106 protein-coding genes and 5 tRNA genes (2 of these 111 only partly in view) are annotated in these 114,344 nt (G+C 75.6%); 64 read left to right on the top strand and 47 right to left on the bottom strand.

Going from position 1 to position 114,344, the window contains the following annotated elements; all coding sequences use genetic code 11:
* Positions 1-113, bottom strand: partial view of a DUF6328 family protein gene (locus tag BLQ97_RS04155; protein WP_175471579.1) — the 5' end (the start) only. 523 nt of this gene lie to the left of the window's left edge; the window shows 113 of its 636 coding nt (coding positions 1-113); the start codon lies at positions 111-113; its stop codon lies off the left edge, out of view.
* 94 nt (positions 114-207) lie between these two features.
* Between BLQ97_RS04155 and BLQ97_RS04150 the strand changes: the two genes are divergently transcribed.
* The 4 genes from BLQ97_RS04150 to BLQ97_RS04135 all read left to right on the top strand — a co-directional run bounded on the left by BLQ97_RS04150 (position 208) and on the right by BLQ97_RS04135 (position 3,100).
* Positions 208-549 (top strand): DUF3140 domain-containing protein, encoded by a 342-nt coding sequence (locus tag BLQ97_RS04150; RefSeq protein WP_091363387.1) that lies wholly within the window; start codon positions 208-210, stop codon positions 547-549.
* A gap of 8 nt (positions 550-557) precedes the next feature.
* Positions 558-1,319, top strand: a complete 762-nt coding sequence (locus tag BLQ97_RS04145; RefSeq protein ID WP_091363385.1) for a methyltransferase domain-containing protein — start codon at positions 558-560, stop codon at positions 1,317-1,319.
* Between the two features lie 40 nt (positions 1,320-1,359).
* Complete coding sequence (locus BLQ97_RS04140; protein WP_091363383.1) at positions 1,360-2,388, top strand: type III polyketide synthase; 1,029 nt, start codon at positions 1,360-1,362, stop codon at positions 2,386-2,388.
* Between the two features lie 67 nt (positions 2,389-2,455).
* Positions 2,456-3,100 (top strand): response regulator transcription factor, encoded by a 645-nt coding sequence (locus tag BLQ97_RS04135; protein ID WP_091363380.1) that lies wholly within the window; start codon positions 2,456-2,458, stop codon positions 3,098-3,100.
* Between the two features lie 4 nt (positions 3,101-3,104).
* Here BLQ97_RS04135 and BLQ97_RS04130 read toward each other — a convergent pair whose 3' ends face one another.
* The 3 genes from BLQ97_RS04130 to BLQ97_RS04120 form a co-directional block, all read right to left on the bottom strand.
* Positions 3,105-4,766 (bottom strand): sensor histidine kinase, encoded by a 1,662-nt coding sequence (locus tag BLQ97_RS04130; protein ID WP_139173438.1) that lies wholly within the window; start codon positions 4,764-4,766, stop codon positions 3,105-3,107.
* A gap of 50 nt (positions 4,767-4,816) precedes the next feature.
* Entirely contained in the window at positions 4,817-5,266 is a 450-nt protein-coding gene (locus tag BLQ97_RS04125) for a universal stress protein (RefSeq protein WP_091363375.1), read from the bottom strand.
* A 61-nt stretch (positions 5,267-5,327) separates the two neighbouring features.
* Entirely contained in the window at positions 5,328-6,146 is an 819-nt protein-coding gene (locus BLQ97_RS04120) for a putative protein N(5)-glutamine methyltransferase (RefSeq protein WP_175471578.1), read from the bottom strand.
* Positions 6,147-6,185: 39 nt separating this feature from the next.
* Here BLQ97_RS04120 and BLQ97_RS04115 point away from each other — a divergent pair, with 39 nt between their 5' ends.
* Positions 6,186-6,998, top strand: coding sequence for a sulfurtransferase (locus tag BLQ97_RS04115; RefSeq protein ID WP_091363943.1), 813 nt, complete (start codon positions 6,186-6,188; stop codon positions 6,996-6,998).
* A 55-nt stretch (positions 6,999-7,053) separates the two neighbouring features.
* Entirely contained in the window at positions 7,054-8,502 is a 1,449-nt protein-coding gene (argG, locus tag BLQ97_RS04110; RefSeq protein ID WP_091363373.1) for an argininosuccinate synthase, read from the top strand.
* A gap of 7 nt (positions 8,503-8,509) precedes the next feature.
* Here argG and BLQ97_RS04105 read toward each other — a convergent pair whose 3' ends face one another.
* The 9 genes from BLQ97_RS04105 to BLQ97_RS04065 all read right to left on the bottom strand — a co-directional run bounded on the left by BLQ97_RS04105 (position 8,510) and on the right by BLQ97_RS04065 (position 19,120).
* Positions 8,510-8,773: an STAS domain-containing protein gene (locus tag BLQ97_RS04105; RefSeq protein ID WP_091363371.1), complete on the bottom strand. Its 264-nt coding sequence runs from the start codon at positions 8,771-8,773 to the stop codon at positions 8,510-8,512.
* 120 nt (positions 8,774-8,893) lie between these two features.
* Positions 8,894-9,592 carry a TOPRIM nucleotidyl transferase/hydrolase domain-containing protein gene (locus tag BLQ97_RS04100; protein WP_217637026.1) on the bottom strand — a complete coding sequence of 233 codons (699 nt, stop codon included), beginning with the start codon at positions 9,590-9,592 and terminating at the stop codon, positions 8,894-8,896.
* A gap of 100 nt (positions 9,593-9,692) precedes the next feature.
* Positions 9,693-11,204: an HNH endonuclease signature motif containing protein gene (locus tag BLQ97_RS04095; RefSeq protein ID WP_245691788.1), complete on the bottom strand. Its 1,512-nt coding sequence runs from the start codon at positions 11,202-11,204 to the stop codon at positions 9,693-9,695.
* Between the two features lie 149 nt (positions 11,205-11,353).
* Positions 11,354-11,617, bottom strand: a complete 264-nt coding sequence (locus BLQ97_RS04090) for a hypothetical protein (RefSeq protein ID WP_091363369.1) — start codon at positions 11,615-11,617, stop codon at positions 11,354-11,356.
* A gap of 155 nt (positions 11,618-11,772) precedes the next feature.
* Positions 11,773-11,843: transfer RNA gene (locus tag BLQ97_RS04085), tRNA-Gly, on the bottom strand.
* A 45-nt stretch (positions 11,844-11,888) separates the two neighbouring features.
* Positions 11,889-14,564 carry an ATP-binding protein gene (locus tag BLQ97_RS04080; RefSeq protein ID WP_245691786.1) on the bottom strand — a complete coding sequence of 892 codons (2,676 nt, stop codon included), beginning with the start codon at positions 14,562-14,564 and terminating at the stop codon, positions 11,889-11,891.
* 149 nt (positions 14,565-14,713) lie between these two features.
* Positions 14,714-15,661, bottom strand: a complete 948-nt coding sequence (locus BLQ97_RS04075) for a methyl-accepting chemotaxis protein (protein WP_245691784.1) — start codon at positions 15,659-15,661, stop codon at positions 14,714-14,716.
* A gap of 1 nt (position 15,662) precedes the next feature.
* Positions 15,663-16,241 carry a PAS domain-containing protein gene (locus BLQ97_RS04070; protein WP_217637025.1) on the bottom strand — a complete coding sequence of 193 codons (579 nt, stop codon included), beginning with the start codon at positions 16,239-16,241 and terminating at the stop codon, positions 15,663-15,665.
* A 137-nt stretch (positions 16,242-16,378) separates the two neighbouring features.
* On the bottom strand, positions 16,379-19,120 hold the full coding sequence (locus BLQ97_RS04065) for a S8 family serine peptidase (protein ID WP_091363367.1): 2,742 nt from the start codon (positions 19,118-19,120) through the stop codon (positions 16,379-16,381).
* A 151-nt stretch (positions 19,121-19,271) separates the two neighbouring features.
* Between BLQ97_RS04065 and dcd the strand changes: the two genes are divergently transcribed.
* On the top strand, positions 19,272-19,862 hold the full coding sequence (gene dcd / locus BLQ97_RS04060; RefSeq protein ID WP_091363365.1) for a dCTP deaminase: 591 nt from the start codon (positions 19,272-19,274) through the stop codon (positions 19,860-19,862).
* Here the strand turns inward: dcd and BLQ97_RS04055 are convergent.
* From BLQ97_RS04055 to BLQ97_RS04045, 3 genes are all read right to left on the bottom strand, one after another.
* A complete protein-coding gene (locus BLQ97_RS04055) occupies positions 19,828-21,108 on the bottom strand; it encodes an MFS transporter (protein ID WP_091363363.1) in 1,281 nt (426 codons plus the stop codon). The two genes, dcd and BLQ97_RS04055, sit on opposite strands and share 35 nt — an antisense overlap.
* A gap of 120 nt (positions 21,109-21,228) precedes the next feature.
* Positions 21,229-23,523 (bottom strand): (Fe-S)-binding protein, encoded by a 2,295-nt coding sequence (locus tag BLQ97_RS04050; protein ID WP_091363361.1) that lies wholly within the window; start codon positions 23,521-23,523, stop codon positions 21,229-21,231.
* 430 nt (positions 23,524-23,953) lie between these two features.
* Positions 23,954-24,946, bottom strand: a complete 993-nt coding sequence (locus BLQ97_RS04045) for a type IV toxin-antitoxin system AbiEi family antitoxin domain-containing protein (RefSeq protein WP_091363359.1) — start codon at positions 24,944-24,946, stop codon at positions 23,954-23,956.
* 412 nt (positions 24,947-25,358) lie between these two features.
* Between BLQ97_RS04045 and dnaK the strand changes: the two genes are divergently transcribed.
* Genes dnaK through BLQ97_RS04020 form a run of 5 tightly spaced genes read left to right on the top strand, consistent with a single transcriptional unit; the run spans position 25,359 to position 30,159 of the window.
* Positions 25,359-27,236, top strand: coding sequence for a molecular chaperone DnaK (gene dnaK / locus BLQ97_RS04040; RefSeq protein ID WP_091363357.1), 1,878 nt, complete (start codon positions 25,359-25,361; stop codon positions 27,234-27,236).
* Positions 27,233-27,955 (top strand): nucleotide exchange factor GrpE, encoded by a 723-nt coding sequence (grpE, locus tag BLQ97_RS04035; protein WP_091363355.1) that lies wholly within the window; start codon positions 27,233-27,235, stop codon positions 27,953-27,955. The genes dnaK and grpE overlap by 4 nt, the downstream gene beginning before the upstream one ends.
* A gap of 34 nt (positions 27,956-27,989) precedes the next feature.
* Complete coding sequence (gene dnaJ / locus BLQ97_RS04030) at positions 27,990-29,219, top strand: molecular chaperone DnaJ (RefSeq protein ID WP_091363353.1); 1,230 nt, start codon at positions 27,990-27,992, stop codon at positions 29,217-29,219.
* A complete protein-coding gene (locus BLQ97_RS04025) occupies positions 29,216-29,680 on the top strand; it encodes a heat shock protein transcriptional repressor HspR (RefSeq protein WP_091363351.1) in 465 nt (154 codons plus the stop codon). Before dnaJ ends, BLQ97_RS04025 begins: the two co-directional genes overlap by 4 nt.
* The gene (locus tag BLQ97_RS04020; RefSeq protein WP_091363349.1) at positions 29,677-30,159 is read left to right on the top strand and encodes a MarR family winged helix-turn-helix transcriptional regulator; all 483 of its coding nucleotides are present in this window, start codon (positions 29,677-29,679) and stop codon (positions 30,157-30,159) included. Before BLQ97_RS04025 ends, BLQ97_RS04020 begins: the two co-directional genes overlap by 4 nt.
* Before the next feature lie 70 nt (positions 30,160-30,229).
* Here BLQ97_RS04020 and BLQ97_RS04015 read toward each other — a convergent pair whose 3' ends face one another.
* The 4 genes from BLQ97_RS04015 to BLQ97_RS04000 all read right to left on the bottom strand — a co-directional run bounded on the left by BLQ97_RS04015 (position 30,230) and on the right by BLQ97_RS04000 (position 36,285).
* Complete coding sequence (locus BLQ97_RS04015) at positions 30,230-31,984, bottom strand: L-lactate permease (protein ID WP_245691783.1); 1,755 nt, start codon at positions 31,982-31,984, stop codon at positions 30,230-30,232.
* Between the two features lie 133 nt (positions 31,985-32,117).
* The gene (gene glcF, locus BLQ97_RS04010; RefSeq protein ID WP_175471577.1) at positions 32,118-33,464 is read right to left on the bottom strand and encodes a glycolate oxidase subunit GlcF; all 1,347 of its coding nucleotides are present in this window, start codon (positions 33,462-33,464) and stop codon (positions 32,118-32,120) included.
* Positions 33,464-34,735, bottom strand: coding sequence for an FAD-binding oxidoreductase (locus BLQ97_RS04005; RefSeq protein WP_091363345.1), 1,272 nt, complete (start codon positions 34,733-34,735; stop codon positions 33,464-33,466). The genes glcF and BLQ97_RS04005 overlap by 1 nt, the downstream gene beginning before the upstream one ends.
* Complete coding sequence (locus BLQ97_RS04000) at positions 34,735-36,285, bottom strand: FAD-binding oxidoreductase (protein WP_175471600.1); 1,551 nt, start codon at positions 36,283-36,285, stop codon at positions 34,735-34,737. Before BLQ97_RS04000 ends, BLQ97_RS04005 begins: the two co-directional genes overlap by 1 nt.
* Before the next feature lie 267 nt (positions 36,286-36,552).
* Here BLQ97_RS04000 and BLQ97_RS03995 point away from each other — a divergent pair, with 267 nt between their 5' ends.
* From BLQ97_RS03995 to BLQ97_RS03985, 3 genes are all read left to right on the top strand, one after another.
* Complete coding sequence (locus tag BLQ97_RS03995) at positions 36,553-37,326, top strand: IclR family transcriptional regulator (RefSeq protein ID WP_091363342.1); 774 nt, start codon at positions 36,553-36,555, stop codon at positions 37,324-37,326.
* 81 nt (positions 37,327-37,407) lie between these two features.
* Positions 37,408-37,887 (top strand): MarR family winged helix-turn-helix transcriptional regulator, encoded by a 480-nt coding sequence (locus BLQ97_RS03990; RefSeq protein WP_091363340.1) that lies wholly within the window; start codon positions 37,408-37,410, stop codon positions 37,885-37,887.
* Between the two features lie 83 nt (positions 37,888-37,970).
* Positions 37,971-39,638, top strand: coding sequence for an MFS transporter (locus BLQ97_RS03985; protein WP_245691781.1), 1,668 nt, complete (start codon positions 37,971-37,973; stop codon positions 39,636-39,638).
* Positions 39,639-39,755: 117 nt separating this feature from the next.
* Here the strand turns inward: BLQ97_RS03985 and BLQ97_RS03980 are convergent, their stop codons facing one another.
* Both BLQ97_RS03980 and BLQ97_RS03975 read right to left on the bottom strand, forming a co-directional pair.
* Entirely contained in the window at positions 39,756-40,196 is a 441-nt protein-coding gene (locus BLQ97_RS03980; RefSeq protein ID WP_091363338.1) for an OsmC family peroxiredoxin, read from the bottom strand.
* Positions 40,197-40,287: 91 nt separating this feature from the next.
* Complete coding sequence (locus BLQ97_RS03975; RefSeq protein ID WP_091363335.1) at positions 40,288-40,761, bottom strand: MarR family winged helix-turn-helix transcriptional regulator; 474 nt, start codon at positions 40,759-40,761, stop codon at positions 40,288-40,290.
* Between the two features lie 205 nt (positions 40,762-40,966).
* Between BLQ97_RS03975 and clpB the strand changes: the two genes are divergently transcribed.
* The 9 genes from clpB (at position 40,967) to BLQ97_RS23220 (ending at position 50,810) form a co-directional block, all read left to right on the top strand.
* A complete protein-coding gene (gene clpB / locus BLQ97_RS03970; protein WP_091363333.1) occupies positions 40,967-43,552 on the top strand; it encodes an ATP-dependent chaperone ClpB in 2,586 nt (861 codons plus the stop codon).
* Between the two features lie 154 nt (positions 43,553-43,706).
* Entirely contained in the window at positions 43,707-44,318 is a 612-nt protein-coding gene (locus BLQ97_RS03965) for a hypothetical protein (protein ID WP_091363331.1), read from the top strand.
* A 65-nt stretch (positions 44,319-44,383) separates the two neighbouring features.
* Complete coding sequence (locus BLQ97_RS03960; protein WP_217637023.1) at positions 44,384-46,081, top strand: molybdopterin-dependent oxidoreductase; 1,698 nt, start codon at positions 44,384-44,386, stop codon at positions 46,079-46,081.
* Positions 46,082-46,193: 112 nt separating this feature from the next.
* On the top strand, positions 46,194-46,865 hold the full coding sequence (locus BLQ97_RS03955) for a fasciclin domain-containing protein (protein ID WP_091363329.1): 672 nt from the start codon (positions 46,194-46,196) through the stop codon (positions 46,863-46,865).
* Between the two features lie 128 nt (positions 46,866-46,993).
* Positions 46,994-47,539: an orotate phosphoribosyltransferase gene (gene pyrE / locus BLQ97_RS03950; RefSeq protein ID WP_091363327.1), complete on the top strand. Its 546-nt coding sequence runs from the start codon at positions 46,994-46,996 to the stop codon at positions 47,537-47,539.
* A gap of 120 nt (positions 47,540-47,659) precedes the next feature.
* Entirely contained in the window at positions 47,660-49,057 is a 1,398-nt protein-coding gene (locus BLQ97_RS03945) for an FAD-binding oxidoreductase (RefSeq protein ID WP_281181361.1), read from the top strand.
* Between the two features lie 73 nt (positions 49,058-49,130).
* On the top strand, positions 49,131-50,165 hold the full coding sequence (fbaA, locus tag BLQ97_RS03940; RefSeq protein WP_091363323.1) for a class II fructose-bisphosphate aldolase: 1,035 nt from the start codon (positions 49,131-49,133) through the stop codon (positions 50,163-50,165).
* Positions 50,166-50,170: 5 nt separating this feature from the next.
* On the top strand, positions 50,171-50,575 hold the full coding sequence (locus BLQ97_RS03935) for a DUF3151 domain-containing protein (protein ID WP_091363321.1): 405 nt from the start codon (positions 50,171-50,173) through the stop codon (positions 50,573-50,575).
* A 91-nt stretch (positions 50,576-50,666) separates the two neighbouring features.
* On the top strand, positions 50,667-50,810 hold the full coding sequence (locus BLQ97_RS23220) for a GPGG-motif small membrane protein (protein ID WP_175471576.1): 144 nt from the start codon (positions 50,667-50,669) through the stop codon (positions 50,808-50,810).
* A gap of 12 nt (positions 50,811-50,822) precedes the next feature.
* Here BLQ97_RS23220 and BLQ97_RS03930 read toward each other — a convergent pair whose 3' ends face one another.
* The 3 genes from BLQ97_RS03930 to BLQ97_RS03920 form a co-directional block, all read right to left on the bottom strand.
* Entirely contained in the window at positions 50,823-51,626 is an 804-nt protein-coding gene (locus BLQ97_RS03930) for an ATP-binding cassette domain-containing protein (RefSeq protein ID WP_091363320.1), read from the bottom strand.
* The gene (locus BLQ97_RS03925; RefSeq protein WP_245691779.1) at positions 51,623-52,666 is read right to left on the bottom strand and encodes an ABC transporter permease; all 1,044 of its coding nucleotides are present in this window, start codon (positions 52,664-52,666) and stop codon (positions 51,623-51,625) included. Before BLQ97_RS03925 ends, BLQ97_RS03930 begins: the two co-directional genes overlap by 4 nt.
* Before the next feature lie 93 nt (positions 52,667-52,759).
* A complete protein-coding gene (locus BLQ97_RS03920; RefSeq protein WP_091363922.1) occupies positions 52,760-53,374 on the bottom strand; it encodes a hypothetical protein in 615 nt (204 codons plus the stop codon).
* A 67-nt stretch (positions 53,375-53,441) separates the two neighbouring features.
* On the opposite strand from BLQ97_RS03920, the gene BLQ97_RS03915 reads away from it, so the two are divergent.
* Positions 53,442-54,728: an adenylosuccinate synthase gene (locus BLQ97_RS03915; RefSeq protein ID WP_091363920.1), complete on the top strand. Its 1,287-nt coding sequence runs from the start codon at positions 53,442-53,444 to the stop codon at positions 54,726-54,728.
* A 131-nt stretch (positions 54,729-54,859) separates the two neighbouring features.
* Here BLQ97_RS03915 and BLQ97_RS03910 read toward each other — a convergent pair whose 3' ends face one another.
* On the bottom strand, positions 54,860-55,903 hold the full coding sequence (locus BLQ97_RS03910; RefSeq protein ID WP_091363318.1) for a glycerophosphodiester phosphodiesterase family protein: 1,044 nt from the start codon (positions 55,901-55,903) through the stop codon (positions 54,860-54,862).
* A gap of 105 nt (positions 55,904-56,008) precedes the next feature.
* On the opposite strand from BLQ97_RS03910, the gene rsgA reads away from it, so the two are divergent.
* A complete protein-coding gene (gene rsgA, locus BLQ97_RS03905; protein ID WP_091363315.1) occupies positions 56,009-57,040 on the top strand; it encodes a ribosome small subunit-dependent GTPase A in 1,032 nt (343 codons plus the stop codon).
* A gap of 15 nt (positions 57,041-57,055) precedes the next feature.
* Here rsgA and BLQ97_RS03900 read toward each other — a convergent pair whose 3' ends face one another.
* A complete protein-coding gene (locus tag BLQ97_RS03900) occupies positions 57,056-57,676 on the bottom strand; it encodes a hypothetical protein (RefSeq protein WP_139173436.1) in 621 nt (206 codons plus the stop codon).
* A gap of 111 nt (positions 57,677-57,787) precedes the next feature.
* Here BLQ97_RS03900 and purD point away from each other — a divergent pair, with 111 nt between their 5' ends.
* Complete coding sequence (gene purD / locus BLQ97_RS03895; protein WP_091363312.1) at positions 57,788-59,065, top strand: phosphoribosylamine--glycine ligase; 1,278 nt, start codon at positions 57,788-57,790, stop codon at positions 59,063-59,065.
* Between the two features lie 109 nt (positions 59,066-59,174).
* On the opposite strand, the gene BLQ97_RS03890 is transcribed toward purD, so the two are convergent.
* Complete coding sequence (locus BLQ97_RS03890; protein ID WP_091363310.1) at positions 59,175-60,584, bottom strand: AI-2E family transporter; 1,410 nt, start codon at positions 60,582-60,584, stop codon at positions 59,175-59,177.
* A 104-nt stretch (positions 60,585-60,688) separates the two neighbouring features.
* Here BLQ97_RS03890 and purB point away from each other — a divergent pair, with 104 nt between their 5' ends.
* The 9 genes from purB (at position 60,689) to BLQ97_RS03845 (ending at position 71,195) form a co-directional block, all read left to right on the top strand.
* On the top strand, positions 60,689-61,996 hold the full coding sequence (gene purB / locus BLQ97_RS03885; protein ID WP_091363309.1) for an adenylosuccinate lyase: 1,308 nt from the start codon (positions 60,689-60,691) through the stop codon (positions 61,994-61,996).
* Positions 61,996-62,850, top strand: a complete 855-nt coding sequence (locus BLQ97_RS03880; RefSeq protein WP_091363307.1) for a phosphoribosylaminoimidazolesuccinocarboxamide synthase — start codon at positions 61,996-61,998, stop codon at positions 62,848-62,850. Before purB ends, BLQ97_RS03880 begins: the two co-directional genes overlap by 1 nt.
* A 71-nt stretch (positions 62,851-62,921) precedes the next feature.
* Positions 62,922-65,648, top strand: a complete 2,727-nt coding sequence (locus BLQ97_RS03875) for an Ig-like domain-containing domain (RefSeq protein ID WP_139173435.1) — start codon at positions 62,922-62,924, stop codon at positions 65,646-65,648.
* Positions 65,649-65,701: 53 nt separating this feature from the next.
* Positions 65,702-66,457, top strand: coding sequence for an alpha/beta fold hydrolase (locus BLQ97_RS03870; protein WP_217637022.1), 756 nt, complete (start codon positions 65,702-65,704; stop codon positions 66,455-66,457).
* A gap of 410 nt (positions 66,458-66,867) precedes the next feature.
* The gene (locus BLQ97_RS03865; RefSeq protein ID WP_175471574.1) at positions 66,868-67,464 is read left to right on the top strand and encodes an endonuclease domain-containing protein; all 597 of its coding nucleotides are present in this window, start codon (positions 66,868-66,870) and stop codon (positions 67,462-67,464) included.
* A gap of 129 nt (positions 67,465-67,593) precedes the next feature.
* A complete protein-coding gene (purS, locus tag BLQ97_RS03860; RefSeq protein WP_091363303.1) occupies positions 67,594-67,833 on the top strand; it encodes a phosphoribosylformylglycinamidine synthase subunit PurS in 240 nt (79 codons plus the stop codon).
* Positions 67,834-67,844: 11 nt separating this feature from the next.
* Complete coding sequence (gene purQ / locus BLQ97_RS03855) at positions 67,845-68,516, top strand: phosphoribosylformylglycinamidine synthase subunit PurQ (protein ID WP_091363302.1); 672 nt, start codon at positions 67,845-67,847, stop codon at positions 68,514-68,516.
* A complete protein-coding gene (gene purL, locus BLQ97_RS03850) occupies positions 68,513-70,798 on the top strand; it encodes a phosphoribosylformylglycinamidine synthase subunit PurL (RefSeq protein ID WP_091363301.1) in 2,286 nt (761 codons plus the stop codon). Before purQ ends, purL begins: the two co-directional genes overlap by 4 nt.
* 13 nt (positions 70,799-70,811) lie before the next feature.
* The gene (locus BLQ97_RS03845; RefSeq protein ID WP_091363299.1) at positions 70,812-71,195 is read left to right on the top strand and encodes a sterol carrier family protein; all 384 of its coding nucleotides are present in this window, start codon (positions 70,812-70,814) and stop codon (positions 71,193-71,195) included.
* A gap of 67 nt (positions 71,196-71,262) precedes the next feature.
* On the opposite strand, the gene BLQ97_RS23215 is transcribed toward BLQ97_RS03845, so the two are convergent.
* Together BLQ97_RS23215 and BLQ97_RS03840 are read right to left on the bottom strand one after the other, a co-directional pair.
* Positions 71,263-71,406 (bottom strand): MFS transporter small subunit, encoded by a 144-nt coding sequence (locus BLQ97_RS23215; protein ID WP_175471573.1) that lies wholly within the window; start codon positions 71,404-71,406, stop codon positions 71,263-71,265.
* Positions 71,403-72,818 carry an OFA family MFS transporter gene (locus tag BLQ97_RS03840; RefSeq protein WP_091363298.1) on the bottom strand — a complete coding sequence of 472 codons (1,416 nt, stop codon included), beginning with the start codon at positions 72,816-72,818 and terminating at the stop codon, positions 71,403-71,405. Before BLQ97_RS03840 ends, BLQ97_RS23215 begins: the two co-directional genes overlap by 4 nt.
* A 243-nt stretch (positions 72,819-73,061) precedes the next feature.
* On the opposite strand from BLQ97_RS03840, the gene BLQ97_RS03835 reads away from it, so the two are divergent.
* Together BLQ97_RS03835 and BLQ97_RS03830 are read left to right on the top strand one after the other, a co-directional pair.
* Positions 73,062-74,147, top strand: a complete 1,086-nt coding sequence (locus BLQ97_RS03835) for an S-(hydroxymethyl)mycothiol dehydrogenase (RefSeq protein WP_091363296.1) — start codon at positions 73,062-73,064, stop codon at positions 74,145-74,147.
* The gene (locus BLQ97_RS03830; protein WP_091363294.1) at positions 74,147-74,755 is read left to right on the top strand and encodes an MBL fold metallo-hydrolase; all 609 of its coding nucleotides are present in this window, start codon (positions 74,147-74,149) and stop codon (positions 74,753-74,755) included. The genes BLQ97_RS03835 and BLQ97_RS03830 overlap by 1 nt, the downstream gene beginning before the upstream one ends.
* Before the next feature lie 6 nt (positions 74,756-74,761).
* On the opposite strand, the gene BLQ97_RS03825 is transcribed toward BLQ97_RS03830, so the two are convergent.
* Entirely contained in the window at positions 74,762-75,061 is a 300-nt protein-coding gene (locus tag BLQ97_RS03825) for a hypothetical protein (protein ID WP_091363293.1), read from the bottom strand.
* Between the two features lie 140 nt (positions 75,062-75,201).
* Here BLQ97_RS03825 and purF point away from each other — a divergent pair, with 140 nt between their 5' ends.
* Positions 75,202-76,770, top strand: coding sequence for an amidophosphoribosyltransferase (gene purF / locus BLQ97_RS03820; RefSeq protein ID WP_091363291.1), 1,569 nt, complete (start codon positions 75,202-75,204; stop codon positions 76,768-76,770).
* Positions 76,767-77,831, top strand: a complete 1,065-nt coding sequence (purM, locus tag BLQ97_RS03815; protein ID WP_091363290.1) for a phosphoribosylformylglycinamidine cyclo-ligase — start codon at positions 76,767-76,769, stop codon at positions 77,829-77,831. The genes purF and purM overlap by 4 nt, the downstream gene beginning before the upstream one ends.
* A 205-nt stretch (positions 77,832-78,036) precedes the next feature.
* On the opposite strand, the gene BLQ97_RS03810 is transcribed toward purM, so the two are convergent.
* Together BLQ97_RS03810 and BLQ97_RS03805 are read right to left on the bottom strand one after the other, a co-directional pair.
* Positions 78,037-78,255, bottom strand: a complete 219-nt coding sequence (locus BLQ97_RS03810) for a DUF3073 domain-containing protein (protein WP_091363289.1) — start codon at positions 78,253-78,255, stop codon at positions 78,037-78,039.
* Between the two features lie 176 nt (positions 78,256-78,431).
* Positions 78,432-79,499 carry a Glu/Leu/Phe/Val family dehydrogenase gene (locus tag BLQ97_RS03805; protein WP_245691777.1) on the bottom strand — a complete coding sequence of 356 codons (1,068 nt, stop codon included), beginning with the start codon at positions 79,497-79,499 and terminating at the stop codon, positions 78,432-78,434.
* A 290-nt stretch (positions 79,500-79,789) separates the two neighbouring features.
* On the opposite strand from BLQ97_RS03805, the gene BLQ97_RS03800 reads away from it, so the two are divergent.
* Complete coding sequence (locus BLQ97_RS03800) at positions 79,790-81,094, top strand: M23 family metallopeptidase (protein WP_245691775.1); 1,305 nt, start codon at positions 79,790-79,792, stop codon at positions 81,092-81,094.
* A gap of 66 nt (positions 81,095-81,160) precedes the next feature.
* On the opposite strand, the gene BLQ97_RS03795 is transcribed toward BLQ97_RS03800, so the two are convergent.
* Positions 81,161-81,685 carry a hypothetical protein gene (locus BLQ97_RS03795; protein WP_139173434.1) on the bottom strand — a complete coding sequence of 175 codons (525 nt, stop codon included), beginning with the start codon at positions 81,683-81,685 and terminating at the stop codon, positions 81,161-81,163.
* Positions 81,686-81,744: 59 nt separating this feature from the next.
* On the opposite strand from BLQ97_RS03795, the gene BLQ97_RS03790 reads away from it, so the two are divergent.
* The 5 genes from BLQ97_RS03790 to BLQ97_RS03770 all read left to right on the top strand — a co-directional run bounded on the left by BLQ97_RS03790 (position 81,745) and on the right by BLQ97_RS03770 (position 88,080).
* A complete protein-coding gene (locus tag BLQ97_RS03790) occupies positions 81,745-82,611 on the top strand; it encodes an MBL fold metallo-hydrolase (protein ID WP_091363283.1) in 867 nt (288 codons plus the stop codon).
* A gap of 7 nt (positions 82,612-82,618) precedes the next feature.
* Positions 82,619-83,926, top strand: a complete 1,308-nt coding sequence (locus tag BLQ97_RS03785; RefSeq protein ID WP_091363281.1) for a class I adenylate-forming enzyme family protein — start codon at positions 82,619-82,621, stop codon at positions 83,924-83,926.
* Entirely contained in the window at positions 83,923-85,443 is a 1,521-nt protein-coding gene (gene mftG / locus BLQ97_RS03780) for a mycofactocin dehydrogenase MftG (RefSeq protein ID WP_091363278.1), read from the top strand. The genes BLQ97_RS03785 and mftG overlap by 4 nt, the downstream gene beginning before the upstream one ends.
* Positions 85,444-85,585: 142 nt before the next feature.
* Entirely contained in the window at positions 85,586-86,572 is a 987-nt protein-coding gene (locus tag BLQ97_RS03775; protein ID WP_091363276.1) for a phosphotriesterase family protein, read from the top strand.
* Positions 86,572-88,080 carry a class I adenylate-forming enzyme family protein gene (locus BLQ97_RS03770; protein WP_091363274.1) on the top strand — a complete coding sequence of 503 codons (1,509 nt, stop codon included), beginning with the start codon at positions 86,572-86,574 and terminating at the stop codon, positions 88,078-88,080. Before BLQ97_RS03775 ends, BLQ97_RS03770 begins: the two co-directional genes overlap by 1 nt.
* A gap of 70 nt (positions 88,081-88,150) precedes the next feature.
* Here BLQ97_RS03770 and BLQ97_RS03765 read toward each other — a convergent pair whose 3' ends face one another.
* On the bottom strand, positions 88,151-88,351 hold the full coding sequence (locus BLQ97_RS03765) for a hypothetical protein (protein WP_091363272.1): 201 nt from the start codon (positions 88,349-88,351) through the stop codon (positions 88,151-88,153).
* Positions 88,352-88,554: 203 nt separating this feature from the next.
* Between BLQ97_RS03765 and BLQ97_RS03760 the strand changes: the two genes are divergently transcribed.
* The 5 genes from BLQ97_RS03760 to BLQ97_RS03740 all read left to right on the top strand — a co-directional run bounded on the left by BLQ97_RS03760 (position 88,555) and on the right by BLQ97_RS03740 (position 94,300).
* A complete protein-coding gene (locus BLQ97_RS03760) occupies positions 88,555-90,288 on the top strand; it encodes a PEP-utilizing enzyme (RefSeq protein WP_091363270.1) in 1,734 nt (577 codons plus the stop codon).
* Positions 90,285-91,100 carry a PEP/pyruvate-binding domain-containing protein gene (locus BLQ97_RS03755; protein ID WP_175471572.1) on the top strand — a complete coding sequence of 272 codons (816 nt, stop codon included), beginning with the start codon at positions 90,285-90,287 and terminating at the stop codon, positions 91,098-91,100. The genes BLQ97_RS03760 and BLQ97_RS03755 overlap by 4 nt, the downstream gene beginning before the upstream one ends.
* Positions 91,097-92,443: an MFS transporter gene (locus tag BLQ97_RS03750; RefSeq protein ID WP_175471571.1), complete on the top strand. Its 1,347-nt coding sequence runs from the start codon at positions 91,097-91,099 to the stop codon at positions 92,441-92,443. Before BLQ97_RS03755 ends, BLQ97_RS03750 begins: the two co-directional genes overlap by 4 nt.
* A 44-nt stretch (positions 92,444-92,487) precedes the next feature.
* Positions 92,488-93,162, top strand: coding sequence for a phosphodiesterase (locus BLQ97_RS03745; protein WP_091363265.1), 675 nt, complete (start codon positions 92,488-92,490; stop codon positions 93,160-93,162).
* A gap of 181 nt (positions 93,163-93,343) precedes the next feature.
* Positions 93,344-94,300, top strand: coding sequence for a glycosyltransferase (locus tag BLQ97_RS03740; protein ID WP_245691773.1), 957 nt, complete (start codon positions 93,344-93,346; stop codon positions 94,298-94,300).
* Here the strand turns inward: BLQ97_RS03740 and BLQ97_RS03735 are convergent.
* The 4 genes from BLQ97_RS03735 to BLQ97_RS03720 all read right to left on the bottom strand — a co-directional run bounded on the left by BLQ97_RS03735 (position 94,297) and on the right by BLQ97_RS03720 (position 95,055).
* Complete coding sequence (locus BLQ97_RS03735) at positions 94,297-94,761, bottom strand: GNAT family N-acetyltransferase (RefSeq protein ID WP_091363261.1); 465 nt, start codon at positions 94,759-94,761, stop codon at positions 94,297-94,299. The two genes, BLQ97_RS03740 and BLQ97_RS03735, sit on opposite strands and share 4 nt — an antisense overlap.
* A 23-nt stretch (positions 94,762-94,784) precedes the next feature.
* Positions 94,785-94,858: transfer RNA gene (locus tag BLQ97_RS03730), tRNA-Phe, on the bottom strand.
* Between the two features lie 26 nt (positions 94,859-94,884).
* Positions 94,885-94,958: transfer RNA gene (locus tag BLQ97_RS03725), tRNA-Asp, on the bottom strand.
* A 24-nt stretch (positions 94,959-94,982) separates the two neighbouring features.
* Positions 94,983-95,055 (bottom strand) — tRNA-Glu (locus BLQ97_RS03720).
* Positions 95,056-95,205: 150 nt separating this feature from the next.
* Between BLQ97_RS03720 and BLQ97_RS03715 the strand changes: the two genes are divergently transcribed.
* A complete protein-coding gene (locus BLQ97_RS03715; protein WP_091363258.1) occupies positions 95,206-95,847 on the top strand; it encodes an AMIN-like domain-containing (lipo)protein in 642 nt (213 codons plus the stop codon).
* A gap of 12 nt (positions 95,848-95,859) precedes the next feature.
* Here BLQ97_RS03715 and BLQ97_RS03710 read toward each other — a convergent pair whose 3' ends face one another.
* From BLQ97_RS03710 to BLQ97_RS03695, 4 genes are all read right to left on the bottom strand, one after another.
* Positions 95,860-96,192 (bottom strand): hypothetical protein, encoded by a 333-nt coding sequence (locus BLQ97_RS03710; RefSeq protein WP_091363256.1) that lies wholly within the window; start codon positions 96,190-96,192, stop codon positions 95,860-95,862.
* Positions 96,193-96,216: 24 nt separating this feature from the next.
* Positions 96,217-97,713, bottom strand: coding sequence for a metallophosphoesterase (locus tag BLQ97_RS03705; protein ID WP_091363915.1), 1,497 nt, complete (start codon positions 97,711-97,713; stop codon positions 96,217-96,219).
* 209 nt (positions 97,714-97,922) lie between these two features.
* Positions 97,923-98,525 (bottom strand): NAD(P)H:quinone oxidoreductase, encoded by a 603-nt coding sequence (gene wrbA / locus BLQ97_RS03700; protein WP_217637021.1) that lies wholly within the window; start codon positions 98,523-98,525, stop codon positions 97,923-97,925.
* A 103-nt stretch (positions 98,526-98,628) separates the two neighbouring features.
* On the bottom strand, positions 98,629-99,096 hold the full coding sequence (locus BLQ97_RS03695; protein ID WP_245691772.1) for a GtrA family protein: 468 nt from the start codon (positions 99,094-99,096) through the stop codon (positions 98,629-98,631).
* A 180-nt stretch (positions 99,097-99,276) separates the two neighbouring features.
* Here BLQ97_RS03695 and BLQ97_RS03690 point away from each other — a divergent pair, with 180 nt between their 5' ends.
* The 4 genes from BLQ97_RS03690 (at position 99,277) to BLQ97_RS03680 (ending at position 101,511) form a co-directional block, all read left to right on the top strand.
* On the top strand, positions 99,277-100,158 hold the full coding sequence (locus BLQ97_RS03690; protein WP_091363254.1) for a Rieske (2Fe-2S) protein: 882 nt from the start codon (positions 99,277-99,279) through the stop codon (positions 100,156-100,158).
* Positions 100,159-100,186: 28 nt separating this feature from the next.
* Positions 100,187-101,053 (top strand): hypothetical protein, encoded by an 867-nt coding sequence (locus tag BLQ97_RS23575; protein WP_217637020.1) that lies wholly within the window; start codon positions 100,187-100,189, stop codon positions 101,051-101,053.
* A 187-nt stretch (positions 101,054-101,240) separates the two neighbouring features.
* Positions 101,241-101,363: a hypothetical protein gene (locus BLQ97_RS24135; protein WP_281181360.1), complete on the top strand. Its 123-nt coding sequence runs from the start codon at positions 101,241-101,243 to the stop codon at positions 101,361-101,363.
* A 75-nt stretch (positions 101,364-101,438) separates the two neighbouring features.
* A tRNA-Lys gene (locus BLQ97_RS03680) sits at positions 101,439-101,511 on the top strand.
* Positions 101,512-101,645: 134 nt separating this feature from the next.
* On the opposite strand, the gene BLQ97_RS03675 is transcribed toward BLQ97_RS03680, so the two are convergent.
* The gene (locus tag BLQ97_RS03675) at positions 101,646-101,828 is read right to left on the bottom strand and encodes a hypothetical protein (RefSeq protein ID WP_139173433.1); all 183 of its coding nucleotides are present in this window, start codon (positions 101,826-101,828) and stop codon (positions 101,646-101,648) included.
* A gap of 861 nt (positions 101,829-102,689) precedes the next feature.
* On the opposite strand from BLQ97_RS03675, the gene BLQ97_RS22845 reads away from it, so the two are divergent.
* The 4 genes from BLQ97_RS22845 (at position 102,690) to BLQ97_RS03650 (ending at position 107,394) form a co-directional block, all read left to right on the top strand.
* Complete coding sequence (locus BLQ97_RS22845; protein ID WP_175471570.1) at positions 102,690-104,252, top strand: hypothetical protein; 1,563 nt, start codon at positions 102,690-102,692, stop codon at positions 104,250-104,252.
* Between the two features lie 146 nt (positions 104,253-104,398).
* Positions 104,399-104,929, top strand: a complete 531-nt coding sequence (locus BLQ97_RS03660) for a gamma carbonic anhydrase family protein (protein ID WP_091363243.1) — start codon at positions 104,399-104,401, stop codon at positions 104,927-104,929.
* Positions 104,930-105,009: 80 nt separating this feature from the next.
* The gene (locus BLQ97_RS03655) at positions 105,010-105,858 is read left to right on the top strand and encodes a DUF1684 domain-containing protein (RefSeq protein ID WP_091363240.1); all 849 of its coding nucleotides are present in this window, start codon (positions 105,010-105,012) and stop codon (positions 105,856-105,858) included.
* 66 nt (positions 105,859-105,924) lie between these two features.
* Entirely contained in the window at positions 105,925-107,394 is a 1,470-nt protein-coding gene (locus BLQ97_RS03650) for a serine/threonine-protein kinase (RefSeq protein ID WP_091363238.1), read from the top strand.
* A 13-nt stretch (positions 107,395-107,407) separates the two neighbouring features.
* Here the strand turns inward: BLQ97_RS03650 and zwf are convergent, their stop codons facing one another.
* The gene (gene zwf, locus BLQ97_RS03645) at positions 107,408-108,898 is read right to left on the bottom strand and encodes a glucose-6-phosphate dehydrogenase (protein WP_217637019.1); all 1,491 of its coding nucleotides are present in this window, start codon (positions 108,896-108,898) and stop codon (positions 107,408-107,410) included.
* Positions 108,899-109,320: 422 nt separating this feature from the next.
* Between zwf and BLQ97_RS03640 the strand changes: the two genes are divergently transcribed.
* The 4 genes from BLQ97_RS03640 to BLQ97_RS03625 all read left to right on the top strand — a co-directional run bounded on the left by BLQ97_RS03640 (position 109,321) and on the right by BLQ97_RS03625 (position 112,607).
* Entirely contained in the window at positions 109,321-109,941 is a 621-nt protein-coding gene (locus BLQ97_RS03640) for a hypothetical protein (RefSeq protein WP_091363236.1), read from the top strand.
* A gap of 5 nt (positions 109,942-109,946) precedes the next feature.
* Positions 109,947-110,177: a hypothetical protein gene (locus tag BLQ97_RS03635; RefSeq protein ID WP_139173431.1), complete on the top strand. Its 231-nt coding sequence runs from the start codon at positions 109,947-109,949 to the stop codon at positions 110,175-110,177.
* The gene (locus tag BLQ97_RS03630; protein ID WP_139173430.1) at positions 110,174-111,121 is read left to right on the top strand and encodes a hypothetical protein; all 948 of its coding nucleotides are present in this window, start codon (positions 110,174-110,176) and stop codon (positions 111,119-111,121) included. The genes BLQ97_RS03635 and BLQ97_RS03630 overlap by 4 nt, the downstream gene beginning before the upstream one ends.
* A 100-nt stretch (positions 111,122-111,221) precedes the next feature.
* Positions 111,222-112,607 (top strand): neutral zinc metallopeptidase, encoded by a 1,386-nt coding sequence (locus BLQ97_RS03625; RefSeq protein WP_091363230.1) that lies wholly within the window; start codon positions 111,222-111,224, stop codon positions 112,605-112,607.
* 10 nt (positions 112,608-112,617) lie between these two features.
* Here BLQ97_RS03625 and phaZ read toward each other — a convergent pair whose 3' ends face one another.
* Entirely contained in the window at positions 112,618-113,481 is an 864-nt protein-coding gene (gene phaZ, locus BLQ97_RS03620; protein WP_091363228.1) for a poly(3-hydroxyalkanoate) depolymerase, read from the bottom strand.
* Positions 113,465-114,344 carry the 3' portion of a PHA/PHB synthase family protein gene (locus tag BLQ97_RS03615; protein ID WP_091363226.1) on the bottom strand. Its footprint extends 872 nt past the window's final position, so only the last 880 of its 1,752 coding nucleotides appear in the window; its start codon lies beyond the right edge, outside the window — the gene reads right to left on this strand; it ends in the stop codon at positions 113,465-113,467. The genes phaZ and BLQ97_RS03615 overlap by 17 nt, the downstream gene beginning before the upstream one ends.

Raw genomic sequence — 114,344 nt, 5'->3', positions numbered from 1 at the left:
TCGAGCAGCTGGTCGAGGGTCTCGCCGCGCGCCCGGGCGCTGCGCAGGGCGGCCGCCCGGGAGCGGACGCGCGGCGGCGTGCCGTCCTCGGCGCCCGGCCCCTCCCCGCCCACGCCGGACCCGGTACCCGGCGGCCTCGTGGCCCGACACCCGTTTCCCGAGGTCGGCGGCGCGGTACCGGCGTCAGCACGCGACCGAGGAGGCACCGTGGCCGACGACGACCGGGACACGATCACGAAGGACTTCGACGAGGCGGTCAACATGAGCGCCGCGGAGCTGCAGAGGTGGCTGGACAGCGACGAGTCGCAGTCGGTCGGCCAGAAGAGCGGTGGCTCGGGGGAGTCCACCGGGCACGAGTCCGGGCGCCGGATCGTCGAGATCCTGCGGAAGGAGAAGGGCGACCTCACCGACGAGGACTACGCCCACATGAAGAAGGTGCACGGCTACGTGAAGCGGCACCTCGCGCAGGAGCCGGCGAAGGAGGACGTCGAGGACTCCCGGTGGCGGTACTCGCTGATGAACTGGGGCCACGACCCGCTGAAGAAGTAGTCCGCCGCGTGCGCCTCGACGACCCGCGCCGCAACGACCCGGCGCAGTACGACGCCCTCGCCGACCAGTGGTGGGAGGCGTCCGGCGGCTTCGCGATGCTGCACTGGCTGGCCGCCTCGCGCGCCGGGCACGTCCCGCCGGCCGCCGGGCCGGGCGCGCTGCTGGTCGACCTCGCCTGCGGCGGCGGGCTGATGGCGCCGCACGCCGCGCGGCTGGGCTACCGGCACGTGGGCGTCGACCTCAACGGGCCCGGGCTCGCGGTGGCCGCGCGGCACGGGGTGCTCGCCGTCCGCGGCTCGGTGCTGGCCGTGCCGCTGCGCGACGGGTGCGCCGACGTGGTGGTGGCCGGGGAGGTGCTCGAGCACGTGGACGACGACGTCGCTGTGCTGGCCGAGGCCGCCCGGGTGCTGCGGCCCGGCGGCACGCTGGTCGTCGACGCCATCGCCGCCACCCGGCTGGCGGGGCTGATCGCCGTCCGGATCGCCGAGCGGCTGCCGGGCGGCCCGCCACCGGGGATCCACGACCCCGCGCTGTTCGTCGACCGGCGGCGGCTGCTGGCCGCGGCCGACCGGCTGGGCCTGGACCTCCGGCTGGTGGGCCTGCGCCCGTCGCTGCGCGACGTGCTGGCCTGGCGGCGCGGCCGGCGCGCGGTGGTGCGCATGCGGGAGCTCCCGACGACGGCGGTGCTCTTCGCCGGCTACGGGCGCAAGCGGGAGGACGGGGAACCGCGGGAGCGCGCCACCGGGGCCGCACGTACGGTCGGGGCATGACCTCGCTGCTGACCAGCACGTCGGCCCCGGGGCAGCGCCGGTGAGCACCGCGGTGCTCACCGGCGCCGGCGCCGCGCTCCCCGCGTCCCTGGACCAGGACGCCGCCTGGGAGGGCTTCTTCGCCCGGCACTACGCGGGCGTGCGGGCGGCCCGCCGGATCTGGGACGGCTCCGGGGTGCGCAGCCGGCACGCCGTCGCCAACCCCGTCGACGAGGACCTCAGCCGGTGGAGCACCGGCGCGCGGATGGCCCGCTACGTCCAGGAGGCGCTGCCCCTGGGCAAGCAGGCGGTCGCCGGTGCGCTGGACGACGCCGGCCTGGCGCCGGGCGACGTCGGCCTGTTCGCGGTGGCCACCTGCACCGGCTACGCCACCCCCGGCCTGGACATCCGGCTGGCCAGCGACCTCGGCATGCCGCCGGGCCTGCAGCGGCTGCTCGTCGGCCACATGGGCTGCTACGCGGCGGTCCCGGGGCTGGCCGCCGTCGGCGACTTCGTCACGGCCCGCTCCCGCCCCGCGGTGCTGCTGTGCTGCGAGCTGACCAGCCTGCACGTGCAGCCGGCCCGGCGGGAGCTGGACCAGGTGGTCGCGCACGCGCTGTTCTCCGACGCCGCGGCCGCCGTCGTCGTCGAGCCCGGCGCCGGCCGCGGGCGGCGGCTGGCCGGGGTGGTCGCGCGGACCGACCCCTCCACCGCCGACCACATGACCTGGGACGTCACCGACCTGGGCTTCCGGATGGGCCTGTCGCCGCGGGTGCCCGACGTGCTGTCGCGGCACGTCGGCGACGTGGTCGCCGAGCTGCTGGACGGCGCCGGCCTGCGGGTGGAGGACGTGGCCGGCTGGGCGGTGCACCCCGGCGGCCCGCGGATCCTCGACGTCGTCCGCGACGAGCTCGGGCTGAGCGAGCAGCAGATGGGCGCCTCCCGGCGGGTGCTGGCCGAGCACGGCAACTGCTCGTCGGCCACCGTCCTGCTGGTGCTGCAGGAGCTGGCCGACGTCGACGGCCCGGTCGTCGCGATGGCCTTCGGTCCGGGACTGACCTTGTACGCAGCGCTACTGCTGCCCGCCTGAACGCGCCGTCGGAGCCGATCCGGCACTACGCTGTGTCACCACAGCCGCCGTGCAGGGGAGGCCGCCCGTGTCCGCCACCTCGTCCCCCGTCCGGGTGTTCCTGATCGACGACCACGAGGTCGTCCGTCGCGGTGTCGCCGAGGTGCTCGAGGACGACCCCGGGCTGGTGGTGGTGGGGGAGGCGGGCAGCGTCGCCGAGGCGCTCGCGCGCGGTCCCGCCGTCCGGCCCGACGTCGCCGTCGTGGACATGCGGCTGCCCGACGGCGACGGCGCCGACCTCGTCCGCCTGCTGCGCGAGCGGCTGCCCGCGGTGCGCTGCCTGGTGCTGTCCAGCTACGCCGACGAGGACGCCATCGCCGCCGCCCTCGCCGCGGGCGCGGCCGGGTACGTGGTCAAGCAGGTGCGCGGCGCGGACCTGGTCTCGGCGGTGCACACCGTCGCGTCCGGCGGCACGCTGACCAACGGCCCGGGCCGGCGACCCCGCGCCGACGGCGAGGTCTCGCGGCGGCTGGCGGTGCTCACCGAGCAGGAGCGCAGCGTGCTGGCGCTCATCGGCGAGGGCCTGACCAACCGGCAGATCGGCGAGCGGATGGGCCTGGCGGAGAAGACGGTGAAGAACTACACCAGCCACCTGCTGGCCAAGCTGGGCCTGGAGCGGCGCACCCAGGCCGCCATCCTGGCCACCGAGCTGCGCGGGCACCGGCCCGGCTGAGCGGTCACGCGGGCGGGCGCGGGACCGTCCAGGTCACCTGGGTCCCGGCCGGGCCCCCGGCGGTGGTCAGCCGGCCGCGGTGCCACGCGGCCCGCTCGGCGAGGTTGGCCAGGCCGCTGCGCACCGACACCGCCGGCAGGCCCCGGCCGTCGTCGGTGACCACCACGACGACCTCGCCGGAGGGGTTCTGGTCACCGGCGTCCACGGTCACCGCCACCCGGGTGGCGTCCGCGTGCCGGACGACGTTGCTCACCAGCTCGCGCACGACGGCGAGCACGTCGGCGGCCAGCGCGGCCGGCAGTCCCTCGAGGTCCCCGCGCAGCCGCAGGTCCGGCTGCACCGCCGAGCCCTCGGTGGCCTGCCGGACGGCGTCGGTGAGCAGCCGGCCCAGCCCGGCGGGGGCGGTGGCGCCGTCGTGCAGGCCGAAGATGGTCGAGCGGATCTGGGCGATCGTGGCGTCGAGCTCGTCGACGCTGCGGCCCACCCGGTGCGCGGCGTACGGGTCGGCGTCCTCCAGCGCCCGGCCGACCCGGTCGAGGCTGAGCGCGGTGGCGTAGAGCCGCTGGACGACGTGGTCGTGCAGGTCGCGGGCGATGCGGTCGCGGTCGGCCTGCACCTGCAGCCGGCGCTCCCGCAGCTGGCTGCGGGCCAGCTCCAGGGCGACGGCGACCTGCGCGGCGAAGGCCGACAGCGCGTCGAGGTCCTCGGTGTCGAACGGCTCGCGCCCGTCCCGGCGCAGGCAGATCACCGTGCCGAGCGAGCGACCCAGCGGCGCGATGACCGCCGACCGGTAGTCCGGGACGAGCTCCACCGCCACCGGCGCGTGCCGGCCGTGCACCGGGTCGGCGCGGATGTCGTCGACGAGCTCGCCGACCCCGGTGCGGTGCACCCGCCCGACGTGGGTGTCCCGCAGGGGGATGTGCACGCCCTCGAGCTCGTCGGCTGCCGGCCCCGCGGCCGCGACGATGGTCAGCGCGCCGGCGCCGTCCTCCTGCGCGACCAGCACGCCCGCGAGGTCGGCCCCGCTGAGCAGGTGCGCGCGCTCGACCACCGTCTGCAGCACCGCGACCGGGTCGGCGCCCGACAGCAGCGTCGTCGACACCTCGGTGGCCGCCTGCACCCACGCCCGGCCCCGCTCGGCGGCCTCGGCGAGCCGCGCGTTCTCGATGGCCAGCCCCGCCGCGGCGGCCAGCGCGAGCACCGCCTCCTCGTCGGCCTCGGTGAACGGCCCGCCGTCGCGCTTCTCGGTGAGGTAGAGGTGGCCGAAGACGGCGTCGCGCACGCACACCGGGACCCCGAGGAAGGAGCGCATCGGCGGGTGCCCGTCGGGGAAGCCGACGGACGCCGGGTGGGCGCCGAGGTCGGCGAGCCGCAGCGGCACCGGGTGCTCGACGAGCTGGCCGAGGATGCCGTCCCCGGCCGGCAACCGGCCGATGCGCTCGCCGTCGCCGTCGTCCATCCCGGCGATGACGAACCGGTCCAGCCGGCTGCCGTCGCGGGTGAGCACGCCGAGCGCGCCGTAGGTCGCGTCGACGTGCGCGACCGCGGCCTCGACGAGGTCGCGCAGCGTCGCCTCCAGGTGACCGCCCGCGGCCGCGGCCCGCACCGCGGCGGCCAGCGCCGGTTCTCCCCCGGTCGGCGGGCCCTCCGGGCCGGGCGGGGTCACGGCCCGTCCGGAGGGTCTGTCCTGCCTCCGCCGGTCGACGGCGGGGGGGTTCACGCGCCGCGGGCCAGGCGGCGCCCGTGGGAGCGGGGGACGACCGGTCGCAACAGCGTGCGGCCGGATCCGGAGACGAGCACCAGGTCACCGCCGCGGCCGGCGGCCTCCAGGGCGTCGAAGACGGGCTGCTCCACGGTGGCCGTGCGCACGCGGCCGGTCACGCCGGTCTCCGCGATCGCCCGCACCACCTGCGCCTCGACCTGGGCCAGCACCTCGGCCCGCTGCCGCTCGCCGGCCCCGCGCGGCACCGGCACCAGGCTGTCGGCCGAGCCGTCGACCACGCCCGCGGCGAGCACCGTGCCGTCCCGGCGGGCCGCCTCGCGCAGCGCCCACACGAGGGCCCCGTAGGAGGAGGGGGAGCCGTCGACGTGCACCACGAGGCGGGGGCGGGGGCGGCGCGGCAGCAGGGGAGCCAGCCGGAGCGGTTCCACGGGCGTGTCGGCCATGTGACGATCCTCGCGTCCACCTGCCCGTTCGGACAGGGACCAAGGACCCGGAAAGCGGAACTCAGACGGCCGATCCGCAGGTGGGAGTGGCCGTGACGACGGTGGTCCCGTCGTCGGGGTCGGTGTCGGTCCGGACGTCCAGCCCGGCCGCGCCGGCGGCCGCCGCCAGCGCCGGCGCCTGGGCTGCGCCCACCTCGACCAGCAGGCCGCCCCCGGGGGCGAGCCAGGCCGGCGCGCCGGCGAGCACCCGGCGGTGCACGTCCAGTCCGTCGGGACCCCCGTCGAGCGCGGTGCGCGGCTCGTGCAGCCGGGCCTCCGGCGGCAGGAGGTCCAGCGCGGCGGTGGGCACGTAGGGCGCGTTGACGACGAGGACGTCGACCCGGCCGCGCAGCCGCGGCGGCAGGGCGCCGTAGAGGTCGCCGCCGTGCACCTGGCCGCCGACCGGGCCGAGGTTGCGCCGCGCGTAGGGCAGCGCGGCGGGGTCGACGTCGGCGGCGTGCAGCTCGTGCAGGCGCACGGCGGTGGCCAGTGCCAGCCCGACCGCGCCGGAGCCGCAGCACAGGTCGACCGCGACCGGTCGCCGTCCGGTCCGGGCGGCGACGGCCCGCGCCACCTCCGCCGCGCGCGCGACGAGCGCCGCCGTGCGCTGGCGGGGGACGAAGACGCCCGGGCCGACGGCGATCCGCAGCCCGCAGAACTCGACGGCGCCGAGCAGGTGCTCCAGCGGGGACCCGGCGGCCCGGCGTCCGGCCAGCGCGTCGAGGTCGGCGGCGTCGGCCGCGGCACCGGCGAGCAGCCGGGCCTCGTCCTCGGCGAAGACGCAGCCGGCCGCGCGCAGCCGCGCCACCAGGCCGGCCTCGTCGGCGGGGGAGAGCAGCACGCGGCCAGGCTCGCAGACGGCGCCCGTAGGGTCGCCGGCGTGCTGCCCCCTGTCGTCGACGTCGCCTGGTGGCGGGACCACCGCGGCGGCGTCCGGCTCGCCGACGTCCGCTGGTACCTCGACGGCCGGTCCGGCCGCGCCGCCTACGAGGCCGGGCACCTGCCCGGCGCGGTGTTCGTCGACCTCGACCGCTGGCTGGCCGCGCCCGGCAGCCCCGCCGAGGGCCGCCACCCGTTGCCCGACCCGGAGGTCTTCGCCGCCGGCCTGGCCGCTCTGGGCATCGGCGACGACGACACCGTGGTGGCCTACGACGACGCCGGTGGCGTGATCGCCGCCCGGCTGGTCTGGCTGCTCCGGGTGACCGGCCACGAGGCGGCCCTGCTCGACGGCGGGCTCGCCGCCTGGGACGGCCCGCTGGAGCAGGCCGAGCCCGCGGTCCGGCCCGCGGCGTTCACCGCCCGGCCGTGGCCGGCCGAGCGGCTGGCCGGGATCGAGGACGCCGTCGACCCGGCGAACCTGGTGGTCGACGCCCGCGAGCCCGCCCGCTTCCGCGGCGAGCACGAGCCGGTGGACCCCCGGGCCGGGCACGTGCCCGGCGCCGTCAACGTGCCGTGCCGGGCGAACCTGGACGGCGACGGGCGCTTCCTCCCCGCCGCCGCGCTGCGCGAGCGGTTCGCCGCCGCGGGCGTGACGGGTGCGGACCCGGTGGTCGTGTACTGCGGCTCCGGCGTGACGGCCTGCCACGACCTGCTGGCGATGGAGCGGGCGGGGCTGCCGGCCGGCCGGCTCTACCCCGGCTCGTGGTCGCAGTACAGCGGCGACCCCGACCGACCGGTGGCCACCGGGGGTTGAGCCGGGTGGGTGGCCCACCTGTGAGTCGTCATGCAGGGTCGTGCATACTGATGCCATGTCCAAGGTGCTCAGCCAGCTGCCCGTCGGCGAACGCGTCGGGATCGCCTTCTCGGGTGGTCTGGACACCTCCGTGGCGGTGGCCTGGATGCGCGACCGGGGCGCCGTCCCCTGCACCTACACCGCCGACCTCGGCCAGTACGACGAGCCCGACATCGCCTCGGTGCCCGGCCGCGCCGGGGCGTACGGCGCGGAGATCGCCCGGCTCGTCGACTGCCGGGAGGCGCTGGTCGAGGAGGGCCTGGCGGCGCTGACCTGCGGCGCCTTCCACATCCGCTCGGGCGGGCGCAGCTACTTCAACACCACCCCGCTGGGCCGCGCGGTCACCGGCACGCTGCTGGTGCGCGCGATGCTCGAGGACGACGTGCAGATCTGGGGCGACGGCTCGACGTTCAAGGGCAACGACATCGAGCGCTTCTACCGCTACGGCCTGCTGGCCAACCCGTCGCTGCGGATCTACAAGCCGTGGCTGGACGCGCAGTTCGTCGACGAGCTCGGCGGCCGCAAGGAGATGTCGGAGTGGCTGACCGCGCACGGCCTGCCCTACCGGGACAGCGCGGAGAAGGCCTACTCGACCGACGCCAACATCTGGGGCGCCACCCACGAGGCCAAGCGGCTCGAGCACCTCGACGCCAGCATCGAGATCGTCGAGCCGATCATGGGCGTGCGGTTCTGGGACCCCGCCGTGGAGATCCCCACCGAGGACGTCACGATCGGCTTCGCGCACGGGCGGCCGGTGTCGATCGACGGCAAGGAGTTCGACTCCGCCGTCGACCTGGTGCTCGAGGCCAACGCGATCGGCGGCCGGCACGGGCTGGGCATGAGCGACCAGATCGAGAACCGGGTCATCGAGGCCAAGAGCCGCGGCATCTACGAGGCACCGGGCATGGCGCTGCTGCACGCGGCCTACGAACGGCTGGTCAACGCCATCCACAACGAGGACACCCTCGAGACCTACCACCTGCAGGGCCGCCGGCTGGGCCGGCTCATGTACGAGGGCCGCTGGCTGGACCCCCAGGCGCTCATGCTGCGCGAGTCGCTGCAGCGCTGGGTCGGCATGGCGGTCACCGGCGAGGTGACCCTGCGGCTGCGCCGCGGCGAGGACTGGTCGGTGCTCGACACCACCGGGCCGGCGTTCAGCTACCACCCGGACAAGCTGTCGATGGAACGCACCGAGGAGCCCGCCTTCGGCCCCGGCGACCGGATCGGGCAGCTGACCATGCGCAACCTCGACATCGCCGACTCCCGCGCCAAGCTCGAGCAGTACGCCGCCCTCGGGATGGTCGGCACCGAGCAGCCCGCGCTGGTCGGTGCGGCGCAGGCCGCGGCCACCGGGCTCATCGGCGCCATGCCGGAGGGCGGCGCCGAGGCGATCGCCTCGCTCGGCGCCCGCGGCGGGGACGAGGAGCTGCTCGACCGGGCGGCGATGGAGTCCGGCACCGACTGAGCCGCCCTCAGAGGCCGAGGGCCTCGCGCAGACCGAGGAGGGCGGCGGCCCGCCGCAGACCCGGGTGCGGCGGGTCGACCACGAGGCACCCGCCGGAGCGGCGGGCGGCGAGGACCAGCCGGGCCAGCAGGTCGACGGTGGCCAGGTCGACGGACGCCTGCGGGTCGACGGTGACGACGACGGCGCGTCCCCGGGTGACCAGCAGGGCCACCCGCGCCCAGGCCGGGCCGTCGTCGACCGCCGGCACGGCCACGACCTCCGCCGCGCTCATGCCCTCTCGACCGGCGCCCGGCGGCGGACTCATCGGTCGCGGCGGCTGCGACGGGTCCCGGGGGCGCCGGCGGTCGACCCGGTGTCCACGAGCGGGCGGGCGCGCTGCGCCGCGGTGGGCTCACGCTGGAGAGAGTGCCGGCAGTGCGCCGAGCCGGGTCGCGGCCAGCAGCCCCTCCAGCGGGGCGGGCGTCGCCGACGGGTCGAGCCGCTCGGCGAGCGCCCGCGCGTAGCGGGCCTTGCGGCCGCTGGTGGTGCCGAGGAACCGGTGCAGCTGCTGCTCCGGAGGACGTCCCCGGTGGGCGGGCTGGTGCCGGAGCGTGGCCAGCCCGCGCGACTCGCCCTGCTCCCGGACCACCGCCTCGACGCCCGCCGTGCCCACCGCCCGGATCAGCTCGTCCTCGAGGTCGGCGACGCACGCGAAGAAGCCGCGTCGTGCCAGGTCCGCCCGGGAGGCCGGGGCTTCCGGCCCCGACCCGTGTCGGGCCAGTGCCGCGCGGACGACGGGTTCCTCCGCGGCGTCGTAGAGGCCCGCGACGCGGACGTCGAGCCCGCGGGGCCCGAGGACGGCCAGGTGGCGGCGGACGTTGGTGGCCCCGCCCATCGGGACGACGCACACGCCCTCCGCGGCCAGGTTGCGCCCCTGCGCCGCCGCGACCGCCACCACGGCCTCGTGGTCGCTCAGCCCCTCGACGAGCACCACGGTGTGGGTGCCGGCCGCCGCGCACAGCCGCCGGGCGGACGCCGCGGCCTCCTCGTCCCCGACGCCGCGCGCCGCCCAGGTCCGCAGGGCCGAGACCAGCGGTCCGGGTTCGGGCACGCGGCGACCCTCGCAGTCGCGCCCGGGACCGACAACCGGGTTGTCGGGTGCCCACGAGCGTTTCTGGTGGTCGCGGATGGCCCTGCCGGCGCGCCGGGTGTCAGAAGGGCGGCAGGTCCTCGTCGGGCTCGGCCGGCTCCTCCGGTGGTGGACCCGTGTCGTCCGCTCGCTCCGTGGTGGCGGCGCCTGGTGGTGGTCGCATCCCCGGTGGCCTGGTCGTGCGGGTGATCCCGGACGGGGTGGTCACGGTGAGCACCCCGTCGGCGCTCATCTCGAACCGCCAGCCGCGGGCGAAGGTCTTGAGGCGGTGGTGGCTGCGGCACAGGCAGCACAGGTTCGCGCAGTCGGTGGCGCCGCCGTGTGCGTGCGGGATGACGTGGTCGGCGTCGGCCCACCCCACGCGTTGGCCGCAGCCGGGGAAGCGGCAGGTGCGGTCGCGGGTGTGCACGAAGGTCTGCTGCGCCGCACTCGGGTCGTACCGATCGACCGGCGCGGGCCGGTCGAGCACCGCACACCCGCACCCGTCGTCCGGGTGCTCCGGGCAGCCGCGGCGGGCGAGGCGGCGGAGCTGGTCGAGGGTGCTGGTGGCGCGCAGCGCGCCGTCGTCCTCGGTGAGCGCCAGCGTCACCGACCCACCCTCCGGGGTGCGCAGGCCGAGGGTGTCGAGTGCGCGCAGCAGCTCGCGGAGATGGCCGATGGTGATCGGCAGCCCGTTGACCTCGCCCGCCTCGGCCGACTCCCCGCGCAGCGCCTCGAGGCTGGCGATCAGCTGCAGGTGCGCGGTCACCGCCGGACGGCTGGTGTCCCACGGCCGCTGGATCAGATCCGCCAGCACCGCCGCACGCAGCTGCCCGATGGGCCGCTCGTCGCCCTCCTTCTTCAGGAGCACGGCCAATTGGTCGACCAGGTCGACGCAGGCCGCCGCCACCGGCGCCGGCAGGTCCGCGGCCAGCGTGGACATGCCCTCCCGCGGGGAGGGATAGACCCGCACGTCGGCCTGCCGCTCGGCGTCCTTGCGTCGGGCATCGACCGCGTCGGCATCGACCGCCAGCAGCGCCGCGACGGCGCGCTTGCGCAAGGTGTGGGTGGTCCAGCCCGCGGCCTGCCCGATCAGCCGGGCCTCGACCTCGCGGGCCACGATCGGGTCGGTGTGCTGCAGCACGTCGACGAGCACCTTCACCCGCGCCTCGTCCAGCAGCCCCGAAGCGAGCGCCGCCCAGGTCGCGGGCAGCGACTCCCGGTAGACCCAGGCCCGGTGCGCGAGCAGCGACGCTGACCGGCGGCCGCAGTTGAGCACCACCGCCAGCTCGGCGGTGAAGAACTCCGAGACACCCGGAAGCTCGGGGTCCGGCGCCCACGACCCCCGTCGCGCCCCCGGTGTCCCGGGCGGTGGGTCGAGGTCGTCGGGACTGTCGTCGGCCAGCCCGAGGACCAGCTCGGCCTCGTACGCGGCGTCCATCGCCTTGCGCGCCTGCACCCGCGCCAGCTCGGCGGCCTTCTGCTCCCGCGACAGCAACGCCACCGGCAAGCGCTGCACCTCCGGCGCACCCGCGACGAGCAGGTCGAGCAGACCGCCGTCGCACGGCGGCGCGTCCTCCCCGATCTGCTCCACGAACCGAACCTACGACCCGGGTACGACAGTTTCCGCAGGTGAGGAGCGTGTGGGGACGGGGCCAGCTCGAGTCGTCGGTGAAGTCAGCACCTCTGCCGTCAATCGGTCAACAGGCCGGTCGCCATGTGCCTCGTGGGCCTGCTGACGTCTCAGTTGGCCAAGCTCCCCGTGATGCTGCTCGCGGCGCCGACCACGACGCTGGCCGCGGTGAGGCCCACCGCCAGGTACGTCCGCCACAAGTTCGCGCCGACCACGGAGTCGCCGATCAACTCACGGATCTCGCCGACGTCGTGCCAGGTGCTGGGCTTCGCCTTCTCGCGCTGGATGTCGAGGTAGCCGAGGACGCTCATCGTCAGGCCGGCCAGGCCGAGCACCGCGGCAGCAACGGCGAGGGCGATGCTCCAGCTGGTCACCTCCCAGAGGCTGCCACGGCCTCCGAGCTGCTCGGGCAGTGTCCCGCGGTGTCCCCGGCGGGCTCGCGACAGCGGCGGACCCCATACCCAGCGGTCGACCGGGGGGGGCAGAGGTCCAGGACCGGGGCGAGCGCGTGGGTGACGTCTCGGATGGGAGCGGGTGAGGGGAATCGAACCCCCACTGTCAGCTTGGGAAGCTGATGTTCTGCCATTGAACTACACCCGCGGTGGCCCTGGAGCCGTCCGCCAGCGTAGCAAGCCGCGGCGCCGGTCAGGCCGCGGTGCCCCCGTCGGAGGGGCGCGGGCTGCGGATCACGACCGTCGTGCCGTCCGGACCCGGGGTCGCCACCACGTCGGCGACGGCGCTCATGAGCATCGACCCGCGGCCGCGGTCCATGCTCGCGGTCCGCTCGCGCCACTGGCCGTGGTCGCGGACGGCGATCTCGACGGCGTCGTCGTCCACCGCCACCCGCACGTCGACGAACGGCTCGGTCGGGTCCTGGGCGTGCTCGACGGCGTTGGTGGCGGCCTCGCAGGCGGCCAGGACGAGGTCGTAGGCGCGGTCCTCGTCGAGCCCGGCGTCGGCGAGCAGCGCGCGCAGCCGGCGCCGCAGCGGCGGGATGGACGCGCGGGTGGACGGGAAGCGCCACACGGTCGCCGACGCGGTGGCGGACTTGACCGGGGCGGGGACGGTGGGGGTGACCCGTTCGTCCCGGGGGCGGGGCGGCCGCGGCGCCGGGTGGCCTGCCGGGGCCGGGGCCGGGGCCGGGGCCGGGGGCGCGGGCTCGCGGCGGCCGCGGGAGCGCTCGAGCACCGCGCGCAGCCGGCCGAGCAGCTCCGCGGACTCGAAGGGCTTGGCCAGGTAGTCGTCGACGCCGGCGTCGAAGCCCTCGACGGCCGCCTCCTGCCCGGCTCGGGCGGTGAGCATGACGACCGGGACGGCGCCGGTGCCCGGGTCGGCGCGCAGCGCCCGCAGCAGCCCGAAGCCGTCGACGCCGGGCATCATCACGTCGGTCAGCACGACGTCCGGCCGCGCGCGGGCCACCTCGCGCAACGCCTCCTCGCCGTCGGGCGCCGTCCGCACCGTCCAGGACGGGGACAGCAGTCGGGTCAGGTAGGCGCGCATGTCGGCGTTGTCGTCGACGACGAGCACGGTGCCCAGGACGCCGTCGTGGGCGGCCGGGCGGTCGGACCAGGTCGGGCCGTCGTCCCAGGGGGTCAGCGCGGCGCCGCGGACGGCGGCCGTTCCCGGCAGCGGGACGGCGGTGGTGTCGGGCTCGCCGAAGGGCAGCCGCACGGTGAAGGTGCTGCCCACCCCGGGCTCGCTCTCGACGTCGGCCGTGCCGCCGTGCAGTGCGGCCAGCTCGCGCACCAGCGCCAGGCCCAGGCCAGTGCCCTCCCGGCTGCGGGCGGGGGAGTCGGTGACCCGGTGGAAGCGCTCGAAGAGCGCGGGCAGCTCGGCGGCGGGGATGCCCACGCCGGTGTCGGAGACGCGCAGGACGACCTCGTCGCCCTGGGCGCGCAGCGAGACGGTGATCCCGCCGACGAAGGTGTACTTGACCGCGTTGGCGACCAGGTTGAGGACGACCTTCTCCCACATCCGCGGGTCGACGGCGGCCGGGCGCGGCAGCGGCGGGCAGTCGACGGTGAGGGTGAGCCCGGCCCGCTCGGCGGCGGCGCGCAGGACGCCGGCCAGCTCGGCGGTGGCGGTGGCCAGGTCGGTCTCGACCCGGACGGCCGCCGTCCGGCCGGACTCGATGCTGACGAACTCCAGCAGGTCGTCGACCAGCCGCTTGAGCCGCTGGCCGTTGCGCAGCGCGAGGGCCAGCTGGTCGCGCACGGCGGGCGGCAGCTCGCCGCCCGCGTCGGTCAGGGCGTCGGTGATCGGCGCCAGCAGGAGGGTCAGCGGGGTGCGCAGCTCGTGGCTGACGTCGGAGAAGAAGGTGGTCTTGGCGCGGTCGAGCTCGGCCAGGGCCTCGGCGCGGGCGCGCTCGGCGGCGTAGGCCCGCGCGTCGACGACGGCGCCGGCCACCTGTCCGGCCAGCAGCTCGTGGAAGGTGCGGTACTCGGCGTCCAGCGCCCGGTTGGGGGTCACGCCCACCAGCAGCGCGCCCACCGGCTCGCGGCCGGACCCGCCCGACAGCGGGAGCACGACCGCGTCGGTGACCGGGTCGCCGAACGGACCACCGGGGACGCCGAGGCCGGCGACGTCCACCGTGGCCAGCTCCCCGGCGGTCGCGGCGACGGCGGGCAGCCGCTCCGCGTCCACCCCGGTGACCGCGGCCCGGTGCAGCCGCCCGCCGTCGTCCCCGGTGAGGTAGACGGCGGCGAGGGGGACGTCGAGCAGGCCGTCGTCCAGCGCGCGGCAGACCCGGACGGCGAGGTCGCGCTCGTCCTCCCGCCGGCCGGCGGCGGTGGACACCGCGTGCAGCAGCCGCTGGCGCCGCTCGGCGACCACCTGGCGGGTCACCTCGGTGCACACCGCGTGCATGCCGGCGACCTCACCCGCGTCGCCGAAGGCGGGGGCGTGGGAGACGGTGAAGTAGGTCTCCTCGCGGTAGCCGGCGCGCTCGAGCAGGAGCAGCAGCTGGGGGATCCAGGACGCCTCGCGGGTGGCCATGGCGTGCTCGACCGGTTCCTGCAGCGCCGCCCACCCCTCGGCGAGGGTCACCCGCAGGTCCTCGCCGATCGCGGCGGGGTGCTTGGCGCCGATGAGGGTGGCGTAGGCGTCGTTGTAGAACTGCGTGTACCGCGGTCCCCAGGTCAGGATCATCGGGAAGCGCGAGGCCAGCACCGTGCGGACGGCGTGGCGCAGGGCGGCCGGCCAGCGCTCCACCGGCCCGACCGGCGTCGTCGACCAGTCGAAGGCGGCCATCAGCCGGCCGTTCTCGCCGCCGCCGGCGAAGACGCTCCCGGTGTCGGGGCCCACGGCGGGATCCGCGGGCACGGGCACCTCCAGGACGACCCTCCCCGCGCGCAGGCCGGGGCGGACCCGCCCGGCATCAGGACCAGGCGGCCGACCGGCCGCCGCACTGGCGGCCACGGTACCCGCGGGCGCCGGGAGCCCGCCGGGGCCTGCGTCGGTCGGCACCGGGCTCAGCGGCGCATCTCGGCCAGGAAGCCGGTCGCCTCGGACCGCAGCTTCTCGGCCATCTGGGACAGGCCGGTGACGTCGGTGGCCGTCGCGCCCAGGGACGCGGACCCGTCGACGGCCGCGGCGATGCCGTCCACCAGGCCGTTCATGTCGGCCACCGTGGTGCCGACCGTCCCCATCACCGCGGTGACGTCGTCGCAGGCCGCCCGGATCGCCTCCACCTGGGCGGTGACCCGCTCGGTCGCCTGCGCGGTCTGGTCGGCGAGGTCCTTGACCTCGGAGGCGACCACGGCGAAGCCCTTGCCCGCCTCGCCGGCGCGGGCCGCCTCGATGGTGGCGTTGAGCGCGAGCAGCCGGGTCTGCGCGGCCACCGACTCGATGAGCGCGATGACCTGGCGGATCTCGGCCGAGGTCCGGGTGAGGGAGGCGAGGGTCTCGGTCGCGTTGCCGACCTCGGACGCGGCCGCCTCGGCCGCCGTCGTCAGGCCCGCAGCCGACGCGCTCATCTCCGTGGCCGCCGTCGCCACCTGCTCGCTCATCGCCAGGACGACGGACTCGAAGTCGTCGGCCAGCCGCAGGCGCGAGATCTGGGCCTCGGTGACCCGGCCGGCGGTCTGCTGCATGGCGTCGCGCGCGGCGTTGATGTCGGTGGCCGCCTGCCGGTAGGCGCCCTGGAGCCCGGTGAGCAGCACCTTGCGGTGGAAGCGGCCCTCGGCGGCCGAGGCGAGCGCGGCGCGCGACTCGCGGACGAAGGCGTCGCTGACGTCGAGGGTGCGGTTGACGCCGTGCTGCAGCGCGACCAGCTCGGCGACGGCGTCGGAGCCCTCGACGGGGACGGCGCGGGCCTCGAGGTCACCGCGGGCGGCCGCCTCGCAGGTCTCGGTCAGGCGGCGCACGAAGGCGCGGTGGACGGCGAGCTCGTCGGCGTCGCGGTTCCGGGAGCGGCCCACGTCAGTTCTCCTCCTCGGTGACGATCGTCCAGACGAGGTCCTCGTAGGACGCGGCCTGCCGGGCGACGAGCTGCTCGAGCAGTGCCGAGGAGGCGGTGACGGCGGCGCGGGCGTTGGGGTGGCGGCGCTCCTCGGCGAGCAGCTGCTCGTAGAGGGGCCGGACGCGGTCGAGCGCACGCCGGGAGGGCCTGCGGCGGTTGGAGTGGTAGCCCACGACCGAGCCGTCGGCGCCGTAGGACGGCGTCACGTGCGCCAGCACCCAGTAGTGGGCGCCGTCGGCGGCGAGGTTGACGATGTAGGCGAACAGCTCCTGGCGGGCGGCCAGGGTGTCCCACAGCAGCTCGAAGACCGCGCGCGGCATGTCGGGGTGCCGGATCAGGTTGTGCGGCTGCCCGATGACCTCGTCGAGGGTGTAGGCGCCGACGCGGAGGAAGACGTCGTTGGCGTAGGTGATCACCCCGCGCGGGTCGGTCTTGGACACGATGAGCTCCTCCGCCGAGAAGGTGCGCTCCTCCCCGGTCGGGCGGACCGGTGGGCGCGTGTCCCGTCGTGCGGTCGTCCGCGGGGTGGTGTCCAGCACGCGGTGTCCTCCTGCCTCTGGTCGGTCGTGCCCCGGCTATCGGCAGGCGGGTGGGCGGACGTCAGTCGAGCCCGTCAGGTCGGGACCAAGGTCCCGGCCGGACCGGGGGCGCGGGGCCCCCGGTCCGGCCCGGGACCTCAGGCGCCCAGGACGACGCCCCGGCAGGACGACGAGCAGTCCTGCGTCCACACCGACGCGGGGAGCGCGGCGAGGCGGGCCGAGCGCACCAGCCGCTGGCCACCGGGGCCGGTGGCGGTGCTCGGCGGCGTCGGGGAGGCACCGTTGCCCGGCGGGGTGCCCGGGACCGGCGTGGTCGGCGGCGTGGCCGGCGCCGGCGCCGGCGTGCCCGGCGCGGGGGCGGTGCCCGGGTCGGTGCCGGCGTCCCCCGGGGCGGGGGTGTCCGCCGGCGGCGTGGCGCCGGCGGCGACGAACTCCAGCACGTCGTCGAGCACCTGGGACCGGCCGTCGGGCGCGAACACCGCGAGGTCGTGCCGGCCGGCGGCGCGCGCCGGGGTGCGGAAGACCAGCTCGGTGGTCGAGGAGCGCACCACCTGCCCGGCCGCCGTGCCCCCGACGAGGACCCGGGCGCCGGTGGGCAGCGCCAGACCGGTGATCCGCACCTGGGTGCCGCCGCTCACGTCGACTCGCACCGGGCTGACCGAGGTGATCCGGAAGAGGCCCACCTCCGGGTAGGTCACCGTGCCGCCGCCGGGCTCCGGGGCGGTCCCGCCGGAGCCGCCCGAGCCGCCGGAGCCCGGGTCGCCGGTGCCCGAGCCGTTGTCGGTGTCGGGCGTGCCGGCACCGTCGCCGGTGTCGGGCCCACCCGAGCCGCCGGAGCCGCCCGAGCCGCCCGAGCCGCCCGAGCCGCCCGAGCCGCCGGAGCCGCCCGAGCCGCCGGAGCCGTCCGAGCCGGGGTCCCCCGTGCCCGGGGTCGCGCCGGTGTCGGGGGAGCCGGCGTCCGGGGAGCCGGTCCCCGGGCCGGTCCCGGCGCCGCCGTCCGGCGAGGTGCCCGGCGGCGTCGTGGGCGGCGTGCCGGGCGTGCTGCCGGAACCGCTGTCCGGCGGGGTCCCCGGGGCGGTGCCGGGCGTGGTCCCCGGGGTGGTGCCGGGCAGGGAGCCCGGGCCGGTCCCCGGGTCGGGGGTGCCGGCTCCGTCCTGGCCGCCGCCCGTGCCCGGACCGGCCGGGACCTCCGTGCCGACCAGCAGCGGAGCTGCCCGGGTGGTGCCGAGCGGCACCCCGTCGCGGGTGAGCTGGACGGTGAGCACGTACCGCCCGTCGGTCAGCGGCAGGGTGGGGGACAGCGTGAGGCCGCCCAGGGTGCTGCGGGCGCCGAGGGCGAAGGTCGCCTGGCCCGCGTCGTCCGTGGTCACGGTGGCGCCGTCGAGCACGACGGGCACGTCGGCCACGGCCCACACGGTCCCCTCGTGCAGCATGCCGAGGCCCAGGGTGACGGCGAAGGAGCCGGGCGCGGCCGTGCCGGTCACCGCGACCCGCGGGGCCACCACGCCGGCGGGTGCCGTCATCGCGGAGAAGGCGTAGTCGACCGCCCCCAGGCCGGCGTCGGCCAGGCCGGCGACCGAGAGCCGGCCGCCGGTGACCGAGCGGCCGCGGAAGGCCACCACCGGGTCGACGTCCTCGAGCAGCGCCTGGCGCAGCTGCGCGGCCGTGGCGTCGGGCAGCGCGGCCCGGTAGAGGGCCGCGGCGCCCGCGACGAGCGGCGAGGCGAAGGAGGTGCCGTCCACGAGGCGGTAGCCGCCGTCGTTCCAGGTGGACAGCACCCGGCTGCCCGGGGCGAACAGGTCGACCGCGGTGGCGCCGTAGGCGGAGAAGGAGCTCACCGTGTCGGCCGCGGTGCTCGAGCCGACGGTGATGACGTTGGGCTCGGTGAGGTTGGCCGGGTAGACCGGGCTGCGGTCGCGGTCGGCGGAGTCGTTGCCCGCGGCGACGACGACCAGCACGCCCTTGGACCCGGCGTAGGCCACCGCGGAGCGCAGCACCTCCAGCGGCCAGCCGGAGAGCTGGCCGCCCCAGGAGGCGTTGACGACGTCGGCGCCGTGGTCGGCGGCGTAGCGGATGGCCTCGGCGCCCAGCAGGACGTCGACCCCGCTCCCGCTGCCCACGACGAGCGGCATGATCGACACCTCGGGCGCGATGCCGGCGCCGCCGCGGGCGTTGTCCGCGCGGGCGGCGATGGTCCCGGCGACGCTCGCGCCGTGGCTGCCGTTGGCGCCGTTGTCGACGTCGGGCGAGTTGGTCGTGAAGTTCCAGCCGTGGCAGTCGCCGGCCCGGCCGTCGCGGTCGGTGTCGAGGGTGCCGCACCCCTCGGCCGGGTCGGTCCACAGCGCGCCGGCGAGGTCCTCGTGGTCGGAGTCGTACCCGGTGTCGACGACGGCGACGACCACGCCCGAGCCGCGGCCTCCGGCCCAGCCGTCGGGGGCGTCGGTGTCGGCGTCGGGGACGGCCGTCTGCCCCGGGGCGTTGCGGCCGGTGTTGTCCAGGTGCCAGCCGTAGCCGGGCACCAGCGGGTCGCTGACCGTGCCGAACACCTCGGCGGTGGGGGAGGGCTCGACCGTGGCCACGCCGGCGACGGCGGCCAGGTCGTCCTCGTCGAGCGAGCCGGTCGCCACCAGGGCCCGGCCGTCGCTGAGCCGCTGCACGTTGGCCACGCCCTCCAGCGCGGCCAGCGGGTCCAGCAGCCCGGCGGCGTCCCCGGTCGTGGCCGTGACCACGTAGCGGGTCAGCCCGTCACCGGGACCGAAGTCCCCGGCGACCGCCACGGCGGGTGCGGCCAGCGCCGTGTAGGCCGCCGCTCCCGCGTAGCCGGCGACCAGGGCCGTCACCAGCACACCCGCCTGGGTGCGCCTCCTCAGGGTCGACACGTCCCCTCCTCCCGGCCCGGGAGCGCGCCCGGGCGACGCCGGCCCCCGACGGGCCGGCGGGACGGCATCGGCACGCGGGCCGGCCGGGCGGAGGGAGCGGGCACCGGGTCTGACCCGGGAGGATGAGGCCGGCCTCCCTAGACTCCGCGCCATGCTGCTGTCCGACCGCGACATCCGCGCCGCGATCGCCGAGGGGCGGCTCGGCATCGAACCGCACGACGCGGGGCTGGTGCAGCCCTCGAGCATCGACGTCCGGCTCGACCGCTACTTCCGGGTCTTCAACAACGCCCGCTACACCCACATCGACCCGGCGCAGCAGCAGGACGACCTGACCACGCTCGTGGAGCCCGACGGCGACGAGCCGTTCGTGCTGCACCCCGGGGAGTTCGTGCTCGGGTCGACGCTCGAGGTGGTCTCGATCCCCGACGACCTCGCCGCGCGGCTGGAGGGCAAGAGCTCGCTGGGCCGCCTCGGCCTGCTCACCCACTCGACGGCGGGCTTCGTCGACCCGGGCTTCACCGGGCACATCACGCTGGAGCTGTCCAACGTGGCGAACCTGCCGATCACGCTGTGGCCGGGGATGAAGATCGGCCAGCTGTGCCTGTTCCGGCTGACCTCGGCCGCCGAGCACCCCTACGGCTCGGCGGTGTACGGCTCGCGCTACCAGGACCAGCGCGGCCCCACGCCGTCGCGGTCCTACCGCAACTTCAGTCGCGCGGAGACCCGGCCGCTGCCGGACTGACCGCCGCGGGCGACCAGCCGGGCAGCTCGTCGTCGACGGTGCGCGGGCGGGTGGCCAGCCAGCCGGTGACCGTGAGTCCCACCGTGGTCGCCGCGACCAGCCAGAACATGCCGGTGTAGCCGCCGGTGACGTCGCGCAGCACGCCCACGAGCAGCGGGCCGGCGGCGGCCAGCACGTAGCCCCAGCCCTGGGTGAACGTGGACAGCGCCGCGGTGGTCTCCGGCGTCCGGGCGCGGACGCCGATGAGCGCGAGCACCATGCTGAACGTCCCCATGCCCAGGGCCAGGATCGACATCCACAGCCACGGCACGCTGCGCGGGGCCAGCCACAGCCCGCCCCAGCCGACGACGTAGCAGGCCATGAAGCCCAGCAGCAGCGGCCGCTGCAGCCGCTGGCGCACGGTGAGCGCGGGGGCGACGGCGTTGACCGGGACGACGACCACCGAGTTGATCCCGAGCAGCAGGCCCGCCGTCGCGGCGCTGAGCCCGGCGTCGCGCAGGTACTGCGCCGACCAGCCCATGACGACGTAGGCCTGGGTCGCCTGCAGCCCGAAGAACAGCGCGAGGACCAGCGCCGTGGGGCTGCGCCACAGCGGGCCGAGCCGGACGGCGCGGTGGTTGCCGCGCGAGGCGCCCGCGTGGTGCGGGGTGAACGCCCACGGCAGCGCCGCGAGCAGCGCCAGCACCGCCCAGACGCCGAGCGCCCAGCGCCAGCCCTCGGGGCCCGCGGCCGCGGCGATCGGCGCGGTGGCGGTCGCGGCGACGGCGCCGCCGATGGCCATCGCGGCGCTGTAGGCGCCCACCAGCAGGCCGGTGCGCTCGGGGAACCAGCGCTTCACCAGGCCGGGCAGCAGCACGTTGCCCAGCGCCCCGCCGACCATCGCCAGCGCCGTCCCGGCGAGGAACAGCGGGAAGGAGTCGACGACGGCGCGCAGCACCAGCCCGGCCGCCATGGTCAGCAGCGCCCCGGCGAGCACGTGCGCGTCGCGGAACCGGGCGGCCAGCGGCGGCCCGGCGAAGCCGATCGCGGCGAAGCAGACCACCGGCATCGTGGTGACCACACCGGCCGCCGCACTGGAGACGCCGAGGCCGCGCTCGAGCTCCTGGAGGACCGGCCCCACCGAGGCCACCGCCGTCCGCAGGTTGGTGGCGGTGAGCACGATGGCCACCGCCACGAGGACCAGCCCGCGACGCCGGTCCGCGGCGGCCGGCGGGGTGCTGGTGGGGAGGGGGGCGGTGCGGGTCACCCCCCGATGGTGCCTGGTGGGTGCGCGGTGCAACCAATCCGCTGGTCAGCGCCGCGGCCGGGACGACGGACGCCGCCGGCGAGGCGGTTGCCTCGCCGACGGCGTCCGAGGGGGCCTTCCTCAGGCCTGGGGGCCGTGTCCCGTGGCGGCCGAGCCGGTGCCGGCGACGTCGTCGTCGGCGGTGCCGACCTCGGCGCCGTGCTCGGTGCCCGGGGTGCCGACCGGGGCCATCGAGCGGAGCAGGATCTGGCTGACGTCGAGGACCTCGACGTGCTCGGCGGCCTCACCGTTCTGCTTCTTCGACGTCAGGGCGTCGGAGAGCATCGTGATGCAGAACGGGCAGGCGGTGGAGATGACGTCGGGGTCGAGGCCCAGGGCCTCCTCGGTGCGCTCCACGTTGATCCGCTTGCCGATCTTCTCCTCCATCCACATGCGCGCGCCGCCGGCGCCGCAGCAGAAGCCGCGGTCCTTGCAGCGGTGCATCTCCTGGGTGGAGAGGCCCTGCACGCTGTCGAGGATCTCCCGCGGCGGCGTGTAGACCTTGTTGTGCCGGCCGAGGAAGCACGGGTCGTGGTAGGTCACCTTGCGGTCGACCGGGGTGACCGGGGTGAGCCGGCCCTCCTCCACCAGCTGGCTGAGCAGCTGCGTGTGGTGCACGACCTCGTACTCGCCGCCGACCTGCGGGTACTCCCGGCCCAGCGAGTTGAAGCAGTGCGGGCAGGTGGTGACGATCTTGCGCATGCCCGGCACGCGGCCCTCGAAGACGCCGTTGAGCGTCTCGACGTTCTCCTGGGCCATCATCTGGAAGACGAACTCGTTGCCCATGCGGCGGGCCGGGTCGCCCGAGCAGGTCTCGCCCGAGCCCAGGACGGCGAACTCGACGCCGGCGGTGTGCAGCAGCTCGGCGACGGCCTTCGTGACCTTCTTGGCGCGGTCGTCGATGGCGCCGGCGCAGCCGACCCAGAACAGGTACTCGACCTCGTGGGGCAGCGGGCCGTCGGCCATCCGCACCTCGAAGTCCATCTCCTTGATCCAGTCCTCGCGGGTGCTCGGGCTCACGCCCCAGGGGTTGCCGCGGTTCTCGAGGTTGCGCAGCATCACGCCGGCCTCGGACGGGAAGTTGGACTCGATGAGCACCTGGTAGCGGCGCATGTCGTCGATGTGGTCGACGTGCTCGATGTCCACCGGGCACTGCTCGACGCAGGCGCCGCAGTTGGTGCAGCTCCACAGCACGTCGGGGTCGATGACCCCGCCCTCCTCGAGGGTGCCGACCAGCGGGCGGTGCGCCTGGGCGTCGTTGGTGCCCTCGATGCGGGCGTAGCCCGAGGCCCAGACCTGCTCGTCGCTGGGCTTCAGGACGTCGTAGTCGGGCGCGGTCTCCGACGCCGTCTTCTCGCCGAGCAGGTAGGGGGCCTTCGCGTACAGGTGGTCGCGGAGGTCCATGATCACCATCTTGGGGCTGAGCGGCTTGCCCGTGTTCCACGCCGGGCACTGGCTCTGGCACCGCCCGCACTCGGTGCAGGTGGTGAAGTCGAGCATCCCCTTCCAGGTGAAGTCCTCGATCTTCCCGCGGCCGAAGACGTCGTCCTCGCCGGGATCCTCGAAGTCGATCGGCTTGCCGTTCGAGGTCATCGGCTGCAGCGGGCCCAGCGCGACGGAGCCGTCGTCGTTGCGCTTCCAGTAGATGTTGAAGAAGGCGCTGAAGCGGTGCCAGGCGACACCCATGTTGAGGATCCGGCTGACGACCACCAGCCAGGTCAGCGAGACGACGATCTTGACGAAGGCGACGACGCTGAGCAGATCGGGGCTGTCGGGCAGCACGGTGGCCAGCAGGCTGGCGAACGGGTGCGACCAGGTCGGGGCCTCGGTGAGCCCGGAGGACACCTTCAGCGCGCGGATCAGCAGGATGCAGATGCCGACGGTGAGGACGACGGCCTCGACGAAGTAGCCGCGGCCCTCGTTGGAGCCGGCGAAGCGGCTGGTGCGGCCCTGCCGGCGCGGGTGGTCCTTCTGCCGCCGGTAGATCAGGTACAGGATCCCCAGGACCGTGCCGGCGCCGATGACGTCGGCGAAGAGGTTCCAGAGGCTCCACTCGCCGATCAGCGGCAGGTGGAAGGCCGGGTCCCACACCTCGCCGAAGGCCTCGACCAGCGTGAGGAACAGGCCGTAGAAGCCGACGAAGACGAACCAGTGGGCGGCGCCGATGGCCGACCACTTGAGCATCCGGGTGTGCCCGAGCGACTCCACCGCGAGCGTCTTCAGCCGCGGGCCGACCGGGCCGTTGCGGGTGGAGTCCGGTTGGCCGGTGCGGATGATCCGCACCATCGCCCGGACGGCGCGGTAGGCGAAGACAACCGCCACGATGAGGAACAGCACGCTGATCGTGCCGAGCACGATCTGCAGGGGGCCCGTCATGATTCCCTCTCCCCACGCCCAGCGGCGTCGGTTGCTCCGTCCGCCCGGACCGCGCGAGAGGGGTCTCGCCGCCGTCCCCACCGGCCCGCGGACCGGCGGCGGATCGCGCGTGGGCGCCTGTGCCCACGCCGCCCAGCACGATAGCTGGCCGGAGCACGGGTTACTCAGCGGTAACCGTGGGCGCCGCGCCCCGATCGGGAGGCGTCGCGCGGTGCTCGGCGTCCACCGGGAGGTGGCCTCACCTGGGCGTTGTTGGCTCCCGGCACTCGCTGGAACACCTCGCGGAGGTGTTCCGGTGCGGCGGCGTCGCGCCGGCGGGGTGACCGGGCTCACGTCGCGTGAGCACGGACGGATCGCCGTCCCGACCTCGCCGTGCGGTGCCCGACCTCACCGCGCAGCACGAGGCCCGGCACCGCTGCGTGGGGCCGGCTCAGGCCGACCGCCGCCTGCCCAGAGCGCGGGGCGCGGCCGAGAACCGTCGTGTCGCCGGTCCGGAGGTGGCGAGGAGGGACCCGAGGCGCTGGGCCACCGCCGGCCAGGGAGCACCGAGGTCGGCGTCGGCGACCCGGACGACGCGGATGCCCAGCGCGCGGAGGTCGTCCTCCCGCCGCTTCTCCCCCCACACGACCTGGCCCGGTGAGCGCTCGTGCCAGGGGTCGGTGTACTTCACCCGGCCGTCGAACTCGACGGCGACGGCGGCGTCGTCGAACCACGCGTCGACGACGCCGACGAGTCGCCCGCCGGCGCGGATCGCCACCTGTAGCTCCGGTGACGGCAGGTCCGACCCGACGATGCGCAGTCGGCCCCGGGTCTCGAGGGGCGACTCGGCGCGCCCGTCGGCGAGGTCGATCGCCCGCCGCGCCCGCGGTGCCCCACGCCAGCAGGGCTGCGCCGCCGTGACGAGGGACAGCTCCTGGAGGGTCGTCCGGCCGGCCAGGAGGGCGGCGTCCATCGCGACGACAGCGTCCTCCAGCGGCCACTCCCGGGCGCAGTCGACCAGCGTCCGGGCCGGCGAGGTGAGGCGGACGGGGCCGTGCCGGACCGCTTCGTGGGCGTGGAGCGGCGCGCAGTTGACCCGGAAGCCCGCCCCCGTCCGCCACTGCTGGGGGTCGGTCAGCCGGACCGTGCGCTCGAGTCCGTCCCACACGGGCAGGCCGAGCAGGCGGGCGGCCGAACCGTGGCTGACGACGGCGTCCGGGCGGTCGAGGGACAGCAGGACGGCGAGGCACTCCAGGCCGTGCGGGCGCCCGCCGAGGGCGTCCAGGCGTTCGGCGGTCGTGTAGACGCCCCGCCGCAGCCGCACCCAGGTCCCGGCGCCGTGCAGGGCGTGGATCTCGTCGTGGCCGTACCCGGCCCGGCGGGCGTCGACGGCGGTGAACAGTCCCCACTGACGGTCAGCGGCGGCGCGCAGGACGGGGTGCACGCGGCGAGTCTGGCGAGGCTCCGAGCCCGGGTGCGCCCCGTGCGCCTCCCTGTGGACGCCGGTCGGCGCGGTGGACGGTCGCCGACCTCGCCGTGCGGTGCCCGACCTCGCGGTGCGGAGCGAGGTCGGGCACCGCGGAGCGAGGCCGGGCACCGCGGGATGAGGGTGGGCGCCACGTGACCAGGCCGGCCGGCTCGACTCGCGGCTGTGGGCCACGTCACGGGGGAGGGCCGCGGCAGGCCGGGGAACACCCGTGCCGGGAGTGCCGTTAGTGTGGGCAGGAAAGTTGAGCGAACCCGACGCAAGGCGGCCGACGAGTGCCGCGCCGGGGCCTGCCCGACGACCTCCGGACCAGCACCACCCACCAGCAGACCAACGACACACCAGCAGACACGGAAGAGAGGCCAGCTCCATGGCTCGAGCGGTCGGTATCGACCTCGGCACCACCAACTCCGTCGTCACCGTCCTCGAGGGCGGCGAGCCGACGGTCATCGCGAACTCCGAGGGCTCGCGCACCACCCCGTCGGTGGTCGCGTTCGCCAAGAACGGCGAGGTCCTCGTCGGCCAGTCGGCCAAGAACCAGGCGGTCACCAACGTCGACCGCACCATCCGCTCGGTCAAGCGCCACATGGGCACCGACTGGCGGACCGGCGAGATCGACGGCAAGCGCTACACGCCGCAGGAGATCAGCGCGCGCATCCTGCAGAAGCTCAAGCGGGACGCCGAGACCTACCTGGGCGAGCCGGTGACCGACGCGGTCATCACCGTCCCGGCCTACTTCGAGGACGCGCAGCGGCAGGCCACCAAGGAGGCCGGCGAGATCGCGGGCCTCAACGTCCTGCGCATCGTCAACGAGCCCACCGCGGCCGCGCTGGCCTACGGCCTGGACAAGGGCGAGACCGAGCAGACGATCCTCGTCTTCGACCTCGGCGGCGGCACCTTCGACGTCTCGCTGCTGGAGATCGGCGAGGGCGTCATCGAGGTGAAGGCCACCGCGGGTGACAACCACCTCGGCGGCGACGACTGGGACCAGAAGGTCGTCGACCACCTGGTCAAGACCTTCAACGTCTCCAACGGCATCGACCTGTCCAAGGACAAGCTGGCCATGCAGCGGCTCCGTGAGGCCGCCGAGAAGGCCAAGATCGAGCTGTCGGGCGCGCAGTCGACCAACGTCAACCTGCCCTACATCACCGCCGGCGCCGAGGGCCCGCTGCACCTCGACGTCACCATCACCCGCGCCGAGTTCCAGCGGATGACCGCCGACCTGCTCGACCGCGCCCGCGCGCCGTTCAACCAGGCCATCCGCGACGCCGGCATCTCCGTGGGCCAGATCGACCACGTCGTCCTCGTCGGTGGCTCGACCCGCATGCCGGCCGTGTCCGACCTGGTGCGCGAGCTGACCGGCGGCAAGGAGCCCAACAAGGGCGTCAACCCCGACGAGGTCGTCGCCATCGGTGCCGCGCTGCAGGCCGGTGTCCTCCGCGGCGAGGTCAAGGACGTCCTGCTGCTCGACGTCACCCCGCTGTCCCTGGGCATCGAGACCAAGGGCGGGATCATGACCAAGCTCATCGAGCGCAACACCACGATCCCGACGAAGCGCTCGGAGATCTTCACGACGGCCGACGACAACCAGCCCTCCGTGCAGATCCAGGTCTTCCAGGGCGAGCGCGAGATGGCGATGTACAACAAGAAGCTCGGCATGTTCGAGCTGACCGGCCTGCCGCCGGCGCCGCGCGGTGTCCCGCAGATCGAGGTCGCCTTCGACATCGACGCCAACGGCATCGTGCACGTGTCCGCCAAGGACCTCGGCACGGGCAAGGAGCAGTCGATGACCATCACCGGCGGCTCGGCGCTCCCGAAGGACGACATCGAGCGGATGATGCGCGACGCCGAGGCCCACGCCGAGGAGGACAAGCGCCGCCGCGAGGAGGCCGAGACCCGCAACCTGGCCGAGTCGCTGCAGTACCAGACCGAGAAGTTCCTGGCCGAGAACGGCGAGCGGATCCCGGCCGACAAGAAGGAGGAGCTCGGCGAGGCCCTCACCGAGCTGCGCTCCGCCCTCGGCGGCTCGGACATCGCCGCCATCAAGTCGGCGCAGGAGAAGGTCGCCCGCGTCTCGCAGGAGGTCGGCGGGGCGCTCTACGCCCAGCAGGCCGAGGCCGGCGCCGCCGGTGACGGCGTGCCCGGTGCGGGCGCGGGTGCCGCGGGCGCGGCCGGTGCCTCGGCCCCGTCCGGTGACGACGACGTCGTCGACGCCGAGATCGTCGACGAGGACGCCGACCGCCGATGAGCCAGGGGGACGAGCAGCCGCGGGTCGTGATCCGTGACAAGCGGCGGATCGACCCCGTCAGCGGCGCGGTGCGGGTGCCGGCCGGCGAGCAGCCGGCCGGCGCCCCGCCGGGCCCGTCCACAGCCGACCCATCGCCAGGGGAGCAGATGAGCGAGAACGAGACGGTCGCCGGCCCGGAGGTCACCCCGGAGGCGGTCGCGGCAGGCAGCGACGACGGTGCCGGGGACACGGCCCGCCAGCTGGCCGAGCGCACCGAGGACCTGCAGCGGGTGACCGCCGAGTACGCCAACTACCGGCGGCGCGTCGACCGCGACCGCAGCCTGGTCGCCGACCAGGCCGCCGAGCGGTTCGCCACCCAGCTGTTCCCGATCGTCGACGACATCGAGCGGGCCCGCGACCACGGCGACCTCACCGGCGCCTTCAAGGTGGTGGCCGACCGCGTCCTCGGCGTCCTCGACGGGCTCGGCGTGCAGGCCTTCGGCGTCGCCGGCGACCCGTTCGACCCGGCGCTGCACGAGGCCGTCCTGCACGACACGTCCGACACCGTCGAGGTGCCGACGGCGACGACGGTGCTGCGGCAGGGTTTCCGCCGTGGTGACCGCGTCCTGCGGACCGCCATGGTGGCCGTGACCGACCCGGCCGGCGGCGCGGCCGCGGAGCCGGCCACCCCCGAGACGACCGGCAGCGGTGCGCCGGGGGAGACCCCGGCCGCCGGCTGACCGGCCGTCGCGACGTGAGGAGAGGAGGCGCCCGATGAGCACTCGGGACTTCATCGAGAAGGACTACTACGCCGCGCTGGGCGTCTCCCAGAGCGCCGACGCCGCGGAGATCAAGAAGGCCTACCGCCAGCTGGCCCGCGACCTGCACCCGGACAAGAACCCGGGCAACACCGACGCCGAGGCCCGCTTCAAGGAGGTCTCCGAGGCCTACGACGTGCTCTCCGACCCCAAGCGGCGCGGGGAGTACGACGAGGCCCGGCGGCTCTTCGGCTCCGGCGGTGCCGGCGCGCGGGCCGGCTTCCCGGGCGGCTTCCCCGGCGGCTCCGGCGGCGGGCAGCCCTTCGACCTCGGCGACCTCTTCGGGGGCGCCGGGGGCGGGGCCGGCCGCGCCGGCGCCGGTGGGCTCGGCGACATCTTCGGCAACCTCTTCGGCGGTGCCGGCGGTGCCGCGCCGGGGTCGGCCCGGGCCCGCTCGCAGGCGGCGTCCGGCCCGGCCCGCGGGCAGGACGTGGAGACCGAGGCGACGCTGTCGTTCGAGGAGGCCGTCCTCGGGGTGACGGTGCCACTGCGCATGCAGAGCCCCGGTACCTGCCCGACCTGCCACGGCAGCGGCGCCCGCCCGGGCACCTCCCCGCACACCTGCGAGGTGTGCGGCGGCGCGGGGGTCACCAGCCGCAGCCAGGGCGCGTTCGCCTTCTCCGAGCCCTGCCGCGCGTGCCGTGGCAGCGGGTCGGTGGTCGACGACCCCTGCCCGACCTGCGCCGGCAACGGCGTCACCACCCAGACCCGCACCATCACCGTGCGGATCCCGGCGGGCGTCAAGGACGGCCAGCGCATCCGGCTGGCCGGCAAGGGCGCGCCCGGCCGCCGCGGCGGCCCGGCCGGCGACCTGTTCGTCGTGGTGCACGTCAGCGACCACGAGCTGTTCGGCCGCCGGGGTGACGACCTGACGCTCACCGTGCCGATCACCTTCGCCGAGGCCGTCCTCGGGACGACGCTGACCGTGCCCACCCTCGACGGCGACGTCACGCTCAAGGTGCCGCCGGGCACCGCGAGCGGGCGGACGCTGCGGGTGCGCGGGCGGGGCGTCCCCGGCCGCGGCCGCACCGGCGACCTGCTGGTCACCGTCGAGGTGGCCGTCCCGCAGCGGCTGTCGGCCGAGGCGGAGCGGGCGGTCAAGACCCTCGACGCCGAGCTGCCCGACCCGCGGCCGCAGATCACCGCGGCGGTGGGGAAGGGCGCGGACAAGGGGAGCTCCCGGTGAGCGTCGACGGGCGGGAGCGGCGCGACGCCGCCCGCGCCGTCGCCGACGACGCCCCTGTCTTCGTCATCTCGGTGGCCGCCGAGCTGGCCGGCATGCACGCCCAGACGCTGCGCCAGTACGACCGGCTGGGCCTGGTGACGCCGGGCCGCACGCCCGGCGGGGGCCGGCGCTACAGCCCGCGCGACGTCGCCCTGCTGCGGGAGGTGCAGCGCCTCTCCCAGGAGGACGGCGTCAACCTCGCCGGCATCAAGCGGATCATCGACCTGGAGTCCCAGGTCGAGGCGCTGCGGCAACGGGTGCACGAGCTGGTCGACGACCTCGAGGACTCCGAGCGCCGCCGCATCGCCGCGGAGTCCGCGCTGCGCAGCGGCTTCGGCACCCCGCTGCGCCGGGCCGACCTGGTGCCCGTCCGGCAGGCCAGCTCGGCGCTGGTCGTCTGGCACCCCCGGAGCGAGCGGTGAGCGCCGCGCCGCGTCCGGACGCGCACGAGTCCTTCGTCCGGCTGGAGCGGGAGATCGGCCTGCTGCTGCGCCGGTCGCGGGCGATCTCGACCCGGCTGGCCCGCGAGCTGCACCCCGACCTCGACGGCGCCGCGTACGGGCTCCTGGCCCTGCTGCAGGACGCCGGGCCGCTGCGGGCCAGCGACCTGGTCGCCCGGCTGGGCCTCGACAAGAGCACGGTGAGCCGCCAGGTGGCCTCGCTGGTCGACCTCGGCATGGTCACCCGCGAGCCCGACCCGGACGACGGGCGGGCCCAGGTGCTGCGCACCTCGGCGGAGGGGGCGGCCCGGCTGGCCGGCATCCGCGAGGTGCGCCGCGCCCGCTGGGAGGCCGACCTCTCGGGCTGGCCGGCGCAGGACGTCGCCACGCTCGGCGACCTGCTGGCCCGGCTCAACCGGCTCGGCGAGGCCCGCGAGGCGGAGTCCGGCGGTCGCGGCTGACTCGCAGACGACGGCGCCCCCGTACCGGTCCGGTACGGGGGCGCCGTCGCTCGTGCAGGTCGTCCTGCTCTCAGGACCCGGGCACCATCCAGTCGAGCACCGGTGAGGCCTGCAGCACCACGATCAGGCACATCAGCAGGAGCAGCAGCATGCTCCAGCCGAAGACCTTCCGGAACAGCTCGCCCTCCCGGCCGGCCATGCCCACCGCGGCGGCCGCGATGGCCAGGTTCTGCGGGCTGACCATCTTGCCCATGACGCCACCGGAGGAGTTGGCCGCGGCCAGCAGCACCGGGTCCAGGCCGGCGTTGGTCGCCGCCTGCACCTGCAGGGCGCCGAACAGCGCGTTGGCCGAGGTGTCCGAGCCGGTCACCGCGACGCCGATCCAGCCCAGGATGGGCGAGAGGAAGGCGAAGAAGCCGCCGGTCTCGGCCAGCAGCCGGCCGAGGTGGCTGGTCATGCCCGACTGGTTGAGCACGTAGGCCAGGGCGAGCACCGCCATGACGGTGACGATGGCCCACTTGAGCTCGCGGTAGGTGTCGACGTAGGCCTTCAGCGCCCGCCCGGGCGAGACCCGCAGGACCAACATGGTGAGCAGCCCCGCGATGATCATGAGCGTGCCGGCGGCGGGCAGCCAGTTGAAGGTGAACGTCGTCGACGCGAGCTCCTCGCTCGAGCCGGCCGCGAACACGTTCAGCCCGGGCCACGGGAACGTCGTCGTCCACGGCGCCTGGGCCAGCGCGGCCTTGACAGGCGCGAGGTTCGCCAGGGCGAAGATCACGATGATGATCCCGTAGGGGGCGTAGGCCTTGGCGACCTCCGCCGGGGTGTCCGGCACCGACGGAGCGCCTCCGGTGCCGGCCGAGGGGGCATGCGGGTCGCGCGCCGCCTGGCGGCCCGGCGCGTCCCCGAGCTCCTCGCCGGCGGTGGCGCCGACGCCGCCCCGGTCGCGGCCGCGGCCACCGGCGGCCACGGTGCCACCAGCATCCCGGGCGCCACCACCGGCCCCGGTCCCACCGGCCAGGGTGGCCGCGGTGACCGGCTCGTACGTCGCCTTCCGCATCCGGACGACGGCGACGACGGCGGCCGCGGAGACCAGCGCGGCGATGATGTCGGTCAGCGGCACCGAGATGTAGTTGGCGGCGACGAACTGGGCCACGCCGAAGGCGACGCCGGCGACCAGCGCCTCCAGCCAGGTGTCCTTCAGGCCGCGCCTGCCGTCGACGACCAGCACCAGCACCAGCGGCACGAACGCCGCGAGGATCGGCGTCTGCCGGCCGGCCATGGCACCGAGGGTGTCGACGGTGAGCCGCGCGTCGTCGCTGACGCCGGAGGTGACCGTGGCCAGCGTGACGATCGGCGTGGCCAGGGCGCCGAAGGCGACCGGTGCGGTGTTGGCGATGAGCGCCACCGCGGCGGCCTTCATCGGCTGGAAGCCCAGCGTCATGAGCATGACGACGCTGATGGCGACCGGCGTGCCGAAGCCGGCGAGCGCCTCGAGCAGGGCGCCGAAGCAGAAGGCCACGATGATGGCCTGGATCCGCTGGTCGGGGCTGACCTTCTCGAACGACCGCCGCAGCACGTCGAAGTGCCCGGTGGCGACGGTGAGGTTGTAGACCCAGATGGCGTTGATGACGATCCAGAGGATCGGGAAGAAGCCGAAGGCCGCGCCCTCGGTGGCCGACAGCACGGCCTGCCCGACCGGCATGCGGAACGCCAGGATCGCCAGGACCAGCGCGACGGCCAGCGAGATCAGGCCGGCGAGCCAGGCCTTGACCTTGAGCGCGCCGAGGAGCACGAACAGCGTGAGCAGCGGTATCGCTGCCACCAGGGCACTGAGTGCGAGTGACCCCCCGACGGGGTCGACGACCTGCTCGAACAACGGGGCTCCTTCCCTCGACGGTGAGGGCACGAGGCTGGGTGGGGGTGGTGCGGGTCGTGCAGGGGAAGTCGGTGGGCGCTCAGGTGGAGACGCCGAGCGCGGACGTGGGCAGGCCGCGGATGGAGGCGTCGAGGACCTCGACGGTGTGCGCCATCCCGATGTCCGCGCCGCGCCGCTGCAGCGAGGAGGCCACCTGCATGAGGCAGCCGGGGTTGGCCGTCACCAGCAGGGCCGCCCCGGTGGAGACGATGTTGGCGGCCTTGCGGTCGCCGAGCTCCCGGGCCGGCTCGGGGTTGAGCACGTTCCAGATGCCGGCCGAGCCGCAGCAGATCGCCGCCTCGGGGATCTCCCGCAGCTGCAGGCCGGGGATCTCCTGCAGCAGGGCCCGCGGCTGCGCCCGCACGCCCTGGGCGTGCGCCAGGTGGCAGGCGTCGTGGTAGGCGACGGTGACCTCGAGCGGGTGCCGCGGGGCGACGGTGCCGAGCTCGGCGAGGATCTCGGAGACGTCGCGCACCTTGTCGGTGAACGCCCGCGCCCGCTCGGCGTAGGCCGGGTCGTCGGCGAGCAGGTCGGCGTACTCCTTCATGCTCGAGCCGCAGCCGGCCGCGTTCACCACGACCCAGTCGACGCCGGCGCTCTCGAAGGCCTCGACCGTGCGGCGGGCGAAGCGCCTGGCCTCGTCGTCGCGGCCGTTGTGCACCGACAGCGCCCCGCAGCAGCCCTGCGACTGCGGCACGATGACGTCGCAGCCCTCCGCGGCCAGCACCCGCACCGTGGCGGCGTTGACGCCGGGGAAGAACTCGCCCTGGACGCACCCGGTGAGCAGCCCGACGACGGCGCGGCGGGTGCCGGTGGCCGGCGTCCGGGCGGGGATCGGCTCCCGCTTCTCCAGCGGCGGCGCCAGGCTCTCCATCACGGCCAGCTTCGGCGCCAGGCGCTCCAGCAGGCCGCTGCGGCGGATCACCTTCGGCAGGCCGCTGCGCTGGTAGAGCCGCAGCGGTCCGCGCAGCGCGCGCAGCCGCCGCTTGTAGGGGAACAGCGCGAAGATCGCGTTGCGCAGAGCGCGGTCGCCCGGCGAGCGGTCGTGGTTGCGCTCCACCTGGGCGCGGGTGGCCTCGATGAGCTTGTCGTACTGCACACCCGACGGGCACGCCGTCACGCAGGCCATGCAGCCCAGGCAGGCGTCGAAGTGCTGCACCATCGAGTCGGTCATCGGCTCGCCCTCGAGCCCGGACTTCATCAGGTAGATGCGCCCGCGCGGGGAGTCCATCTCCTCGCCCCACAGCGTGTACGTGGGGCAGGTGGTCAGGCAGAACCCGCAGTGCACGCAGTCGCTGATCAGCTCCTTCGACGGCGGGTGGTGCTCGTCGAACGCGCCGCGGCCGGGCATGCCCAGCTCCACCGGCCGCTCCGGGGTCGTCGTCATCAGAGGCCTCCCACGAACCGGCCGGGCGCCAGGCGGCGCTCCGGGTCGAACCGTTCCTTCACCCGGCGCACGAGGTCCAGCGCCGGCACCGGGCCCCACGCGTCCACCGCGGCGGCGACCTCGGGAGCCGCGTCGAGCACCACCAGCGCACCCCCGACGGCGGTGCACTCGGCGCGCAGCCGCTCGACGACCCGCGCCACCGCGGCGGGCTCGGCGCCGGTGGCCAGCGCGCCGTACAGGACGCCCGCCCCGGCCGACCCGCGCAGGTCCAGGTCGAGCCCGGCGTCGGCGGCCGCCGCGCGGGCGGCCTCGAGCACCCGGGCCAGCCCGGAGAGGGCGAACGTCGCCTTGAGCGCGGTCGGGCGGCCCGGCAGGCCCGCCCACGGGTGGGCGGCCCAGCCCTCGGGCAGCTCGGCGGCCGCGCTGGACGCGTCACCCAGCAGCTGCCGGGTGGTGGCGGTGCGGCCCTCGACGCCGGCCTCGATGCCCTCGAGCAGCACCGAGACGGTTCCGGTACCCCCGGGGCGCCAGGAGACCTCGACCGCGGAGGGCACGACCTGGGCCTGCAGCACCGCCTGCACCAGGCGCTGGGCCTCCTCCGGCCGCTCGAACGGCGCGGCGACCACGCTGCGGGCGGCCGGCAGCGGGTGCAGCCGGAACACCGCCTCGGTCACCACGGCGAGCGTGCCGAACGAGCCGATGACCAGCTTGCCGAGGTCGTATCCGGCCACGTTCTTCACCACGCGGCCGCCGGCCTTGGCCACCACCCCGTCGGCGCGGACGACGGTGACGCCGATGAGCAGGTCGCGGGCGGTGCCGAAGGCGACCCGGCCGGGGCCGCTGGCGTTGGTGGCCAGCGTGCCGCCGATGCTGCCGCCGGGCACGGTCTCGTCCAGCGCCAGCCGCTGACCGGCGCCGGCGACGGTGCGCTGCACCTCGGCCAGCGTCGTCCCGGCCTGGGTCTCGACGATGAGGTCGCCGGCGGCGTGGTCGAAGACGGCGTCCATCCGGCTCAGGTCGACGACGAGGTCGGCCCGCTCGGGCGGCCGGCCCCAGGTCAGCTTGGTGCCGCGGCCCCGCGGGACGAGGGCGAGCCGGTGCGCGGCGGCCGCCCGCAGCACCTCGGCGACCTCCGGGGTGGACCCCGGCCGGGCGACGAGCGCCGGCGTCACGCCGTCGACGGCGTCGGCCGGCGTGCCGTCGGCGACCTCGCCGCAGGCGGCGGACAGTGCGGTGCGCGCGGCACCCAGGTCCAGCCCGACGGCGGTCATCAGAACGCCTCCGCCTTGCCGGCCGCGACCAGCGGGTGCGGGGCGCCCTTCTTCCTCCCGGGCACCTCGCCGCACAGCCGCGGGGTGGGGAACACCTTGCCGGGGTTGGCGACGCCGTCGGGGTCGAACGCGCAGCGGACCAGCTGCATGGTGTCGAGGTCCTCGTCGCTGAACATCTTCGGCATGTAGGCGGCCTTGTCGATGCCGACGCCGTGCTCGCCGGTGATCGACCCGCCGTGGGAGATGCAGAGGTCGAGGATCGCGCCGCTGACCTCCTCGGCGGCCTCGGCCGCGCCCTCCACCGCGTCGTCGAAGAGCACCAGCGGGTGCAGGTTCCCGTCGCCGGCGTGGAAGACGTTGGCCACCCGCACGCCGGAGGACTCCGAGAGCTCGGCGATCGACCGCAGCACCCCGGGCAGCGCCGTCCGCGGGATGACGCCGTCCTGGACGATGTAGTCGGGGCTGATCCGGCCGACGGCGGCGAAGGCGGACTTGCGGCCCTTCCAGATCAGCGCCCGCTCGGCCGGGTCGGTGGCCACCCGGGTGGCGAAGGCGTGGTGCTCCTGGCAGATCCGCTCGACCTCGGCGAACTCGTGCTCCACCTCGACCGCCGCGCCGTCGAGCTCGATGACCAGCACCGCACCGGCGCCGGCCGGGTAGTCGCACTTCGTGGCGGCCTCGGCGGCCTCGATGGCCAGCGCGTCCATCATCTCGATCGCCGCGGGCACGATGCCGGCGCCGATGATGGCCGAGGTGGCCGCGCCGGCGTCGTCGGTGGAGGCGAAGCCGGCCAGCACCGTGCGCACCTCCTGCGGGAGGCGGGTCAGCTTGACGATCGTGCGGGTGGCGATGCCGAGGGTGCCCTCGGAGCCCACGACGGCGCCGAGCAGGTCGTAGCCGGGGCTGTCGGGGGCCATCCCGCCGAGCTGGACGACGTCGCCCTGCGGTGTCACGAACTCCGCGCCGAGCACGTGGTTGGTGGTGAAGCCGTACTTCAGGCAGTGCGCCCCACCGGAGTTCTCCGCGAGGTTGCCGCCGATCGAGCAGATCTGCTGGCTGCTCGGGTCGGGGGCGTAGTAGTAGCCGCGCGGGCTCGCCGCGTGCGTGACGTCGAGGTTGATGACGCCGGGGTCGACGACCGCCCGCTGGTCCTCGGGGCGGACCTCGTGGATGGTGCGCATCCGCGAGGTGACGACCAGGACGCCGTCGGCCCGGGGGAGGGCGCCGCCGGACAGGCCGGTGCCCGACCCGCGGGCGACGAACGGGACGCCGTGCTCGGAGCAGGCCCGCACCACGGCGGCCAGTTGCTCGGTGGTCTCGGGCAGCACCACCAGCGCCGGCGTCACCCGGTAGTGGGCCAGCCCGTCGCACTCGTAGGTGCGCAGCCGGATGTGGTCGCTGACGACCGAGTCCGGGGGCAGCGCCGCCTCGACCGCGCGGACCACCGCGGCCATGGCCTCCGGGTTGCTGCCCGCCTCGCCGGTGGCGCTGGTCTCCTCCGGGGGGACGGGTCCCTCGACCGGTCCCGCCGTCGTCTCCGTGCCGTGCATGCCGCTCACGTGCCGGCCTCCCGTCCGCCTCGTCGCGTCGGTGTGGATGGGATGGGTGTACCCGCTTCCGCCGGTCACGGCATCCGCTCGCGGCCGGCAGGGGCGGGACGTCGGAGCACTCGCCGGGACCGCCTCGGGAGCGCCCCGTCACGGGTTCCGCGATGTGGAAGTACGGGTCTACATTCCGGAAAACGTCGGCCGGACGGTAGTGCGCCGGATCACGCGGGGTCAAGCCGGGGCCCGACCCGGGCGGGCGGAGGTGGAGCGGTGGCCGGAGGGGCGGCGGACGGGGTCCAGTCGCTCGAGCGGGCGTTCGTGCTGCTCGAGCTGATGGCCGACGCGGGTGGCGAGGTGGCGATCAGCCGGCTGGCGGAGGAGAGCGGCCTGCCGGTGTCCACCATCCACCGGCTGGTGCGCACGCTGGTCGGGCGCGGCTACGTGCGGCAGCTGCCGTCGCGCCGCTACGTGCTGGGCCCGCGGCTGATCCACCTGGGGGAGTGCTCCTCGCGCACGCTGGCCACCTGGGCCCAGCCGCACCTGACGCGGCTGGTCGACGCCATCGGCGAGACGGCCAACCTGGCGATGCTCGACGGCGACCGCGTCGTCTACGCCGCGCAGGTCCCGTCCCGGCACTCGATGCGGATGTTCACCGAGGTCGGGCGGCGGGTGCACCTGCACTGCACCGGCGTGGGCAAGGTGCTGCTCGCCCAGCTGCCGCCCGAGCAGGCCCGCCGGCTGCTCGCCAGCGCCGGGATGCCGGTGCGCACCGAGCGCACCGTCACCGATCCCGACCTGCTGCTCGGAGAGCTCCCGGGGATCGCCGAGCAGGGCTACGCGGTCGACGACGGCGAGCAGGAGGCCGGGGTCCGCTGCGTCGCCGTCCCGGTGCCCGGCGGGTGGGCGGCCGGCGCGATCTCGGTGTCCGGGCCGGCCGGCCGGCTGGGCATGGACGCCGTGTCGCGGGTGGTGCCGCTGCTGCAGTCGGCCGCCGCCGCGCTGGCCGCCGAGCTCCGGGAGGGCGGCCGGCGGGAGGCCGGCTGACACGCCGGGCCAGAGAAGTTGCCGACCGCAACCAAGTAGACGTATGGTTGCGGTCTACAAGCACTTCTCCCCGAGGACGTCATGCCCCTCACCCCCACCACCCGCGACCGGCTGGTCGCCGGCGTCACGCACCTGCTGCGCACCGGCCGGCACGTCTCCTCCCGCGCCGCCGAGTCCGTCTACGGCGGCCTGCCCTCCTTCGGCTGGACCCTGCTGGTCCCGCTCGAGCGGGACGGCGAGCAGCGCTGCAGCGCCCTGGCCGGGCACGCCGGCGTCGACGTCTCGGTCGTCAGCCGGCAGGTCGCCGCGCTCGAGCGGGACGGCTACGTCGAGCGCCGGCCCGACCCGCACGACGGCCGGGCCAGCCTGATCGGGCTGTCCCCGGCCGGTGCCGCGGCGCTCGCGCGCACCCGCGAGCTGCGTTCGGCGTGGGCCACCGCCGCCCTCGCCGACTGGGACGAGGACGACGCGCGCCTGCTCAGCGAGCTGGTCGAGCGCCTGGCCGCCGACCTCGACCGCGCCGCCACGCCGCCCCGCCAGCCCGTCGGGGCCGCCTCGTGAGCGGCGCCCGTCCCCCCGCCTCCCCACCCGCGCCACCGACGTCGCGGCCGTACCCGACCCACCGCGACCCGTCCAGGAGCACCGTGACCACCACCCGCGAACCCGAGACCGCCGCCCCCGGCCCCGTCCCGGCCGGCACCGCGCCGGCCGGGACCGCCCCCGTTCCCGAGGCGCCGGTCGAGCAGCAGGGCCGGATGAGCCACCGCCAGATCCTCGAGGCGCTCTCGGGGATGTTGCTGGCGATGTTCGTGGCGTTCCTGTCCTCGACCGTCGTCTCCAACGCCCTGCCCACGATCATCACCGACCTGCGCGGCAGCCAGAGCCAGTACACCTGGGTGGTCACCGCCACCCTGCTCGCCTCCACGGCGTCCACCCCGATCTGGGGCAAGCTCGCCGACCTCTTCAGCAAGAAGCTGCTCATCCAGCTGTCCATCGTGGTCTTCATCGTCGGCTCGATGCTGGCCGGCCTGTCGCAGTCGGTCGGCACGTTGATCGGCTGGCGCGTGCTGCAGGGCCTGGGCCTCGGTGGCCTCCAGGCGCTGGTGCAGATCGCGATGGCCGCGATGATCAGCCCCCGCGAGCGCGGCCGGTACTCCGGTCTGCTCGGCGGCGTCATGGCGGTGGCCACGGTCGGCGGCCCGCTGCTCGGCGGCCTGCTCGTCGACACCAGCTGGCTGGGCTGGCGCTGGTGCTTCTACGTCGGCGTGCCCTTCGCCGTCGTGGCGCTGGTCCTGCTGCAGCGCACCCTGCACCTGCCCGTGACGAGGCGCCGGGTGCGCATCGACTACCTCGGTGCGGCCTTCCTGACCGCCGGCGTCTCCGCGCTGCTCATCTGGGTCACCCTGGCCGGCGACCAGTTCGCCTGGGCCTCGCTGGAGACCGCGCTGTTCCTGACCGGTGGCGCGCTGGCGATCGTCGCCTTCGTCGTCACCGAGCTGCGCGCGGCCGAGCCGATCGTCCCGCTGCGCCTGTTCCGCGACCGGACGACGACGCTGGCCATCGTCGCCAGCGTCGCCATCGGTGTGGCGATGTTCGGCTCGACCGTCTTCCTCGGCCAGTACCTGCAGATCTCCCGCGGCTACTCGCCGACGGCCGCCGGTCTGCTCACCATCCCGATGGTGGGCGGGCTGCTCGTCTCCTCGACCGCCTCGGGCATCCTGATCACCCGGTACGGCCGGTGGAAGGGCTACCTGGTGGCCGGTTCACTGCTCGTCGTCGCCGGGTTCGGCCTGCTCGCGACGATCGACCACGAGACCGACATGGTGCTGCTCGGCGTCTTCCTCTTCGTCCTGGGCGTCGGCATCGGCATGACCATGCAGAACCTCGTGCTGGCCGTGCAGAACACCGTCGCGGCCGCCGACCTCGGCGCGGCCAGCTCCGCGGTGGCCTTCTTCCGCAGCCTGGGCGGCACGATCGGCGTCTCGGTGCTCGGCGCCGTGCTCAGTGCCCGGGTCGGCGACCTGATCGCCGCCGGCCTGCCGCCGGAGGCCGCCGCCGCCGGCGGGTCGGGTGAGGTCGGGCTGGCCAGCCTCGCGGACGCCCCGCCGGCCATCCAGGAGCTCATCCGCGTCTCCTACGGCGACGCGACGGGGCGGATCTTCCTGGTCTCCGCGGTGATCGCCGTGGTCGCAGTCGCGGCCATCCTGCTCATCCGCGAGGTCGCCCTGCGCACCGAGAGCGGCGAGGAGCGGCTGCAGCGCGAGTCCGAGCCCGCCCTCGCCGACGACGACCGGGTCGGCACGGCCCGCTGAGGAAGGACCCCCTCGCCCCCCACCGCTCGCGAGTTCGCAGCGGGCCCCTGCGAGGGGGCCGGGAAAGCACGACGGCCCGCTCCCCGACAGGGGGGCGGGCCGTCGTCGTGCCGGGGGTCAGGACTCGAGAGCGGCGTCCAGGGAGATGTCGACGCCGGTCAGGGCCTTGCTGACCGGGCAGCCGGCCTTGGCCTCCTGCGCGGCCTTCTCGAAGCCCGCGGCGTCGAGGCCCTCGACCTCGCCGCGCACCCTCAGCTGGATGCCGGTGAGCCGGAAGCCGCCCGCCGGGTCCGGGCCGAGGGAGACGTCGGCCGTGACCTCGAGGGACTGCGGGGTGCCGCCGGCCTGCGCGATGTTGGCCGACAGCTGCATGGCGTAGCAGGCCGAGTGGGCCGCGGCGACGAGCTCCTCGGGGCTGGTGGTGCCCCCGGCCTCGTCGGCGGCGCGCTTGGGGAAGCTGACCTCGTAGGTGCCGACCTTGCTGCTGCTCAGCTCGACCTGGCCCGACCCCTGCTCGAGGGTGCCGTTCCAGGCGGTGCGTGCGGTACGGGTGGGCATGCGGGTGCCTTCCGCTCGGGGTGCCGACGTCGTCTCGCCGGCCGGACCCCGCCGCCCTACCCCGGTGGGTTGGGCGCAACCCACCGACGGGTCAGGAGCCGCGCGGCGCCTCGTTCACCCGCTGGGTGAGCACGTTCAGGGTCTGCTTGAGGTCGGCGAAGTCGTCGACGTCCAGCCGCAGCGCGCAGATCATGTCCTGGCTGATGGCGAAGGCCCGGTCCCGCAGGGCGCGGCCCTCGTCGGTCAGCGCGATGGACACCGAGCGCTCGTCCTCCACCCGGCGGTGGCGGGTGACCAGGCCCGCGGAGGTGAGCCGCTTGAGGAGGGGGGAGAGGGTCCCGCTGTCGAGCGCGAGCCGCTGGCCGAGCTGGCCGACGGTCTGCTGGTCCTCCTCCCACAGCAGCATCATCACGAGGTACTGCGGATAGGTCAGGCCCAGCTCCTCGAGCATCGGCCGGTAGCGCGCGGTCATCGCGCGCGAGGCCGCGTACAGGGCGAAGCAGAGCTGGTCGTCGAGGGCCACGCTCGGCGAGGGGAGGCGGGGCTCCTCGGACGTCTGGGTCATGGCGACGAGTGTAGGAGTCAGCAAGTCGCGTGGCATGCAGTTGTGTGGCGCGTCAACCCCTCGGGGGCAAGGTCGCGTTGCCCCCGGAGGACGGCAGACTTGAGCGGAACAGACTCAAGTCCTGGGTCGTTGCAGGTCACGACACCCGACCAGTCCGGGGCCACCCCTGGCCACCCGCCCGACGAGAGGACCGTCCACACCGACCATGGAGAGCAAGCTCACCACCCGTTCCCAGGAGGCATTCGCCGCCGCCCAGCGGCTCGCCGTCGACCGGGGGCAGGCCGCCCTCGAGCCGCTGCACCTGCTGGTGGCCCTGCTGCAGCAGACCGACGGGATCGCCGGCCCGCTGCTGACCGCGACCGGGGCCGACCCGGCCGACGTCCGCGCCAAGGCCGAGGCGGCACTGCGCCGGATGCCCAGCGTCTCGGGCGCCACCGTCGCCGCGCCGTCGCCGTCGCGCGAGCTGCTCCGCGTGGTCAACGCCGCAGGTGAGCAGGCGAGCGCGCTCGGCGACGAGTACGTCTCCACCGAGCACCTGCTGGTCGGCCTGGCCGGCTCGGAGGGCGAGGCCGGCGCGGTGCTCACCAGCGCCGGCGCCACCCGCGACGCCCTGCTGGCGGCGTTCCGCACCGTCCGCGGTAACCGCAGGGTGACCACCGCCGACCCGGAGAGCACCTTCCAGGCGCTGGAGAAGTTCGCCGTCGACCTCACCGAGCGCGCCCGCGAGGGGAAGATCGACCCGGTCATCGGCCGCGACACCGAGATCCGCCGCGTCGTGCAGGTGCTCTCCCGCCGCACCAAGAACAACCCGGTGCTCATCGGCGAGCCCGGCGTCGGCAAGACGGCGATCGTCGAGGGCCTGGCCCAGCGGATCGTGGCCGGCGACGTCCCGGAGAGCCTCAAGGGCAAGCGACTCATGGCGCTGGACCTCAGCGCGATGGTGGCCGGCGCCAAGTACCGCGGTGAGTTCGAGGAGCGGCTCAAGGCCGTCCTGCAGGAGATCACCGAGGCCGAGGGGCAGGTCGTCACCTTCATCGACGAGCTGCACACCATCGTCGGCGCCGGCGCCACCGGTGACTCCGCGATGGACGCCGGCAACATGATCAAGCCGATGCTGGCCCGGGGCGAGCTGCGCATGGTCGGCGCCACGACGCTCGACGAGTACCGCGAGCACATCGAGAAGGACCCGGCGCTCGAGCGCCGCTTCCAGCAGGTGTTCGTCGGCGAGCCCTCCGTCGAGGACACGATCGGCATCCTGCGCGGCCTCAAGGAGCGCTACGAGGTGCACCACGGCGTGCGGATCACCGACGCCGCGATCGTCGCCGCCGCCACCCTGTCCGACCGGTACGTCACCGCCCGCTTCCTCCCCGACAAGGCCATCGACCTGGTCGACGAGGCCGCCAGCCGGCTGCGGATGGAGATCGACAGCCGCCCGGTGGAGGTCGACGAGGTGGAGCGCGCCGTGCGCCGCATGGAGATCGAGGAGATGGCGCTCGCCAAGGAGGACGACCCCTCCTCGATCGACCGGCTGGCCGCGCTGCGCGCCGACCTCGCCGACCGGCGGCAGGAGCTCGACGAGCTGACCGCCCGCTGGCAGCAGGACAAGTCCGCCATCGAGCGCATCCAGCGGATCAAGGAGGAGCTCGAGGCGGTCCGCACCGAGGCCGAGCGGGCAGAGCGTGACGGCGCCCTCGCCCGGGCCGCGGAGCTGCGCTACGGCCGGCTGCCGGAGCTGCAGCGCTCGCTGGCCGCGGCCGAGGAGTCGGTGCAGACCGGCGAGTCGATGCTCAAGGAGGAGGTCGGCCCCGACGACATCGCCGAGGTCGTGCAGGCCTGGACCGGCATCCCCGCCGGCCGGCTGCTCGAGGGCGAGACGGCGAAGCTGCTGCGGATGGAGGACGAGCTCGGCCGGCGGGTCGTCGGCCAGCCCGACGCCGTCCGCGCGGTTTCCGACGCCGTCCGCCGGGCGCGGTCGGGCATCGCCGATCCCGACCGGCCGACCGGCTCGTTCCTCTTCCTCGGCCCCACCGGCGTCGGCAAGACCGAGCTGGCCAAGGCGCTGGCGGAGTTCCTCTTCGACGACGAGCGGGCGATGGTCCGCGTCGACATGAGCGAGTACTCCGAGAAGCACTCGGTGGCCCGCCTCGTCGGTGCGCCGCCCGGTTACGTCGGCTACGAGGCCGGTGGCCAGCTCACCGAGGCGGTCCGGCGGCGGCCCTACACCGTCGTGCTGCTCGACGAGGTGGAGAAGGCCCACCCCGACGTCTTCGACGTGCTGCTGCAGGTGCTCGACGACGGCCGGCTCACCGACGGCCAGGGGCGGACGGTGGACTTCCGCAACACCATCCTGATCCTCACGTCGAACCTCGGCTCGCAGGTGATCGCCGACCAGTCGCTGCCCGAGGAGGCGCGGCGCGCGGCGGTGATGGACGTCGTCCGGTCGCACTTCAAGCCGGAGTTCCTCAACCGGCTCGACGACGTCGTGGTGTTCCGCGCGCTGGGCAGCGAGGAGCTGGCCGGGATCGTCGACATCCAGGTCGGCGTGCTCGCCCGCCGGCTGGCCGCCCGCCGGCTGGTCCTGCAGGTCACCGACGCCGCCCGCGAGTGGCTGGCGATCAACGGGTTCGACCCGGTCTACGGCGCCCGCCCGCTGCGCCGGCTGGTGCAGTCGGCGATCGGCGACCCGCTGGCCCGCGCGCTGCTGGCCGGCGAGATCCGGGACGGCGACGAGGTCGTCGTCGACGCGCCCGCGGACCTCGCCGAGGAGGGCCTGACCGTCCGCCGCGGCTGAGGGAGGACCTCTCTCGAGGGCCCGCCGTCCCGACCGGGGCGGCGGGCCCTCGCGCGTCCGCACCGATCCGGTGTCGATCGGCCGCCGGTCCTGGCCCGGACCTGCGCCGTCGGTGACGATCGGGCGGACACCGAGGGATGACAGGGAGCAGGCGATGACGTCAGGAGAGGGCGGCCAGGACCCCCGGCACGGCGGGCCGCCGCAGGGACGGCCCGGCTGGCAGCCGCCGCCGCAGCAGGGGTACGGCTACGCCCCCGCCCCCTCGGCGCCCGGTCCGCAGCTCCCGCCCGAGGCGCCCGAGCGGCCGACCACCGTCCGGGTGGGGATCGGGGCCTTCCTCGCCGCCTTCATCCTCGGCCTCGTCGCCTCCGTGGTGCAGCTCTCCGACGTCGACGGGCTGGTCGCGCAGGCGTCGGCCGCCGTCGACGACCCGTCGGTCACCGAGGACGTCGTCCGCGCCGGGATCGTCCTCGGGGCGGTGATCGGCCTGCTGCTGACCGCGCTGCAGGCGCTGTTCATCTGGCTGGCCTGGAAGGGCCGCAACTGGGCGCGGCTGGTCCTGCTGGTGCTCGGCGGGCTGAGCGTGCTGCTCGGCCTGAGCGCCCGGTCCGGCACCGGCGGGGGCATCGCGGGCTCGGGCTTCCTCGACTCGCTGTCGGTGTTCTCGCTGCTCATCACGCTGGTCGGCGTCGTCGCGCTCGCGCTGAGGCCCTCCAGCGACTGGTACCGGGCGATGACCGCGTGCCGGCAGGCCGGGCTGCGCTGACGGCTCGTTACCGAACCGTGACCGCGTAGCTGAACCCACCGGGCGGTCGACGGCGAAGACAGTGCGTGACCACCACCGAGCACGCCGCAGCGCCGGCCACCGGACCGGGCGGGGCCCAGCGCCCCGCCCGCCGGGGCCCGCGCCGGCTGCTCGCGGCGCTCGCCGGCCTGCTGGCCGCGGCGGTGGCGCTCGGGGTCGCCGAGCTCGTGGCCGGTCTCGTGGGCCCGTCCTCCTCGCCCGTCGTGGCGGTGGGCGACGCGGTCATCACGCTGGTCCCCGAGCCGGTCAAGCAGTTCGCCGTCACGACGTTCGGCGAGGACGACAAGGTCGCCCTCGTCGTCGGCACCCTGGTCGTCGTCGCGCTGTACGCGGGAGTCCTCGGCCTGGTCTCGCTGCGCTCGCGCCGGCTCGGCGTGGCCGGCACCGCGGTGTTCGGGCTGCTGGGCGCGCTGGCCGCCGTCACCCGCCCCGCCGGCGGCCCGCTCGGCGCGCTGCCCTCGCTGGCCGGCGCGGCCGTGGGCGCCGTGGCGCTGCTCGCGCTGGTCCGGCCGCTGACCCTGCCGGTCCCGGCACGCCGCGCCACCTCACCGGCCGGTTCCCCGACCGACGCCTCCCGGCGGCACGCCGACGAGGTCCTGCTCGACCGGCTGCGCGGCACCCTCGCCATGGCCGACCGCAAGGGCACCGGCATGGACCGCCGCCGCTTCTTCGTCACCGGCGGCGTCGCCCTGGGCGCGGCCGCGGTCACCGGCGGCGCCGGCCGGCTGCTGCAGCGGCGCTTCGACGTCAGCACCGCCCGGGGCGACCTCGCCCTGCCGGCGCCGTCGTCCCCCGCCCCGGCGCTGCCCCCCGGCGCCGACCTCGCCGAGCAGGTCCCCGGCCTGACGCCGCTGTTCACCGCCAACCGCGACTTCTACCGCGTCGACACCGCGATCACCGTGCCGCAGATCCGGCCGTCGGAGTACTCGCTGACCCTGCGCGGGATGTTCGACGCGCCGCGCACCTACACGCTGGCCGACCTGTTCGACCGCGACGACGTGATCGAGCGCGACATCACGCTCACCTGCGTCTCCAACGAGGTCGGCGGCACCCTGGCCAGCACGGCCCGCTGGACCGGCGTCCCGCTCGGCGCGCTCCTCCGGGAGAACGGCATCCGGTCCGCCTCCGACCAGCTGGTCTGCCGCTCGCAGGACGGCATGACGATCGGCGCCTCCACCCGCGCGGCCCTCGAGGTCGAGGACGCGATGCTCGCCTTCGGCCAGAACGGCGAGCCGCTCCCGGTCGAGCACGGCTTCCCGGTGCGGATGCTCATCCCCGGCCTCTACGGCTACGTCTCGGCGTGCAAGTGGCTGACCGAGATCGAGGCGTCCACCTACGACGCCTTCGACGTCTACTGGACGCAGCGCGACTGGGCCCGCCAGGCGCCGGTCAAGCTCTTCTCCCGCATCGACACCCCAGCCCCGCTGCGCCGCTTCCCGGCCGGCCGGACGGCGATCGCCGGGGTGGCCTGGGCGCAGACCCGCGGCATCGCACGGGTCGAGGTGCGCATCGACGAGGGCGAGTGGCAGGAGGCGCAGCTGTCCCCGCAGGTCGACGCCGACCTGTGGCGCCAGTGGGTGCTGCCCCACGACTTCGCCCCCGGCTCCCACCAGCTCACCGTCCGCGCCACCGCGGCCGACGGCGAGGTGCAGACCGGGGAACGCGCCGCCCCCTTCCCCGACGGGGCCAGCGGCCTGCAGTCCATCCGGGTGATCGCCACGTAGCGGTCCCCGCACCCCACGGACCCGTCTCGGCCGCCGGCCGCAGACGCCTCTCCCGTCCCCTCCGACGGGCCGGGAGGGACCCCACGGACGACGACGAACGAAGGAGCACCTCGTGACGAACACCCTGACCCGCGGCATCCTGCTGGCCTCCGCCTCAACCCTCGCGGTGACGCTGACCGCCTGCGGCTCCTCCGACAGCGGCTCCACCGACAGCTCGGCCTCCGACAGCAGCTCGTCGGCGGCGGAGAGCCCGGACGCGATGGAGAGCAGCAGCCCCATGGCCGAGCCGGCCGGCGACGAGCCCTTCGGTGCCGGCTGCGCCGAGGTCCCCGCCGACGGCGAGGGGTCGTTCACCGGGATGACCGACGACCCGGTGGCGACCGCCGCGAGCAACAACCCGGTGCTGTCCACCCTGGTGCAGGCCGTCACGGCCGCCAACCTGGTCGACACCCTCAACAGCGCCCAGGACGTCACCGTCATCGCCCCGGCCAACCCGGCCTTCGAGGCCCTCCCGGCCGACCAGCTGCAGGCCGTGCTCGCCGACAACGCCCAGCTGACCGCGATCCTCACGCACCACGTCATCCAGGGCCGCCTGACCCCCGAGGAGCTGGCGGGCACCCACACCACGCTCAACGGCGACGAGGTCACCATCGAGGGCTCGGGCGAGGCGTTCACCGTCGCCCAGACCGTCACCGGCACCCCGGCCTCGGTCATCTGCGGCAACGTGCAGACGGCGAACGCCACCGTCTACATCGTCGACCAGGTCCTCGCCCCGACCGCCTGAGGGAGGACCTCCCTGCCCCCCGCCACTCGCAGGCTCGTGGCGGGGGCCTGCAGGGAGGCCACCCTCGGGCCCGCCGGTCCGGCTCCCACGGGGGGAGCCGGACCGGCGGCGTGCGTAGGGTCCGCGCCATGCAGAAGGGCCCCGACCGCGACCGCCTGCTCGAGCTGATCGTCGACCTCGCCGTCGTGCACGGGCGGGTCACCCTGTCCTCCGGTCAGGACGCCGACTGGTACATCGACATGCGGCGGCTGACGCTGCACCACGAGGGCGCGCCGCTGGTGGGCCGCGTGATGCGCCAGCTCACCGGCGACCTGCGCTACGACGTCGTCGGCGGGCTCACCCTCGGCGCCGACCCGGTGGCCGCCGCCATGCTGCACGCCGCCGCGGCCGGCGAGGGCTTCCTGGACGCCTGCGTGGTCCGCAAGACGGGCAAGGCGCACGGCCTCCAGCGCCGCATCGAGGGCCCCGACGTCACCGGGCGGGCGGTGCTCGTCGTCGACGACGTCTCCACCACCGGCAGCAGCCCGCTCGCCGCCGTCGAGGCGCTGCAGGAGGCCGGGGCCGAGGTCCTCGGGGTGGCCGTCATCGTCGACCGCGGCGGGCGGGCCGCCGTCGAGGCCGCCGGGCTGGAGTACCGCGCCGCGTTCACCCTCGCCGACCTCGGCCTGGGGTGAGGCGGCCGCGCGATGATCAGGTGACCTGATCGTGCAGTGTCCTACCCGACGTCCCACGGTCAGGTAGGACGCTCGATGATCAGGTCACCTGATCATCGAGCACCCCCGTACCGTGGGGCGGTGACCGCGCTCACCACCGCCTGGGTCGAGGAACTGACCGCCGCGCTCGGGCCGGACGCCGTCCGCACCGACCCCGACGTCACCGTCGCCTACGCCCGCGACCAGGCCCTCACGGCCGAGGCCGGCACCCCCGCCGCGGTGGTCTTCCCCCGCAGCACCGACGACGTCGTCGCGGTGATGGAGCTGGCCTCCCGGCACGGCATCCCGGTGGTCCCGCGCGGTGCGGGCTCGGGCCTGGTGGGCGCGGCCAACGCCGTCGACGGCGGGATCACCGTGGTGCTGACCCGCATGGACGCCGTCCTGGAGGTGTCGGCGGCCGACCGGCTGGCCGTCGTCCAGCCCGGCGTGGTGAACAAGGCGCTGCGCGACGCGGTCGCCGCCGCGGGGCTGTTCTACCCGCCGGACCCGGCCAGTTACGACTGGTGCACCCTCGGCGGCAACCTGGCCATGAACTCCGGCGGGCTGTGCTGCGTGAAGTACGGCGTCACCACCGACTACGTGCTCGGCCTCGAGGTCGTGCTGGCCGACGGGCGGGTGCTGCGCACCGGGCGGCGCACCGTCAAGGGCGTCGCCGGCTACGACCTCACCCGGCTGTTCGTCGGCTCCGAGGGCACCCTCGGCGTCATCACCGAGGCGACGCTGGCGCTGCGCCCGGCACCGGCCACCGACCCGGTCACCCTGGTGGCCACCTTCGCCACCAGCGCGCAGACCGGCCAGGTCGTCGAGTCGGTGGTCACCAGCGGCGTGGTGCCCAGCATGCTCGAGGTCATGGACCGCACCTGCATCCGCGCGGTCGACGACATGCTGCGGGCCGACCTCGACCGCGACGCCCAGGCGCTGCTGGTGGCCCGGTCCGACGCCGGGGGAGCGGCCGCGCTCGCGGAGATCGCCGAGCTGACCCGGCTGTGCGAGGCCGCCGGCGCCGACCTCGTGCACTCCACCGCCGACCCCGCCGAGGGCGACCTGCTGCTCGCCGCCCGCCGGGCCGCGCTGCCGGCGCTCGAGCGGCTGGGCAGCGTGCTGCTCGACGACGTCGCCGTGCCCCGCTCCCGGGTGGCCACCTTCATCGACGGCTGCGACGCGATCTCCTCGCAGTACGGCCTGGTCGTCGGCGTCATGGGGCACGCCGGCGACGGCAACATGCACCCGACGATCGTGTTCGACGCGACCGACGCCGACCAGCGCGCGCGGGCGCTGGAGGCCTTCGACGCCATCCTCGAGCTCGGCCTCTCGCTCGGCGGCACGATCACCGGCGAGCACGGCGTCGGCACGCTCAAGGCCGACTGGCTGGAGCGCGAGATCGGCCCGGTGTCGGTCGACGTGCACCGCTCGATCAAGGACGCGCTCGACCCCGCCGGCATCCTCAACCCCGGCAAGGTGGTCCGCCGCCGGGGCTGACGCCCGCTGTCGGCGCGGCCCCCGCAGGTGGGATGCTGACCGCGACGAGCGCCGATCGACGAGGAGAGCCCGCATGCCCATCGCGACCCCCGAGGTCTACGCCGACATGATCAGCCGGGCCAAGGAGGGCGGCTTCGCCTACCCGGCGATCAACTGCACCTCCTCGGAGACGGTCAACGCGGCGCTGCGCGGCTTCGCCGACGCCGGCAGCGACGGCATCATCCAGTTCTCCACCGGAGGCGCGGAGTTCGGCTCGGGCACCCGGGTGAAGGACATGGTCACCGGCGCCGTCGCGCTGGCCGAGTTCGCGCACGTCGTCGCCGAGAAGTACCCGGTCAACGTCGCGCTGCACACCGACCACTGCCCCAAGGACAAGCTCGACGCCTACGTCCGCCCGCTGATCGCGCTATCGAAGGACCGCGTCGACGCCGGCCAGGCGCCGCTGTTCCAGTCGCACATGTGGGACGGCTCGGCCATCGACCTCGACGAGAACCTGCAGATCGCCGAGGAGCTCATCGAGAAGTGCGCCGCGGCCAAGATCGTGCTGGAGCTGGAGATCGGCGTCGTCGGCGGCGAGGAGGACGGCGTCAGCCACGACATCAACGACAAGCTCTACACCGCCCCCGGCGACTTCGTGGCCACCGCCAAGACCCTCGGCCTGGGCGAGAAGGGCATCTACCTGCTCGCCGCCACCTTCGGCAACGTGCACGGCGTCTACAAGCCCGGCAACGTCAAACTGCGCCCGGAGGTCCTCAAGCAGGGTCAGGAGGTCGTCACCTCCGAGCTGGGCCTGGCCGAGGGCAGCAAGCCCTTCAACTTCGTGTTCCACGGCGGCTCGGGCTCGGCGCAGTCGGAGATCCGCGAGGCGCTGTCCTACGGCGTGGTGAAGATGAACGTCGACACCGACACCCAGTACGCCTTCACCCGGCCGATCGCCGGGCACATGTTCAGCAACTACGACGGCGTGCTCAAGGTCGACGGCGAGGTCGGCAACAAGAAGACCTACGACCCGCGCACCTACATGAAGCTCGCCGAGACCAACATGGCCGCGCGGGTGGTCGAGGCCTGCGAGGACCTGCTGTCGGCCGGCCAGTCGCAGGGCGCCTGACGGCGATGACGCACTCCCACAACCTGCTCGGCGAGCCGCCGGCCACGCTGCTGCCCGGCGACCCCGACGCGGAGGCGGCGCTCGCCGCGGGCGCCGACCCCGCCGCGGTCGCCGCCGGGCACCCGCGCGCCAGCGCGGCATGGGCGGCGCTGGCCGAGGGCGCGCTCGACGGCGGCCGGACCATCGAGGCCTACGCCTACGCCCGCACCGGCTACCACCGCGGCCTGGACGCGCTGCGCAGGAACGGCTGGAAGGGCTACGGCCCGGTGCCGTGGTCGCACGAGCCGAACCGGGGCTTCCTTCGCTGCGTCACCGTCCTGGCCCGCGCGGCCGAGGCGATCGGCGAGGTCGACGAGCAGCAGCGGTGCACGCAGCTCCTGCACGACTGCGATCCGTCACTGGCTCCCTGAACCGGGTGGCTGGACGCGCGCGACGGCCCGAACGGGTCCACACTTCCCCTGCTCGGCACCAAGATCAGGTGCCCGTCACAGGAGGTGCCACGTGGCCACCCTGCTCTGGATCCTCGCCGTCGTCCTCGTCGTCGCCGGCGTCCTCGCGATCGTCCGCAGGCAGCTGCTCTGGGGGATCGTGCTGATCATCGTCGGCCTGCTCGTCGGCCCGGGCGGGGTCAGCATCTTCACCTGACGCGCCGGCCGCTCACCGCTCGCCGAGCTCGGGGTGCAGCTCGCGCAGGCGGGCGGTGAGCGCGGTCAGCTCCTCGCCGCCGGCCATGAGCCGGGTCAGGTCGTCGGAGTCGACGTCGGCACGGGTCAGGTCGCCGGCGACCTGACCCCGCGCGAGCAGCAGGTAGCGGTCGCCCACGAGGTGGGCGTAGCGCGGGTTGTGCGTCACCAGGACGACGGCCAGGCCCTCGGCCCGCGCCCGCAGCACCGCCTGCCCCACGATCGTCTGCTGGGCGATCGTCATCGGCGCGGTCGGCTCGTCGAGCACCAGCGCGCGGGCGCCGAAGTGCAGCGCCCGGGCGATCGCCAGGCTCTGCCGCTCGCCCGGGCGCAGCGAGTTGGTCGGCTGGTCGGGGTCGACGCCGGTGACGCCGACCCGCTCCAGCGCCCGCACGGCGGTCTCGCGCGCCGCGTCGACGTCGAGCCGGCGCAGCGGCCACCTGCCCCGCGTGGGCTCCGCGCCCAGCACGAGGTTGCGCCACACCGACAGCAGCGGGACGACGGCGAGGTCCTGCCACACCGTGGCGATCCCGGCGGCCCGCGCGGCCCGGGGGCTGCCGAAGCGCACCGGCGCCCCGTCGAGCAGCAGCTCGCCCTCGTCGTGCGGCGTCAGCCCGGACAGCACCGACACCAACGTCGACTTGCCTGAGCCGTTCTCCCCGAGCACGCAGGTGATCCGGCCGCCGTCGAGCGTGACGCCGACCCGGTGCAGCGCGGCCACGCTGCCGAAGCGGACGGTCAGGCCGCGCAGCTCCAGCACCGGCGGGACGGCGCTCACGAGCGTGGTGCGGCGCGCAGCCGCCCCCGCACCCCGCCGCCGACCACCAGCGCCACGAGCAGCAGGACGCCGAGCAGCGCCTGCGACCACCGCGGGTCCCAGCCCGACAGCTCGACACCGCGGCGCGCCACGGCGTAGAGCAGCGCACCCGTCGCGGCGCCGGCCATCGACCCGTGACCCCCGGTGATCAGGCAGCCGCCGATGACGGCGACCACCACGAAGTCGATCGCGGTCGCCAGCGCCGGGGTGGCGGCCACGCTGGCCACCGGCACGAGGGTCAGCGTGCCGATCAGCCAGGCCGCGGCCGCCGTGAGCGCGTAGAGGGTCAGCGTCGTGCGCGCCACCGGCACACCCAGCTCGCGGGCCGCCCGGCGGGCGCCGCCCATCGCCAGCACCTGGTTGCCGAAGCGGGTGCGCCACAGCAGCCAGCCGGCGCCGGCGGTCAGCGCGGCCCACCACAGCAGCGCGACGGGGAACACCCCGCCGCCGACCTCGGCCGTCGACCCGAACAGGGCCGCCGCCGCCCCCCAGCCCGGCGCCTCGTCCAGGCCGCTGACCCGCGGCGCCCCGGCCAGCAGCGGCATCCCGGCCAGCGTGACGCCCTGCAGCACCAGCGCCGTCGCGAGGGTGACCAGGAAGCTCGGCAGCCCGGTGCGCACGACCAGCCAGCCGTTGAGCAGCCCCACGCCCAGCGCCGCCGCCAGCGAGACGCCCAGGGCCGACCAGGTGCCCCACTCGCCCGGACCGGCGAGCACCCCGGTCAGGACCGCGGTGGAGACCGCCAGCGTGCCGATGGACAGGTCGAAGTGGCCGCCGGCCAGCAGCAGCCCGACCGCCACGCCGCCGATGCCCAGCAGCGCCGCCGCGTCGAGCACCCCGGCCAGGCCGTCGGCGCTGAGCAGGCCGGGCACGCGCACCCCGAAGAGCACGACGACCACCACCAGGCCCAGCACCGGGACGATGCCGGGCCGGGTCATCAGCCGGTCGAGCAGCCGCCGGCGCGGGGGTGCCCCGCGGGCGGACAGGCGGCCGGCGGTCACCGGCACGGCACCCCGGACGGGAACGGGCGCAGGGGGACCTCCTCGGCTCGGTGCCCCCAGTGTCCACGACCCGGGGGAACGGCGGGTTGCCCCTCAGGGCGCCAGGCGCCAGCGGACGCGGTCGTCGGCGTACCAGGTCCAGCGGGTCACCGGCCGGGCGTAGGGGACGCCGTCCCGCGTGACCTGGGCCGGGTCGCTGGCCAGCTGCAGCGCGCGGCCGGTGCTGCGCCGCGGCGGGCGGAGCAGCACGGTGGTGACCGCCACGCGGAGCGAGTCGACCGCCCGCCAGTCGGGCCGGACGTCGATGCGGGCGACCTCGCCGTCGGCCACCCGCGCGTCGTCGTGGTGCGCCTGCACCCCCAGCCGCGCGGCCAGGGCCAGCCGGCCCCGCTCGGCGGCCTCGTAGCGGCCGTGCTGCAGCAGCACCCCGCCGTGGTCGTCGCGCACCAGCGACAGCTCCCGCTCGCCGCCGGTGCCGACGCCCAGGTCGCGCGCGAGGCCGCGCGAGGACGGGTCGTCGGCCGGCTCCCAGGAGACGGGCACCTCGGCGGTCCGGCCGGCGCCGTGCAGCGCCGCCAGCACGGCGGCCAGGGCGGGCACGGGGCCGCGGACGAGCAGCGACCCGGCTCCGGCGGCCCCCGCGACGGCGGCCCGCTCGGGCGCCTGCCCGGGCTCGAGACCGCGCAGGTCGAACTCGACGAGGGACATGCCGATACCCTGCCACTCGACCGGCCGGGCCACGTCCGGCGTCGACGACGAAGGGGTGCGCCACCCGATGCCGGCAGTCGTGCTGATCGGTGCCCAGTGGGGCGACGAGGGCAAGGGCAAGGCCACCGACCTCCTCGGTGGCCGGGTCCCCTTCGTCGTCCGCTACCAGGGCGGCAACAACGCGGGGCACACCGTGATCACCCCCGACGGTGAGCGCTACGCGCTGCACCTCATCCCGTCGGGCATCCTCACGCCCGGGTGCACGCCGGTGATCGGCAACGGGGTGGTCGTCGACCCGCAGGTGCTCATCGGGGAGCTGGCGGGGCTCGAGGAGCGCGGCGTGGACACCTCGCGGCTGGTCATCTCGGCCGACGCGCACCTGATCATGCCGCACCACCGGGCGCTCGACCGGGTCACCGAGCGGTTCCTCGGCAAGCGCAAGATCGGCACCACCGGCCGGGGCATCGGCCCGGCCTACGGCGACAAGGTGGCGCGCACCGGCATCCGGGTGGCCGACCTGCTCGACCTGTCGATCCTGCGGCAGAAGCTCGAGGGCACGCTGGTCGAGAAGAACCAGGTCCTGGTCAAGGTCTACAACCGCCGGGCCATCGACGTCGACGAGGTCGTCGAGGAGTACGCCGGCTACGCCGAGCAGCTCAAGGGCCGCATCGCCGACACCCGGCTGATGCTGGCGAACGCGCTCGACGCCGGCGACTGGGTGCTGCTGGAGGGCTCGCAGGGCACGCTGCTCGACGTCGACCACGGCACCTATCCGTTCGTGACGTCGTCGAACCCGACCGCGGGCGGCGCCGCCACCGGCAGCGGCATCGGCCCCACCCGCATCTCCCGGGTGGTCGGGATCCTCAAGGCCTACACGACCCGCGTGGGCTCGGGCCCCTTCCCGACCGAGCTGTTCGACGCCAGCGGCGAGTACCTGCGCAAGCAGGGCGGCGAGGTCGGCGTGACCACCGGCCGCGACCGGCGCTGCGGCTGGTTCGACGCCGTCGTGGCCCGCTACGCCAGCCGGGTCAACGGGATCACCGACTACTTCCTCACCAAGCTCGACGTGCTCTCCGGCCTGGAGACGGTGCCGATCTGCGTCGCCTACGACGTCGACGGCGTCCGGCACGACGAGATGCCGATGACGCAGACCGGCTTCCACCACGCCCGGCCGGTGTACGAGGAGATGCCGGGCTGGTTCGAGGACATCCGGCACTGCCGGACCTTCGACGAGCTGCCCGCGAACGCGCAGGCCTACGTCCGGCGGGTCGAGGAGCTCTCCGGCGCGCGGGTCAGCGTGATCGGCGTCGGGCCCGGCCGCGACGAGAACGTCGTCGTCCACGACTTGATCTGAGGTCCTCCGGACCTCACCGCGGCCAGGTGCCGTGCCCGACCTGCGCGGAGCCCCACCCGGCACTCGATCGCGGGAGCCTCCGGCCCCCACTCCTCGCGCCGCCTCGCAGGGCGGCGCCCGTCGGGTGGGGGTCAGACGGCGACCGGGCGGACCGGCTGCGTCGGCTCGAGCTCGGCGCGGGCGGCGACCGCCACGTCGGGGTTGTCGGTGATGACGCCGTCGACGCCGAGCGCGAGCAGAAGACGCGCCTCGCCGTGCAGGTCGCCGATGCCGGCCGGGTCGTCCCCGACCCGCAGGTGGCGGGGCAGGAAGGCGTTCTCCGCGGCGAGCGACCACGGCACCACGAGCAGCCCCGCGGAGTGCGCGCGGTCGACCAGGTCGGAGACGCCGGTCAGCTCGTCGTCGGCGTCGCGCAGCAGGATGCGGTCGCGGCTGGGCGCGATGCCCTGGGCGTAGGTGGACACCGCGCGCAGCCCGGCGTTGGTGAGCAGCGAGTCGTCGGGGGCGCAGACGTCCACCAGCTGGAGCATCGTCGGGCCGTCGTCGCCGAGGTCGGCCCGCAGCCGGCGCAGCGCCGCGACGTCGAAGGACTGCACGACCACGGTGCCGTCGGGCCGCGCGGTGTCCAGCCTCCGCAGCTCATCGGCGACCAGCTCGGTCATCGGCTGGCCGCGCTCGGCCGACCAGCTGGGCTTCTTCAGCTCGGCCAGCACGCGCACCTGCCGCTGCGGGGTGGACCGGCGGCGCGCCAGCTCGACGACCTCCTCCAGGGTGAGGACCCCGTACTGCCCGTCGTAGGCGGTGTTGGTGGGTCGCAGCCCGGGGAAGCGCTCGACGGCGCGCAGCGTGCGCAGCTCGGCGAGGGTGAAGTCCTCGGCGAACCAGCCGGTGCGCTTCTTGCGGCCGACCCGGCGGGTGGTGCGCCGGTCGGCGAACTCGGGCCGGGAGGCGACGTCGGTGGTGCGCGACAGCTCGTTCTCGTGCCGCGCGACGAGCGCGCCGTCCCGCGAGACGACGATGTCGGGCTCGATGAGGTCGGCGCCCATGTCGATGGCCAGCTCGTAGCTGGCGATCGTGTGCTCGGGGCGGTACGCGCAGGCACCGCGGTGCCCGACGACGACCGCGCGGGGGAGACGGGCCGCTGCGTGAGTCGCGAGCGACTCGGTCGCGTGCATGCCACCCAGAACACCCGACCGAGGTGTCGGGATGGCGAACGGCGGCTGGCGAGTCGCCGAGAAATGGGGAGACGGCGCGCTGACCTGCGGGCCACCATCCGGGACGTGACGCATCTCTCCTCCATCGGCTGGTCGGCCGACCTGCTGGACCACCTGCCGCCCGGCACCGAGCCCGCCCGCGTGGCCCGGGTCGACCGCGGCCGGCTCACCGTGCTGGCCGACGACGGCGAGCGGCGGGTGCACCCGGCGGCCGCGCTGCACGACCCCGACGGCGTGACCGCACCGGCGGTCGGCGACTGGGTGGCGCTGCGCGGCGAGCTCGCCGTCGCGCTGCTGCCGCGGCGCTCGGCGTTCACCCGCACCGTCGCCGGGCGGACGTCGGCCGCGCAGGTGGTCGCCGCGAACCTCGACCTGGTGCTGGTGGTCGACGCGCTGGCCGGCCCGACCCGCGCCCGCCGGGTGGAGCGCTACCTGGCGGTGGCGTGGGGGAGCGGGGCGACCCCGGTCGTGGTGCTCACCAAGGCCGACCTGTGCGACGACGTCGCGGCGGCCGTCGCGGAGGTGGCCGAGGAGGCGATCGGCGTGCAGGTGCTCGCGGTCAGCGCGCACACGGGGGAGGGGGTGGACGCGGTGCGGGCGCTGCTCGGTCCCGGGCGCACCGCGGCGATGGTCGGGCCCTCCGGCGTCGGGAAGTCGTCGCTGGCCAACGCGCTGGCCGGCCGCGAGGTGGCCCCCACCCGCGAGGTGCGCGCGGCCGACGGCCGCGGCCGGCACACCACCACGGCGCGCGCGCTCCACGTGCTGCCCGGCGGCGGGCTGCTGGTGGACACGCCCGGCATGCGCGAGCTCGGCCTCTACGACGACGAGGGCGTCGACACCGCCTACGCCGACGTCGCCGAGCTCGCCGCGCAGTGCCGGTTCCGCGACTGCGCGCACCGCACCGAGCCCGGCTGCGCGGTCGCGGCCGCGATCGACGACGGCCGGCTCGACCCGGCGCGGCTGCTGGGCTGGCGCAAGCTGCAGGCCGAGGCGCACCGGCAGCTGCTGCGCGCCGACGCCCGCGCCCGGGCCACCGAGCACGCCCGGGTGAAGGCGCTGCACCGGGCGATGCGGGCGCAGCCGAACCGGGTGCGCTGAGGCGCCCGGTCCGGGTCAGGGGACGCGGACGAAGTCCTGCCCGTCCCAGTGCCAGCGCACGGTGAGGGGCAGCGACGGGCCGCTGGCGTGGGAGTCCCCCGGCGCGTAGGCGCGCATCGCGGCGACGACGTCGCCGTCCCGGACCGACAGCCCGGCCGGGTCGTAGAGCGGCGGCAGGGGCGTCCCCTCGCGCAGGGTGCGCGGGCTGGGCAGCAGGCCGAGCCGGTCACCGGACGCGGTGAACACCTGCACCTCCTCGACGATGCCGTTGGACGGCTGCGGCGAGCACTGCAGCAGCACCACCGTGTCCGGTTCGCCGTCCCCGTCGACGTCGCCCCGGGCGTCGGCCTCCCACCGGACCTCGTAGTGGTCGTAGAACGGGGGCCGGCTCCCGTCCGCCGGCACCTGCGCGGCCCCGTCGGTGAGCGTCACCGGGATGCCGTCCGGGACGATCCCGTCGCACGTCACGCGGTAGGTCGCCGCCCGCCAGTCGGGCGCCGCGGACGGGGGACCGGCGGTGCCGCTCCCACCGCTCGCGGCGGCGCAGCCGGCCAGCAGGCACACCGCCGCGCCCGCGGCCAGGAGTCCGCTCGGTGTCGACGGCCGGGATCCCGGCACCGTCCACGACAGGGACATCGGCCCATCCCCCTCGGCCGGTCGTGCGGAGGGCGTCCGCCCGCGTCCGAGCGTGCCACCCGGAGGGGCGTTCGGTGGCGTCCGGCGGCGCGGCGTCTAGGGTCGCGGTCCGTGCGCGTGCTCGTCGTCGGCTCCGGTGCCCGGGAGCACGCCCTGTGCGTGGCTCTGTCCTCCGACCCCGCGGTGACCGCGCTGGCCTGCGCGCCGGGCAACGCGGGCACGGCGCGGATCGCCGAGGCCGCGCCGCTCGAGGTCGCCGACCCGGTCGCGGTGGCCGCGCTGGCCACCGGCTGGGGCGCCGACCTGGTCGTCGTCGGCCCGGAGGTGCCGCTGGTGGCCGGGGCCGCTGACGCCGTCCGCGAGGCCGGGGTCGCCTGCTTCGGCCCGTCGGCGCAGGCCGCGCAGATCGAGGGCAGCAAGTCCTTCGCCAAGCACGTCATGGCCGCGGCCGGCGTGCCGACCGCCCGCTCCTGGCCGGTCGGCGGGGCGGCCGAGCTGGAGACCGCGCTGGACGAGGCGCGGCAGCTGGGCGGTGCGGCCCCGTACGTGGTCAAGGACGACGGGCTGGCCGCCGGCAAGGGCGTCGTCGTCACTCCCGACCGGGACGCCGCCGTCGCCCACGGGCGGGCGGTGCTCGACGCCGGCGGGGCGGTGCTCGTCGAGGAGTTCCTGGACGGGCCCGAGGTGTCGCTGTTCGCCGTCACCGACGGGACGACGGTGCTGCCGCTGCTGCCCGCGCAGGACCACAAGCGCCGCGACGACGGCGACGCCGGGCCCAACACCGGCGGGATGGGCGCCTACGCGCCGCTGCCGTGGGCGCCGGACGGGCTGGTCGCGGAGGTGCTGGCCACCGTGCTGCAGCCGACGGTGGACGAGATGCGCCGCCGCGGCGAGCCGTTCGCCGGCCTGCTCTACGCCGGGCTGGCGCTGACCTCGCGCGGCGTGCGGGTGGTGGAGTTCAACGCCCGCTTCGGCGACCCCGAGACCCAGGTGGTGCTGCCGCTGCTGGAGACCCCGCTGGCCGGGCTGCTGCACGCCGCGGCCACCGGCACGCTCGCCGACCACCCGCCGCTGCGCTGGCGCCCGGGTGCGGCGGTGACCGTCGTCGTGGCGGCGTCCGGCTACCCCGAGCGGCCGCGCACCGGCGACCCGGTGACCGGCGCCGACGGCGAGGGCGTGCTGCACGCGGGGACCGCGGTGGACGCCGAGGGCACGGTCCGCTCGGCCGGCGGGCGGGTGCTCGCGGTGACCGCGACCGGGAGCGACCTCGCCGCCGCGCGGCAGGCCGCCTACGAGCGGGTGGCCGCCGTCCGGCTGGCCGGCGCGCACTGGCGCAGCGACATCGCGCTGGCCGCCGTCGAGGGCCGGATCGCCGTCCCGGAGGTGTAGGCGCACCCCGTCCCGGCGCGTCCTCCCGCACCGCAGCGCCGGGAGGACCCTCCTGCCCCCACCGCTCGCAGGCTCGCGGCGGGCCCCTGCAGGAGGGCCGCCGCGCGCCTCAGCTGCGGACGCCGACCGCGGGGCGGGCCTGCTCGGGACGCGGCTCCGGCGGCCGCGGACCCTCGTGCCGGCGCGAGAGGTAGGTGCCGGCCACGTTGGCGCAGGCGACCACCGGCACCGCGATCAGCGCGCCGAAGATGCCGGCCACCAGCAGCCCGGCGGCGATGGCGAGGACGACGGCCAGCGGGTGCACGTGCACCGCCTTGCCCAGCAGCAGCGGCTGCAGGACGTGCCCCTCCAGCTGCATGACCAGCACCACGACGGCCAGCGCGATCAGCGCCTTGATCGGGCCGACCGCCACCAGGGCGACCAGCACGGCGACCGACCCGGCCAGGAACGACCCGATGATCGGGATGAACGCGCCGAGGAAGACCAGGGCGGCCAGCGGGACCACCAGCGGGACGCCGAGCACCGCCAGCCCGATGCCGATGCCGACCGCGTCGACCAGCGCGACGGCGACGGTGGCCCGGACGTAGGAGATCAGCGTCCGCCACGACCGGCGGGCGGCCTCGTCGACGTAGGCGCGGGCGTCGCGGGGGAACAGGCCCACCAGCCACAGCCAGATGGACCGGCCGTCCTTGAGGAAGAAGAACAGCGTGAACAGCGTCAGGGCCACGCCGGTGAACACCTCGCCGACCGTGGCGGCCGTGGTGAGGGCCCCCGACGCGAGGTCCTCCTGATTGCCGGCGACGAAGTCCTGGAAGGCGGTGAGCGCCTCGTCGATCTGCCGCTGGGTGACCGGGAAGGTCTCGACGACGAAGTCGCGGATCTGGTCGAGGCCCTGCGTGACCTGGTCGGCGAGGTCGCTGAACCCGGCACTGACCTGCGCGACGACCAGCGTGATGATCCCGGCGACCACACCCAGCCCCACGAGCAGCATGACCAGGGCGGCCAGCGACCGCAGCCAGCCGTGCCGGATGAGCGCGGCCGCCCCCGGCTGCAGCAGCGCGGCCAGCAGCAGCGCCACCAGCACCGGGACGATGACGACGGCGACGTAGGCCGCCACGTACAGCAGCACGTACAGCCCCACGAGGACGGCGATCAGCCGCCAGGACCACGCCGCCGCGGTGTGCAGGCCGCCCGGGACGGTGGCCTCGCCGTGCGGCACGTCGCGGCCGGGCCCCAGCAGCCGGCGCCCCCGCTCGGCCGGACGGTGCGGGCGGCCGCCCTCGGGCGGCCCGCTGACGCCGCCGGGCCCGAGCGGGCCGTCGAGGTCGGGGGCGTCGGGCGCGGGGCTGCCGAGCGGCGGGCTGTCGTCGGGGTCGTCGTCCGGCGGCGGGGCCTCGTCGTCGTGCACGAGGATCGCCCGGTCGTCGTCGCGCTCGGGCCAGGCGTGCGGGTCGTGCTCGGCCGCGGTGCGGATGCGTTCGCGCGCCCGGGCGACCAGGTGGTTGGCCCGTCGCAGCATCGTGGTCCTCCGCGGGGTGGGTGGGGCCCGTTCTCGATCACGCTAGCCCTGCGGGAGGATGTCCCCGTGCTGGGACGAGCTGACCGGGAGCGGGCGGTACCCGCGTGATCGAGCGCTACACGCTCCCCGAGATGGGCCGGGTCTGGAGCGACGAGCACAAGTACGAGCTGTGGTGCCGCGTGGAGACGCTGGTGCTGGAGGCGCACGCGGCCGCCGGGCGGGTCCCGGCCGACGTCGTGGAGCCGGTGCGCAGCGCCCCGCCGCCGACCGCCGCGCGCGTGGCCGAGATCGAGGAGACGACGCAGCACGACGTCATCGCCTTCCTCACCGCCTGGGCGGACAACACCAAGCCCCGGTCGGCCGCGGCGTACGTGCACCACGGCATGACCTCGTCGGACCTGCTCGACACCGCGCTCGCCGTGCAGCTCACCGAGGCCACCGACGTGCTGCTGGCCAAGGCCGACCGGCTGGTGACGGCGCTGCGCGACCACGGCCTGGCCCACCGCGACACGATCAAGGTCGGCCGCACCCACGGCGTGCACGCCGAGCCCGACGTGTGGGGCCACCGGGTCGCCGACCTGGCGTTCGCGGCGGCCCGCTCCCGGGACCGGCTGCGGGCGGCCCGCGAGCGCGTCGGCGTCGTCGCCATCTCCGGCGCCGTCGGCACGTACTCGCTCATCGACCCGTCGGTGGAGGTCGCCGTCGCCCGGGCGCTGGACCTGCGGCCGGCCGACGCCTCCACCCAGGTGGTCATCCGCGACTCGATCAGCGAGTGGGTGGCGGCGCTGGCGGTCATCGCGACGGTGTGCGAAGCGGTCGCGCTCGAGGTGCGGCACGGGCAGCGCACCGAGGTGCGGGAGCTCTCGGAGGCCTTCGGCTCGGGCCAGAAGGGCTCCAGCGCGATGCCGCACAAGAAGAACCCGATCCGCTCCGAGCGGATCGCCGGGCTGGCGCGGGTGGTGCGCGCCGCCGTCGTCCCGGTGATGGAGGGCATCCCGCTGTGGCACGAGCGCGACATCTCGCACTCGTCCACGGAGCGGGTCTTCCTGCCCGACGCCGCGGTCACCACCGACTACCTGCTGCACCTGACCACGGGGCTGGTGGAGAACCTCGTCGTCGACGCCGAGCGGATGCGCGCCAACCTCGACTCCACCGGCGGGCTGATCTACACCTCCGCCGTCCTGCTGGAGCTGGTCGAGGACGGGCTCTCCCGCGAGGACGCCTACGCGCTGGTGCAGACGGCGGCGATGGAGACCTGGAACAGCGGCACGCCCTTCCGCGAGACCCTCCGGGCGCGCGCGGCGGCCTCGGGCGTGACGCTCGACGAGGCGCGGCTGGACGGCATCTGCCGGCCCGAGGGCTACGTGCGGCAGCTCGGCCCGCTGTTCGACCGGCTCGCGGCGCTGACCTGATGGACCTCCCGCTCGTCGCCCGCGGCAAGGTGCGGGAGGTCTACGACGCCGGCGACGACCGGCTGCTGCTGGTGGCCTCGGACCGCATCTCGGCCTACGACCACGTGCTGCCCACGCCGATCCCGGACAAGGGGCGGGTGCTCACCCAGCTGTCGGTGTGGTGGTTCGAGCAGCTCGCGCCGGTGCTGTCGGCGTTCGGTGCCACCCACCACCTGCTGTCGGCCACCGACGTGCCGGCCGACGTCGCCGGCCGGGCGGTGCTGGTGCGGCGGCTGGACATGCTGCCGGTGGAGTGCGTGGCCCGGGGCTACCTGTCGGGCTCGGGCACCACGGAGTACGAGCGCACCGGCGCGATCCTCGACGTCGTCCTGCCGCCGGGCCTGGTCGAGGGCTCGCGGCTGCCCGAGCCGGTGTTCACGCCGTCGACCAAGGCGGCGGTCGGCGAGCACGACGAGGCGATCGGCTTCGCGCGCGTGGTCTCCCTCGTCGGCGCCGCCCGCGCCGAGGAGCTGCGCGAGCTGACGCTGGCGCTGTACCGGCGCGGGGCGGAGGTCGCCGCCGGCGCGGGGATCGTGCTGGCCGACACCAAGTTCGAGTTCGGACTCTCCGGAGGTGCCCTCGTGCTCGGCGACGAGGTGCTCACCCCCGACTCGTCGCGGTTCTGGCCGGCGTCGTCGTGGTCGCCGGGCGCGGCGCAGCCGTCGTTCGACAAGCAGTACGTCCGCGACTGGCTCACCTCCTCGGGCTGGGACCGCGTCTCCCCGCCGCCGGAGCTCCCGGACGACGTCGTCGCGGCCACGCGCGAGCGCTACGTGGCCGCCTACGAGCGGCTGACGGGCACCACCTTCCGCTGACGCCGCACCGTGGCCGTGGCACAACACTGCGTACGGGTTTCGTGCGCGTGCGGTGAAACTGTCCTCACCGGGTGCGAAATAGGGTGTGGATAGCGGACAGGCGCTGGTACCCGCATCGTGCATCGCCTACGTTCCCGCCACCAGAACCGGGCCGGCTGGTGACCTCCAGAGCACTGGGGTCGGCTCGTGACGCCGAATCCCGGGAGTCCCCGATGGCCGTGGCATCCGTCGAACCGCTCGCCCGCTGTCGTGCACGGTGGTCCGTGGTCCTAGCGGTCCTCACAGCCGTCGTCCTGGGGCAGCTCGCAGGGCCGCCGGTCGCGTCCGCTGTCCCGGGGACGCCGGTCAGTTACGTCGACCACACCTACTCGGCCTCCGTGACCCGCCCGAGTCAGGACAAGCCGCAGAGCAAGCTCTGGTACCTCGACGGTTCCTGGTGGGCGCTCATGGTGAACGCCGGTGGGAGCCTCGTCCACATCCACGAGCTGATGCCCGACCACACCTGGCGCAACACCGGCACCCAGGTCGACGCGCGCGTGAACAGCACCGGTGACGCGCTCTGGAGCGCGCGTGATGGCAAGCTCTACGTGGCCAGCCGCGCCACCGGCTCGAATCTCCAGGTCAACGCCTTCACGTACGACTCTGCCAGCCGGTCGTGGACGGTGGCTCCGGGGTTCCCGATCACCCTAAACAGCGGTGGCGGCTCCGAGTCGGCGACCATCGACCAGGACTCGCTCGGCCGGCTGTGGGTCACCTACACCCGCGCCACCCGCGTGTGGGTGGCGCACTCGAACGGGCCCGGCGGGACGAGCTGGACCGCGGGGTTCCAGCCCGCCGTCCCCGACACGGTCATCAGCGCCGACGACCTCTCCGCACTGATCTCCTTCGGCGACAGCATCGGGCTCATGTGGTCGGACCAGGAGTCCGGTGCGATGCGGTTCGCCGTCCACCGGGACAACGAGCCGGACGGCGTGTGGCGGGTGGAGGACGCCCTGGCCGGGCCGCTGACCGCTGACGACCACATCAACCTCAAGCAGCTCGTCGGGGACCCCCAGGGCCGCGTGTTCGCCGCGGTCAAGACCTCCGCCGACCTCGCCAACCCCGTGGATCCTGCCGCCCCGCTGGTCGGTGTCCTCACCCGGACGCCGGGCCCGGATGGCGCGGGGACCTGGTCGTTCGTCTCGGCCGGAACGGTGGCCGACAGGATGACGCGACCGATCATCATGGTCGACGCGACGAACCAGCTCCTGTACTTCTTCGCCACCGCTCCCACGGGTGGGGGAGACGTCTACTACAAGCAGTCCCCGCTGGGCGCCCAGAGTTTCCCCCCTGGACGTGGGCAGCGTTTCGTGGACGTCGCTGCAGCCGTCGACAACGCCACGGGTGCGAAGGACCCGGTCACCGACCAGACCGGACTGGTGGTGCTGGCGTCGGCGGACAGCATCAGGAGCTACGTGCACGCGGAGATCGGTGTGGCGGGAGGGACCTCGGACGTGACGCCTCCGTCGGCGTCGACCAGCCCCGGCGCATCGGCCACCGACGTCGCAGTGGGTGTCTCCGTCACCGCCACGTTCACCGAGCCCGTCCAGGGCGTCTCCGACGCGACGTTCGTCCTCCGCGGCCCGGACGACCAGGTCGTACCGGCCACGGTGAGCCAGGGGACGGGCAACCAGTGGGTCCTCGACCCGGCCACGGACCTCAGCGCGGCGACTGCGTACACCGCCACCCTGACCGGCGGTCCCGACGGAATCCGGGACCTCGCCGGGAACCCGCTCTCCCCGGACCCGCTGACGTGGAGCTTCACGACCGGGACCCCGGACACGACGGCTCCCACGGCTGTGACCGTCCCCGCGGCGGGAGCGACCGGTGTCGCGGTCGGCGCCAACATCACCGCCACGTTCGACGAGCCGGTGCAAGGCGTCAGCGGGACCACCTTCACCCTGCTGAACGCCGCGACCCGAGGAGCGGTGTCCGCTGCTGTCACCTACGACCCCAACACCCGGGTGGCCACGCTCAACCCGGCAGCCGACCTGGCGAGGGGTACGGCGTACACGGCGACGCTGACCGGGGGTCCGGCCGCCATCCGTGACGCCGCCGGCAACCCCTTGCCGACCACCACCTGGAACTTCACCACCGGTGGTGGGGACACAGTTGCACCCACGGTGCGGACCCGCTCCCCGGCGGACGGGGCCACCGCCGTGGCGCCGACAGTCAACGTCACGGCCACGTTCAGTGAAGCCGTGCTGGGTGTGGACACGGCCTCCTTCACGCTCACCGATCCGAGCGGAGCGGTCGTGTCCGCCACGGTGAGCCGCAACGGGACCACCAACCAGTGGGTGCTCGACCCCGCCGTCGACCTCGCTCCGGACACGCGGTTCACCGCGGCCCTGACCGGGGGGCCTGCGGCCGTCCGGGACGCGGCGGGCAACGCCCTGGCCTCGCAGACATGGTCGTTCCTGACGGGGCCGGCGCCCCGGGTGTCGGCGCGATCGCCCGGAACGAACGCCACCGGCGTCCGCTTGGCCGCGAACGTCACGGCGACCTTCAGCGAGCCGGTGCAGAACGTCACCGCCGCCACCTTCTCCTTGAGGAACACAACGAGCGGTGAGGTCGTGACCGCAGCGGTCAGCCGGAACGGCACGACGAACCAGTGGGTGTTGGACCCCGACGCCCCTCTCGCGCCGAGCACGCAGTACACCGTCACGGTCACCGGAGGAGGCGGCGGGATCACGGACCTGGCCGGCAACCCACTGGCGTCGAGCCCGGTGACGTGGAGCTTCACCACCGGGACGACATGACACAGCCCCGGCGGGCATGACCGGCGCTACTGTCCGTCGCCATGGCGGGGCGGATGGGTAGCGGCATCTCGTACCGCTCCGGCGGTTCCGGCGGCGACCTGCTCCTGCTGGTGCACGGACTGGGCGCCACCGGCGCGGTGTGGAGCCGGCTGCTGCCGCTGGTCGAGCGCGACTGGCCCGGTGCCTGGGCGGTGCCCGACCTGCGCGGCCACGGCCGGTCACCGGCCGAGCCGCCCTACGGCTACGGCGTGCACGCCGCCGACGTGGCGGCCCTGGCCGCGGGCGCCTCCCGGGTGACCGTGCTCGGCCACTCCTTCGGCGGGGTGGTCGGCGCGGTGCTCGCCGGCGGCTGGTACGGCGTCGAGGTGTCCCGCGTCGTCGCGCTGGGCGTGAAGATCGACTGGACGGACGACGAGGTCGCGCGGGCCCGCGCGATGGCCGCCCGGCCGGCGCAGGTGTTCGCCACCGCCGCCGAGGCCGCCGAGCGGCACCTGCGGCTGGCCGGGCTGGCCGGCCTGGTGGCGCCCGAGGACCCGGTGGCGCTGGCCGGGGTGCGCGAGGTCCCCGAGGGCGGGTTCGCCGTCGCCTTCGACCCGCGCGCGTTCGGCGCCGTCGGCCCCCCGGTCGAGCAGGTGCTGTCGCGGGCGGAGGCGCCGCTGCGGCTGGCGGCGGGGTCGGCCGACCCGATGGTGGGGGCGGACGCCATGCGGCGGGTCGACCCGGACGCGGTGCTCGTCGAGGGCGCCGGGCACAACGCCCACTGGGAGGCCCCCGAGGCGGTGTGGCGGCTGCTCGTCTCCGGCTTCTGATCGGCCCCCCTTCCGTCGAGATCACGTGATCTCGCCTCGCCGATGCCGCTCTGGGGGTCGAGATCACGCGATCTCGACGGGGCTGTGGACAGCCGGAGCGAGCGACCTGCCGAGCGCGGCACGGTGCCGGGGTGCAGCGTCGACCGCGGTTCCACATCACCGGTCCCCTCACGCGGGCCGCCGCCCACGCCGCGGGGTTCACCGACCGGCACCTGCAGCAGCCAGGAGTGCTCCACCTCTCGCGAGACACCTACCTGCCGGTCTCGATGGCCGGTGATGCGCGCGCCCGACTGGCTGCCGTGTTGTTGACCGCGCCGCCACAGGCGGTCGCCAGCCACCGCACCGCAGCCGCCCTCTGGGGAGTCGAGATCCCGCTCGAGGACCGTGATGACCGACGGGTGGATGTCATCGTGGCGGCCGCCGGACGGGCGGAGAGCCGACGCGACCGACGCATCCACCGCGTCGCGCTGGAGGACGACGAGGTCGTCAATCGGGAGGGACTACCCGTCACCGCGCCGGCGCGGACGTGGCGGGATCTCGCGGGTGTCCTCCAGCCCGCGGCCCTGCTCGCCGTCACCGACCAGGTCCTCGCCCGGTGGTGCACCCGCGCCGACCTCGAGCGCCAGCTGGCCCGCCGCCCCACCGGTCGCGGCTGTGCACGGGCGCAGGAGGTGCTCCCGGTCGCGGACCCGCGCGCCGAGTCGCCGATGGAGTCCGTGCTGCGCTGGGTGGTGCAGGAGGCCGGCCTGCCTGCGCCTCAGCTGCAGTACGTCGTCCGGGACGGTGCCGGCGGGTTCCTCGGCAGGGCGGACCTCGCCTGGCCCGAGCAGCGGCTGCTCGTCGAGTTCGACGGGGACGTGCACCGGGAGCGGGACGTCTTCGTCAGCGACACGCGCCGGCAGAACCGCCTGGTGGGGGCCGGCTGGACCGTGCTGCGCTTCACGTCGTCCGACGTGCTCGGCCGCCCGGACGAGGTCGTCGCGGAGATCCGCCGGGCCCTCCGGTGACGAGATCACGCGATCTCGCCCGCCCGGTCGGCGCCAGAGGTGCGAGATCACGGGATCTCGACAGGGAGGGGGGCGGAGCGGGCATCACCGATCTCGGCGGCCACGAGGCGCCCGGTACGCTCGGGAGCCGTGCCCCAGGTGGTCGTCGACGTCGTCCTCAAGCCGGAGATCTCCGACCCCCAGGGGCAGGCGGTGCTCGGCGCGCTCGGCCGGCTCGGCCACACCCAGGTGACCGGCGTCCGCCAGGGCAAGCACTTCGTCCTCGACGTCGAGGGCACCCCCGACGAGGCGGAGCTGCAGCAGATCGCCGAGACGCTGCTGGCCAACCCGGTCATCGAGGACGTCGAGCTGCACCTCCCCACCGACTGAGAAGGACCCCCGTGCGCATCGGTGTCATCACCTTCCCGGGCTCCCTGGACGACGTCGACGCCGTCCGCGCGGTGCGCCTGGCCGGCGCGGAGCCGGTCGCCCTGTGGCACGCCGACCACGACCTGCGCGACGTCGACGCCGTCGTCCTGCCCGGCGGGTTCTCCTACGGCGACTACCTGCGCGCCGGCGCCATCGCCGCCCGCGCGCCGCTGGTGCAGGACGTCGTCGACCGCGCGCGCCAGGGCATGCCGGTGCTGGGCATCTGCAACGGCTTCCAGGTGCTCTGCGAGGCCGGCCTGCTGCCCGGCGCGCTCACCCGCAACAGCCACCTGCACTTCCGCAACCGCGACCAGCAGCTGCGGATCGAGCGCGCCGACACCGCCTGGACCGGCAGCTACGCCGAGGGACAGACGATCGTCGTCCCCGTCAAGAACGGCGAGGGCCGCTACGTCGCGGCCCCGGCCGAGCTCGAGCGGCTGGAGGGCGAGGGCCGGGTCGCCGTCCGCTACGTCGGGGGCAACCCCAACGGCAGCCTGCGCGACGTCGCCGGGGTCACCAGCGACGACGGCCGGGTGGTCGGGCTCATGCCGCACCCGGAGCACGCCGTCGAGGACCTCACCGGCCCGAGCACCGACGGCCTCGGCTTCTTCACCAGCGTGCTGACGGCGGTCGTCGGCGCATGAGCCTGGACACGGTCGAGGTCGCCGCGAAGACCCCGGACGAGGAGCAGCCCTACAGCGAGCTGGGCCTGAAGAGCGACGAGTACGCCCGGATCCGGGACATCCTCGGCCGCCGGCCCACCACCGCCGAGCTGGCCATGTACTCGGTGATGTGGAGCGAGCACTGCTCCTACAAGAGCTCGAAGGTGCACCTGCGCCAGTTCGGCGACCTGCCGCGCAGCGAGCACCTGCTCGTCGGCATCGGCGAGAACGCCGGCGTGGTCGACGTCGGCGACGGCTACGCGGTCACCTTCAAGGTGGAGTCGCACAACCACCCGAGCTACGTCGAGCCCTACCAGGGCGCGGCCACCGGCGTGGGCGGCATCGTCCGCGACATCCTCACCATGGGCGCCCGGCCGGTCGCCGTCATGGACTCGCTGCGCTTCGGCCGCGCCGACGCCCCCGACACCGCCCGCGTGCTGCCCGGCGTGGTCGCCGGGGTCGGCGGCTACGGCAACTGCCTGGGCCTGCCCAACATCGGCGGCGAGCTGCTCTTCGACGAGTGCTACGCCGGCAACCCGCTGGTCAACGCGCTGTGCGTCGGCGTGATGCGGCACGAGGACGTGCGGCTGGCCAAGGCCGAGGGCGTGGGCAACAAGGTCGTCCTCTTCGGCGCCCGCACCGGGGGCGACGGCATCGGCGGTGTCAGCGTGCTGGCCAGCGAGACCTTCGACGCCGAGGGGCCGGCCAAGCGGCCCTCGGTCCAGGTCGGCGACCCGTTCACCGAGAAGCTGCTCATCGAGGCCTGCCTGGAGATCTTCGCCCAGGACCTCGTCACCGGGATCCAGGACCTCGGCGGTGCCGGGCTGTCCTGCGCCACCTCGGAGCTCGCCAGCGCCGGTACCGGCGGCATGCACGTCGACCTCGACCGCGTCCCGCTGCGCGACAGCACGCTGACGCCGGCCGAGATCCTGATGAGCGAGTCGCAGGAGCGCATGTGCGCGATCGTCGAGCCGGCGAAGGTGGCCGACTTCCTCGCCGTCTGCCGCAAGTGGGACGTGCTGGCCACCGTCATCGGTGAGGTCACCGACGGCGACCGGCTCACCGTCGACTGGCACGGCGAGCGGATCGTCGACGTCCCGCCGCGCACCGTCGCCCACGAGGGCCCGGTCTACGAGCGGCCGGTGGCGCGCCCCGCCGACCTCGACGACCTGCAGGCCGACGACCCGGCCGCGCTGCCCCGCCCGGCCACGCCGGAGGAGCTGACCGCGCACTGGCTGGCCGTGGTCGCCAGCCCCGACGGCGCGGACAAGACGTGGGTCACCGAGCAGTACGACCGGTACGTGCGCGGCAACACCGTGCTCGCCCAGCCCGACGACGCCGGCGTGGTGCGCATCGACGAGGAGACCCACCGCGGCATCGCGCTGGCCCTCGACGGCAACGCCCGCTTCGCCCGCCTCGACCCCTACGCCGGCGCGCAGCTCAACCTCGCCGAGGCCTACCGCAACGTCGCGGTCAGCGGTGCGCGGCCGCTGGCGGTGACCAACTGCCTGAACTTCGGCTCCCCGGAGGAGCCCGAGGTCATGTGGCAGTTCGCCGAGGCCGTCCGCGGGCTGGCCGACGCCTGCCGCGAGCTCGGCCTGCCGGTCACCGGCGGCAACGTCAGCCTCTACAACCAGACCGGCGACGTCGCGATCAACCCGACCCCGGTCATCGGCGTCCTGGGCGTGCACGACGACGTCCGCCGTCGCGTCCCCACCGGCTGGCGGGCCGCGGGCGAGACCGTCCTGCTGCTCGGCGAGACCCGGCCGGAGCTCGGCGGCTCGACCTGGGCGTCGGTCGTCCACGGTCACCTCGGCGGCCGCCCGCCGGCCGTCGACCTCGCGGCCGAGCGCGCGCTGGGCGAGCTGCTCGGCGCGCTGGGCCGCGAGGGCCTGGTCACCTCCGCGCACGACCTCGCCGACGGCGGCCTGGCGCAGGCGCTGGCCGAGTCGGCCCTGCGGTACGGCACCGGCGCGACGCTGCGGCTGGGCGACGACGCCTTCACCGCGCTGTTCAGCGAGTCCGGGGCCCGCGCCGTCGTCACCACCACCGACCCCGACGCGGTGCGGACGACGGCCGAGTGGGCCGGCGTCGCCGTCACCGAGCTGGGGACGACGGGCGGGGACGCGCTGGCCGTCGAGGGCGTCGGCGAGCTGCCGCTGGAGGGGCTGCGCGCCGCGTGGACGGCGACGCTCCCGACGCTGTTCGGGACGCCGGAGGCCACCGTGGGCAGCGTCCCCGCGGGGACCGTCCCCACCAGCTGACGCCCACCCGCTGATGCCCGCCCAGCAGCCGATCCCCGCCGAGGAGCTGCGCGCCGCCGTCGACGCCGTCCGCCCGTGGCTGGCCGGCGCGGCCGAGCAGCCGCCGCGGTCGGTGCTGGGCGCGGCCGTCAGGACCAGTGCCCGCTGGCTGGCCCAGCAGGTGCCCGGCCGGTCGGTGGAGCTGCGGGTGCCGCCGCACGTCGCCGTCCAGCTGGTGCCCGGCCCGCGGCACACCCGCGGGACCCCGCCCAACGTCGTCGAGACCGACGCCGCCACGTGGCTGCGGCTGGCGGCGGGGGAGCTGCGCTGGGCCGAGGCGGTGGCGGCCGGTGCGGTCAGTGCCAGCGGCAACCGCGCCGACCTGAGCCCACACCTCCCGCTGAGCCCCCTGCGATGACCACGGTCGGCACAGCACAGCGCCCCCGCCCGGAGGACCGGACGGGGGCGCTGTCGCGTGGTGCGGGTCAGCCGCCGAAGAGGGCGCTGGCGGCCTTGATGGTGTTGTAGAGCCCGTAGACCAGCGGGACGCCCACCAGGGCCCAGGCGACGGCGATCAGCCCCACCGGGGTGTGCGTGGACGGCCGGTCGTCGGAGAAGGAGTGGCTCATCGGACGGCGCTCCTCTCGTCGTCGGCGCGGGCGGTGGCGGGGGTGGTGGCCTTCGGCTCGTGCCACCGGCTGGACACGGGGCGGACCATCAGGTTGGCGACGAAGCCGATCACCAGCAGGCCGACCATGATGAACAGCGCCGGGCGGTAGTTCGCCGCGACCAGCTCACCCGGGGTGCCCTGGGTGTCGAGGACCCCGTTGATGATCAGCGGCCCGGCCACCCCGGCGGCCGACCACGCGGTCAGCAGCCGGCCGTGGATGGCGCCCACCTGGTAGGTGCCGAACAGGTCGCGCAGGTAGGCCGGGACGGTGGCGAACCCGCCGCCGTAGAAGCTGATGATCAGCGCGGCGAGCAGCACGAACAGCCAGGTGGCGCTGCTGCCGACGGTGGCCAGCAGGACGTAGAGGACGGCGCCGACGCCGAGGTAGACCATGTAGATCGGCTTGCGCCCGATGTAGTCCGACGTCGTCGACCACGCGAACCGGCCGCCCATGTTGAACAGCGACAGCAGACCGACGAAGCCGGCGGCGGTGGCGGCCGCGACGGTGGAGGTCCCGTTCGTGCGGAAGAAGTCCTGGATCATCGGCGCGGCCTGCTCGAGGATGCCGATGCCGGCGGTCACGTTGCAGAACAGCGCCGTCCACACCAGCCAGAACTGCGGCGTCTTGATGGCGTTGGCCGCCGAGACGCTCTCCGTGGTGACCAGCGCCTTCTGCTTGACCGACGACGGGTCGAAGCCGGCCGGCCTCCAGTCGTCGGCGGGCACCCGCACGATGAAGGCGCCGAACATCATGAAGACCAGGTAGATCGCGGCGAGGGTGAAGAACAGCGCCGCGACGGCGTCGCCGTTGGGGACGGTGCCGGCCGTGCCGTCGTAGGCCGGGTCGTAGAAGTTCATCAGCTGGCGCGACAGCGGCGAGGCGATGAGCGCACCGCCACCGAAGCCCATGATCGCCATGCCGGTGGCCAGGCCCGGGCGGTCGGGGAACCACTTGATCAGCGTGGACACCGGCGAGATGTAGCCGATGCCCAGGCCGATCCCGCCCAGGACGCCGTAGCCGAAGTACAGCAGCCACAGCTGGCCGGTCTCGATGCCCAGCCCGCCGACGACGAAGCCGGCCACCCAGAAGACGGCGGACGTGAACATCGCCGCCCGGGGACCGTTGCGGTCCACCCAGGTGCCGAACAGCGCGGCCGAGACGCCGAGCATGACGATCGCGATCGAGAAGATGATGCCGATCGCGGTCAGGCTCGCGTCGAAGTGCGAGACGAGCGCGGACTTGTAGACGCTCGTCGCGTACGCCTGGCCGATGCACAGGTGCACCGCCAGCGCGGCCGGCGGGATGAGCCAGCGGTTGAAGCCCGGTCGCGCCACGATGCGCTCCCGGGCGAGGAAGCTCGGTACTGCCACTGACGGACCTCCGGTCACGACGACGGGTTCCCCCCGGACAGGTCTGTGTGCGAGGTCACGGACCAGCGGGAACGGTACGTCCGCCCCCGACGTCCCGCGCGGTGAGCAGCCCGTCCGGGGGACGGCGTGACCGAATCGTTGCCCGTCATCGCATGCCGCACGACGCTTCGGCCCTCCTGCAGGGGCCCGGCGCGAGCTGGCGAGCGTTGGGGAGCAGGAGGGTCCTTTCTCTAGGCTCCCGTCATGGCCTACGAAGTGAGGGGCGTCGTCGCCCGCGGCAAGGGAGCACCGGTGACCGTGGAGACGGTGCTGGTGCCCGATCCGGGCCCGGGCGAGGCCGTCGTGGACGTGCAGGCGTGCGGCGTCTGCCACACCGACCTGCACTACCGCGAGGGCGGCATCAACGACGAGTTCCCGTTCCTGCTCGGCCACGAGGCCGCCGGGACCGTCTCGGCGGTCGGTGAGGGCGTCACCGACGTCGCCGTCGGCGACTTCGTGGTCCTGAACTGGCGGGCCGTGTGCGGGCAGTGCCGCGCCTGCCGCAAGGGCCAGCCGCAGTACTGCTTCGCCACGCACAACGCCGCGCAGAAGATGACCCTGGCCGACGGCACCGAGCTCTCCCCCGCGCTCGGGATCGGCGCGTTCGCCGAGAAGACCCTGGTGCACTCCGGGCAGTGCACGAAGGTCGACCCGCAGACCCCGGCGACGGCCGCCGGGCTGCTCGGCTGCGGCGTGATGGCCGGCGTCGGGGCGGCGATCAACACCGGCGGCGTGCAGCGCGGCGAGTCGGTGGCGGTGTTCGGCTGCGGCGGGGTCGGCGACGCCGCGATCGCCGGGGCGAGGCTGGCCGGGGCGACCACGATCGTCGCCGTCGACGTCGACGACCGGAAGCTGGCCTGGGCGCGGCAGTTCGGCGCCACCCACACCGTCAACTCCCGCGAGACCGACCCGGTCGAGGCGATCCGGGGGTTCACGGGCGGGTTCGGTGTGGACGTCGCCATCGACGCCGTCGGCCGCCCGGAGGTGTTCACCCAGGCCTTCCACGCCCGCGACCTCGCCGGCCGGGTGGTGCTGGTGGGGGTGCCGACGCCGGAGATGCAGCTGACCCTGCCGATGATCGAGCTGTTCGGCCGCGGCGGGGCGCTCAAGTCGAGTTGGTACGGCGACTGCCTGCCCTCCCGCGACTTCCCGATGCTGGCCGACCTGCACCGGCAGGGCCGCTTCCCCCTCGACGACTTCGTCACCGAGACCATCGGCCTCGACGACGTCGAGACGGCGTTCGAGAAGATGCACCGGGGCGACGTGCTGCGCAGCGTGGTCGTCCTCTGATGGCCGCCCGCATCGAGAAGGCCGTCGTCTCCGGGGTGTTCAGCCTCGACGGGCAGGACTTCGACGTCGACAACAACGTCTGGCTGGTCGGCGACGACGACGAGGTCCTCGTCGTCGACGCCCCCCACCGCGCCGAGCCGATCCTCGAGGCGGTCGGCGGCCGCCGGGTGACCGCGATCGTGCTCACCCACGGGCACAACGACCACGTCACCGCCGCGGTCGACCTGCGCGAGGCCACCGGCGCGCCGATCTGGTTCCACCCCGCCGACCGGATGCTCTGGGAGATGGTCCACGCCGAGGCGCGGCCGGACGAGGACCTCGCCGAGGGCACCCGCTTCCGCGTCGCCGGGACCTCGCTGACCGCGCTGCACACCCCCGGTCACAGCCCCGGCAGCACCTGCCTGCACGCTCCCGACCTGGCCGCCGTCTTCACCGGTGACACGCTCTTCCACGGCGGGCCCGGCGCCACCGGCCGCAGCTTCAGCGACCACCCCACGATCGTGCGGTCCATCCGCAGCAAGCTGCTGACCCTGCACGGCGACACGGTGGTGCACACCGGCCACGGCGAGGACACCCGCGTCTCCGCCGAGATCAGCACCGTGTCCTGAGCGGGGTCACTCCCGGTCGGCGTCGTCCCGGGTCTCCTCCGCCGGCGCGGTGCGCTCCAGGCGCTGGCGGATCGCGGCGACGTTGAGCGCGAGGTCCTCGAGCGCCTCGACGGCGCGCGTGGCCAGGGCGAACGTGAGGTTCTCCCGCCGCTCCTCCGGGCTGGGCTCGCGACGGCGCTCCTGCGTCGCCCGTGCCCACGGGTCGTCGCGCGCGTCGTCCCCGCCGCGCGGCTGGTCGAACAGCCCGCGCAGCATGCGCTGGGCCATCTCCAGGAACTCCTGGGGGTCGGGCCGGTCGCTGGGCATGTCGGCTCCTCTCGACGTACGGGTGCCCAACGCCCGTACCCCGGTCCGGGTTCCGGCAGGCGTGGGGACCGTTCCGGGACGACGGGCCGGGGTGTCGGGCGCCACCCCGGCCCGGCGCGCGACGCCGGTACGCTCGGGAGGTGCCTCGCGGTGACGGACGGCTGACGCACGCCCTCGACCCCTCTGCTCCCGGCCCCCAGGACGCCTGCGGCGTCTTCGGTGTCTGGGCGCCGGGGGAGGAGGTCGCGAAGCTGACCTACTTCGGTCTCTACGCCCTCCAGCACCGCGGTCAGGAGGCGGCCGGCATCGCCGTGTCCGACGGCGCCTCGGTGGTCGTCTACAAGGACCTCGGCCTGGTCAGCCAGGTGTTCGACGAGTCGACCCTGGGCAGCCTGCGCGGCCACCTCGCCGTCGGGCACACCCGCTACTCGACCACCGGCTCCTCCACCTGGGAGAACGCCCAGCCGACGTTCCGGACCACCGACGCCGGCACGGGGCTGGCGCTGTGCCACAACGGCAACCTGGTGAACACCGCGGAGCTCGCCAGCCGGGCCGCCGACGCCGGCGTCCCCGGCGCGTTCAGCGCGAGCACCGACTCCGACCTGGTCACCTCGCTCATCGCCGCGCGCCCGGACATGAGCGTCGAGGCGGCGGCCATGGAGGTGCTGCCGCAGCTGCGCGGCGCGTTCAGCCTGACGTTCATGGACGAGGACACGCTCTACGCCGCCCGCGACCCGCAGGGCGTGCGCCCGCTGGTCCTCGGCCGGCTCGAGCGGGGCTGGGTCGTGGCCAGCGAGACCGCGGCCCTGGACATCGTCGGCGCCTCCGTCGTCCGCGAGGTCGAGCCCGGCGAGCTGCTGGCCATCGACGAGAACGGCCTGCGCAGCCAGCACTTCGCCGCCGCGGAGCCCAAGGGCTGCGTGTTCGAGTACGTCTACCTCGCCCGCCCCGACACCACGATCGGCGGCCGCGGCGTGCACGCCGCCCGCGTCGAGATCGGCCGGCGGCTGGCGAAGGAGCACCCGGCCGACGCCGACCTGGTCATCCCGGTGCCGGAGTCGGGCACCCCGGCCGCGGTCGGGTACGCCGAGGCCAGCGGCATCCCCTACGGCCTGGGCCTGGTCAAGAACTCCTACGTCGGGCGCACGTTCATCCAGCCGTCGCAGACCATCCGGCAGCTGGGCATCCGGCTCAAGCTCAACCCGCTGCGCGACGTCATCCGCGGCAAGCGGCTGGTCGTCGTCGACGACTCCATCGTGCGCGGCAACACCCAGCGGGCGCTGATCCGGATGCTGCGGGAGGCCGGCGCGGTCGAGGTGCACGTCCGCATCTCCTCACCGCCGGTGAAGTGGCCGTGCTTCTACGGCATCGACTTCGCCAGCCGCGCCGAGCTGATCGCCAACGGCCTCGACGTCGACGGCGTGCGGGCCTCGATCAACGCCGACTCGCTCGCCTACGTCTCCGAGCAGGGCCTCGTCGCGGCCACCGAGCAGCCGGCCAGCCGGCTGTGCACCGCCTGCTTCACCGGCGAGTACCCGATCGCCCTGGGCGAGTCCGGGGTGCTGGGCAAGCACCTCCTCGAGGGCATCGGCCGCACCCCGATGCCGAAGGTGTCGGAGGCGGACCGGGCGGTCAGCGGCTGGACCGGCCAGCAGGCCGGCAGCCCCTCGGTGCCCGGCGGCGCCGACGACGCGCTCCGCCGTCCGTGACCCGGCCGTCCGGGGGCGCCGGCGGGTTCACCTACGCGGCGTCCGGCGTCGACATCGACGCCGGCGAGCGGGCCGTCACGCTGATGCGGACGGCCGTCGAGCGCACCCGCCGGCCGGAGGTGGTGGGCGGCCTGGGCGGCTTCGCCGGGCTGTTCGCCCTCGACACCAGCCGCTACCGGCGGCCGCTGCTGGCCTCCTCCACCGACGGCGTCGGCACCAAGATCGCCCTGGCCCGGCAGCTGGACCGGCACGACACGGTGGGCGTCGACCTGGTCGCGATGGTCGTCGACGACCTGGTGGCCTGCGGCGCCGAGCCGCTGTTCCTGCAGGACTACGTGGCGTGCGGGAAGGTCGTCCCCGAGCGCGTCGCGGCGATCGTCACCGGCATCGCGGCCGGCTGCGAGCAGGCCGGCGCGGCGCTGGTCGGCGGGGAGACCGCCGAGCACGGCGACCTCATGGACGCCGACGAGTACGACCTGGCCGCCACCGCGGTGGGCGTGGTCGAGGCCGACGCGGTGCTGGGCCCCGAGCGGGTCCGCGAGGGCGACGCCGTCGTCGCGATGGCGTCGTCCGGGTTCCACTCCAACGGCTACTCGCTGGTGCGCCGCGTGGTCGCCGCCGCCGGGCTGGACCTCGCCGCCACGCCGTCCGAGCTGGACCGGCCGCTGGGCGACGTGCTCCTCGAGCCCACCCGCGTCTACGCCCTCGACTGCCTCGCGCTGGTCGCCGAGCTCGGCGTCGACGGCGTGCACGCGTTCGCGCACATCACCGGCGGCGGCCTGGCCGGCAACACCGCCCGGGTGGTCCCCGAGGGCCTCGAGGCCGTGCTCGACCGCGGCACCTGGGCGCTGCCCGCGGCGGTGCACCTGCTGGAGGCGCACGGCGTGCCGCGGGCGGAGTCCGAGCGGGCGTTCAACTGCGGCGTCGGCATGGTCGCCGTCGTGGCGGCCGCGGACGCCGACCGGGCGGTCGGCCTGCTCACCGCCCGCGGGGTGCCCGCGTGGGTGGCCGGCACGGTCGGCACCGGGACCGGCGCCCGCCTGGTGGGCTCCTACCGCTGAGCGGGGCCCGCGCGACGACCAGGTGACCTGATCGTCGCGCGTCCTACCGCACCGTGGGCGGTCAGGTGGGACGCGCTGCGGTCAGGTGGGACGCACCGCGGTCAGGTAGGACGCACCTCACCGCGGGCACGCCGGACCGCGCCGCCGTCCCCCGGGAGGGACGACGGCGCGGCGTCGGTCCGGGACCGCTGCGGCCAGTCGCAGGTCAGCGACTGGCCGCCCAGTCGTCGTCGGCGTCGTCGTCCGCCCAACGGTCGGTGTAGTCGTCGTCGTCCTCGTCGTCGTCCTTGGCCGCCGGAGCGGTGTACGTCGACGGAGAACCGGCCAGCTCGCGCTGCAGCGCGGAGAGGTCGGTGTTGGGTGAGCTGTACTTGAGCTCACGGGCCACGCGCGTCTGCTTGGCCTTCGCTCGGCCGCGCCCCATCGGCTCGACCCCCTCATAACGGAGAACGGGAGCCCAGCTCACGGGCTGGACGGCCCGCGTGGCGACCCCGACTGAGTGACTGTGTCTGGACCGAGCTTACGACACGGACGCACGGCGGGCACGGGTCCTCCCCCCGCCGTCCCCCGACCGTGGTCCCGCGGGCGTCGGCGGGCCGCTCAGCGGGGCAGGCGGATGGTGGCCAGCCGCCCGACCGCGGCGATGCGCTGCTCGGCGAGCCGGTCGGCGGCCACGGCGGGGGAGACGCCCTCGGCCGCGGCCGTCTCGAACACCCGCAGCGCGGTGTCGTAGATGCCCGCCGCCCGGGCCTCGGCCCGCGGGAAGGAGAAGCCGTGCCGCTCGTCCTCGACCTGGATCACGCCCCCGGCGTTGACCAGGTAGTCGGGCGCGTAGAGGACGCCGCGGGCCACGAGCGCGTCGGCGACGCCCGCGTGGGCGAGCTGGTTGTTCGCGCCGCCGCAGACCACCTCGGCCTGCAGCACGTCGACGGTGTCGTCGTCGAGCGCGCCGCCGAGGGCGCAGGGCGCGTAGACGTCGGCCGGCGTGCGCACCAGCGTCGCGGTGTCGGCCACGGCGTCGACGCCGGGGTGGCGGGCCAGCACCCGCTCGACGGCGGCCTGGTCGACGTCGGTGACCACCACGTCGGCGCCGTCGGACACCAGCCGGTCGACCAGCCAGCTGCCCACCTTGCCGACGCCGGCGACGGCGACGGTCCGCCCGGCCAGCGTGGGCGACCCCCACCGGTGCGAGGCGGCGGCCCGCATCCCCTGGAAGACGCCGAAGGCGGTCAGCACGGAGGAGTCGCCGCACCCACCGAGCACCTCGGAGCGGCCGTGGGCGAAGCGGGTCTCCCGGGCGACGACGTCGAGGTCGGCGTTGGCGGTGCCCACGTCGCAGGCGGTCAGGTAGCGCCCGCCCAGCGACTCGACGAACCGGCCGTAGGCCCGCAGCAGCGGCTCGGTCTTGTCGGTGCGCGGGTCGCCGATGACGACGGCCTTGCCGCCGCCGAGGTCGAGCCCGGCCAGGCTGTTCTTGTAGGACATCGCGCGGGCCAGCCGCAGCGCGTCGGCGACCGCGTCGTCCTCGCTGGCGTAGGGGTGGAAGCGCGTGCCGCCGAGGGCGGGCCCCAGCGCCGTCGAGTGGATCGCGATCACCGCCCGCAGCCCCGACCCGGGGTCGGAGCAGAAGACCACCTGTTCGGCACCGGACCCGAAGACCTCCACCACGGTGGGTGAGCCTAGACACGCGTCCGGGACGGCCGTGACGCGGGAAACACCCGCCGACCGCTCAAGGTCCCCCCTCCGGGTGACGACAACTGGTGTGACGGATGGGGGACGCGGGTCCCGTGGTCACGGAGTGACGACGGAGGCGCGTGTTGCCCGCGTGACACGCCGTCACCGGTGCGACGCTGCACCGGCCCCCGCCACCCCTCGTCCCCAGGGAGCGATCCATGTCGCAGGGCCGATCCGGCCGGCGTACGCCCGGCACCGCCTCCGCTGCCCGCGGGCGCCGGGGCGTGCGCGGCGCACTCGTCGGCCTGCTCGCCGCCACCCTGCTGGTGGGCGCCGCGGGCCCGGCCCTGGCCGTCCCCGCCCCTCCGGTCAACCCGAGCGACGGCGAGCTCGCCGACGCGCAGGCCGCGCAGGACGCCGCCGCGGCGGAGGTGGGCCGGCTGCAGGCCGAGCTCGCCGTCGCGCAGACCGAGCTCGAGCGCCTCGCCGTCCAGGCCGAGGCCGCCGGCACCGCCTACCTGGCCGCGGAGGAGGCCCTCGCCCAGGCCCAGGCGGCCGCAGCCCAGGCCGCCGCCGACCTGCAGGCCGCGACCGAGGCCGTCGACGCCGCGATCGACCGGATCGCCGGCTTCGCCCGCGACAGGTACGTCAACGACCCGGCCCTGGCCACCGCGTCCGCGCTGCTGGACTCCGCCGGCCCCGGCGAGCTGGTGCAGCGGGCCGCGCTGCTGGAGTACGTCGCCGACACCCAGGTCGACGTGCTCGAGGAGGTCGAGGTGGCCCGCGTCCGGCAGGCCAACGCCGAGTCCGCCGCCCGCGTCACCCGCGACGAGATGGCCGCCGCCGAGGAGCAGGCCGCCGCCGCCAAGGACGCCGCCGACGCGCAGGTGGCCGCGCAGCAGGGCGCCGTGGAGGCGGCCAGCGCGCACAAGGCCGACCTCGACGCCCAGCTGCAGGCCGCCCAGATCCAGCTGCTCGAGCTGCAGGGCGCCCGCGACGCGTACCAGGAGTGGCAGCGGCAGAAGGCCGCCGAGGAGGCCGCCGCGGCCGCGGCCGCGGCCCGTGCCGCGGAGGAGGCCGCCGCCGCCGCGGCCGCCGCCCGCGCCGCCGCCCGCGCCGCGACCGCGAACGCGTCGTCCTCCTCGTCCTCGTCGGAGGACGCCGACGGGCCGGTCTCCGGCGGCTACGGCTACGTCAAGCCGACCTCGGGCCGCACGTCGAGCTGCTTCGGCTCCCGCTGGGGCACCCTGCACGGCGGCGTCGACATCGCCGCGCCCATCGGGACGCCGATCTACGCGGCCACGTCGGGCACCGTCGTCCGCACCGGCCCGGCCACCGGCTTCGGCACGGCCGTCTACATCCGCGGCAACGACGGCGCGATCACCGTCTACGGGCACGTCAACGCCGAGTACGTGGACACCGGTGACCGGGTCGACGCCGGCGAGCTGATCGCCGAGGTGGGCAACCGCGGCCAGTCGACCGGGCCGCACCTGCACTTCGAGGTGCACCCGTCGGGCGCCATGTACGGCGGTCAGGTCGACCCGGTGCCGTGGCTGCGCGCCCGCGGCGTGAGCATCAGCGGCTGCTGAGGACGCGCACGCGACGGCGGCCCGCCGCCCCCGGGAGGGGTGGCGGGCCGCCGTCGCGTGCCTGTCTCAGGAGGTCGGCGTGGCCGAGCCGCAGTTCTGCTGGCTGAACTCCTGCACCGCGGTGCCGTCGGGTCCGCTGGCCACCGTGAGGAACTGCTGCGCCGCGGCCTGCAGCTGCTGCTGGCCCTCGGGGGTGGTGGCGTCCACGGAGTTGGCGGTGTCGGAGAACGCCTGGACGGCGTCGCCGACCGTCGTCCAGGGACCGGCGATCTCGGCCGGCGGCTGGACGGCGTCGAAGGCGCCCGCGGCCTGCTGGAGCAGGCCGGGCAGCTGCTCGGGGGTGGCCGCGGTCAGCTGGTTGCCCAGCTCCTCGAACTGGGCGGACTGGGTGCAGAACTGAGCGACGGCCGGGTCGTCGCTGGGTGCGCTGCTGCTCGCGCCGGTGGACGACGCCGCGCTCGAGCTCGTCTCGGCGCTGGTGGACTCCGCGGCCTCCTCGCTGCCCCCGTCGCCGCCGCCGCAGGCGGTGAGCGCGACGGTGGCTGCCGCGGCGACCAGCACGGGACGGGACCTCGACCAGAGGGAGCGCATGCGGCGAGGCTAGCCGCCGGGCGGGCGGCCCGCCCCGGCGCGCGGCTACGGTGCCGGGTGTGCACGCCCCGGCCGATCCGCGCACCAGCTGGGCCCTGCCCGCGCCCGGCGAGATGGCGCGGACGGCGGACCTCGAGCCGCTGGTCACGCGGGTGCTCGCGCCCAACCCGTCCGGCATGACCCTCGACGGGACCAACACCTACGTCGTCGGCGCGCCCGGCAGCGGCCAGGCGGTCCTGGTCGACCCCGGCCCCGACGACCCCGCCCACCTCGCCGCGGTGGAGCAGGTGCTGGCCGCCCGGGGCGCGCGCTGCGCCGCCGTCCTGGTCACCCACCACCACGGCGACCACGCCGAGGCCGCGCAGCCGTGGGGCGCCCGCTTCGGCGCCCCGGTCGCGGCCGCCGACACGGCGGTGGCCGGGCCGGGCGGGCGGGTGCTCGAGCCGGGGGAGCGGCTGCGGCTGGCCGGCACCACGCTGGACGTCGTCCCGACGCCCGGGCACACCCACGACCACCTGGCCTTCCGGCTGGAGTCGGGCGCGGTGCTGGTCGGCGACCACGTGCTGGGCCGCGGCACGTCGGTGGTCACCCACCCCGAGGGTGACGTGGTGGCCTACCTGGAGTCGCTGCGCCGGGTGCACGACCTGGGCCCCAGCGCGCTGTACTGCGGGCACGGGCCGGAGCTGACCGAGGACCCGACCGCCGTCCTCGACTTCTACCTCGCCCACCGCGCGTTCCGGGAGGCGCAGCTGCTCGCGGCGATGGTGCGCGGCGCCGGCACGGTCGACGCGCTGGTGGCCGACGTCTACGCCGAGGTGCCGCGGGAGCTGTGGCCGGCCGCCGCCCAGTCGACGCGCGCCACGCTGGCCAAGCTGGCCGCCGAGGGGCACGTGCGGCTCGACGGCGACCGGGTCGCGCTGCCGTGAGCCCGGCGTGACGGACGTGCCCGTCGTCCGGGCGGCCGACAGCGAGGCCGACCAGCGGCGGGCCGCGGCGGCGCTGCGGGCGGCCGGGCTGCGGTCGGGCGACCGGCTGCTGGTCTCGGCCGCCGCCTCCCCGGCGCTGCTCGCCGTCGTCCTGGGTGCGCTGCGCACCGGGGTGGTTCCCGTCGTCCTCGACCCCGCGCTGCCGGCGGCCGAGCGGGCGGCCCTGGCGGAGGACGCCGACCCGGCCCTCGACGTCGGTGCCGACCCCGCCCGGCTGCTCACCGGGGACGCCGCGGCCGACCTCGCCGACGTGCCGCTGGCCCGGCCGGTGCACTACACCTCGGGCACCACCGGCCGGCGCAAGGGCGTGTGGTCGGGGGTGCTCGCCGAGGACGACGCCCGGGCTCTGGCCGCGGAGGAGATCGCGCTGTGGGGCTTCGGCCCGGCCGACCGGCACCTGGTGCTGTCCCCGCTGCACCACTCCGCGCCGCTGCGCTTCGCCGTCCACACGCTGCTGGCCGGCGGGGAGGTGCTGCTCCCGGGGCCGTTCGACGCCGCCCGCGCGGCCGCGGTGATCGGTACCGCGCGGCCGACGACGACCTTCTGCGTGCCCACACACCTGCAGCGGCTGCTGGCGCACGGCCGGGTGGACTGGAGTTCCTTCCGCCGGCTGGTGCACGCCGGCGCGCCCTGCCCCGAGCCGCTCAAGCGGGCGGTGCTCGCCGCGGCCCCGGAGGGCAGCGTGTGGGAGTTCTACGGCTCCACCGAGGCGCAGTTCACCGTCTGCTCGCCGGAGGACTGGCTGGCGCACCCCGGCTCGGTCGGCCGCGCGCGGCCCGCGCGGCGGCTGGAGACCGACGAGGCCGGCCAGCTGTGGTGCGCGGTGCCCCGGTGGGCGCGCTTCGAGTACTGGCGCGCACCGGAGAAGACCGCGGCCGCCTGGCGCGGCGACCGGGTCACCGTGGGCGACCTCGGCCGGGTGGACGACGACGGCACCGTGTGGCTCGACGGCCGGCGCGAGGACCTGGTCATCTCCGGCGGGGTCAACGTCTACCCGGCCGAGGTGGAGGCCGTGCTCGACGCGCACCCCGGCGTGGTGGAGAGCGCGGTGGTCGGCGTCCCCGACGACGACTGGGGGCAGCGGGTGGTCGCGGCCTTCGTCGGCGACGCCGACCCCGCGGAGCTCGCCGCCTGGGCCCGCGAGCGCCTGGCCCCGGCGAAGCGGCCCAAGAGCCTGCACCCGGTGGCCGAGCTGCCGCGCACCTCCACCGGCAAGGTGCGCCGGCTGGACCTGCCGGGGGCGCTGGGGCTGTGACCCCCGGCTGGGACGTCGTGGTGGTGGGCGCCGGGTCCGCCGGCTGCGCGCTGGCCGCCCGGCTCGCCGACGCCGGCCGGCGCGTGCTGCTGCTCGAGGCCGGTGCCGACCACGCCCGGCCCGTCGACTTCCCGGCCGACCTGCGCGACGCCACGACGCTGCGGGCCACCCTCCCGGGGCACCCGGCGAACTGGTCGCTGACCGGTGAGCTCGCCCCCGGCGTGCGCGCGCCGCTGCCGCGCGGGCGCGGGGTGGGCGGGTCGAGCGCGGTCAACGGCGGCTACTTCGTCCGCGCGACGCCCGCCGACCACGCCGGCTGGGCCGCGGCGGGCAACGGGCTGTGGAGCCTCCCGGCCACCCTGCCCGCCTGGTGCCGGCTCGAGGCCGACCGGCAGTACGGCGACCGGCCGGGCCACGGCGCCGACGGGCCGCTCCCCGTCAGCCGCCCGACCGCCGGCTCGCCGCTGACCGACGCCCTCGCCGCCGCGGCCGCCGAGCTCGGCGTGCTCGACGAGCCGGACAAGAACGCCGGCGGCCCGCCCGGCTGGGGCCCGGTGCCGTTCACCGTGCGCGACGGCGTGCGGGTCAACACCGCGATGGCCTACCTCTCGCCGCGACGCGGGCACCCGGGCCTGACCGTGCGCGGCGGCGTGCGGGTGCGGCGGGTGCTGGTCGAGCACGGCCGCGCCGTCGGGCTGGACACCGACGCCGGGCGGCTGCCGGCCGACGAGGTGGTGCTCGCCGCGGGCGCGATCGGCTCCCCGCACCTGCTGCTGCTGTCGGGCGTCGGCCCGGCCCGGGCGCTGCGGGCGCACGGCGTCGACGTCGTCGTCGACGCGCCCGGCGTCGGCGCCGGCCTGTCCGACCACCCGCTGGTGTACCTGCCCTGGACGCCGGTCCCCGGCCTGCCCGACGGCGACTGGCCGCTGCCGCTGCACAGCTGCCTGAACGCCACGTCGGAGGGCTCCGCCGTGCCCGGCGACCTGGAGGTGCTGCCGTGGCTGCGGCCCTGGGGCCGGGTGGTGCCGGGCGGCGGCGGGGACCACCGCACGCTGTCGCTGGCCGCCGGGCTGTACCGCCAGGAGGGCCGGGGGGAGCTCACCCTGGCGAGCGCCGACCCCGCCGTCCCGCCCCGGGTCCGGCACGGCTACCTGGCGACGGCGGCCGACCGGCGGCGGCTGCGCGAGGCGGTCCGGCTGGCCGCCGCGCTGCTGCGCACCCGGGCGCTCGCCCCGCTGGTGGCCGGCCGCCCCGACCCGGGCGACGCCGTCCTCGCCGACGACCGGGCCCTGGACGCCTGGGTGGCCGCGCACCTGGCCACCGCCCAGCACCTGGCCGGCAGCGCCCGCATGGGCCCCGACGGCGACCCGGGCGCCGTCGTCGACCAGCACCTGCGGGTGCGCGGCGTGGCGGGGCTGCGGGTGACCGACCTCTCCGTGCTGCCCGAGGTGCCCACCCGCGGGCCGGCCGCGACCGCCGTCCTCGTCGGCGAGCGCGCCGCCGAGCTCGTGGCCTGACCCGCGACGGTGCACGTCCGCGGACGTGCACGGGGCGACTCCGCAGAAGTGCACCCGAGACGGCCGACCCGCTCGTGGCGCGGGTCACAGGAGCGTTAACGTCTGCCCTCCGTGTTGCATCCCTGATCAGGAGGACCCGCCCGTGCCGCAGGTGCAGACCGTCCGAGGCCCCGTCGACACCGCCGAGCTCGGCCCGACGCTCATGCACGAGCACGTCTTCGTGCTCACCGCCGACGTGCAGCAGAACTACCCCGACGAGTGGGGCAGCGAGGACGACCGGGTCGCCGACGCGGTGCAGAAGCTGCGGGAGCTGGCCGCGACCGGCGTCCGGACCATCGTCGACCCCACCGTGATCGGCCTGGGCCGCTACGTCCCGCGGATCCAGCGCATCGCCGAGCAGGTCGACCTCAACATCGTCGTCGCCACCGGCTGCTACACCTACGACGACGTCCCGTTCTTCTTCCACCACCGCGGCCCGGCGCTCAACGCGGCCGTCGGCGCCGAGGTCCCCGACCCGATGGTCGACATGTTCGTCGGCGACATCGAGGACGGCATCGCCGGCACCGGGGTGCGGGCCGCCTTCCTCAAGTGCGCGATCGACCAGCAGGGGATGACCGCCGGCGTCGAGCGGGTCATGCGCGCCGTCGCGAAGGCGCACCGCGCCACCGGCGTGCCGATCACCGTGCACACCCACCCGGGCAGCCACACCGGGCTCCAGGTGCAGGAGGTGCTCGGCGACGAGGGCGTCGACCCGGGCCGCGTCGTCCTCGGCCACAGCGGCGACACCACCGACGTCGACCACCTGTCGCAGCTGGCCGACGCCGGGTTCGTCCTCGGCATGGACCGCTTCGGCATCAACCTCGAGACCACCTTCGAGGCCCGCGCCGACACGGTCGTGGAGATGTGCCGCCGTGGCCACGCCGAGCGGATGGTGCTCTCGCAGGACGCCTCCTGCTACATCGACTGGCTGGCACCCGGCGTGATGGACCTGCTGCCGCAGTGGCACTACACGCACATCCACGACGACGTGCTGCCCTACCTGCGCGAGCACGGGGTGACCGAGGAGCAGATCACCACGATGCTGGTGGACAACCCGCGCCGGTACTTCGAGAACGTCGGGACGTACTGATGGCGATCCACCCGTTCGACGAGAGCGGTGTCGAGCGCGACGCCGCCGGGGTCAAGCACTACACCGACCTGCCCGACTCCGTGGTGGCGATGCTGCGCACCTCGGTGGAGCGCGACCCCGGCGGCGAGGCCGTCGTCGAGCTCGACGGGCCCCGGCTGACCTTCCAGGAGCTGTGGGACGCCGCCGCCCGGGTCTCGGGCGGGCTGCGCGCGGCGGGCGTGCGGCGCGGCGACCGGGTGGCGATCCGGCTCGGCAACGGCGCCGACTGGGTGCTCGCCTTCGTCGGGACCCTGATGGCCGGGGCGGTCGCGGTGCCGGTGAACACCCGGTTCACCGACGCCGAGGCGCAGTACGTCGTCGACGACAGCGGCGCCCGGGTGGTGCTCGCCCCGGGCGCCCCGCTGCCCGACGGCGAGCCGCACGTCACCGACGACCTGCAGCGCGCCGACCTCGCGGCGGTCTTCTACACCTCGGGGACGACGGGCTTCCCCAAGGGCGCGATGACCAGCCACGAGAACTTCCTCAGCAACACCGAGACCGCCCGCCGGGTGGTCGGGCTCTCCGGTCACGACCCGTCGCTGCGCAACCTGATCAGCGTGCCGCTGTTCCACGTCACCGGCTGCAACAGCCAGCTGCTGGTGGCGCTGCAGGGCGGGGCGGCCGCGGTGGTCATGCCGGCGTTCGAGGTGGGCCGGTTCCTACGGGCGGTCCCCGAGGAGCGGGTCGCGGTCGTCACCTCCGTGCCGGCGGTGTTCTGGCTGGCGATCAGCCAGGCCGGCTTCGCCGACGTCGACGTCAGCGGGGTCCGGTTCGCCACCTACGGCGGGGCGCCGATCGCGCCCGACCTCGTGCAGCGGATCAAGGCGGCCTTCCCGTCGGCGCGGGTGGGCAACGGCTTCGGCCTGTCGGAGACCTCGTCGATCTCCACGTTCCTGCCGCACGAGTACGCCGACACCCACGCCGACTCGGTCGGCTTCCCCGCACCCGTGGTCGACCTGCGGGTGGCCGACCCCGACCCGGGGACCGGGGTGGGGGAGCTGCTCGTCCGCGGTGCCAACGTGGTCCAGGGCTACTGGGACAAGCCGGAGGCGACGGCGCAGACCTTCGTCGACGGCTGGCTGCACACCGGCGACCTCGCGCGCATCGACGAGGAGGGCTTCACCTACGTCGTCGACCGGGCCAAGGACATGATCAACCGCGGCGGCGAGAACGTGTACTGCGTCGAGGTGGAGAACGCGCTGGCCGCCGCGCCGGGGGTCTTCGAGGTCGCGGTGGTCGGCGTCCCCGACCCGGTCATGGGCGAGAAGGTGGGTGCCGTCCTGGTGCCGCTGCCGGGCACCGAGCTCGACGTCGACGCCGTGCTGGCCCACGCCCGCGCGCACCTGGCCGACTTCAAGGTGCCGCAGTTCGTGTCCGTGCGGCCGGCGGTGCTGCCGCGCAACCCCGGGGGCAAGGTGCTCAAGCCGGTGCTGCGCTCGGAGACCGAGTGGGGGCGGCCGCTGCGCTGACCGGCAGGGGTCCGGGCTGTCCCGGCGGCGCGCTGCCCGCAGCCGCCGGGACGCCGGTGTCAGGGGGCGGTCAGACCGCGCGCATCTCCTCGGTGGCGGTGCCGGTCAGCGGCGACCACGCGTCGGGGTGCTTGCGGCCGGCGTCGGCGCGCCAGTCGGCGGCCCGGTTGCCCGGGCGGGTCGCGGGCCGGGCGCTCAGCGACACGATCAGGGCGAGCAGGACCAGGAGTCCGGCGAGGACCCCGCCGATGACCAGGAGCGTCGTGAGCACTCCCTCACGTTAAGTAGTGGAACGGTCCGTTCCCAGGGCAGAAGACGACGGACCCTGGCGGCCGACTCGGGCAGGTGTCGCCCGTCGACGGCGTGTCGCGGGGGGCCGCTGTCGGCAGGAGCAGCCGGAGCCCTTGGACCCTGGGGCGGCTGTCCGCCGGGTCCTAGGTTGCTCGGCCAACGGAGCGACCCGGGGAGGCTGCCATGGCGGAGAGCGGCACGGACGCGGTCGGTACCGCCCCGGCCGGCGCGGCCCGGTGGAGCGCGCCGGGTCCCGGCACCTGGCTGCTCGACGCCAGCCACGTCGCCCGGCCGCTGTGCGCGTTCAGCGCCGACCCGGCCGTCTTCCCCGAGCCGGCCATGGCCGGGTTCGTCGACACGCTGGCCCGCTACGGCAGCGTCCTCGAGTGCCTGGACACCACCGTCGTGGGCGGGTTCGTCTACCAGCGGCTGCGCGCTGTCGGCGCACCCCCGGACGCCGCCGGCCCGCCACCCGAGCCGGTGTTCCGGCAGCTGCTCACCACCGTGCCCGCACTGGCCGAGCGGATGGCCACCGCCGAGGCGGTGCTCGCCGAGCGGCGCTGGCGCGCCGACCTGCGGCTGTGGGACGAGTCCGTCAAGCCGGCGCTGCTGCGGCTGCACCGCGCGCTCACCGCCGTCGACCTGGCCGAGCTGGACGACGCCGGGCTCGCCGAGCACGTCGACCACTGCGCCCAGGCCCTGGCCGAGGGGCACCTGCAGCACCACCGGCACAACGCCGCGGCGATGCTGCCGGTCGGTGACCTCGTCGTCCACACGGTGCGGTGGACCGGCCTGCCGCCGGCCGACGTGCTGGCCTGCCTCGCCGGGGCCAGCCCGGTGAGCGAGGGCGCTCCGGAGGAGCTGGCCGCGCTGGTGGCCGCGCTCGCCGACGACGGGGAGGCCCGGGACCTGGTCCTCGCCGACGACGTCGCGGCCGACGAGGTGCTCAGCCGCCTGCTGCGCCGGGAGGGCGAGGTCGGCGCCCGCGCCGACCGCTGGCTGTCCGCGCTCGCCGCGATGCCCCTCGACGGGGAGGACGCGGTGGCCGAGCCCGGCTCGCTCGAGGCGCCCGGCCTGGTGGTCGACCGCGTCCGCGCCGCGCTGGGCGCGTCCCGGGCGGCCGCGGTCCCCGGTGCGGAGGCAGCCGTCGCACGCGTGCGGGCCGCCGTCCCCGAGGAGCACCGCGCGCTCTTCGACGACCTGCTCGGCGAGGCCCGGCTGGTCTACCGGCTGCGCGACGAGCGCGCTGTGTACGGCGACCGGCTGCAGGGCAGCGCGGCCCGCCGGGCGCTGCTGGAGGTGGGCCGCCGGCTCACTGCGCACGGCCTGCTCGCCGAGGCCGACCACGCCGTCGACCTGGCCCCGGCGGAGGTCGACGCGCTGCTGCTCGGCGGCGCCGGGCCCACGGCCGACGAGGTGGCCGAGCGCGTCCGGTGGCGGCGGACCGCCGACTACCGGGACATGCCGCCGCTGTTCGGCCCCCCGCCGGGCCCGCCGCTGCCCTCGGAGTGGCTGCCGCCCGCGGCCGCCCGGATCCACGACGCGATCGGGTTCGTCGTGGGTGCCGTGCTCCGGGACGCCGCGCGCGCCGGCTCCGACCGCACCGTCCGCGGCACCGCCGTCAGCGCCGGCGTGGTCGAGGGCACCGCCCGCGTGCTGGCCGGCTCGCACGAGCTCGGCCGGGTGCAGCCCGGCGACGTCCTGGTCGCGACCAACACCGGCCCGGCGTTCAACCTGGTGCTGCCGCGCCTGGCCGCGATCGTCACCGACCGCGGCGGCCTGCTCTCGCACGCCGCGATCGTGGCGCGCGAGTTCGGCATCCCCGCGGTCGTCGGCTGCCAGGACGCCACCCGGGTCGTGCCCGATGGCGCCCGGGTGCTCGTCGACGGCACCACCGGCACGGTCACGGTCCGGTGACCGCCGGGCCGCTGCCCCTGGCGGAGGTCGCGGACGCCGACGTCTACGGCGCCAAAGCGGTCTCCCTCGGGGTGGCGGCGCGCGCCGGGCTGCCGGTGCCCGCCGGGACCGCGCTGCCCGCCGACCTCGTCGCCCGCGCCGCCGAGGACGCCGCCGCGCGCGCGGTGGTCCGGGACGCGGCGGCCGCCCTCGGCGGGCCCCTCGCGGTGCGGTCCTCGGCGGTCGGTGAGGACGGCGCCCGGTCCAGCTTCGCCGGCCAGCACCTGACCGTGCTCAACGTGGCCGACCCCGGGGAGGCGGTCGCGGCGGTGCTGCGGGTGGCCGGCTCGGCGTGCGCGCCGTCGGCGCTGGCCTACCGGCAGGCCCGCGGCGACCCCGGGGCGGCCGGCTGCGGCGTCGTGCTGCAGTGCCTGGTGACGCCGACCGTCGCCGGGGTGCTGTTCTCCCGCGACCCGGTCACCGGCGCCGACCAGCTCGTGGTGGAGGCCAGCTGGGCACTCGGGGAGGCGGTGGTGGAGGGGCTGGTCACGCCCGACCTGTTCCGGCTCGACCCGGACGGGCGGCTGCTGGAGTCGGTGGTCGGCGTCAAGGACCGCGCCGTCGTCCCCCGTCCCGGCGGCGGCACCGCCACCGTGGCGGTCGACGGCGGCCGCGCGCGCCGGCCCTGCCTGACCGACGCCGACCTGGCCGCGCTCGCCGACCTCGCCCACCGCTGCGACGCGCTGTTCGGCGACCCGAGCGACGTCGAGTGGGCCATCCCCGGCGGCGCCCCGGTCCTCCTGCAGCGGCGGCCGATCACCACCCTGGTGTGAGCGCGCCGGCCCGGCCGGGCGCCCGCGGCGTCGTCCTCGGCGCCTGCCTGGTGACGGCCCTGGTGCCGCTGGGCTCGACATCGGTCGCCGTCGCCCTGCCGCGGATCGGCGCGGCCCTGGAGGCCGGCACGGCTGGCGTGGTCGCGCTGGTCACCGCCTACCTGGTGGTGACGGCGGCCTGCCAGCCGGTGGCCGGCGCGCTCGGCGACCGGTGGGGCCGGCGGCGCAGCTGCCTGGCCGGGACGGCGGCCTCGGGGGTGGCGGCGCTGCTGGCCGCGGCGTCGCCCGACCTGGCCGTCCTGGTCGTCCTCCGCTGCGTGCAGGCCGCGTGCGGGGCGCTCGCGCTGGTCAACGCGGCCGCCACGGTGCGGGTCGCCGTGCCGGCCGAGCGCCGGGGCCGCGCCTTCGGGGCGGTGGGCGCCACCGCGATCGCCGCGGCCGCCGCCGGCCCGGCGCTGGGCGGGCTGGCCACCGGGCTGGCCGGCTGGCGCGGTGCCTTCCTGGTGACCGTGCCGGTCGCGGTCGCGGCGCTGCTGGTGGCCGCCCGGGCCCTGCCGGAGGAGGCGCGCGGCCCGGCGACGCGCACCCCCTTCGACCTCACCGGCGCTCTGCTGCTGGTCGCCGTGCTCGGCGGCGGCGCCGTCCTGCTCGGCCGGGCGGGCTCCCTGCCGGCAGCGGTCCTGGCCGCCGGTGCGGTCCTGGTGGCGGCCGGGGGTGCCTGGTTCGCCGCGCACGAGCGCGCCACCGCGGCGCCGGTGCTCGACGTCCGCGTCCTCGGGATCCGCACGGTGGCCGCGGCGGGCCTCGCGGTCGCCACCGGCAACGCCGCGCTGTACACCGCGCTGCTCGTCGTCCCCCTGCTGGTGGGCAGCGCCGCGGCGGTCCCGCTGCTGCTGTGCCTGCTGGTCGGCGCGAGCGTCACGGCGCTGGGCGGCGGGCAGCTCGCCGACCGGTGGGGCCGGCGCCGCCCGGCCGTGCTCGGCGGGGTCCTGGTGGCCGTGGCCGGCGCCGGGCTGGTCGGGACCGACCCTGGCGCGGAGCCGCTGCTGGCCGGCGTGCTGCTCGCCGGCTGCGGCGTGGGCCAGGGCCTCGCGGCGGCCGCCGTCCAGGTGGCGGGCCTGGAGGCGCTGCCGCCCGAGCGGGCCGGCCTCGCCTCGGGCGTGTGGTCGACCTGCCGGTACGTCGGCAGCATCGCCGGCACGAGCCTGCTGCCCGCGCTGGTCGCCGGCGGGTCCGGAGCGCCGGCCTTCGTGCTGGTCGCCGTCGGCGGCGCGCTGTCGGCGGCCGCCGCGGTGGCGCTGCCCACGCGCCCGGCCCGGGTGCCGCAGCCGCCGTCCGGGTAGGGCCCCGCCCGGTGCGGACGGACCCGTACCGGTGGGAGGACGCAGTGCAGGACGCAGCGAGGCTGGCCGGCCGACTGGCGGCGGTGCCCCTGGGCACCCTGGCCCGGCGGCGGCAGGGCAAGCCGATGCACCCGCGCGGCGCGGTCCTCGACGCCGTCCTCGAGCGCTCCGGCGGTCCCGACTGGGGCGTGCGGTGGCTGACCGGGCCGGCCCGCGAGCCGGCCGTCGTCCGGCTCTCGCGGGGCGCGGGCCTGCCCGCGCCGCTGCCCGACCTCCTCGGCCTCGCGGTGCGCCTGCCCACCGGCGACCGGCCGGTGGACCTGCTGCTGTCCTCGGCGGGCCGGGGCCGCCGGACCCGCTTCCTGCCGGTGCCGCGCGTCGACGCGGTGACCGCCTACGGCTCGCTGATGGGCTACCGCTCGCCGGCCGGGACGCTGCGGCTGGCCGCCGTGCCGGACGGGCCGCGGCGGGTGCCCTCCGACCCCGGGCCGGTCGCCGAGCGGGCGCCCGGGACGGTCTTCCGGCTGCTCGTCGCGCGCGGGGCGGCGGGGGAGTGGGTGCCGTTCGCGCGGCTGACCCTCGGTGCGGTGGTGGACGGGCTCGACCCCGACGTCCGCTTCGACGCCGTCCGCAACCCGCCGCCGGGGCTGCTCGCCGACGGGCCGATGGCCCGCTTCCGCGCGCCCGCCTACGCCGCCGCGCGCGAGGGCCGCCGCTGACCCCTTCGTGCGACCCGCGCCACCCGGTGGGGACGCAGACGGTTGTGTGGCACGGGATCGGGGTACCGGAACCCACGGAGTTCGTCGAGGAGCACCGCCCCTGCCGTCGCAGTGCTCGACCGCAGGAGGAGTGCTCGCACGCGTGGTCCCCGCACTTCCGTCGTCGCCACGACTGCGCGTCGTGACGGTGCCGCACACCGACCCCTACGTGGACGCGGTGCTGCCTCCCGAGGTGGCCCGCGTCGGGCCGGCGCACGACCGCAGCCCGTGGCTGGACCCGGCCTACCTGACCGCGAACGCCGCGCAGGTCGACGTCGTCCACGTGCACAGCGGCTTCGGCCACCTGCCCGAGGACGAGGTCGTCTGCTGGACGGAGGCGCTGCGGCGCACCGGCACCCCGCTCGTGGTGACCGTGCACCAGCTGCGCGCCCCCGGCTCGACGCGCCACGACGCGCACCTGCGGGCGCTGCTGGCCACCGCCGAGGTCGTCCTCACCCTGACGCCCGGTGCCGCCGACGAGATCGCCGAGCGCTTCGGCCGGACGGCGATCGCGGTCGCCCACCCGTCGCTGGTGCGGCCCGACCCCGACGGCGGCGCCGAGCGCGGCCTCGTCGGCCTGGCGCTCGGCGACGCCGGGACGGCGACCGACCCGGCCGCCCTGGTCCGCGCGGCGCTGTCCGGCGCGGTGTCCGGCGGCGGGCGGCTTCGGGTGTTCCTCGGGCCGGGGGAGCACCTGCCCCCCGACCCCGACCTGGCGGTCGCCGAGGGGCTCGAGGTGGTCCCCCGCGACCCGGCGCGCTGGGCGCAGCAGCTGCAGGAGCTGCACGTCGCGGTGCTGCCCGAGCGGTGCGGCACCCACTCGCGCGACCTGGAGGTCTGCCGCGACGTCGGCACCCGCGTGGTCGCGCCCGGCTGCGGTTGGTTCGCCGACCAGTGGTCCGACGTCGTGCTCTACGGCGACGACGAGGAGCACGGCCTCGACCCGGTGTCGCTCACCGCGGCCGTGGGCGCGGCCCTGACCCGGCCGATGCCGCGGCCGGCCGACCGCGCGTGGCGCGCCGAGCAGCTCGCCGCGGTGCGGGCCGTGCACGCGCAGGTGTACCAGCAGGTGGTGGCCGACCGGGTGGTCGGCGTCTAGCCCGGCTCCTCGTGGACGGCGTCGACCACCCACAGGCCGGGCAGCACCTCCCGCTCCGCGGTCTCCCGGAAGCCGGCCCCCGCGTAGAGCCGGCGGGCGGGGGTGTTGGCCCGGCCGGTGGAGACGGTCACCGGGATCCCCGCGGCCTCGGCCAGGACGGCGGCCAGCAGCGCCCGCCCGGTGCCCTCCCGCGCGTGCGCCGGGTCGACCACCAGCCGGTCGACGTCGAGGCCGTGCGCCGTCACGCGCCAGCCGACGGCGCCGGTGACGGTCCCGCTGCCGTCGTCGGCGACCAGCCAGGAGAGGCCCGCGCCGCGGAGCGCGGCGAGGTCCTCGTGCAGCGCGGGGATGCGGTCGTCGCCGATCAGCCGTGCCTCGACGGCGTAGGCGGCGCGCTGGAGGGCGAGGAGCCGGACGGCGAGGGCCGCGTCGGCGGCCGGGTCGCGGCGGTGCAGCCTCACCGGGCACCGTCCGGGGGAGTGTGTGGGCAGGGGCGGGGTCGAACCGCCGACCTCTCGCTTTTCAGGCGAGCGCTCGTACCGACTGAGCTACCTGCCCCTCCCGGTGACGTTCCACCGGGCAAGCGACCCTGACGGGACTCGAACCCGCGACCTCCGCCGTGACAGGGCGGCGCGCTAACCAACTGCGCTACAGGGCCTTGCTGTGTGGTGCTGGTGGTGCGTGCCCCCAACGGGGTTCGAACCCGTGCTACCGCCTTGAAAGGGCGGCGTCCTGGACCGCTAGACGATGGGGGCTCGTGTTCGCCGGGGGCACGGAGGACTCTACACGGCACCGCGGGCGGGTCTCGCACACCCCTCCCTCCACGGGGGTGCCGCCCGTCCGGGGTGGCGCGACACGGCTTGCGGGTGCCGCGCGCGGGAGCCGGCGGCTGCGACGCTGTCGCGGTGAAGCGCCGCACCTCCCTCCCCGCCGGTGCCGTCCTCGCGGCGGCGGTCCTGCTCACCGGGTGCGCCCAGCAGCAGCCGAGCACCGCGTCGTCGTCGGGCGCCGCGTCGTCATCGGCGTCCGCGGGGTCCTCGTCGTCGGCCGGCTCCTCCTCGGCCCCGCCCGCCGTGACCACCGCTCCTGCCGCGGACGGCGCCTTCCCGGCCGACACCGCGCCCGACACCGCCGAGGCGTCGGCCGACGCCCGCGTGACGGTCACCGACATCCGCACCGGCCGGCACGACGGCTTCGACCGGGTGGTGCTCGAGGTCGAGGGCACCGGGACGCCGGGCTGGGACGTGCGCTACGTCGACGCGGCGTCGTCGCAGGGCAGCGGCGAGCCGGTCGCGGTCGCCGGGGACGCCGTCCTGCAGGTCACCGTCACCGGCGCCGGCTACCCGTACGACACCGGCGCCGAGGAGTACGCGAGCGCCGACCCGCTGCCGGGGGAGGGGACGCGGACGGTGACCGAGGTGGTGTTCGACGCGACCTACGAGGGGACGACGGTCGCCTTCGTCGGCACGCGCTCGGAGGCCCCGTTCCGGGTGTACCTGCTCGAGGACCCGTCGCGGCTGGTCGTCGAGGTCGCCGACCAGCCCTGACGACGGTGCGGCCTAGTTGAGCGTGGCCCGCAGCTCGACGGAGTCGCCGGAGACGCTCGTGCACTCCAGGGCGAGGGGCCCGGCGGTGACGCTCTCGCCCTGACCGCAGGACACGCTCGCGCCACCCACGCTGATGGTCGCGCGGCCGTCCTGCACGCCGCCGAGGGCCACCGTGGTGCCGAGGATCTCGACCTCCGACCCCTGCCCGTCGAGCGTGACGGTGCAGGAGGAGGCGCTGCAGGAGAAGTTCTGCGAGGTGAACGAGCAGCCGGCCAGCGGCACGAGGGCGATGCCCCCGGCCAGCAGGCCGGCGGTCAGGCGGGTGGTGCGCGTCGTCGTGGCCATGGCCGCGAGGGTAGGGCGGTCCGCTCAGCCGGTCGGGGAGGCGGGCGCCCCGTCGCCGTCGGTGCCGTCGCCGTCGGTGCCGGCGTCCTCGGGGGTGGTCTCCTCCGGGACGACGGTGCGCACGATGGTGGCCTCGGTCTCGCCGAGGCCGCCGAGCGTGATGTCGTCGTAGGCGACCAGCGCGCCGTCCTCCGGGTCGAGGTAGAGCACCGTGCAGGTGAGCGGCTCGGGGTACTCACCCTGCAGCCCGCGCAGCCCGGCGCCGCCGGTGGACCCCTGCACCATGAGCAGCGTCCCGCCGTCGAGGGTCTCCACCTCCCGGTCGTGCGTGTGCCCGGCCAGCACGAGCGGCACCACGCCGTCCAGCGGGGGCGCCTGCTTCGGGTCGTGCACCATCGCCAGGGCCGGCGGCTCGGGCTGCTCCTCGGCGAGCTCGGCGAGGTCCTCGCCGGTCTGCTCCAGCGACTCGGTGTCGCCGGTGGCGTCCTTGTCGGGGGTGAAGCGGGGGTCGCGGGCGCCGACGACGGTCAGCCCGGCGACGGTCGTCGCGGAGTCGTCCAGGACCGTGGCGTTGGGCTGGGCGGCCACCAGGCCCGCGGTGATCGCCGAGTCGTGGTTGCCGCGGACGTAGACGTAGGGCACGCCGAGCTGCCCGATCGAGGAGATGAGCTGGTTCTCCGGCTCGCTGCCCCAGTCGGTGATGTCGCCGGTGTCGAGCACGGCGTCGACGCCGAACTGGTCGGCCACCTGCCGGACGAGGTCGAAGCCGGCCGGGTTGAGGTGGATGTCGGAGACGTGCAGCAGGGCGACGGTGTCGGTGGGCCCGCCGGGCGCCGGCAGGGCCGACAGCGTCGAGTACAGCGTGCCCACGTTGGTGACGAGGTCCTCCAGCGAGGCCCGGTAGGCGCTGAAGCGAGCCACGATGTCCTCGGCGCTGCCGATGAGGCTGGTCGCGTTGACCAGCAGCCCGGTGTAGGTGGGCTGGGAGAGCGCCTCGGGGCGCCAGGTGGCCGCGCCGAGCCCGGCGGTGCCGGCGAGCAGCAGGACCGAGGCGCCGGCGGCCACGAGCGGCTCGCGGCGCCGGCGGAAGACGAGCAGCGAGGTCAGCACGGCGCCACCGACGCCGGCCGCGGCCGTCGTCCAGGCCAGCCGGACGACGGCGGCGCGCAGGTCGTCGCTCACGCGGTCGACCAGGCCGTCGAGCCGCACGGGGTCGGAGACCAGCGCCTGGATGCGGGCCTCGTCCACCCGGCGCAGCTGGACGTCGAGACCGAGCGGGCCGTCGTAGGCGTCGACGGCGAGCGACCCGAGCGGCGGCACCTCGACCGTGGCGCCGCCGCCGGTGGGGGTGAAGGACAGCGAGGCGTCGAAGGGGCCGATCGGCGCCTCGACCCGGCCGATGAGCAGGATGCCGACCAGCGCGCCACCCACCGCGACGAGCAGGCGGGACGCCCAGCGGCCGGCGGCGCGGACCCACCGGCGCCCGCGGCCGGGGACCGGGGACGCCGTCGGCTCGCTCACCACGACGAGGCTAGTGACCGGGGCGCCCGGCGCGTCCTCCCGCACCGCAGCGCGTCCCACCCGACCGTGGGACGTCGGGTGGGACGCGCTGGGATCAGTCGAAGGACCTCCCTGCCCCCCGCCACTCGCGAGCTCGCGGCGGGACCCTGCAGGGAGGCCGCCCTCATCGCGCGGCGTGCCGCGCGGCGTATGGCGCGGCCGGCCGGAGGTCAGGCGGCGAGCTTCGCCGAGACCTCGGCCAGCCGGCGGCCCTGGTAGCGGGCGGCAGCCAGCTCGGCCTCGCTGGCGGTCGCCGACTTGCCGCCCGAGGCGTTCGAGGTGCCGTAGGGGTTGCCGCCGGCCTCGAACAGCAGCGGGTCGGTGTAGCCGGGCGGGACGATGACCGCGCCGAAGTGCGAGAAGACGTTGAACAGCGTGAGGATCGTCGTCTCGTTGCCGCCGTGGACGTTCTGCGCGCTGGTGAAGGCGGTGGCGCCCTTGTTGGCCAGCTTGCCGGTGAACCACAGGCCGCCGAGGGTGTCGATGAACTGCTTCATCTGCGCGGCGGGCGTGCCGAAGCGGGTGGGCGTGCCGAGGGCGTAGCCGTCGGCCCACTCCAGGTCGGCCGGGGTGGCCTCCTGGACCTCGCCCGCGGTGGCGTCGACGTGGGCGCGCCACAGCGGGTTGGAAGCGATGGCCTCCTCCGGCGCGAGCTCGGGCACCCGGCGCAGGCGCACCTCGGCCCCGGCCTCCTCCGCACCCTGGGCCACGGCGGCGGCGAGCTGGTGGACGTTGCCGGTGGACGAGTAGTAGACGACGGCGATCTTGGTCACGGGGTCCTCGATTTCCGAAACACGAACGGGACGGGTCGTTGCGAGTTCAACAACACATCCCTGGGTGCTCGTGTTCCAGAGGTCGTAAACCCGGTCGGGGGACTCAGACGGGGCGCGGGCGGAAGACCCAGCGCAGCGCCAGGAACCGCAGCGTGCCGATCGTCGCGGTCACCGCGGCGATGACCAGCATCTCGGCGACGACGGGGGGATCGGCGACCGTGGAGTTGAACCAGGTGAGCGCCAGGCTGGTCGCGAGCATCCCGGCGAGGGCGAGCGCGCCGCCCTCCCACTGCGCGGCGAACCAGCTCACGCGCTCACCGGCGCGGAAGGTCAGCCGGCGGTGCAGCTCGTTGGCCAGCACCGACGACAGCGCCGCGCCGACCAGGTTGGCGGGCACCTCGCCCAGCCCGCGGAGCAGGACGAACAGCACGCCGTAGACGGCGCTGGAGAACCCGCCGACCAGGACGAACCGGGAGAACTGGCCGACTCCGTCGTCCGAGCGCACGCGCGCGGCGAGGTCGCCGACGAGATCGGCGACCGCCACGGGGCGGGACAGCGACGGGCAGGTCACGGCAACTCCCTCCAGGCGTCCAGCGTCTCGCTTCTCCGACCGGTCGGCGAGCAGTTTCTCGCCGGTCGCTGACACTTCCCCGTCGGCGAACTGTGTACTCGCTGACAGTCGGCACGGAGGGTGTGTGATCCACCACGTCCCGGCGGCATCACCGCTGCTCCGGGCGGGTAGGGGCCGCGCATGAGCCTGATGGGGATCCTCGACCGACTCGCGGACGTCAACACCTTCGACCGGGCCATCGAGTCGGCCCGCAAGGGCGTGCAGGCGGTGCTCAAGCCGGGGGTGGTCAAGGACGCCCTGCACGGGACGTGGCTCGGCCACCCGCTGCACCCCGTCCTCGTGCAGGTGCCCGTCGGCAGCTGGGCCTCGGCCGGCCTGCTCGACGCCATCCCGCCGCTGCGGCCGGCCGCGACCGTGCTCATCGGCACCGGGGTCGCCGTCTCGGTGCCCGCCGCGATGGCCGGGGCGGCGGACTGGTCGGAGCAGGAGATCGGCGTCCGCCGGCTCGGCGCGCTGCACGCGGTGTCCAACACCGTGGCCCTGGGGCTCTACGTCGGCTCGCTCGTGGCCCGCGCGCAGGGGCGCGGCACCCTCGGCCGGGTCCTGGCCTACGCCGGGCTGGGGATCGCCACCGGCTCGGCCGCCGTCGGCGGGCACATGTCCTACGCGCAGTCCTCGGGCGCCTCGCACGCGGCGACGGCGGCCCGCTCGCTGACGTCGGACTGGATCGACCTCGGCCCGCTCGACGACCTGCCCGAGGGCCGGCCGGCGCTGCGCACCGCAGGAGGCAGCGGGGTGGCCGCCCCGCTGGCCGTCGTCCGCCGCGGTGGGCGGGTCGACGTCTTCGTCGGCGCCTGCTCGCACCTGGCCGGGCCGCTGTACGAGGGCAGCGTCGAGGAGGTCCGCGGGCACACCTGCCTCGTCTGCCCGTGGCACGACTCGGCCTTCGACCTGGACAGCGGCGAGCCGCGGCGCGGGCCGGCGGCCAACCCGCAGGAGAAGCTCGAGGTCCGGATGGAGGCCGGCCGCGTCATGGCGCGGCTGCCCAGCCGGCACCAGTAGCCGCCGCGAGCGCCTACGCTGCCGCGGCATGCGGCGGACGGCGGTGGTGCTCGCCGTCCTGCTGTGCGCCGCGTGCTCCGAGGCCTCCGGCACCGCGCCCGCCCCGGCACCCCCGACCGCCTCGGCGCCCTCCAGCGGCCCGGCGCTGCCGACCGGCCCGTCGGTGCCCGCCGTCCCCGGGATCGAGGCCGAGGTGCGGCAGTGGCGCACCGACGAGGCCGTCGGCGGCCAGGTGCAGGTGACCGTCACCGGCACCGGCGCCGAGCCGTTCACCGTCACCTCGGTGGCCCTCGAGTCGCCCGGCTTCGCGCCGCTGCCCGACCGGCCGGTCGACGTCGAGGTCCCGCCCGGCCGGACCTTCGACGTCCCCGCGCCGTACGGCGAGGCCGACTGCGGGTGGGCGGCCGAGCCCGCGGCGGCCCGGCTGACCGTCGTCCGCCCCGACGGGCGCACCGAGCAGCTGCGGGTGCCGCTGTCGGCCGAGGTGCTGACCCGGATCCACGACGAGGAGTGCGCGGCGCGGACCGTCCTCGCCGTCGCGGCGGCCGACGTGCGCGGCCTGACCCCGGACGGGGACGCGGTGACCGGGACGCTGACCCTCACCCGCGCCGGCGACGACGACCGGCCGGTGACCGTGACGCGGCTGGAGGGCAACGTGCACTACTCCGCCGACGCCGACCTGCCCCGGACGCTGGCTGCGGGGGAGTCGACCCTGGAGGTCGGGCTGCGCTTCACGATGGCCCGCTGCGACCCGCACGCCCTCGCCGAGGCCAAGCAGCCCTACCTGTTCCTGCTCGGCCTGCAGGTGGGGGACGACGACGAGGTGCCGGTGGACCTGCCGATGGACCAGGCGGACCGGGACGAGCTCGCGGCACTGGTCGACCGGGCCTGCTGAGCGGCCCCCGACGTGGAACCGGTCCGGCCACCCGGGGGGATCGGGCGGCCGGACCGGGGTCTGGCGCGCGGGCGGTGGTCCGCCGCGCTGACGATGACGCTACGTAGCCGGGCGTGCCCGTGGCGATCGCCTGATCGGGTGCTCCTCTCCGGTCGGGCGGTTCTCCGGTGACGGAGGGTTCCGGCCGGTGGGCCGGGGGCACCCCCGGTCGGTGTTCTTCCTCTTCTCCAGCCGGCTCGGCTGCCTCGGCAGCCTCCTGGTCTCGGCCCTGCTGACCCTGCTCCTGCTGGTGGCCTTCGACGTGCTGTGAGGACGCCGTGCCGACCGGCGCCGGGCGGCTCGCCGCGGGCGGTGACCTCGGCCGGTCTGGGAGACTCGACGGCGCGGGCCTCTAGCTCAACTGGCAGAGCAGCGGACTTTTAATCCGCGGGTTGTGGGTTCGATCCCCACGGGGCCCACCGTGCTGAGCAGCACGTCCTGCTGGGCGGCCGGTTGTCGCGTCGCCTCCGGTCACCGGTGAGCTCCCCGCGGCACATCCGTCATCGTCGGGACGACCCAGCGGGACGAGCCCACGACGATGGTGCTTCGCGACTCAGCCGTCCAGGTGGCAGTCGTCGTGGCGGTCTTCGATGATCGCGCCCGTCTCAGCGTCAGTGCAGCGGAGGTACTCATCGAGGAACTCCTGCTCCTCCTGGTACCTGCTCGCCGGCGACGACTCCTCGGCGCACGCTGTCAGCGCGAACGCGATCAAGCCGATGGCGATGAGCTCTCGCACGGCGCCCCTCATGCTCAGTTGACCGACCGGCGCGGGCGTCGACCCGCGACGCCGTAGGTGAAGGCGACCAACCCAGCGAGAGTCATGGGCACGACGTACAGCCACCGCTCGACACGGGCCTGCATGCAAGCCTGTACGTAGATCGTCTCGCTTCCGCCGAACACGGTCCCGCAGCTCGAGCCTCCGCTCGCGGTGACGGCCTGTACCGGTACAGCCACGAAGACCGTCGCCGTCAAGACAGCGGCAAGCCCCAGTAGGGCCATGGCGCGACGTGCGGTCACCGGTGCTCCCTCAGAGCTGAGTCCTGTCCTGCGGCGGTCGACCAGGGACCGTATGGGTCCTGCACCGGCGGCGCGTCCCTCGCGCGAGCGAGGCCGAGCAGGCGGAGGTCGCCCCTGTCGTCGCTGCTGGCGGCTCAACCGCCGTGGCGGTGGCGGGTGTCCAGCTCACAGCGGACCGTGACCGTCCTCGTGCGGCTGCGACAGTCGAACCGCCCGTCGGTCCGCTCGGTCCCAGCCCGTGGCGGTGTGCCACGGTCACGGTTGACGGGAGAGTCCGGCGCCACTGCCTGTCACGTCCGACGAGACCTTCATCCGCGGTTGTGGGTTCGATCCCCACGGGGCCCACCGTGGACGTGCGGGTCGGCACTCTGCACCCCGAGGGACGACCTGCATCCCCACGGTCTGCAACGGGTCCACACCAGCGCGGCCTTCGGTCATGCCGGGCACTTGGTCCCTGTCGGCCTCCTCGTCGTCGCCCCTACGGTCACCGCTACGCGCCACCGGCGCGCTCATCAGGGGCGTGTCTCGCCGGCCGTGGGCCGGGTCCTCCTCGCAGGACGTGCACGACGGAGGGCGGATCATGGCTTCTCGGACGGCCGTTCGGGCGTCGGCGGCGACCCTCCTGGCCGGCGCGCTGGTCTTCGGCGGCTCGATGCAAGCGCTCGCCGCCCCTCCCGGTGGAGCCACCGGCTCGACGACACCGCGCGTCATCCAGCGGGACCTGCCGCACAGCGGCGAGGGCGTCCAGACCGTCGTCGTCGACACCGGAGCCGGTATGGACAGCACCGGCGGGACGATCAGCCGAAAGCCGATCATCCAACTCGATCTCCCGCACAGTGGTGACGGGGACCAGGTCGTCGTCTACGACGCGAGCGCCGGGAACGGCGGAGCCGGCGGGGGCGGCGGGGACGCGACCGCGGTGTCCCTGGCGGTGAACGTCCCGACCGTCACCCAGACGACGACTGCCTTCGCCCTCACCGGGGACGCGACGGCCACGGACACCGCCACCACCGGCGACGCGACCTCCGGTGACGCGACCGCCGCCGGCGGTGCCGGAGGCAGCGGAGGAGCCGGCGGCACGGGGAGCACCGGCGGCACGATCACCACCGGCCCGACCATGCAGCAGGACCTGCCGCACAGTGGCGACGGTGACCAGAGCATCGTGCTCGACGCCAGCGCCGGCAACGGCGGGGACGGTGGGGACGGCGGGGACGCGACCGCGGTGTCCCTGGCGTTGAACGTCCCCACCGTGACCCAGACGGCCACCGCCGTCACCCTCGCGGGGACCGCCGATGCCACGAGCACCGCCACCACGGGCGACGCGACGGCAGGTGGCGTGACCGCCACCGGCGGGGACGGCGGCGACGGGGGCGACGGGGGCGCCGACAGCACCGGCGGCACGATCACCACCGGCCCGATCACCCAGCGGGACCGGCCGAACAGTGGCGACGGCGACCAGAGCATCGTGCTCGACGCCAGCGCCGGCAACGGCGGGGACGGCGGGGACGGCGGGGACGCGACCGCGGAGTCCCTGGCGGTGAACACCCCCACCGTCACCCAGACGGCCACCGCCGTCGCCGTCACGGGGACCGCCGAGGCCGCGAACACCGCCACCACGGGGGACGCCACGTCGGGCAGCGCGGAGGCTGCTGGCGGCAACGGCGGAGCCGGGGGCGACGGGGGCGCCGACAGCACCGGCGGCACGATCACCACCGGCCCGATCACCCAGCAGTTTTCACCGAACAGCGGCGACGGTGATCAGAGCATCGAGCTCGACGCCAGCGCCGGCAACGGCGGGGACGGCGGGGACGGCGGGGACGCGACCGCGGTCTCCGCGGCGGTGAACACCCCCACCATCGACCAGACGGCCACCGCCGTCGCCGTCACGGGGACCGCCGAGGCCGCGAACACCGCCACCACCGGCGACGCGACCTCCGGAGCCGCGAGTGCGACCGGCGGTGCGGCAGGTGCCGGCGGCGACGGCGGCGCGGGTGAGGACGGCGAGGACGGCGGGAATGGCGGCGACGGTGGGGACGCCGCCGCGCTGTCGCTCGCGATCAACGCGCCCACCGTCACCCAGACGGCCGACGCGGAGGACGCAGCTCCCGTCGAGCCCCAGACGGGAGACCCCACCGACGGCTGAGTCACGGCGAGAGCGTCGGCGGCTGCGGACCTGCTCGAGCAGACCGCTGTCGTCGCGGCACGCCGCAGGGCCGACGACCATCGCCGCCCACGGTCGCCGGCTGCCGGGTCCTGGCCCTCACGACGGCGTGCCTACGCTGCCCGACCGTGCCGCTCTTCTCCTTCGAAGGCCGATCCCCCCAGGTGCACCCCGACGCGTGGGTGGCGCCCACGGCGACGCTGGTCGGCGACGTCGTCGTCGAGGCCGGCGCGTCCATCTGGTACGGCGCGGTGCTGCGCGCCGACTTCGGCCGGATCGTCGTCCGCGCCGGGGCCAACGTGCAGGACAACTCCGTGCTGCACGGCGGCGAGGACCCGGTCACCGAGATCGGTCCCGGGGCGACCATCGGGCACGTCTGCGTCGTCCACGGGTGCGTCATCGGCGCCGAGGCGCTGGTCGGCAACGGCTCCACCGTGCAGGACGGCGCCCGCATCGGCCGCCGGGCGCTCGTCGGCGCCGGCAGCCTCGTGCCGCCGGGCATGGAGGTGCCCGACGAGGTGCTCGCCGTGGGCGCTCCCGCGCGCGTGCGCGGCCCGCTGTCGGAGGGCGCCGCGGTGTGGGTCGACGGCAACCCGTCGATCTACCAGGAGCTCGCCCGCCGGCACGCGGCCGGCGTGCAGCGGCTGGACGAGGTCTGACCCGGGCGGAAGAGGGGCGCCGTCCCGCCGGTTGTCCCCGGCAGGCCCCACCGTCCGACGACCCGACCTGGAGGTACCCCATGACCGCCACCGTCCCCGGGACCGGCACCTTCGCCCAGGAGTGGGAGGAGTGGCACCGGCAGAAGGAGGCCGTCCTCGCCTCCCCGCACGGCTTCCTCGCCGTCACCGCGCTGGTGTGGCTGGACGAGCAGCCGACCGCCGTGCCCGGCGCGCCGGGTCTCTGGTCGGCCGGCGAGCAGGGGGTCGTCGTCACCCTGGCCGACGGCGAGCAGCTCGTCGTCGACGGGACCCCGGTCACCGGTGAGCACGTCTTCGGCCACCTGGGCCTCCGCGAGAGCGTGCTGAGCACCTCCGGCGACACCGCCGTCGAGGTCGCCGAGCGCGGCGGCCGCTACGTCGTCCGGCTGCGCGACCCGCGGTCGCCGCTGCGCCTCGGGTACCCGGGCACCCCCGCCTACCCCGCCGACCCCCGCTGGGCGGTGCCGGGTCGGTTCGTCGCCTTCGACGCGCCGCGGCCGACGCCGGTCCCGGGCGTCCTCGAGGGCGTGCAGCACGTCTACGACGCCCCCGGGCGGATCGAGTTCGAGCTCGAGGGCCGGCAGCTGTCGCTCACCGCCTTCCCCGGCCACACCCCCGGCGCCCTGTCGGTCCTCTTCTCCGACGAGACCTCCGGCCGCACCACCTACGCCTTCCGGTCGCTGCAGCTGCCCCCGCCGGACGCCGACGGCTCCGTGCTCGTCGACCTCAACCGGGCGGCCAACCTGCCCTGCGCCTACACCGACCTGGCCACCTGCCCGACGCCCCCCGCCGAGAACCGCCTCCCGCTGGCCGTCGAGGCCGGCGAGAAGACGCCGCTGGGCCGCGGCGTGGGCCGGCCGACCGACCGGGGCGCGGTCCTGGAGGTCTGAGCGCCCGGACGCGCACCGGCGCTGCGTCCGGCGGTCCGCCGTCCGCGGCAGGCATGCTCGGAGCCGATGGACGTGCCGGGGACGACGGGAGTGCGGGTGGACGCGCGGACGCTGGGCGGGCGGTACCGCCTCGACAGCGTGCTCGGACGCGGCGGCATGGGCACGGTCTACGCCGCCACCGACGCCGTCCTCGGCCGCCGGGTCGCGGTCAAGGTGCTCGACCTCACCGTCGCCGACACCGCCGGGACGGCCCGCTTCCGTCGCGAGGCGCAGACACTGGCCGCCCTCGAGCACCCGTTCGTCGTCAGCGTCTTCGACTTCGGCGTCGACGCCAGCGCGGCCTGGCTGGTGATGCCGCTGCTCCCCGGCCCCGACCTGCTGACCCTGGTCGGCCGCGACGGGCCGCTGCCGGTGGACGACGTCGCCCGCTACGGCCGGCAGGTCGCCGAGGCGCTGGCCGCCGCGCACGGGGCCGGCATCGTGCACCGGGACGTGAAGCCGGCCAACCTGGCGCTGGCCGCCGACGGGTCGTGCCTGCTGCTGGACCTCGGCATCGCCCGGCTCACCGACGCCACCAGCACCTCGCTGACCGGCACCGGGCTGGTCATGGGCAGCATGCCGTTCCTGGCACCGGAGGTCATCGCGGGTGCGCCGGCCGGGCCCGCGGCCGACCTCTACGGACTCGGGGCGACCCTGTTCACCCTGCTCACCGGCCGACCGCCCTTCGACGCCGACGGCGCGGCGGTGCTCGCCCAGCACCTGCACGCGCCGGCGCCGTCCGCGGCGTCCCTGCGGCCGGAGACCCCCGCCGCGCTCGACCGCCTGCTGGCCCGGATGCTCGACAAGGACCCCGCCGCCCGGCCGTCCGCCGCGGCGGTCGCCGGCGCCCTCGCCGGTGCCACAGCCGGGGCCCTCCCCGCCGCGGCCGGCCCGGGGAGCTCCGCGACGCTGGTGCTGCCCACCGTCGCCGGTCCCGCGGCCGGCGACGCCCCGCGGCGACGGCCGCGGCGCCTGCTCGCCGCCCTCGGCGGGGGGATCGCGGTGCTCGCGGTGGCCGGGGCGGCCGTGCTGGCCGGCTCCGGGGAGGACCCGGCGACGCCGGCCGCCGCCCCCACGACCACCACCGCGGCCCCGACCACCGCCGTGGCCAGCACCCCCGCTCCCGCGCCGGCCCCGACCTCGTCCGTCGTGCCGACGACCCCGGCGCCCACGCCCACGCCGGCGCCGGCGCCGGCGCCGGCCGCCGACCCGGTGCCGACCGCCCTCGCGGGCCTGCGCGCCACCGTCGACGGCGCCACCACCTCCGGCGCCCTGACCGAGCAGGGACTCCGCGACGTCGACCGCCGCGTCCGCGACATCGAGGAGGCGGTGGCCCGCGGGGACGCCGAGAAGGCCGGCCGGGAGGTCGGCGACCTCGAGGAGCGGCTCGACGACCTCCAGCGCCGTGACCGCCTCACCGCCGACGGCGCGGCCGCCCTCGCGGCCGCCCTCGACGACGTGCGCGCCGCCCTCGGGGTCGGCGGCGGGGACGACTGACCGGGGCGACCGGTCAGGACGACAGGCGCCAGTTGCGGCCGTCGCGGGTGACCAGGGCGTTCGCCTCGGGCGGGCCCCAGGTGGCCGCCTGGTACAGCGGGATCGGCCGGTCGTCCTGGGCCCAGAACCGCAGCACCGGGTCGACGATCCGCCAGGACCGGCCCACCTCGTCGGCGCGGATGAACAGCGTCGGGTCACCGACCAGCGCGTCGAGGATGACCCGCTCGTAGGCGTCGGGGGACTGCTCGGTGAAGCTGCTGTAGGAGAAGTCCATCGACGCCTTCTGCACGCGGAACGCGTGGCCGGGCACCTTGGCGCCGAAGCGCAGGCTCAGCCCCTCGTCGGGCTGCACGCGGACGACGAGCGCGTCGGGCTCCAGCTCGGAGGACGGCCCCGGGAACAGCGGCAGCTGCGGCGGCTGGTGGAACTGCATGACCACCTCGGTGACCCGCGCGGGCAGCCGCTTGCCGGTGCGCACGTAGACGGGGACGCCGGTCCAGCGCCAGTTGTCGATGTCGAGCCGCATCGCCACGAACGTCTCGGTGGAGCTCAGCGGGTCGACCCCCGGCTCCTCCCGGTAGCCGGCCATCAGGTCCTCGCGCGTGCCGCCGCGGGTGTACTGGCCGCGGACGGCGTTGGCGGCGATCTCGGCCTCCTCGTCCAGCGGCCGGATCGCGCGCAGCAGCTTGACCTTCTCGTCCCGGATCGCCTCGGGGTGGAACGACGTCGGCGGCTCCATGAGGAACAGCGAGAGCACCTGCAGCACGTGGTTCTGCACGATGTCGCGCATCGCGCCGGTGGTCTCGTAGAAGCCACCGCGCTCGCCGACGCCGAGGGTCTCCGCGACGGTGATCTGCACGTTGTCGACCCACGTGCGGTTCCAGATCGGCTCGAAGATCGAGTTGGCGAAGCGCAGTGCGAGCAGGTTCTGCACCGTCTCCTTCGCCAGGTAGTGGTCGATCCGGAAGATCTGCTCCTCGCTGAAGGCCGTGGTCAGGTCGGCGTACAGCTCCCGCGCGCTGTCCTCGTCCCAGCCGAAGGGCTTCTCGATGACGGCGCGCACCGACTCGCCGTCGTCCGGCCGGCTCAGCCCCGCCTTGCCCAGGCTCAGCGCGATCGGGCCGAACAGCCGCGGCGGGGTGGAGAAGTAGTAGACGCGGTTGCCGGCGGTGCCGTGGGCGCGGTCGCACTCCTCGAGCACCTCCGCCAGCCGGGCGTAGGTGGCCGGGTCGTCGTAGCCCCCGGCGACGTAGCGGGCGGTCTCGGTGAGCGCGTGCCACCGCTCGCCGCCGTCACCGGGCGCGCGCTGCCGGCAGTAGTCGCGGAACTCGCCGTCGGACATCGGCGTCCGGGCCACCCCGACCAGCACGACCTCGGGGGTCAGCGCGCCCTGGTCGGCCAGCTGCTCGAGCGCCGGCAGCAGTTTGCGGGCGGTGAGGTCGCCCGAGGCGCCGAAGATGACGAGGACCCCCGCCGGTGCCCGGCGCTCCTGTTCCGCGTTCACGATGCCCGCGCCACCTCTCGCCGGGCCGGGGTCCGCCGGCACCGGCCCCCGGACAGGTGCCGTTTCTACTCCGGGAGCACCGACCGCCGCCAGCGCGTCGCGGACGGCGCCGCAGGTCCTCCCGGCCGCGGCGCGCCGTCGCGGCGGGGTCCGCCGAGGTCAGCGGCGCCTCTCGGCAGACCTGCACGCTCGGACCGGGCCGTCCTGGTCGACATGTGGGCGTTTCCAGGGGCAGGTCACCGACCTGGGGGAGCGGCTCCACAACGATACGAACACGTGCCGTCCCAGCGGGTGCCGCGGCGCGTCCCGCGGACCCCGCCGGACTCCACACTTCCCTCACTCGCGCCGCCCTCACCGGCGGTGGCGGGTGCCGCCGCACTTCCCCTACGGCGGCCCCAAGGACGGGATGAACGGTGGATCACGTGGCACTCCGCAGCAGTGGACTGCGCCTCGACAACGAGGTGCGCCTGGGCTGGTGGCTGGTGGTCGAGGGCCAGGACGGCCCCGACCGCCTCGTCGCCGGCCCGTTCCCGGACCGCTCCGGCGCCGGCTTCGCCGCCGCCCTGCGCGGCGACGACGACGAGCCGGTGCGACCGGTGTACGGCGTGCGCCGCGCCGACGGCGGCCTGCACCGCCGGCCCTCGCCGGAGGACCTGGCGTGGCTGGCCCACCTCGGCGACCAGCTCGACCGGCTGCCCGAGGACGGCGCCGGCGCCCTGGCCGAGGACGACCCGCTGACCACGCTGCTGGTCGAGGTCACCGCCGCGCTCGCCGAGTCCGGCCTGCCGCTGTGGGACGCGACCGGCGCCGGCAGCGCGCTGGGCGGGGCCTGCCTGGCCGTGGAGACCGCGCTGGACGGCGTGGTGGTCAGCTGGCGCCAGCACGACCGGATGAGCGTGGACCAGGTGCACGGCGCGGAGACCGACGCCGTCGTGCAGCGGGTGATGAACACCGCGCTGGGCGACGTGCTGCTGGTGCGCGGGTTCGACGTCGAGACCCTGGGTGGCGTGGCCGGCGGCTGCGTCGTCCGCGGCGGGGCGTGACCGGCGTGAGCGCCCCCTCCCTCCTGGCGCGCCGCCCGGCCACCGCGAACGAGGACGGCCTGCCCCTGGACGGCCTGGCCCTGGTCGACCTGCTCGACCTCCTCGGCCTCGACCCCGCCGGCGACGCTCCGGCGTCCGACCACCGCCCCGCCGACCCGCTCGGCCGGGTCCGGACGTGGGTGCACCGGGCCGCCGGCTGGGGTGCCGGCCCGCAGCGCTCCTGGTGCGCGTGGTGACCCCGGTGGTGCCGGCGGGGCTCGTCGAGCTGGTCGTGTGGCCGGTGGTCGCCGTCGTGGGGTTCCTGGTGCTGGCCGGGCTGGTCGTCGTCCTCGGTCGCAGCTCGACGGCCCGCTACGAGTTCGAGCGGAACGCCGTGCGGTCGCCGGCCGGCGCCCGCTCCGGCGCCGGCCCGGCCGCCGGTGCGGGCCGGCCGGCCCCCACCGGCCCGGCGGGTCCGGCCGGTGGTGCGGGTCCGGCCGCCGCTGCGGCGGCCGGCGACGCGGCGCGGACCGACGGGGGCGGCCAGGCCCTCCCGGCGGGGCGGACCGCGGTGGGCGTGGCCGCGCACCCGGCCGGCCGGCGCGTCGCCGGCACCGAGGGCGCGACGGCGTGGTGGCTGGTCGACGGGTCGGAGGACCGGCCGGGGCTGTACGCGGTGGCCGGGCCGTTCCCCGCCCGCACCGACGCCCTGTGCGCGGCGCTGGCCGCCGACCTGGACGGGTCCGCCCGTGCCTTGCACGGCACGCTGCGCGCCGACGGCACGGTGCTCCGGCGGGTCTCCGCGCAGGACTCCGCGTGGCTGGCCCACCTCGGCGAGCAGCTCGACCGGCTGCCCGAGGAGTGGGATGCCGACCTCGACGACGACGACCCGATGGTCACCCTCCTGGTCGAGGTCACCGCCGCGCTCGCCGAGTCCGGCCTGCCGCTGTGGGACGCCACGGGCCCCCGCGGTGCCCTGGGCGGGGTGTGCCTCGCGGTCGAGCCGGGGCTCGGTGGCGTGGTGGCCGGCTGGCGCCAGCACGACCGGATGAGCGTCGACCAGGTGCACGGCGCGGACGCCGACGTCGACGTCCAGCAGGTGCTCAACGCGGCGCTGCTCGACCTGCTGCGGGTGCGTGGCTTCGTGGTGCACCCCCTCGGGGGCGCGGCCAGCGGCTGCGTCGTGTACTGCCTGGCCTGAGCGGGGCGCGCCCCCGTTGACCGGGCGGCGGCGCCGGGGCAGCCTCCCGTCCTGCGACCCGGACGCCGACCGCGCCGTCCGCCCGACCCGAGGGGGAGCCGTGCGCGTCCGTCCCCCCGCCGCCGCGGCGCTGCTCACCCTCGCGCTCACCGCGACCGGCTGCAGCACCGTGGTCGTCGGTGTCGCGAGCCCGGCCGGCGGCGTGCGCACCGACGCCACCGACGCCGACCTCACCGTGCACCTGGCCGAGGAGGGCGACGAGACCGACCGGATCGCCCGCAACGCGCTCGCCGACGTGCTCAGCTACTGGGACGCCACCTACCCCGAGGTGTTCGGCGGCCCGTTCGGCCCGGTCGACGGCGGGTTCTGGTCCATCGACCCCGCCGAGACCGACCCCGCCGACCTGCCGGAGGGCCCCTGCTTCTCCGACGACGTCGAGGACCTGGCCGACAACGCCTACTACTGCCCCGACGAGGACCTCGTGGTCTACGACCGGGCGTGGATGACGGGGCTGGCGGAGGACTACGGGCCCTTCGTGGTGGCCGAGATCGTGGCGCACGAGATCGCGCACGCCGTCCAGGCGCACGCCGGCCTCGAGGACCCCTCGATCGTCGCCGAGACGCAGGCCGAGTGCTTCGCCGGGGCGTGGACGCAGTGGGTGGTGCGCGGCGAGTCGGCGCACTTCGCCGTCCGCGCGGAGCAGCTCGACCCCTACCTGCTGGGCTACGTGTACTTCGGCGACGAGGTGGGCTCCTCGCCCGACGCCGAGGACGCGCACGGCTCGGTGTTCGACCAGCTCTCCGCGTTCCAGGAGGGCTACGCCGACGGCCCGGCGGCGTGCGCGGCGTTCGACTCCTCGCGGCTCTACACCGAGGAGGAGTTCGACGGCGACGAGGCGGCCACCGGCGGCGACCTGCCCTACGAGGAGGTCGTCGCGAACACCGACGACCTGCTCACCGCGTTCTGGGACCAGGCGCTCACCCGCGGCTTCCCCGGCACCGACCCGCTCGGTGGCGTGCTGGACGCCCCCGAGCTGCGCGCCGCCGACGGCGCCGGGGCGGTGTGCGGCGGGACGGGCGACGAGCGGGACCTGCAGTACTGCCCGGGGGACGACTCGGTGCGCTACGACGGCGGCGACCTGGTCAAACCCGCGTACGTGGAGGTCGGCGACTTCGCCGTCCCCACGCTGCTCGGCCTGCCCTACGCGATGGCCGTGCGCGAGCAGCGCGGCCTGTCCGTCGACGACGCCGCCGCCGTCACGGCCTCGGTGTGCGCGACGGGCTGGCTGGTCCGCGAGGTGCACCGGGGCGCGGTCGACGGGCTGGACGTCGAGATCTCGCCGGGCGACGTCGACGAGGCCGCCGTCGTGCTGCTGCGGTACGCCACCGAGCCGGCCGTCGTCCCGGTGGCGAGGCTGTCGGGCTTCGAGCTGGTCGACGACTTCCGGCGCGGTTTCGTCGACGGCGGGGTGGCCTGCGGGTTCTAACGGCCCCGCGTCACGGCTCGTCGAGGAACGCGTCGACCACCGGCGCCAGCTCGTCCGCCTCGGTGACCAGCGCCAGGTGCCCGCCGCCGTAGAGGTGCAGCCGCGCGCGGGGGATGCCGCGCGCCAGGATCCGCGCGTTGACCGACGGGATGATCGGGTCGTCGTCGCCGGCGACCACGAGCGTGGGCTGCCGGATCAGCGACAGGAACGGCAGGCTGCTCCAGCCCGCGCTCGCGGCCAGCTGGTAGTAGTAGCCGCGCCGCGGACCCAGCCGGCTGTGCGCGTGCAGCGCCCGCGCCGCCCGCTCCGGGTCCGAGCGCACCGTGCCGCCGTAGAGCTCCCCGGCCACCCGCGTGGCGTAGCCCGCGTCGCGGTGCCGCCGCGGCGTGAGCATGTGCGAGAGCACCCGCGGGTGCGCCGGCACCATCAGCGACCCCGTGCCCGTGGCGGCCAGGACCAGCTTCCGGCACCGGCGGCGGTGCTGGACGGCGAAGTGCTGCGCCAGCCCGCCGCCCCACGACAGGCCGAGGACGTCGACCTCGTCCTCGTGGCCCAGCCGGCGCAGCAGCGACGACACCACCGGTGTGAGCGTGGCCAGCACGTAGGGCACCACCGGCGGCGGCGAGCCGCCCACCCCCGGGACGTCGAAGCGGACGACGGTGCGGCGCGGGTCGAGCGCGTCGACGAAGGGCTGCAGCACCTCCAGGCTGGCGCCGATGCCGTTCATCAGCACCAGCGGCGGGCGCGAGCCGTCCCCCGTGCGCTCGGCCACCCGCAGCGTGCGGCCCCCGACGGTCAGCGTCCGGACGGTCTCCCGGCCGGGCCGGGGCCGCCGCCCGGCCGGGGTCGCCGCCGGGTCACTTGTCGAAGACATACGTCCCCGGCGCGTCGACGAGGACCGGGAAGTCGGCGCTGCCCAGCGACTCCGGCGCCGGGACCTCCTCGCCGGCCCGCTCACCCAGCCAGGCCATGAAGTCCGGCCACCAGGAGCCCTTCTCCTTGCCGGCCGCGGCCAGCCACTCCTCCGGGTCGGCCGGGGTGGACGGGGCCACCTGGAAGGACGCCTTCGGGTTGCTCGGCGGGTTGACCAGCGAGGCGATGTGGCCGGCGGTGGACAGCACGAACCGGCTGCGCCCGCCGAGCAGCTGCGTCGTCCGGTAGCAGGACTGCCAGGGGCACAGGTGGTCGGCGATCCCGGCGGTGACGTAGGCGTCGACGTCGATCGCGGACAGGTCGACCGGCGAGCCGAGCATGGTCGCCGCGCCGGGCTTGGTGAGCAGGTTGCCGATCGAGACCTCGATGAAGTCGTGGTGCAGGCCCGCGGTCATCCGGGTGGTGTCGGCGTTCCAGTAGAGGATGTCGAAGGCCGGCGGCGGCTTGCCCTGCAGGTAGTTGTTGACCCAGTAGTTCCACACCAGGTCGTTGGGGCGCAGCCAGGCGAACACCTCGGCCAGGGTCGCGCCGTCGAGGTAGCCCTTCTGCCGCGACTTCTCCGTCGCCTCCCGGACCGCGTTCTCGTCCATCAGCGCGCCGATGGTGCCCGCGTGCGACCAGTCGAGGACGGTGACGGCGTAGCTGCTGGCCGCCACCCGGTCGAGCGCGCCGGTGGCCGCCAGGTGGGCGAGCACCATCGCCTGGATGATGCCGCCGGAGCAGAAGCCCTGCAGGGCCACCTGCTCGCTGCCGGTGATCCGCTCGGCGGCGTCCATGGCGTCGAGGACGGCCTGCCCGTAGGCG

Origin of the sequence: Geodermatophilus telluris (assembly GCF_900102745.1) — a bacterium.
In the GTDB taxonomy this organism is placed as follows: domain Bacteria; phylum Actinomycetota; class Actinomycetes; order Mycobacteriales; family Geodermatophilaceae; genus Geodermatophilus; species Geodermatophilus telluris.
This window is presented reverse-complemented; position numbering and strand designations above follow the sequence as displayed.

Bases quoted from the DNA above. Each gene is read 5' to 3' on its own strand.
- BLQ97_RS04125 (WP_091363375.1), bottom strand. From the start codon at position 5,266: ATGGCCGACACGCCCGTGGAACCGCTCCGGCTGGCTCCCCTGCTGCCG.
- argG (WP_091363373.1), top strand. From the start codon at position 7,054: ATGTCCAAGGTGCTCAGCCAGCTGCCCGTCGGCGAACGCGTCGGGATC.
- BLQ97_RS04105 (WP_091363371.1), bottom strand. From the start codon at position 8,773: ATGAGCGCGGCGGAGGTCGTGGCCGTGCCGGCGGTCGACGACGGCCCG.
- dcd (WP_091363365.1), top strand. From the start codon at position 19,272: ATGCTGCTGTCCGACCGCGACATCCGCGCCGCGATCGCCGAGGGGCGG.
- BLQ97_RS04050 (WP_091363361.1), bottom strand. From the start codon at position 23,523: ATGACGGGCCCCCTGCAGATCGTGCTCGGCACGATCAGCGTGCTGTTC.
- dnaK (WP_091363357.1), top strand. From the start codon at position 25,359: ATGGCTCGAGCGGTCGGTATCGACCTCGGCACCACCAACTCCGTCGTC.
- grpE (WP_091363355.1), top strand. From the start codon at position 27,233: ATGAGCCAGGGGGACGAGCAGCCGCGGGTCGTGATCCGTGACAAGCGG.
- dnaJ (WP_091363353.1), top strand. From the start codon at position 27,990: ATGAGCACTCGGGACTTCATCGAGAAGGACTACTACGCCGCGCTGGGC.
- glcF (WP_175471577.1), bottom strand. From the start codon at position 33,464: ATGACGACGACCCCGGAGCGGCCGGTGGAGCTGGGCATGCCCGGCCGC.
- BLQ97_RS04005 (WP_091363345.1), bottom strand. From the start codon at position 34,735: ATGACCGCCGTCGGGCTGGACCTGGGTGCCGCGCGCACCGCACTGTCC.
- BLQ97_RS04000 (WP_175471600.1), bottom strand. From the start codon at position 36,285: ATGCACGGCACGGAGACGACGGCGGGACCGGTCGAGGGACCCGTCCCC.
- BLQ97_RS03990 (WP_091363340.1), top strand. From the start codon at position 37,408: ATGCCCCTCACCCCCACCACCCGCGACCGGCTGGTCGCCGGCGTCACG.
- BLQ97_RS03980 (WP_091363338.1), bottom strand. From the start codon at position 40,196: ATGCCCACCCGTACCGCACGCACCGCCTGGAACGGCACCCTCGAGCAG.
- BLQ97_RS03975 (WP_091363335.1), bottom strand. From the start codon at position 40,761: ATGACCCAGACGTCCGAGGAGCCCCGCCTCCCCTCGCCGAGCGTGGCC.
- clpB (WP_091363333.1), top strand. From the start codon at position 40,967: ATGGAGAGCAAGCTCACCACCCGTTCCCAGGAGGCATTCGCCGCCGCC.
- BLQ97_RS03965 (WP_091363331.1), top strand. From the start codon at position 43,707: ATGACGTCAGGAGAGGGCGGCCAGGACCCCCGGCACGGCGGGCCGCCG.
- pyrE (WP_091363327.1), top strand. From the start codon at position 46,994: ATGCAGAAGGGCCCCGACCGCGACCGCCTGCTCGAGCTGATCGTCGAC.
- fbaA (WP_091363323.1), top strand. From the start codon at position 49,131: ATGCCCATCGCGACCCCCGAGGTCTACGCCGACATGATCAGCCGGGCC.
- BLQ97_RS03935 (WP_091363321.1), top strand. From the start codon at position 50,171: ATGACGCACTCCCACAACCTGCTCGGCGAGCCGCCGGCCACGCTGCTG.
- BLQ97_RS03920 (WP_091363922.1), bottom strand. From the start codon at position 53,374: ATGTCCCTCGTCGAGTTCGACCTGCGCGGTCTCGAGCCCGGGCAGGCG.
- BLQ97_RS03915 (WP_091363920.1), top strand. From the start codon at position 53,442: ATGCCGGCAGTCGTGCTGATCGGTGCCCAGTGGGGCGACGAGGGCAAG.
- BLQ97_RS03910 (WP_091363318.1), bottom strand. From the start codon at position 55,903: ATGCACGCGACCGAGTCGCTCGCGACTCACGCAGCGGCCCGTCTCCCC.
- BLQ97_RS03900 (WP_139173436.1), bottom strand. From the start codon at position 57,676: ATGTCCCTGTCGTGGACGGTGCCGGGATCCCGGCCGTCGACACCGAGC.
- BLQ97_RS03890 (WP_091363310.1), bottom strand. From the start codon at position 60,584: ATGCTGCGACGGGCCAACCACCTGGTCGCCCGGGCGCGCGAACGCATC.
- BLQ97_RS03880 (WP_091363307.1), top strand. From the start codon at position 61,996: ATGGACCTCCCGCTCGTCGCCCGCGGCAAGGTGCGGGAGGTCTACGAC.
- BLQ97_RS03870 (WP_217637022.1), top strand. From the start codon at position 65,702: ATGGGTAGCGGCATCTCGTACCGCTCCGGCGGTTCCGGCGGCGACCTG.
- purL (WP_091363301.1), top strand. From the start codon at position 68,513: ATGAGCCTGGACACGGTCGAGGTCGCCGCGAAGACCCCGGACGAGGAG.
- BLQ97_RS03845 (WP_091363299.1), top strand. From the start codon at position 70,812: ATGCCCGCCCAGCAGCCGATCCCCGCCGAGGAGCTGCGCGCCGCCGTC.
- BLQ97_RS23215 (WP_175471573.1), bottom strand. From the start codon at position 71,406: ATGAGCCACTCCTTCTCCGACGACCGGCCGTCCACGCACACCCCGGTG.
- BLQ97_RS03835 (WP_091363296.1), top strand. From the start codon at position 73,062: ATGGCCTACGAAGTGAGGGGCGTCGTCGCCCGCGGCAAGGGAGCACCG.
- BLQ97_RS03830 (WP_091363294.1), top strand. From the start codon at position 74,147: ATGGCCGCCCGCATCGAGAAGGCCGTCGTCTCCGGGGTGTTCAGCCTC.
- BLQ97_RS03825 (WP_091363293.1), bottom strand. From the start codon at position 75,061: ATGCCCAGCGACCGGCCCGACCCCCAGGAGTTCCTGGAGATGGCCCAG.
- BLQ97_RS03810 (WP_091363289.1), bottom strand. From the start codon at position 78,255: ATGGGGCGCGGCCGAGCGAAGGCCAAGCAGACGCGCGTGGCCCGTGAG.
- BLQ97_RS03795 (WP_139173434.1), bottom strand. From the start codon at position 81,685: ATGCGCTCCCTCTGGTCGAGGTCCCGTCCCGTGCTGGTCGCCGCGGCA.
- BLQ97_RS03770 (WP_091363274.1), top strand. From the start codon at position 86,572: ATGGCGATCCACCCGTTCGACGAGAGCGGTGTCGAGCGCGACGCCGCC.
- BLQ97_RS03760 (WP_091363270.1), top strand. From the start codon at position 88,555: ATGGCGGAGAGCGGCACGGACGCGGTCGGTACCGCCCCGGCCGGCGCG.
- BLQ97_RS03710 (WP_091363256.1), bottom strand. From the start codon at position 96,192: ATGGCCACGACGACGCGCACCACCCGCCTGACCGCCGGCCTGCTGGCC.
- BLQ97_RS03690 (WP_091363254.1), top strand. From the start codon at position 99,277: ATGAGCCTGATGGGGATCCTCGACCGACTCGCGGACGTCAACACCTTC.
- BLQ97_RS23575 (WP_217637020.1), top strand. From the start codon at position 100,187: ATGCGGCGGACGGCGGTGGTGCTCGCCGTCCTGCTGTGCGCCGCGTGC.
- BLQ97_RS22845 (WP_175471570.1), top strand. From the start codon at position 102,690: ATGGCTTCTCGGACGGCCGTTCGGGCGTCGGCGGCGACCCTCCTGGCC.
- BLQ97_RS03655 (WP_091363240.1), top strand. From the start codon at position 105,010: ATGACCGCCACCGTCCCCGGGACCGGCACCTTCGCCCAGGAGTGGGAG.
- BLQ97_RS03650 (WP_091363238.1), top strand. From the start codon at position 105,925: ATGGACGTGCCGGGGACGACGGGAGTGCGGGTGGACGCGCGGACGCTG.
- phaZ (WP_091363228.1), bottom strand. From the start codon at position 113,481: ATGTCTTCGACAAGTGACCCGGCGGCGACCCCGGCCGGGCGGCGGCCC.